Source organism: Luteimonas sp. TWI662, from assembly GCF_039673825.1.
Classification (GTDB): Bacteria; Pseudomonadota; Gammaproteobacteria; order Xanthomonadales; family Xanthomonadaceae; genus Luteimonas.
In genome coordinates this window covers 1-113,573 of the sequence record NZ_JBDJMI010000001.1, presented here as the reverse complement: position 1 = coordinate 113,573, position 113,573 = coordinate 1, and the positions used below count along the sequence as shown (strand labels likewise).

Annotated in this window: 98 protein-coding genes, 3 tRNA genes and 1 pseudogene; 51 read left to right on the top strand and 51 right to left on the bottom strand. The window is 70.2% G+C overall.

The window, feature by feature from the left end:
* Window positions 1–251: 251 nt before the first annotated feature.
* From ABE488_RS00510 to ABE488_RS00495, 4 genes are all read right to left on the bottom strand, one after another.
* Window positions 252–2,276 carry a M13 family metallopeptidase gene (locus ABE488_RS00510; protein ID WP_346446611.1) on the bottom strand — a complete coding sequence of 675 codons (2,025 nt, stop codon included), beginning with the start codon at window positions 2,274–2,276 and terminating at the stop codon, window positions 252–254.
* A gap of 186 nt (window positions 2,277–2,462) precedes the next feature.
* A complete protein-coding gene (locus tag ABE488_RS00505) occupies window positions 2,463–4,565 on the bottom strand; it encodes a M13-type metalloendopeptidase (RefSeq protein ID WP_346446979.1) in 2,103 nt (700 codons plus the stop codon).
* A gap of 160 nt (window positions 4,566–4,725) precedes the next feature.
* Window positions 4,726–6,573 (bottom strand): monovalent cation:proton antiporter-2 (CPA2) family protein, encoded by a 1,848-nt coding sequence (locus tag ABE488_RS00500; RefSeq protein WP_346446610.1) that lies wholly within the window; start codon window positions 6,571–6,573, stop codon window positions 4,726–4,728.
* A gap of 3 nt (window positions 6,574–6,576) precedes the next feature.
* Window positions 6,577–6,939 (bottom strand): hypothetical protein, encoded by a 363-nt coding sequence (locus ABE488_RS00495; protein WP_346443854.1) that lies wholly within the window; start codon window positions 6,937–6,939, stop codon window positions 6,577–6,579.
* Window positions 6,940–7,313: 374 nt separating this feature from the next.
* Here ABE488_RS00495 and ABE488_RS00490 point away from each other — a divergent pair, with 374 nt between their 5' ends.
* Entirely contained in the window at window positions 7,314–8,696 is a 1,383-nt protein-coding gene (locus ABE488_RS00490; protein WP_346446608.1) for a DEAD/DEAH box helicase, read from the top strand.
* Window positions 8,697–8,899: 203 nt separating this feature from the next.
* Here ABE488_RS00490 and phaZ read toward each other — a convergent pair whose 3' ends face one another.
* Together phaZ and ABE488_RS00480 are read right to left on the bottom strand one after the other, a co-directional pair.
* Window positions 8,900–10,249, bottom strand: a complete 1,350-nt coding sequence (gene phaZ, locus ABE488_RS00485) for a polyhydroxyalkanoate depolymerase (RefSeq protein ID WP_346446977.1) — start codon at window positions 10,247–10,249, stop codon at window positions 8,900–8,902.
* 81 nt (window positions 10,250–10,330) lie between these two features.
* On the bottom strand, window positions 10,331–10,933 hold the full coding sequence (locus ABE488_RS00480) for a class I SAM-dependent methyltransferase (protein WP_346446975.1): 603 nt from the start codon (window positions 10,931–10,933) through the stop codon (window positions 10,331–10,333).
* Between the two features lie 108 nt (window positions 10,934–11,041).
* On the opposite strand from ABE488_RS00480, the gene ABE488_RS00475 reads away from it, so the two are divergent.
* The gene (locus ABE488_RS00475) at window positions 11,042–11,491 is read left to right on the top strand and encodes a CopD family protein (RefSeq protein ID WP_346443858.1); all 450 of its coding nucleotides are present in this window, start codon (window positions 11,042–11,044) and stop codon (window positions 11,489–11,491) included.
* 57 nt (window positions 11,492–11,548) lie between these two features.
* On the opposite strand, the gene ABE488_RS00470 is transcribed toward ABE488_RS00475, so the two are convergent.
* From ABE488_RS00470 to ABE488_RS00460, 3 genes are all read right to left on the bottom strand, one after another.
* On the bottom strand, window positions 11,549–13,222 hold the full coding sequence (locus ABE488_RS00470) for a LysM peptidoglycan-binding domain-containing protein (RefSeq protein ID WP_346446606.1): 1,674 nt from the start codon (window positions 13,220–13,222) through the stop codon (window positions 11,549–11,551).
* Between the two features lie 133 nt (window positions 13,223–13,355).
* Window positions 13,356–14,141, bottom strand: coding sequence for a 3-hydroxybutyrate dehydrogenase (locus ABE488_RS00465; RefSeq protein ID WP_346443862.1), 786 nt, complete (start codon window positions 14,139–14,141; stop codon window positions 13,356–13,358).
* A 58-nt stretch (window positions 14,142–14,199) separates the two neighbouring features.
* On the bottom strand, window positions 14,200–15,888 hold the full coding sequence (locus ABE488_RS00460) for an alkaline phosphatase (RefSeq protein ID WP_346446604.1): 1,689 nt from the start codon (window positions 15,886–15,888) through the stop codon (window positions 14,200–14,202).
* A gap of 166 nt (window positions 15,889–16,054) precedes the next feature.
* On the opposite strand from ABE488_RS00460, the gene ABE488_RS00455 reads away from it, so the two are divergent.
* From ABE488_RS00455 to ABE488_RS00440, 4 genes are all read left to right on the top strand, one after another.
* On the top strand, window positions 16,055–16,336 hold the full coding sequence (locus ABE488_RS00455) for a PPC domain-containing protein (RefSeq protein WP_346446602.1): 282 nt from the start codon (window positions 16,055–16,057) through the stop codon (window positions 16,334–16,336).
* 133 nt (window positions 16,337–16,469) lie between these two features.
* Window positions 16,470–17,756 carry a dicarboxylate/amino acid:cation symporter gene (locus ABE488_RS00450; RefSeq protein ID WP_346446601.1) on the top strand — a complete coding sequence of 429 codons (1,287 nt, stop codon included), beginning with the start codon at window positions 16,470–16,472 and terminating at the stop codon, window positions 17,754–17,756.
* Window positions 17,757–18,155: 399 nt separating this feature from the next.
* A complete protein-coding gene (locus ABE488_RS00445; RefSeq protein ID WP_346446599.1) occupies window positions 18,156–19,574 on the top strand; it encodes a pitrilysin family protein in 1,419 nt (472 codons plus the stop codon).
* Window positions 19,575–19,584: 10 nt separating this feature from the next.
* Entirely contained in the window at window positions 19,585–21,057 is a 1,473-nt protein-coding gene (locus ABE488_RS00440; protein WP_346446597.1) for a pitrilysin family protein, read from the top strand.
* A 30-nt stretch (window positions 21,058–21,087) separates the two neighbouring features.
* Here ABE488_RS00440 and ABE488_RS00435 read toward each other — a convergent pair whose 3' ends face one another.
* From ABE488_RS00435 to trxA, 5 genes are all read right to left on the bottom strand, one after another.
* Complete coding sequence (locus ABE488_RS00435) at window positions 21,088–21,555, bottom strand: hypothetical protein (RefSeq protein ID WP_346446596.1); 468 nt, start codon at window positions 21,553–21,555, stop codon at window positions 21,088–21,090.
* A gap of 32 nt (window positions 21,556–21,587) precedes the next feature.
* Window positions 21,588–22,262 carry a DUF502 domain-containing protein gene (locus ABE488_RS00430; protein WP_346446595.1) on the bottom strand — a complete coding sequence of 225 codons (675 nt, stop codon included), beginning with the start codon at window positions 22,260–22,262 and terminating at the stop codon, window positions 21,588–21,590.
* A 45-nt stretch (window positions 22,263–22,307) separates the two neighbouring features.
* Window positions 22,308–24,377, bottom strand: coding sequence for a bifunctional serine/threonine-protein kinase/formylglycine-generating enzyme family protein (locus ABE488_RS00425; RefSeq protein ID WP_346446593.1), 2,070 nt, complete (start codon window positions 24,375–24,377; stop codon window positions 22,308–22,310).
* Window positions 24,378–24,441: 64 nt separating this feature from the next.
* On the bottom strand, window positions 24,442–24,912 hold the full coding sequence (locus tag ABE488_RS00420) for a DUF4442 domain-containing protein (protein ID WP_346443879.1): 471 nt from the start codon (window positions 24,910–24,912) through the stop codon (window positions 24,442–24,444).
* 106 nt (window positions 24,913–25,018) lie between these two features.
* Complete coding sequence (trxA, locus tag ABE488_RS00415; RefSeq protein ID WP_346446591.1) at window positions 25,019–25,903, bottom strand: thioredoxin; 885 nt, start codon at window positions 25,901–25,903, stop codon at window positions 25,019–25,021.
* Between the two features lie 185 nt (window positions 25,904–26,088).
* Here trxA and ABE488_RS00410 point away from each other — a divergent pair, with 185 nt between their 5' ends.
* Window positions 26,089–26,661 (top strand): DUF998 domain-containing protein, encoded by a 573-nt coding sequence (locus ABE488_RS00410; RefSeq protein ID WP_346446589.1) that lies wholly within the window; start codon window positions 26,089–26,091, stop codon window positions 26,659–26,661.
* Window position 26,662: 1 nt separating this feature from the next.
* Here the strand turns inward: ABE488_RS00410 and ABE488_RS00405 are convergent, their stop codons facing one another.
* Both ABE488_RS00405 and ABE488_RS00400 read right to left on the bottom strand, forming a co-directional pair.
* Window positions 26,663–27,997, bottom strand: a complete 1,335-nt coding sequence (locus tag ABE488_RS00405) for an amidohydrolase family protein (protein ID WP_346446588.1) — start codon at window positions 27,995–27,997, stop codon at window positions 26,663–26,665.
* A gap of 69 nt (window positions 27,998–28,066) precedes the next feature.
* Complete coding sequence (locus ABE488_RS00400; protein WP_346446586.1) at window positions 28,067–29,761, bottom strand: diguanylate cyclase; 1,695 nt, start codon at window positions 29,759–29,761, stop codon at window positions 28,067–28,069.
* 102 nt (window positions 29,762–29,863) lie between these two features.
* On the opposite strand from ABE488_RS00400, the gene leuS reads away from it, so the two are divergent.
* The 6 genes from leuS (at window position 29,864) to rlmH (ending at window position 35,923) form a co-directional block, all read left to right on the top strand.
* The gene (gene leuS, locus ABE488_RS00395) at window positions 29,864–32,617 is read left to right on the top strand and encodes a leucine--tRNA ligase (protein ID WP_346446584.1); all 2,754 of its coding nucleotides are present in this window, start codon (window positions 29,864–29,866) and stop codon (window positions 32,615–32,617) included.
* Window positions 32,618–32,682: 65 nt separating this feature from the next.
* Window positions 32,683–33,219 (top strand): LPS assembly lipoprotein LptE, encoded by a 537-nt coding sequence (gene lptE / locus ABE488_RS00390; RefSeq protein WP_346443890.1) that lies wholly within the window; start codon window positions 32,683–32,685, stop codon window positions 33,217–33,219.
* A gap of 34 nt (window positions 33,220–33,253) precedes the next feature.
* Window positions 33,254–34,300, top strand: a complete 1,047-nt coding sequence (gene holA, locus ABE488_RS00385) for a DNA polymerase III subunit delta (protein WP_346443891.1) — start codon at window positions 33,254–33,256, stop codon at window positions 34,298–34,300.
* An 8-nt stretch (window positions 34,301–34,308) separates the two neighbouring features.
* Window positions 34,309–34,965 (top strand): nicotinate-nucleotide adenylyltransferase, encoded by a 657-nt coding sequence (gene nadD, locus ABE488_RS00380; RefSeq protein ID WP_346446583.1) that lies wholly within the window; start codon window positions 34,309–34,311, stop codon window positions 34,963–34,965.
* A 30-nt stretch (window positions 34,966–34,995) separates the two neighbouring features.
* Complete coding sequence (gene rsfS / locus ABE488_RS00375) at window positions 34,996–35,406, top strand: ribosome silencing factor (protein WP_337244929.1); 411 nt, start codon at window positions 34,996–34,998, stop codon at window positions 35,404–35,406.
* A 46-nt stretch (window positions 35,407–35,452) separates the two neighbouring features.
* Window positions 35,453–35,923 (top strand): 23S rRNA (pseudouridine(1915)-N(3))-methyltransferase RlmH, encoded by a 471-nt coding sequence (rlmH, locus tag ABE488_RS00370; protein WP_346446582.1) that lies wholly within the window; start codon window positions 35,453–35,455, stop codon window positions 35,921–35,923.
* Between the two features lie 42 nt (window positions 35,924–35,965).
* Here the strand turns inward: rlmH and ABE488_RS00365 are convergent, their stop codons facing one another.
* The 8 genes from ABE488_RS00365 to ABE488_RS00330 form a co-directional block, all read right to left on the bottom strand.
* Window positions 35,966–37,255 carry a nucleotide sugar dehydrogenase gene (locus ABE488_RS00365; RefSeq protein WP_346446580.1) on the bottom strand — a complete coding sequence of 430 codons (1,290 nt, stop codon included), beginning with the start codon at window positions 37,253–37,255 and terminating at the stop codon, window positions 35,966–35,968.
* A gap of 62 nt (window positions 37,256–37,317) precedes the next feature.
* A complete protein-coding gene (locus ABE488_RS00360) occupies window positions 37,318–38,154 on the bottom strand; it encodes an alpha/beta hydrolase (RefSeq protein ID WP_346446579.1) in 837 nt (278 codons plus the stop codon).
* Window positions 38,151–38,960 carry a bifunctional hydroxymethylpyrimidine kinase/phosphomethylpyrimidine kinase gene (gene thiD, locus ABE488_RS00355; RefSeq protein WP_346446577.1) on the bottom strand — a complete coding sequence of 270 codons (810 nt, stop codon included), beginning with the start codon at window positions 38,958–38,960 and terminating at the stop codon, window positions 38,151–38,153. The genes ABE488_RS00360 and thiD overlap by 4 nt, the downstream gene beginning before the upstream one ends.
* Window positions 38,961–39,002: 42 nt before the next feature.
* The gene (locus tag ABE488_RS00350; RefSeq protein WP_346443900.1) at window positions 39,003–39,686 is read right to left on the bottom strand and encodes a YoaK family protein; all 684 of its coding nucleotides are present in this window, start codon (window positions 39,684–39,686) and stop codon (window positions 39,003–39,005) included.
* 36 nt (window positions 39,687–39,722) lie between these two features.
* Window positions 39,723–39,974 (bottom strand): helix-turn-helix transcriptional regulator, encoded by a 252-nt coding sequence (locus tag ABE488_RS00345; RefSeq protein WP_346443902.1) that lies wholly within the window; start codon window positions 39,972–39,974, stop codon window positions 39,723–39,725.
* A 215-nt stretch (window positions 39,975–40,189) separates the two neighbouring features.
* A complete protein-coding gene (locus ABE488_RS00340; protein WP_346444018.1) occupies window positions 40,190–41,590 on the bottom strand; it encodes a PhoH family protein in 1,401 nt (466 codons plus the stop codon).
* A 175-nt stretch (window positions 41,591–41,765) separates the two neighbouring features.
* Window positions 41,766–42,242, bottom strand: a complete 477-nt coding sequence (locus tag ABE488_RS00335; RefSeq protein WP_346446575.1) for a peroxiredoxin — start codon at window positions 42,240–42,242, stop codon at window positions 41,766–41,768.
* An 85-nt stretch (window positions 42,243–42,327) separates the two neighbouring features.
* Window positions 42,328–42,915 (bottom strand): glycine cleavage system protein R, encoded by a 588-nt coding sequence (locus tag ABE488_RS00330; protein ID WP_183426267.1) that lies wholly within the window; start codon window positions 42,913–42,915, stop codon window positions 42,328–42,330.
* A gap of 206 nt (window positions 42,916–43,121) precedes the next feature.
* Here ABE488_RS00330 and dapA point away from each other — a divergent pair, with 206 nt between their 5' ends.
* Both dapA and ABE488_RS00320 read left to right on the top strand, forming a co-directional pair.
* Window positions 43,122–44,024, top strand: a complete 903-nt coding sequence (gene dapA / locus ABE488_RS00325) for a 4-hydroxy-tetrahydrodipicolinate synthase (RefSeq protein WP_346446573.1) — start codon at window positions 43,122–43,124, stop codon at window positions 44,022–44,024.
* Window positions 44,025–44,045: 21 nt separating this feature from the next.
* Complete coding sequence (locus tag ABE488_RS00320; RefSeq protein WP_346446571.1) at window positions 44,046–44,555, top strand: hypothetical protein; 510 nt, start codon at window positions 44,046–44,048, stop codon at window positions 44,553–44,555.
* 90 nt (window positions 44,556–44,645) lie between these two features.
* On the opposite strand, the gene fdxA is transcribed toward ABE488_RS00320, so the two are convergent.
* Together fdxA and ABE488_RS00310 are read right to left on the bottom strand one after the other, a co-directional pair.
* Window positions 44,646–44,969 carry a ferredoxin FdxA gene (gene fdxA, locus ABE488_RS00315; protein ID WP_346443910.1) on the bottom strand — a complete coding sequence of 108 codons (324 nt, stop codon included), beginning with the start codon at window positions 44,967–44,969 and terminating at the stop codon, window positions 44,646–44,648.
* Between the two features lie 415 nt (window positions 44,970–45,384).
* Window positions 45,385–45,460: transfer RNA gene (locus ABE488_RS00310), tRNA-Glu, on the bottom strand.
* Between the two features lie 128 nt (window positions 45,461–45,588).
* Here ABE488_RS00310 and pcnB point away from each other — a divergent pair.
* The 6 genes from pcnB (at window position 45,589) to pgi (ending at window position 51,180) form a co-directional block, all read left to right on the top strand.
* The gene (gene pcnB, locus ABE488_RS00305; RefSeq protein ID WP_346446570.1) at window positions 45,589–46,914 is read left to right on the top strand and encodes a polynucleotide adenylyltransferase PcnB; all 1,326 of its coding nucleotides are present in this window, start codon (window positions 45,589–45,591) and stop codon (window positions 46,912–46,914) included.
* Window positions 46,911–47,429, top strand: a complete 519-nt coding sequence (gene folK, locus ABE488_RS00300; protein ID WP_346446568.1) for a 2-amino-4-hydroxy-6-hydroxymethyldihydropteridine diphosphokinase — start codon at window positions 46,911–46,913, stop codon at window positions 47,427–47,429. Before pcnB ends, folK begins: the two co-directional genes overlap by 4 nt.
* 4 nt (window positions 47,430–47,433) lie before the next feature.
* Complete coding sequence (gene panB, locus ABE488_RS00295; protein WP_346446566.1) at window positions 47,434–48,252, top strand: 3-methyl-2-oxobutanoate hydroxymethyltransferase; 819 nt, start codon at window positions 47,434–47,436, stop codon at window positions 48,250–48,252.
* A gap of 41 nt (window positions 48,253–48,293) precedes the next feature.
* Complete coding sequence (panC, locus tag ABE488_RS00290; RefSeq protein WP_346446565.1) at window positions 48,294–49,160, top strand: pantoate--beta-alanine ligase; 867 nt, start codon at window positions 48,294–48,296, stop codon at window positions 49,158–49,160.
* A gap of 110 nt (window positions 49,161–49,270) precedes the next feature.
* Window positions 49,271–49,651: an aspartate 1-decarboxylase gene (gene panD / locus ABE488_RS00285; protein WP_346443918.1), complete on the top strand. Its 381-nt coding sequence runs from the start codon at window positions 49,271–49,273 to the stop codon at window positions 49,649–49,651.
* Window positions 49,651–51,180 (top strand): glucose-6-phosphate isomerase, encoded by a 1,530-nt coding sequence (pgi, locus tag ABE488_RS00280; RefSeq protein ID WP_346446563.1) that lies wholly within the window; start codon window positions 49,651–49,653, stop codon window positions 51,178–51,180. Before panD ends, pgi begins: the two co-directional genes overlap by 1 nt.
* 328 nt (window positions 51,181–51,508) lie before the next feature.
* Here the strand turns inward: pgi and queG are convergent, their stop codons facing one another.
* Window positions 51,509–52,609, bottom strand: coding sequence for a tRNA epoxyqueuosine(34) reductase QueG (gene queG / locus ABE488_RS00275; protein ID WP_346446562.1), 1,101 nt, complete (start codon window positions 52,607–52,609; stop codon window positions 51,509–51,511).
* A gap of 59 nt (window positions 52,610–52,668) precedes the next feature.
* On the opposite strand from queG, the gene ABE488_RS00270 reads away from it, so the two are divergent.
* The 5 genes from ABE488_RS00270 (at window position 52,669) to ABE488_RS00250 (ending at window position 59,482) form a co-directional block, all read left to right on the top strand.
* Window positions 52,669–54,171, top strand: coding sequence for an NAD(P)H-hydrate dehydratase (locus tag ABE488_RS00270; protein ID WP_346446973.1), 1,503 nt, complete (start codon window positions 52,669–52,671; stop codon window positions 54,169–54,171).
* Window positions 54,168–54,653 (top strand): tRNA (adenosine(37)-N6)-threonylcarbamoyltransferase complex ATPase subunit type 1 TsaE, encoded by a 486-nt coding sequence (gene tsaE / locus ABE488_RS00265; RefSeq protein WP_346443925.1) that lies wholly within the window; start codon window positions 54,168–54,170, stop codon window positions 54,651–54,653. Before ABE488_RS00270 ends, tsaE begins: the two co-directional genes overlap by 4 nt.
* A 74-nt stretch (window positions 54,654–54,727) precedes the next feature.
* Window positions 54,728–56,215 carry an N-acetylmuramoyl-L-alanine amidase gene (locus ABE488_RS00260; RefSeq protein ID WP_346446560.1) on the top strand — a complete coding sequence of 496 codons (1,488 nt, stop codon included), beginning with the start codon at window positions 54,728–54,730 and terminating at the stop codon, window positions 56,213–56,215.
* Between the two features lie 88 nt (window positions 56,216–56,303).
* On the top strand, window positions 56,304–58,208 hold the full coding sequence (gene mutL / locus ABE488_RS00255) for a DNA mismatch repair endonuclease MutL (RefSeq protein ID WP_346446558.1): 1,905 nt from the start codon (window positions 56,304–56,306) through the stop codon (window positions 58,206–58,208).
* A 95-nt stretch (window positions 58,209–58,303) separates the two neighbouring features.
* Entirely contained in the window at window positions 58,304–59,482 is a 1,179-nt protein-coding gene (locus ABE488_RS00250) for a TraB/GumN family protein (RefSeq protein WP_346446556.1), read from the top strand.
* Window positions 59,483–59,523: 41 nt separating this feature from the next.
* Here ABE488_RS00250 and rnfB read toward each other — a convergent pair whose 3' ends face one another.
* Window positions 59,524–59,943, bottom strand: coding sequence for an Rnf electron transport complex subunit RnfB (gene rnfB / locus ABE488_RS00245; RefSeq protein ID WP_346443931.1), 420 nt, complete (start codon window positions 59,941–59,943; stop codon window positions 59,524–59,526).
* Between the two features lie 166 nt (window positions 59,944–60,109).
* On the opposite strand from rnfB, the gene ABE488_RS00240 reads away from it, so the two are divergent.
* Both ABE488_RS00240 and asnB read left to right on the top strand, forming a co-directional pair.
* Window positions 60,110–61,519 carry a cation:dicarboxylase symporter family transporter gene (locus ABE488_RS00240; RefSeq protein ID WP_346446555.1) on the top strand — a complete coding sequence of 470 codons (1,410 nt, stop codon included), beginning with the start codon at window positions 60,110–60,112 and terminating at the stop codon, window positions 61,517–61,519.
* Between the two features lie 259 nt (window positions 61,520–61,778).
* Window positions 61,779–63,485 (top strand): asparagine synthase B, encoded by a 1,707-nt coding sequence (asnB, locus tag ABE488_RS00235; protein WP_346446554.1) that lies wholly within the window; start codon window positions 61,779–61,781, stop codon window positions 63,483–63,485.
* A 104-nt stretch (window positions 63,486–63,589) separates the two neighbouring features.
* On the opposite strand, the gene ABE488_RS00230 is transcribed toward asnB, so the two are convergent.
* On the bottom strand, window positions 63,590–64,138 hold the full coding sequence (locus tag ABE488_RS00230) for a cytochrome b (protein WP_346443935.1): 549 nt from the start codon (window positions 64,136–64,138) through the stop codon (window positions 63,590–63,592).
* A gap of 190 nt (window positions 64,139–64,328) precedes the next feature.
* Between ABE488_RS00230 and fabV the strand changes: the two genes are divergently transcribed.
* Entirely contained in the window at window positions 64,329–65,540 is a 1,212-nt protein-coding gene (gene fabV / locus ABE488_RS00225; RefSeq protein ID WP_346446552.1) for an enoyl-ACP reductase FabV, read from the top strand.
* A gap of 60 nt (window positions 65,541–65,600) precedes the next feature.
* On the opposite strand, the gene ABE488_RS00220 is transcribed toward fabV, so the two are convergent.
* The 3 genes from ABE488_RS00220 to ABE488_RS00210 all read right to left on the bottom strand — a co-directional run bounded on the left by ABE488_RS00220 (window position 65,601) and on the right by ABE488_RS00210 (window position 67,051).
* Entirely contained in the window at window positions 65,601–65,816 is a 216-nt protein-coding gene (locus ABE488_RS00220; RefSeq protein ID WP_183426085.1) for a hypothetical protein, read from the bottom strand.
* 1 nt (window position 65,817) lies between these two features.
* The gene (locus tag ABE488_RS00215) at window positions 65,818–66,384 is read right to left on the bottom strand and encodes a TlpA disulfide reductase family protein (RefSeq protein WP_346446971.1); all 567 of its coding nucleotides are present in this window, start codon (window positions 66,382–66,384) and stop codon (window positions 65,818–65,820) included.
* 190 nt (window positions 66,385–66,574) lie between these two features.
* Entirely contained in the window at window positions 66,575–67,051 is a 477-nt protein-coding gene (locus ABE488_RS00210; protein ID WP_346446551.1) for a hypothetical protein, read from the bottom strand.
* A gap of 273 nt (window positions 67,052–67,324) precedes the next feature.
* On the opposite strand from ABE488_RS00210, the gene ABE488_RS00205 reads away from it, so the two are divergent.
* Window positions 67,325–69,889, top strand: a complete 2,565-nt coding sequence (locus ABE488_RS00205) for a methyl-accepting chemotaxis protein (RefSeq protein WP_346446549.1) — start codon at window positions 67,325–67,327, stop codon at window positions 69,887–69,889.
* Window positions 69,890–69,930: 41 nt separating this feature from the next.
* On the top strand, window positions 69,931–70,557 hold the full coding sequence (locus tag ABE488_RS00200) for an alpha-ketoglutarate-dependent dioxygenase AlkB (protein WP_346446547.1): 627 nt from the start codon (window positions 69,931–69,933) through the stop codon (window positions 70,555–70,557).
* Here the strand turns inward: ABE488_RS00200 and ABE488_RS00195 are convergent.
* Together ABE488_RS00195 and ABE488_RS00190 are read right to left on the bottom strand one after the other, a co-directional pair.
* Window positions 70,554–73,100, bottom strand: a complete 2,547-nt coding sequence (locus ABE488_RS00195) for a penicillin acylase family protein (RefSeq protein WP_346446546.1) — start codon at window positions 73,098–73,100, stop codon at window positions 70,554–70,556. The genes ABE488_RS00200 and ABE488_RS00195 overlap by 4 nt on opposite strands.
* Window positions 73,101–73,184: 84 nt before the next feature.
* Complete coding sequence (locus ABE488_RS00190; protein ID WP_346446544.1) at window positions 73,185–74,561, bottom strand: Hsp70 family protein; 1,377 nt, start codon at window positions 74,559–74,561, stop codon at window positions 73,185–73,187.
* 138 nt (window positions 74,562–74,699) lie between these two features.
* On the opposite strand from ABE488_RS00190, the gene bfr reads away from it, so the two are divergent.
* Window positions 74,700–75,197, top strand: a complete 498-nt coding sequence (bfr, locus tag ABE488_RS00185; protein WP_183426082.1) for a bacterioferritin — start codon at window positions 74,700–74,702, stop codon at window positions 75,195–75,197.
* A 30-nt stretch (window positions 75,198–75,227) separates the two neighbouring features.
* Here bfr and ABE488_RS00180 read toward each other — a convergent pair whose 3' ends face one another.
* Complete coding sequence (locus ABE488_RS00180) at window positions 75,228–75,878, bottom strand: thiopurine S-methyltransferase (RefSeq protein ID WP_346446542.1); 651 nt, start codon at window positions 75,876–75,878, stop codon at window positions 75,228–75,230.
* Between the two features lie 46 nt (window positions 75,879–75,924).
* The gene (gene parC, locus ABE488_RS00175; RefSeq protein ID WP_346446540.1) at window positions 75,925–78,168 is read right to left on the bottom strand and encodes a DNA topoisomerase IV subunit A; all 2,244 of its coding nucleotides are present in this window, start codon (window positions 78,166–78,168) and stop codon (window positions 75,925–75,927) included.
* Between the two features lie 130 nt (window positions 78,169–78,298).
* Here parC and ABE488_RS00170 point away from each other — a divergent pair, with 130 nt between their 5' ends.
* On the top strand, window positions 78,299–79,072 hold the full coding sequence (locus tag ABE488_RS00170) for a Crp/Fnr family transcriptional regulator (protein WP_346443985.1): 774 nt from the start codon (window positions 78,299–78,301) through the stop codon (window positions 79,070–79,072).
* Between the two features lie 115 nt (window positions 79,073–79,187).
* The gene (locus tag ABE488_RS00165; protein WP_346446538.1) at window positions 79,188–82,091 is read left to right on the top strand and encodes a chemotaxis protein CheB; all 2,904 of its coding nucleotides are present in this window, start codon (window positions 79,188–79,190) and stop codon (window positions 82,089–82,091) included.
* 35 nt (window positions 82,092–82,126) lie between these two features.
* Here the strand turns inward: ABE488_RS00165 and ABE488_RS00160 are convergent, their stop codons facing one another.
* Complete coding sequence (locus ABE488_RS00160; protein WP_346443989.1) at window positions 82,127–82,357, bottom strand: hypothetical protein; 231 nt, start codon at window positions 82,355–82,357, stop codon at window positions 82,127–82,129.
* A gap of 248 nt (window positions 82,358–82,605) precedes the next feature.
* Here ABE488_RS00160 and ABE488_RS00155 point away from each other — a divergent pair.
* From ABE488_RS00155 to ABE488_RS00120, 8 genes are all read left to right on the top strand, one after another.
* Window positions 82,606–82,692, top strand: a tRNA-Leu gene (locus ABE488_RS00155).
* Window positions 82,693–82,884: 192 nt separating this feature from the next.
* Window positions 82,885–84,177: an MFS transporter gene (locus ABE488_RS00150; RefSeq protein WP_346443990.1), complete on the top strand. Its 1,293-nt coding sequence runs from the start codon at window positions 82,885–82,887 to the stop codon at window positions 84,175–84,177.
* Window positions 84,178–84,251: 74 nt separating this feature from the next.
* Window positions 84,252–84,338, top strand: a tRNA-Leu gene (locus ABE488_RS00145).
* Window positions 84,339–84,744: 406 nt separating this feature from the next.
* The gene (gene rnr / locus ABE488_RS00140; protein ID WP_346446537.1) at window positions 84,745–87,234 is read left to right on the top strand and encodes a ribonuclease R; all 2,490 of its coding nucleotides are present in this window, start codon (window positions 84,745–84,747) and stop codon (window positions 87,232–87,234) included.
* Between the two features lie 77 nt (window positions 87,235–87,311).
* Window positions 87,312–88,076, top strand: a complete 765-nt coding sequence (rlmB, locus tag ABE488_RS00135; protein WP_337244900.1) for a 23S rRNA (guanosine(2251)-2'-O)-methyltransferase RlmB — start codon at window positions 87,312–87,314, stop codon at window positions 88,074–88,076.
* Window positions 88,077–88,142: 66 nt separating this feature from the next.
* Entirely contained in the window at window positions 88,143–88,409 is a 267-nt protein-coding gene (locus tag ABE488_RS00130; protein WP_346446535.1) for a hypothetical protein, read from the top strand.
* Window positions 88,410–88,590: 181 nt separating this feature from the next.
* Complete coding sequence (gene sugE, locus ABE488_RS00125) at window positions 88,591–88,905, top strand: quaternary ammonium compound efflux SMR transporter SugE (RefSeq protein ID WP_346443995.1); 315 nt, start codon at window positions 88,591–88,593, stop codon at window positions 88,903–88,905.
* A 299-nt stretch (window positions 88,906–89,204) separates the two neighbouring features.
* Window positions 89,205–90,329, top strand: coding sequence for a metallophosphoesterase (locus ABE488_RS00120; RefSeq protein ID WP_346446533.1), 1,125 nt, complete (start codon window positions 89,205–89,207; stop codon window positions 90,327–90,329).
* Here the strand turns inward: ABE488_RS00120 and rnt are convergent.
* The 7 genes from rnt to ABE488_RS00085 all read right to left on the bottom strand — a co-directional run bounded on the left by rnt (window position 90,304) and on the right by ABE488_RS00085 (window position 96,939).
* On the bottom strand, window positions 90,304–90,999 hold the full coding sequence (gene rnt, locus ABE488_RS00115) for a ribonuclease T (RefSeq protein WP_346446532.1): 696 nt from the start codon (window positions 90,997–90,999) through the stop codon (window positions 90,304–90,306). The genes ABE488_RS00120 and rnt overlap by 26 nt on opposite strands.
* 63 nt (window positions 91,000–91,062) lie before the next feature.
* Complete coding sequence (gene phoU, locus ABE488_RS00110; RefSeq protein WP_346446531.1) at window positions 91,063–91,767, bottom strand: phosphate signaling complex protein PhoU; 705 nt, start codon at window positions 91,765–91,767, stop codon at window positions 91,063–91,065.
* A gap of 159 nt (window positions 91,768–91,926) precedes the next feature.
* Window positions 91,927–92,754 carry a phosphate ABC transporter ATP-binding protein PstB gene (gene pstB, locus ABE488_RS00105; RefSeq protein WP_346446529.1) on the bottom strand — a complete coding sequence of 276 codons (828 nt, stop codon included), beginning with the start codon at window positions 92,752–92,754 and terminating at the stop codon, window positions 91,927–91,929.
* Window positions 92,755–92,806: 52 nt separating this feature from the next.
* The gene (gene pstA, locus ABE488_RS00100) at window positions 92,807–93,700 is read right to left on the bottom strand and encodes a phosphate ABC transporter permease PstA (protein WP_346446527.1); all 894 of its coding nucleotides are present in this window, start codon (window positions 93,698–93,700) and stop codon (window positions 92,807–92,809) included.
* Window positions 93,700–94,674, bottom strand: coding sequence for a phosphate ABC transporter permease subunit PstC (pstC, locus tag ABE488_RS00095; protein ID WP_346444004.1), 975 nt, complete (start codon window positions 94,672–94,674; stop codon window positions 93,700–93,702). Before pstC ends, pstA begins: the two co-directional genes overlap by 1 nt.
* Window positions 94,675–94,882: 208 nt before the next feature.
* The gene (pstS, locus tag ABE488_RS00090; RefSeq protein ID WP_346446526.1) at window positions 94,883–95,971 is read right to left on the bottom strand and encodes a phosphate ABC transporter substrate-binding protein PstS; all 1,089 of its coding nucleotides are present in this window, start codon (window positions 95,969–95,971) and stop codon (window positions 94,883–94,885) included.
* Between the two features lie 599 nt (window positions 95,972–96,570).
* The gene (locus tag ABE488_RS00085; protein ID WP_346444007.1) at window positions 96,571–96,939 is read right to left on the bottom strand and encodes a VOC family protein; all 369 of its coding nucleotides are present in this window, start codon (window positions 96,937–96,939) and stop codon (window positions 96,571–96,573) included.
* Window positions 96,940–97,034: 95 nt separating this feature from the next.
* On the opposite strand from ABE488_RS00085, the gene ABE488_RS00080 reads away from it, so the two are divergent.
* The gene (locus ABE488_RS00080) at window positions 97,035–97,436 is read left to right on the top strand and encodes a MarR family transcriptional regulator (protein WP_346446524.1); all 402 of its coding nucleotides are present in this window, start codon (window positions 97,035–97,037) and stop codon (window positions 97,434–97,436) included.
* Between the two features lie 243 nt (window positions 97,437–97,679).
* Here the strand turns inward: ABE488_RS00080 and pstS (ABE488_RS00075) are convergent, their stop codons facing one another.
* Window positions 97,680–98,714: a phosphate ABC transporter substrate-binding protein PstS gene (gene pstS / locus ABE488_RS00075; RefSeq protein ID WP_346446523.1), complete on the bottom strand. Its 1,035-nt coding sequence runs from the start codon at window positions 98,712–98,714 to the stop codon at window positions 97,680–97,682.
* A 295-nt stretch (window positions 98,715–99,009) separates the two neighbouring features.
* Between pstS (ABE488_RS00075) and ABE488_RS00070 the strand changes: the two genes are divergently transcribed.
* Together ABE488_RS00070 and ABE488_RS00065 are read left to right on the top strand one after the other, a co-directional pair.
* Window positions 99,010–100,311 carry a porin gene (locus ABE488_RS00070; protein WP_346446521.1) on the top strand — a complete coding sequence of 434 codons (1,302 nt, stop codon included), beginning with the start codon at window positions 99,010–99,012 and terminating at the stop codon, window positions 100,309–100,311.
* Window positions 100,312–100,590: 279 nt separating this feature from the next.
* The gene (locus tag ABE488_RS00065) at window positions 100,591–102,177 is read left to right on the top strand and encodes a M20/M25/M40 family metallo-hydrolase (RefSeq protein WP_346446970.1); all 1,587 of its coding nucleotides are present in this window, start codon (window positions 100,591–100,593) and stop codon (window positions 102,175–102,177) included.
* 144 nt (window positions 102,178–102,321) lie between these two features.
* On the opposite strand, the gene nth is transcribed toward ABE488_RS00065, so the two are convergent.
* From nth to ABE488_RS00050, 3 genes are read right to left on the bottom strand one after another with little or no spacing between them, the layout of a single operon-like run.
* Entirely contained in the window at window positions 102,322–103,014 is a 693-nt protein-coding gene (gene nth / locus ABE488_RS00060) for an endonuclease III (protein ID WP_346444013.1), read from the bottom strand.
* Entirely contained in the window at window positions 103,011–103,406 is a 396-nt protein-coding gene (locus ABE488_RS00055; protein WP_346446519.1) for a hypothetical protein, read from the bottom strand. Before ABE488_RS00055 ends, nth begins: the two co-directional genes overlap by 4 nt.
* Window positions 103,406–104,188 carry an enoyl-CoA hydratase-related protein gene (locus ABE488_RS00050; protein WP_346446518.1) on the bottom strand — a complete coding sequence of 261 codons (783 nt, stop codon included), beginning with the start codon at window positions 104,186–104,188 and terminating at the stop codon, window positions 103,406–103,408. The genes ABE488_RS00055 and ABE488_RS00050 overlap by 1 nt, the downstream gene beginning before the upstream one ends.
* A gap of 179 nt (window positions 104,189–104,367) precedes the next feature.
* Here ABE488_RS00050 and ABE488_RS00045 point away from each other — a divergent pair, with 179 nt between their 5' ends.
* The 3 genes and pseudogenes from ABE488_RS00045 (at window position 104,368) to ABE488_RS00035 (ending at window position 106,851) form a co-directional block, all read left to right on the top strand.
* Window positions 104,368–105,063 carry an FKBP-type peptidyl-prolyl cis-trans isomerase N-terminal domain-containing protein gene (locus ABE488_RS00045; protein WP_346442244.1) on the top strand — a complete coding sequence of 232 codons (696 nt, stop codon included), beginning with the start codon at window positions 104,368–104,370 and terminating at the stop codon, window positions 105,061–105,063.
* 119 nt (window positions 105,064–105,182) lie between these two features.
* Window positions 105,183–105,991, top strand: a pseudogene (locus ABE488_RS00040) (NUDIX domain-containing protein).
* Entirely contained in the window at window positions 105,988–106,851 is an 864-nt protein-coding gene (locus tag ABE488_RS00035; protein ID WP_346446517.1) for a sulfurtransferase, read from the top strand. The pseudogene ABE488_RS00040 and the gene ABE488_RS00035 overlap by 4 nt, the downstream one beginning before the upstream one ends.
* A gap of 25 nt (window positions 106,852–106,876) precedes the next feature.
* Here the strand turns inward: ABE488_RS00035 and ABE488_RS00030 are convergent, their stop codons facing one another.
* From ABE488_RS00030 to uvrA, 3 genes are all read right to left on the bottom strand, one after another.
* Window positions 106,877–107,635 carry an enoyl-CoA hydratase/isomerase family protein gene (locus ABE488_RS00030; protein ID WP_346446516.1) on the bottom strand — a complete coding sequence of 253 codons (759 nt, stop codon included), beginning with the start codon at window positions 107,633–107,635 and terminating at the stop codon, window positions 106,877–106,879.
* A 113-nt stretch (window positions 107,636–107,748) separates the two neighbouring features.
* Complete coding sequence (locus tag ABE488_RS00025; RefSeq protein WP_346446515.1) at window positions 107,749–108,153, bottom strand: thioesterase family protein; 405 nt, start codon at window positions 108,151–108,153, stop codon at window positions 107,749–107,751.
* Window positions 108,150–111,200, bottom strand: coding sequence for an excinuclease ABC subunit UvrA (gene uvrA / locus ABE488_RS00020; RefSeq protein ID WP_346446514.1), 3,051 nt, complete (start codon window positions 111,198–111,200; stop codon window positions 108,150–108,152). The genes ABE488_RS00025 and uvrA overlap by 4 nt, the downstream gene beginning before the upstream one ends.
* A gap of 313 nt (window positions 111,201–111,513) precedes the next feature.
* Here uvrA and rplU point away from each other — a divergent pair, with 313 nt between their 5' ends.
* From rplU to cgtA, 3 genes are all read left to right on the top strand, one after another.
* The gene (rplU, locus tag ABE488_RS00015) at window positions 111,514–111,834 is read left to right on the top strand and encodes a 50S ribosomal protein L21 (protein ID WP_337245031.1); all 321 of its coding nucleotides are present in this window, start codon (window positions 111,514–111,516) and stop codon (window positions 111,832–111,834) included.
* A 12-nt stretch (window positions 111,835–111,846) separates the two neighbouring features.
* Window positions 111,847–112,107, top strand: a complete 261-nt coding sequence (gene rpmA / locus ABE488_RS00010) for a 50S ribosomal protein L27 (RefSeq protein ID WP_047136307.1) — start codon at window positions 111,847–111,849, stop codon at window positions 112,105–112,107.
* A 214-nt stretch (window positions 112,108–112,321) separates the two neighbouring features.
* The gene (cgtA, locus tag ABE488_RS00005; RefSeq protein WP_346446512.1) at window positions 112,322–113,362 is read left to right on the top strand and encodes an Obg family GTPase CgtA; all 1,041 of its coding nucleotides are present in this window, start codon (window positions 112,322–112,324) and stop codon (window positions 113,360–113,362) included.
* Window positions 113,363–113,573: the final 211 nt, after the last annotated feature.

The window sequence follows — 113,573 nt, the reverse complement described above, 5'->3', positions numbered from 1 at the left end:
ATGCGTAGAAGCGGGTGCCTCGATCGACCGCACTGCTCGAAAACGAAGAAGGCCGCACAGTGTGCGGCCTTCTTTTTGGCGCTTCTCAACACCGGGTCCCAGAACCGCAGAACCGGGGTCAGAGTGCAATTTCGCGTCGCGAAACTGCACTCTGACCCCGGTTTTGGCCATGGCGCGCGCAACCCGGCTTCGGAGACGAGCGCGGCTCGCGTTTCCTGGTCGGGTGCGACGCCCCAATCCCCAAACGCGGCTTATCGCCAGATCCGGACCTGGTCCTCGGCCTTGCGATTGAGCGCGTCGCTGGCCTTGCACTGGAAGGTCTCGGCGAACGCCGGCAGGTTGGCGACCGGGCCGTTGGCGCGCCACTGGCCGGGGGCCTGCGGACTGGTCGCGGCGTTGCGCGTCGCGGTATCGACCGCCGACTGCTGCCGCCACAACTGCGCCCAGGCGTTGAAGAACGCCTCGCGCGACGGCTTGGCGAGCTCGGGCGTGGCCTGCTGCAGCGCATCCCAGGCCAGCTCCACGCCCGCCAGGTCGGCGGCATTCTCGTCGCGGGTCAATGCCCCGTTGACGTTGACCCCGGCCAGGCCGGGATAGGGATAGCCGTTGTACTGGGTGACCAGGCGGTCGGTCGCCTGCATCCACGCCGCATCGTCGGCCGGGGTCCACCAGGTGCGCAGGGCGTCGTTGCTGACGACCGACTTGCCCTTGATGTCGACCGCGCGGCTCATCTCATGGCCGACCAGCGCGCCGAAGGTGCCGTAGTGCGCCGCGCTGTCCTGGGCCATGTCCAGCACCGGCGCCTGCAGCACCGCGGCCGAGACGATGATCCGGTTCTGCGCCGGGTCGTAGGCCAGCGCCGGTGTCTGCGGCAACACGTCCCAGCGGCGGGCGGCATTGGTCTGGCCGATGCGGCGCATTTCCTGGCCGTGACGCCAGGTCGCGGCGATGAGCATGTTGCTGCCGAAGCTGCCGCGGCCCATCGGCTGGACGGTGTAGTCGATGTCCTGCACCGGTGCGCCGATTTCGATCCGCAGCTTCGCCAGCTTGGCGCGCGCTTCGGCCTTGGTCGGCTCGCTCATCCAGGTGCTGCGGTCGATGCCGCGTCCCAGCGCGTCGCGCACCTGGCCGGCGATCGTCTCGGCGCGCGCACGGGTGGCGTCGGGCAGGTGGCGGCCGATGTACTCGCGCGAGACCATCGGGCCGGCGGCGCGGTTGATCGCCGCCAGCACCTGTTGCCGGCGCTCGGGCTGGGCGGCTTCGCCGCGCAGGATGCGACCGTGGAAATCGAATTCGGCATCGCGGAAGCGCTTGGACAGGTACGGCGCCATCGCATTGCCGATATGGAAGCGCAGATAGGCCTTCCACTGTTCGGGCTTGAGCGTGTTGACCAGCGTATCGAGCTGTTGGAACAGCGCCGCATCGGCCAGCGAGACCTGGGTGGCGGTCACGTGCTGCGCCTGGAGGAAATCCTCCAGTTGCAGGCGACGGTACTGCTTGCCCAGGCCGGCGACGTCGACCAGCGCGTATTGCGTGCGCGGGTCGCGGATGTCGGCCAGCGGCTTGGAGGCGGCGGCGATGCGGCGCTCCAGGTCGAGCACCAGCGCGGTGTCGGCCTCGAGCCGGTCCTCGGTGGTGCCGGTCAGCGCCAGGATGTTGCGCACGTACTGCGTGTACTGCGCGAACACCGCCTGGGTCTGGGCATCGCCACGGCTGTAGTAGGCCGGGTCGGGCAGGCCCAGGCCGCCCTGAACGAAGTAGGCGATGTTGCGATTGAGGTCCGCCACATCGACCTCGGCACCGAAGTTGAAGACCACCGGGATGCCGACCGAATGCAGCGCGGCGATCGACGGCGCGATGTCACGGGTGCGGCGGATGCCGTCGATGCGCGCGATCAGTGGTGCGATCGGCTTGGCGCCGTCCGCCTCGACCGCGGCCTCGTCCAGGCCGCTGGCCCAGAAATCGCCCAGCAACTGCTGCACGTTGTTCTGCGGCGCCTGCATCGCGGCATCGAGCAGGTCGTACTGCTGCTGTTGCGCCAGCGCCTGCAGTTCGCCGAGCGCCGAGCGCGTGCCCTGGCCGGCGACCAGGACGTTGGCGGCCAGCCAGTCCTTGTTGACCGCGGCGTACAGGTCGCTGCAGGCGGTGACTGGCGGCGGGCCTTTGGGGGCGGCTGCGCGCCGGCGTTGGGCATCGGCGTCGGTGCTCAGGCCCACGAGCAGGGCGATCGACGCGGCGAGCAGGGCCGGGCGGGCGAGGGGGGAATGGATCGACATTGCGGCTTCCGTTCGGCGTGATGCGGGCAAGTCTAGCAAGCGCCGTAGAGGCCGACGTGCAGACGCGCGCGGCGTTCCCGGCGCCGGTCGGCGGGCGTCCGCCAACGCCGCGGCGGGCCGGAAAACGACGAGGCCCGGCGTCGCCGCCGGGCCTCGCTGGTCAGCCGGTCGGGGCTGGCCGAGGCCTTACCAGATCACCACCTGGCGCTCGCCGTCGCGCACCATCGGGTCGCCCGGCTTGCACTGGAACGCGGCCGCGAACGCCGGCAGGTTGGACGGCGCGCCGATCGCGCGGAACGACGAGAGCGCATGCTCGTCGGTCGCCAGCCGCTGGGTCAGCTGCTCGGGCGTGAAGTTGCGGCGCCACACCGTGGCCCAGCTCAGGAAGAAGCGCTGGTCGCGGGTCATGCCGTCGGTCATCGGGTCGGGCGTACCGGCGGTGGCCTTCTTCATTGCATCGTAGGCCGTCGCCAGGCCGCCCAGGTCGGCGATGTTCTCGCCCAGCGTGTGGTTGCCGTTGAGCGCACGGCCATCCGGCAGGCGGTAGTCGTTGAACTGCTGGACGAGCTTGCCGGTCCGCGCCTTGAAGCCGGCGAAGTCCTCCGGCGTCCACCAGTCCTCCATGTTGCCGGTGGGTCCGAAGCGCGCGCCCTGGTCGTCGTAGCCGTGCGTCATCTCGTGGCCGATCACCGCGCCGATGCCGCCGTAGTTCATCTCGTCGGTGGCTTCGGGATCGAAGAACGGCGGCTGCAGGATCGCGGCCGGGAACGTCAGCTGGTTGGCCAGCGGGTTGTAGGAGGCATTGACGGTCTGCGGGCGCATGCCCCACTCGGACTTGTCGACCGGCTTGCCGATCTTGCCCAGATCCCACTTGTAGTTGAACTCGGTCGCCGCCAGCACGTTGCCCAGATAGCTGTCGCGCGAGGTCGTCAAGCCGCTCCAGTCGCGCCACTTGTCCGGGTAGCCCACGCGCGGCTCGAACGTCTCCCACTTGGCCAGCGCCTTGCGCTTGGTCTCCGGGCTCATCCACTCCAGGTGCTCGATGCGCTGCTTGAGCGCATCGCTGAGGTTGGCGATCAGCGCCTCCATCTTGGCCTTGGACTCCGGCGGGAACGCGACCTGCACGTACAGCTGGCCCATCGCGTGGCCGATCTCGTTGTCGACCGTGCCCAGCACCCGCTTCCAGCGCGGCTCGATTTCCTTCTGGCCGCCCAGCGTGCGGTCGTAGAACGCGAAGTGCTGCTGCACGAAGGCATCCGACAGGTACGGCGAGGCCCCGTCGACGAGGTGGAAGCGCAGGTAGGCCTTCCACTGCTCGACCGGCACGTCGACCAGCATCTTGTCGACTTCCTGGTGGAACTCGGGCACCGACAGCGACAGCGTCTGCGGCACCGCAACGCCCTGCGACTCGAAGAACGTCGTCCACGGGAAGTTCGGCGTGAGCTTGTCGGCCTCGGCCACGGTGATCGGGTTGTAGTACAGCCCGACATCGCGCGAGAACGCCTCGCGGGACTTGGAGACCTTGGCGATGCGGGTCTCGAATGCCATCACCTCCTTGGCCTGCGCCTGGGCCTGCTCGGCCGGCACACCCGACAGTTCGAGCACCTTGGCGATATGGGCGACGTAGGCCTCGCGGATACCGGCCTTGTCGGCGGCGCTGTAGTAGGTGGTGTCGGGCAGGCCGAGGCCGCCCTGGCCGGTCGCCGCGATATTGACCGAGGAATCCTTGAAGTCCGGCATCGCGCCGATGCCCCACAGGAAGCCCTGGCCCTTGGCCGCGCTCGCACGCAGCCACTGCGCGATCGACGCGCTGTCGGTCAGGCCATCGATCGCGGCCAGTTCGCCCTGCAGCGGCGCCAGCCCCTGCGCTTCGATCGCGGCCTCGTCCATGCCGGTGGCCCAGAAATCGCCGACCAGCTTCTCGATGCCGGTCGCATCGGTGTGTTCGGCTGCCTGCTGGGCGAGCTGGTGCTGAACCGCGGTCGAGCGCTCGTCGAGCATTTCGAACGCGCCCCAGGAGCTGCGGTCGCCGGGGATCGGATTGGCCGCCAGCCACTTGCCGTTGACGTAGCCGCCGAAGTCGGCGCAGGCGTTCTTGGTCGTGTCCAGATCGTCGATCAGGAAGCGGTTGTAGGGCGGCAGCGCGGTCTCGTCGAGATGGAATGTCGGCGCCTGGGCCGTCTGCGGTGCGTCGGCGGCGGGGGCCGCGGCGTCCTGGCCGCCCGAGCAGGCGGACAGCGCGAGCACAACGGCGCCGGTCAGCAGCAGGCGCTTGGGAACGATGGCAATCAAGACAGTCTCCGGGAGAGCGGCGCCGGACGGCGCCCTGTGAGCGCGCACTCTACGCCTGCCCCCGGGCGCCTGGGGGTGTCGAAGGTCATGCGGCAATCGCCAGATTCCGCATGGTCAACGAGGTCGATCGTCGCCCGTGCTGAGTATCGGGCGGCTGTCAGTGCGGGTCGGCGGGCGGAGGCGCGGGATCATCGTTCAACGACCGCCCCTCGCGCCGCGGCCGGGTGAACGGCACGGGCTTGGGGCCTGGCGCGTCGGTGTTCTTGATCAGCAGCGGGATGCCAGCGCGGGTGTCGTTGTTCGCGGTTTCCAGGTCGAAGCGTTCGGCGTCGAGGCGGCGCACCTGGGCGGCGATCGCATCGGCTTCGTCGTCGTCGACCCCGAGTGCACGCAGCGCAGCGGCGCCGAACAGCACCGCCGATTCGAAGGTCTCGCGTACCTGCACGTCGACGCCGGCATTGACCAGCTTCAGCGCATGCTCGCGGTCGTAGGCGCGGACCAGCAGCCGGGCCTGGGGGAACTCGTGGGTGACCAGCTCGACGATGCGGTCGGCGGCATCGCGATCGTCGACGCAGACCGCGATCGCGCGGGCGCTGTGCGCACCCGAGGCATGCAGCACATCGAGCCGGGTGCCGTCGCCGTAGTAGACCTTGAAGCCGAAGTCGGCGGCGCTCTGGATCATCTCGATGTCGGTGTCGATGATCGTCACGTCGACGTCCCGGGCCAGCAGCGACTGACTCATGACCTGACCGAAGCGACCGAAGCCGATGATCAGCACGCTGCCGGTCTGGTCGGCGACGGCCTCCACGCCATCGAGCGAGGGCCGATCACGGCGGGCTGTCCAGCGTCCAGCGGCCAGGACCACCAGTGGGGTAAGCGCCATCGACAGCACGACGACGGCGGTCAGGGTGGCGTTGACCCGGGCCTGGATCAGGCCGCTCGCAGCCGCGGCGGCGAACAGCACGAACGCGAACTCGCCACCCTGGGCCATCAGCACCGCGCGTACGAGCGCTTCGCGATGGCCGCTGCGGGTGACACGCGCGACGACGTAGATGCACAGGGCCTTGGTCGCCATCAACGCCAGCACCGCCGAGACGATCAGCGGCCAGTCCTCGACCACCACCGCCACATCCAATGCCATGCCCACGCCAAGGAAGAACAGGCCCAGCAGCAGGCCGCGGAACGGCTCGATGTCGGCTTCGATCTGGTGCCGGAACGCGGATTCGGACAGCAGCACGCCGGCCAGGAATGCGCCCATCGCCATCGACAGCCCGCCCAGTTGCATCAGCAAGGCCGCACCGAGAACCACCAGCAGCGCGGCGGCGGTCATCACCTCGCGCGCGCGCGCGGCGGCGAGGATCCGGAACAGGGGATTGAGCAAGTAGATGCCGGCCACGACCAGTGCGGCCAGCGAGCCGATGCCGATCGCGATCGCCGTCCAGCGCGACGGCGCGTCGGCCGCGGCCTCCGGCGTCGGCGACAGGAACGCGATCGAGGCCAGCAACGGCACGATCAGCAGGTCTTCGAACAGCAGCACCGAGACGATCTTGCGGCCGTGCGGCAGCGCGATCTCGCCGCGCTCCGACAGCAGTTGCATGACCACTGCGGTCGAGGTCATCACGAAGCCGGCGGCGCCGACGAACGCGACCGGCCAGGGGAAGCCGAACGCATACGCCACCAGGGTCAGCGCGGTGGTCGCGAGCAGGATCTGCAAGGCGCCCAGCCCGAAGATCTGCCGGCGCAACGCCCACAGGTGCGAGGGCCGCATCTCCAGGCCGATCACGAACAGGAACATCACCACGCCCAGTTCGGCCACATGCAGGATCGCCTGTGGGTCGGAGAACCAGCCCAGGCCGAACGGGCCGATCGCCAGGCCCGCGGCGAGATAGCCGAGCACCGAGCCCAGACGGAACCGTCGAAACAGCGGTACGGCGACGACCGCTGCACCCAGCAACGCGACCAGTTGGACCAACTGACCGGTGGTGTCGTGGGCGTCGGCGGCCATCGGTCAGCGCCTCGGCGCCATCGCCGACAACAACAGGAAACCGCCGGCCAGCCCCAGTTGCTGCAGGAACTGCAGCATCTGACCGGTGCGGGCGGCAGCGCGCACCGCCCAGAACGGATGCGAGAGCAGGGCATCGATGAGCACCAGTACGACGGCCGCCAACGCGGTCCAGCGCAGCTGCCAGCCGGCGACGATCAGCACGCCCACCAGCAACTGGGCCAGGCTGAAGGCCAGCGTCGTGTCGGAGGTCGGCGCGCCGCGCAGCGCCGCCCACAGGCGCAGCGCGCCGGCGACGATGAAGACCGCGGCGAGCAGCCAGCGACCGAGCGTGACCGCGCCGCCGTGGGCGCCGGAACCAGAGGCCATCGAAAACTCCGTGAACGGGAACCCGACGCAGCGTGCCATATGCGCTGTGCAACGCACAGACCCGGTCCGCGACGATGGCGCCGCGGGCCGCAGTGCCCTAGAATGGGCGGGTCCTGCAGCGCGGTCGCCCACCCAAGGTCCCCGGACCCGGTCACGATCCTGGTATGCCGTCGGCGCTTCGCGCCGTTCCGGTCCTTATCCCGCACGTCTTTCGTCGCGCAGACACGGTGCCCGGGCGTTCCCGGTGCCGTCACATCGGATCTCGCAGCGCGGTTTACGGATAGCTCCGGGGTCCATCGCCATCGTCACGGCCATCGGCTGTCGCCCGCACGCGCGGGCCGCCGGGACGTGGACTGGCCCACAGGAGTCCTTGCATGACCACGTTCGAAACCCTCGGGCTGTCGCCCGCGCTGCTGCGCGCGCTGACCGAAACCGGCTACACCACCCCCACCCCGATCCAGGCCGAAGCCATCCCGCTGGTGCTGGGCGGACACGATGTGCTGGGCGGCGCCCAGACCGGCACCGGCAAGACTGCCGCGTTCGGCCTGCCGCTGCTGCAGCGCCTGGCCAAGGAGACCCCGCCCAAGGGGCCGCGCAAGCCGCGCGCGCTGATCCTGGTGCCGACCCGCGAGCTCGCGGTGCAGGTGTCCGACAACCTCAAGGCGTACGGCCGCCACCTGCGCATGAATGTCACGACGATCTTCGGCGGCGCAGGCATGCAGCCGCAGATCGATAACCTGCGCCGTGGCGTCGACATCCTCGTCGCCTGTCCGGGTCGCCTGCTCGACCATATGGATTCGGGCCATGCCAAGCTCGACGCGGTCGAGCTGCTGGTGCTCGACGAAGCCGACCGCATGCTCGACATGGGCTTTTTGCCGCAGATGAAGCGCATCCTCGGCCGTGTGCCCAAGGCGCGCCAGACGCTGCTGTTCTCGGCCACGTTCGAGCCGCGGATCAAGGCGCTGGCGCTGGAGTTCATGCGCGATCCCAAGCAGGTGCAGGTCGCGGCCAACAGCACGATCGCCGACACCATCGCCCACCGCGCCCACCCGGTCGACAACAGCCGCAAGCGCGATCTGCTGGTCGATCTGCTGTCCAAGCGCCACACCGACCAGGTGCTGGTGTTCGGCAAGACCAAGCACGGCTGCAACCGCCTGGCCGAGCAGTTGGCCGAGTCCGGTCTGCCGTCGGTGGCGATCCACGGCAACAAGAGCCAGGCGCAGCGGCAGAAGGCACTGGATGCGTTCAAGTCCGGCCGCGCCCGCATCCTGGTCGCGACCGACGTCGCCGCGCGCGGACTCGATATTCCGAACCTGCCGCTGGTGATCAACCACGATCTGCCGATGGTCGCCGAGGACTACGTGCACCGCATCGGCCGGACCGGCCGCAACGGCGCGTCGGGCGAGGCGCTGTCGCTGGTGTCGCCGGAGGAGGGCGGTCTGCTGCGCCAGATCCAGCGCATGCTCAAGGCCGAGATCGATATGAGCGCGGTCGAGGGCTACGAGCCGAGCCAGCCGGTCCGGCTGGATACGCCGATCCCGAAGAACGGCGGCGGTCAGCGTCGCCAGCCCGCCGGCGGTCGTCCGGGCGCGCGCATGGGCGAGCAGAAGCCCGGCGGCCAGCGTCCGCCGCGCAAGCCCGCGGCGCGCGGTCATGGCAAGCCGCAGGAGCGCGGCGCGCATGCGCACGCCGGTCCCAGGCCGCACCGCCAGGGCGCGGGCCGGTCGCAGGGCGCACGGCAAGACACCCGCGTCTGAGCCATCGGCGCGCGGCATCCCACCCCGCTTCCGCTTGCCGGAAGCGGGGTTTTTTGGGGGGTTTCTCGCCTGGTCGGAAGGACGCTTGCGTCTGCCCGCTCGCGCAGTGCGGTCGTCCTGAGCGCATCGCGCGGGCCGGGCATTGCGTCCCTGCTCCGCAAACACAAAACCGGGGTCAGAGTGCAATTTAGGGATGCGAACTTTCACTCTGAACCCGGTTTTCGCGGCGGGGGCCCGAAGCCGTTCTTGCGCGTGCCCTTGCGCGGGGGCGATGGTGTCTTGGGCGCCGTGCGCTGCGGCGTCGCGGCCGAGCCGCCGTGCGCGGCGATGAAGTCGCGGACCTGCGGGTAGACCTGGTTGCGCCAGCGGCGGCCGCTGAAGATGCCGTAGTGGCCCGCACCTTCGACGGTGAGGTGGGCGCGGTCGGTCTCGGCGATGCCGGTGCACAGCGTGTGCGCTGCGCGCGTCTGGCCTTCGCCGGAAATGTCGTCGAGTTCACCTTCGACCGTCAGTAGCGCGGTGTCGGTGATCCGCGACGGGTCGACCGGTTCGCCGGCCACCACCCAGCGCCCGCGCGGCAGCAGGTGCTGCTGGAACACCACGCGGATCGTGTCGAGGTAGTACTCGGCCGGCATGTCGAGCACGGCGTTGTACTCGTCGTAGAACCGGCGGTGCGCCTGTGCGTCCTCGAGGTCGCCCTTGATCAGGTTCTCGTAGAACGCGCGGTGCGATTCCAGATGCCGCTCGGGATTCATCGCCATGAAGCCCATGTGCTGCAGGAAGCCGGGATAGACCAGACGCCCGCGCCCCGGATAGTTCATCGGCACCGGGTGGATGACGTTGTGCTGGAACCACGACAGCGGCTTTTCGGTCGCCAGGTTGTTGACCGCGGTCGGCGACTGCCGGGTGTCGATCGGCCCGCCCATCATCACCAGCGAGCGCGGCGTCGGCTCGCCACGCGCAGCCATCAGCGACACCGCCGCGAGCACCGGCACGGTGGGCTGGCAGACGCTGATCACGTGCAGGTCCTCAGCGCCGATGTGGCGGATGAAGGTCTCGATGTAGGCGACATAGTCGTCGAGCGAGAACCCGCCGGACTCGGTGGGCACCATCCGCGCGTCCACCCAGTCGGTGATGTAGACCTTGTGGTCGCGCAGCAGCGTGCGCACGGTATCGCGCAACAGCGTGGCGTGGTGGCCCGACAGCGGCGCGACCACCAGCACCCGCGGCTGGGCGCGGATCACCTCCAGGTGCGCCGGGTCGTCGGTGTAGCGCTTGAAGCGCAGCAGCTTGCAGAACGGCAGTTCGAGCGCGTCGAGCTGCACGACCGGATAGGTGCGGTCGTTGTGCTCGACCGAATGGATGTCGAAGGCCGGTTTTTCGTAGTCCTTGCCGATCCGGTAGAGCAGCTCATTGGCCGCGGCCACCTGGTCGGCACCCGCCAACTGCGACAGCCAGGTGCCGCCGGGCGCATAGGCGCGCGCGGTGGCGTCGGCCAGCAGCGTCCATGGCTTCATCCACGCGCGGCCAAGTTCGTGCATTTGATAGAACAGCATGGCGGGTATCCGGGGCGGGTTGTGCGTTGCAACATATTCTAGGCCGCATGAACCGGTCCTGCGGCATTGCGACCGGATTCAGCCCGTCATCGGCGCCAATTCGAGCGCGGTGGCGGCGTCGGCCAAGGCCGGCGAGAGCCAGCAATGCGAGCCGAGCGGGCGAAATCCCACGCTGGTGAACCGCGTGCGGTAGAAGCGGGCAGGCCGCTGCCGAAAGCCGTCCTCGTCGCCTTCGGCGCCGTCCTCACGGGCGAACGTCTCCAGGAACGCGACACCGCCGCACAGCTCGGCCAGACCGGGCAGGCCGCGATCGAGTTCGCGCGTGTCCAGGTAATGCATCACGTCGCTGCACACCAGCAGATCGACCGGGGGGCAAGGCCGCAGCATCGCGAAATCGCCGAAGCGCGCGAGGTGCAGGTTGCGCCTGCGCCCATGACGAGCGACGGCGTAGCGGCTGGCATCGAAGCCCAGATACTGCGCCTTGGGGCGCAATTTCAGCAGCGGCGCGCGCCAGGCGCCTTCGCCGCAGCCGATGTCGAGCACGCTGCGCAATGGCCGTTCGAGATGGTATTCGGCGGTCGCGACCGCGAGCGCGACCTTGCGCGCCAGGCGCGCCGGTCCGCCGATGTCGCCGGCGCGATACCAGCGGTCGAAATAGGCACGGTCGTACTGCTTGGCCATCGAAAATGCCGGCACAAAAGGGGCGGCCATTCTAAGCGGCCGTGCCGCGCGCGAACGGACGCGGAGCGACATGCGATCCTATGCGCCAGTCAGAGGAGCCAGCGCGCGATGCAAGCCTATCTGTGGGTCAAGACGTTTCACCTGGTGTTCGTGATGGCCTGGGTCGCCGCTGCGTTCTATTTGCCGCGGATCCTGATCAACCTGGTCGAGGCGCAGGGCCGCGTCGACGTGCACGAGCGGCTGGTACTGATGGGGCGTCGGCTGTATCGCTTCGGCCACGTGATGGCAGGCCTGGCGGTCGCGCTGGGCCTGGTGCTGTGGCTGGGCTATCGGGTGCTGCCGGATTTCCCGACGATGGTCGGCGGCGCGGGCTGGATGCACGCCAAACTGCTGCTGGTGGCGCTGCTGTTCGCGCATTTCGTCGTCGGTGGCCGCTGGCTCAAGGGCGCCGGCCGCGGCCGCGCGCTGCCCTCGACGCGTGCGCTGCGCTGGTTCAACGAAGTGCCAGTGCTGTTGCTGGTGGGCGTGGTGTATCTGGTGATCGCCAAGCCGTTCTAAAGCCCGATCAAGCACACCGCCCCGGTCGGCGTGTGGCCGACCGGGGCGTGTCCTGTCTCACTTGTGCGCGGTGACGCCGGCGTCGATGCGTGCGTAGCTGCGGTCGCCGAAGCCGCCCGCCGTGCTGCCGTCGGAGATCGAGAACAGCCGCTCCGACAGGCCGTAGTCGCTGTTGCCCAGGTTGCGGCCCAGCGAGAGTGCGAAGTCCCAGGCCTCGGGCGTGGGGTAGCTGCCGTTGCGGTTCTGATAGCCCAGCAAGTGGCCCAGGCTCATATGCGCACCGTTGCCGACCGCGGTGGCGGTCTTGCCGGCCAGTGCGGCCATCTGCTGCTCGCTGAAGCTCAGGCTCACGGTCTGGCCTTCCTGCACCGGCGTGCCGTCGAGGCCGCCGCTCAACGCGGCGTTGAGCATCTGCACATTGCTCTGGTCGACCTTGACGTCGTAGCTGTAGACGCGCGCACTGGCGATCTCGTTGCCGTTCGCGTCCCAGCGCTGGGTCACGTTCATCGGCACATTGCCCGCGTACTGCAGGTCGACGTTGCGTTCGACGCTGCCGTCAGGACGCGTGGTCACGACCATGTTGCCGGTATTGCGGGCGCCGTCGAGCGACAGGTTCACCGGCCCGAGCTTGGCGCTGAGATTGGTCTGCGAGCTGTAGTCCAGGCGCTCGATGGTGGCGACGTCGGCAATGCCGGCGCCGTTGCTCTCGGGCATGCGGCCGGCGGCCAGAAAATCGTTGTAGGCGGCCTGGCCGGCCTCGGTGGACAGGTCGAACTCGGCGGTGCGCAGCGTCGCGCCCGACAGGCTGTCGTTGCGGCCCAGCATGACGTTGCCGATCCCGAACTCCACGCCGACGCCGTTGTAGGCCTTGACCGCCTCGGTCGGCCCCGCGGTCACGCGGACGGTGTCCTCGCCGGTGCGCGCGATCACCGTGCTGACGCCGGTCTCGTCGGTGACCTTGGTCTGCGTGGCGAGATTGCGGAAGGTCGCCTTGAATTCGTTGGTGGTGTAGTCCGAGCCGTTCATCGTGACGGTGGACCCCACCGGCATCGAGCGCGGCGAGAACGGGTTGACCGACGGCGGGTCGACACCGGCATCGGCCGGCATCGCGACCTGGTAGCTGGCGCGGATGCCGTCGGTCCGGCCGAGCTCGACGCCGGCCTGCGGCGTGTTCACGCCGCCCTTGAGGAACACCGAGACGTCGGTCGAGGCCTTATACGTGGTCACGCCATCGGCGGTGTTGACGCCGCCGGTCACCGACGCATTCGCACCGGCGCCGAAGCTCACGCCATAGCCGTTGGCCGATTTCACCGACTCGCTGAAGGACACGCCGCCCGACGCGGTGACCGAGCCGGCCTCCGGATTGACGCTCACGTTGCCGCTGGCCGACGTGGTGGACTGGTGCACGGTGCCGGCATCGCTGGTGTAGGTGGTGCGGGCGTCGGTGCGCGTGCCCTGATTGGCGCTGATGCCGCCGGTGTTGGAGATCGAGACCCCCTGGCTGTCGCTGTGCGATGTGCGCGTGGGGATCACCAGCTCGTCGCTGGGATAGATCATCTCCGGGTTCACGACCTGCGGGTTCGCCTTGAGCAGGTCCTGCGGCGAAACACCGTACTGGTTCGCGATCTGAACCAGGCTCTCGGCCGGTTGCACGGTGTGGCGCGCGGGCTCGGTGGACGGGGATGCGGGAAGCGACGACGGCGCGTGCGATGCGGCGGGCTGAATGCTCATGCGGAACCTGAAAGGGAGATCCCATTCAGGATAAGAGCCGGGCCTATCGTCGGGACCTGGGGTTGTCCCCAGGTCGGGGCGTAAAACACCCGTCGAGCCAGCCTCGATTCAGCGATGCGCAGTCGCCCTGCGGTTACTGCATCGACCACCCATGACTGACGTTCAAGCTTTGCCCGGTCAGCGCGTTGGTCTCGAATGCGGCCAGCATCAACGCGACGTTGGCGACATCGTCGAGCGTGGTGAATTCGCCGTCCACGGTGTCCTTGAGCATGACCTGGCTGACGACTTCGTCCTCGCTCAGCCCCAGCGCCTGTGCCTGTTCGGGAATCTGCTTGTCCACCAGTGGCGTCCGCACGAAGCCAGGGCAGACCACGTTCGCGCGCACGCCGTATTCGGCGCCTTCCTTGGCCACCGTGCGGGCCAGGCCGAGCAACCCGTGCTTGGCGGTGACGTAGGGGGCCTTGAGCTTGGAGGCGAGGTGGGAATGCACCGAGCCCATGTAGATGATCGCGCCGCCTGCGCGGCGCTTGGCCATGTCGCGCAGGCATTCGCGGGTGGTCAGGAACGCGCCGTCGAGATGGATTGCGAGCAGCCGTTTCCAGTCGGTGAAGTCGAAGTCGACGATCGGACTGACGATCTGGATGCCGGCGTTGGCGACCAGCACGTCGATCCTGCCGTAATGCGCGATCGCGCGGGCGATCCCGTCCACGACCTGCGCCTCGTCGGCGACATTCATCGCCAACGCCAGGGCATCGCCGCCGGCGCTGCGGATCTGGCCGGCGACCGTCTCGGCGGCCTCGGCCGCCAGGTCGGCGACGACCACCCGTCCGCCAGCCGCGGCATAGACCTCGGCGATGCGCCGGCCGATGCCGCTGGCTGCGCCGGTGACCACGCAGACCTTGCCGTCGAGACGATTCATGCGCGCGTTCGTCATGGGGAAGATGCCGCGCAGCTTAGCGCGGCCGCGGGCACGTGCGTCAGTGCGTGCGCGCCGGCGCCGGCCTCGGCAGCTCGACCGGCACGCCGTCGGCGTTGCAGTGGCCATCTGCACACAGCTTGGTACGCAAGGCTGGCGTGGCCTGCACGATGATGTGGTAGATCGCGTTCTGCTCCATCGTGCCGCGCACCGCGTCGCTGCCCGGACCGCGCGCCCAGATACCGACGTCGTCGCCGCCATGCGACTCGCTCTTCATCGGCACCAGCGCCTCCTGCATGTAGTCCGGGTGCTCGGTGTCGACCGCGCGCAGGTCCGGACGTCCGTGCGCCGGCTCGACGCTGCGGGGTGCGTGGGGGTGGGTCTTGGGGCCGGCCGGTTGCTGGTCGCTGGCGCCGGTGTAGCCCGGGCCGTTGGCATAGGACAGCGTGGTGTAGGGCAGGCCGGTGGCATCGAGCGCATAGGCGGTGGGGTCGCCCTCTTCGCCGGTACGGCCGCGGACCTTGCCCAGGATCGGATTGCCGCGCGCCGGATAGCCGACGAAGTTCAGCGTGTGCGAGTGGTCGGCGGTGACCAGGATCAGCGTGTCGTCGGCGGAGGTCAGATCGACGGCCGCCTGCACCGCGCGCGACATCGAGACGGTCTCGTCCAGGGCGCGGAACGCGTTGCCGGCGTGGTTGGCGTGATCGATGCGGCCGCCCTCGACCAGCAGCACGTAGCCCTTGCCGTCGCGCGAGAGGGCGTCGATCGCGAAGCGCGTCATCGTTTCCAGGTCGGGCTGGCCATCAGGACCGGTATCGCGGTCGTGCTCGTAGTCCATGTGGCTGAGGCCGAACAGCCCCAGCACCGACGACGATGCACGCGCCGCTTGCAACTGCCGCGTGGTCCAGACGAATGCGCCATCGGGCCGGGCCGCCTGCCACTCTTCGACGAGGTTGCGTCCGTCGCGGCGTTGGCCGCGGATGCCGGGCATCACCTCCGCATCGGGCAGGAACGGCCGGGCGCCACCGCCCAGGGCGACGCGCGGGCCGTAGCCATCGCGTACCGCGTCGACGAACTGGCTGGCGATGTCGCGGCAGCCGGCCGCGCGTGCGGCCTCGGGCATGTCGACATCGCTTTCCCAGTTGCGGTCCGGGACGTGGGCGTAGGTCGCGGCGGGGGTGGCGTGGGTCAGCCGCGCGGTCGTCACGATGCCGGTCGCAAGGCCGGCCTCGGCGGCCAGGCGCAGCCACGACTGCAGGTGCCGGCCCTGGCTGTCGGCGCAGTCGGTGCGGTCGCCGGCCGAGACGCCGATCGCGCCCATGTGCGACTTCACACCGGTGGCGACCGCGGTCATCGTGCCGGCCGAGTCGGGCGTCTGCGAATCGGTGTTGTAGGTCTTGCTCAACCCGGTGTGCGGGAAGTGCTCCCAGCTCAACTGGTGTTCCTCGCCAGTGCCGCCGTTGCGCTGGCCTTCGAGAATGCGGGCCGCGGCGACCGTGGTCAGGCTCATGCCGTCGCCGAGGAAGACGATGACGTTCTTCGCGTTCCCGGCCATCGCGCCATTGCCTGCGGCGCGCGCGGCGCCACTGCGGTACCACCATTGCGCGGTCTCGTCGGCGGGGCGGGCGGCGACGGGGACGTCGACGTGCAGTGCAGTGCCGGCCTGGGGCGGCGCGGGGGTGTCGATGGAGGCGCAGGCGGCGCAGAGCAGGGTCAGGGTGCAGGCGAGGCCCGCGGAGAGAACGCGCATGGAGAGTCGGCCCGGAAACGAAAAGATGCGCCTCCATTATGCCCGCCCCGCATGGCAGGCTCGTGTCGGTCGCGCGACGCGCTACCATCGGGGCGCCGGCGAGGCGACTCCCCCACGCCTGCCGATCCGGCCACCGAGACCTGCGCACTCGGCACCCAACTGTTCAATGGCGCCGACGTCACCGGCCTGGCCTCCAACGGCGAGGGCGCGCTTCCGCTTCGAGGCGCAGGCCGGTCGCACGTTGACGCTGATGACGCTGGCCGGCCCCGGCAACGTCACCCTGCTCGCGCGCTATGGCGCACCGCCAACGTCGACCGACGACGCGTTCCGCTCGGCGCGTGCGGGCAGCAATATCGAAACGATCCGCATCACCGCGCCCCAGGCGGGCACGTATGACCTGCAGTTGAGCGGCAGTTACACCGGGCTGACTGTCGTCGCCCGCCAGTAGTTGCATCCGCGCGCTCGGTGGCAGTAGAGACGGCCGGGCGTTGCACTGATGGGACGCTGGCGTCGCGGCAGGGGCATCGCCAACCCCCATGCGCTCACGTATCGTCGCAGTTCGACGTTTCGGGCAGGCCGCAATGAACGCAGTGGCGTGGTGGTTCAGGATTCCGTTCTGGCAGCGCGTGCTCGGTGCCTTCGTGCTCGGCGCGCTGGCGGGCTGGCTGCTCGGGCCGGCAGCCGGCACCTGGCTGCAGCCACTGGGCACGCTGTACGTCAACCTGATCCGGATGATCGCGGTGCCGCTGGTGTTCTTCGCGGTCATCAATGCGGTCGCCGCCTTGCACGGGCAGCAGTCGATCGCTGCGCTCGGCGGGCGCACGTTCGGCTGGTTCGCCGCGACCGCGGTGCTCGCGGTGGGCGTCGGCTTCGCTGTCGCCTACACCATCAATCCCGGGCTCGGCGTGGAGCCGGGCTCGCTGACCGTGGCCGCCGACTACACCCCGCGCGAGGTGCCGACCCCGGTCGAGGTGCTGCTGAGTGTGGTGCCGACCAACCCGTTCGCGGCGCTGTCGGAAGGACGGATCCTGCAGGTCATCTTCTTCGCCGGCCTGCTCGGCTTTGCACTGGTCAAGCTCGGCGAGCGCGTGGCGGCGCTGCGCACGCTGGTCGGCCAGGCGTCGGATGCGATGATCCAGGTCACGCGCTTCGTGCTCGAGATGACCCCGCTCGGCACCTTCGGCCTGATCGCCGCCCTCGTGGGCACCTACGGCTTCGAGAAGCTGCTGCCGTTGGGCAGCTTCGTGATCGCGCTGTATGTCGCGTGCGCCGCGCACATCGTCATCGTCTACAGCGGCCTGCTGCTGGTGCATGGACTCAATCCGCTGAAGTTCTTCCGCGGCGCCGCGCCCGGCATGCAGGTCGCGTTCGTCAGTTCGTCGAGCCTGGCGGCGATGCCGGTCGCGCTGCGTGCGGTCACCCACAACCTGGGCGTAAACCGCGACTACGCCGCGTTCGCGGTGCCGCTGGGTGCGACGATCAAGATGGACGGCTGCGGCGCGATCTATCCGACGCTGGCCTCGGTATTCATCGCGCAGTATTTCGGCATCGAGCTGAGTTTCGCGCAGTACGCGGCGATCCTGCTGGCCTCGGTGCTCGGCAGCTTCGGCACCGCCGGCGTGCCGGGCACGGCAGTGGTGATGGCGACGGTGGTGCTGTCGGCGGCCGGTCTGCCGCTCGAAGGCCTGGGCCTGTTGCTGGCGATCGACCGGATCCTGGACATGATGCGCACGATGACCAACGTCACCGGGCAGATGCTGGTGCCGGTGCTGGTCGCGCGCGAGACTGGCCTGCTCGATCGCGAGGTCTTCGAGGCGGCGAGCAGCAACGTCGGGCTCGACGATCCCGACGCCGACGCGCCGCGCTGACGCAGGCGGCGTCGCCGGGCGCCACCTCGCCCAGCGTTGCAGGGCGCGGTTGAGTGGCGCGTTGGGTCGCGGCTCGAACATCGGCAGGCCCTGGTCCTGCAGCGGCATCCGGCCTCAGTCCACACTGCGGTCTGGCCCGAACAATCGGCGTTGCGGGTGACTGCATCGGCGGCCAGCGGCAAAGCCGGCATGTCGGGACAGCACGTGAGCACGGTTGCGCGGGGCGAACGCCGCCCCGGTGTCCTGCAGCCGACGATCGGGCGCCATCGCGTGCCGACGGACGGCAAGTGTGAGCGGCGCGTGCAGGCCGTGGCATGACCTGCGGCACACCGCGACGCCGGCGATGCGGCCTATAGTCGGGATTCGCGCCCCCGGGAGCGGGGCGGCAAGGGGATCGACATGAGACGACTCGCAGGACTGGGCGGTGCATGCGTGCTGCTCGCGATGTTGGCCGCGCCGGCGGCCGCGCAGACCGCCGACTGGCAACTGCCGATCGAGACCCGGCGCCTGGACAACGGGCTGACCGTCGTGGTGTCGCAGGACCGCAGCTCGCCCACCGTCGGCGTCAGCGTGGTCTACCACGTGGGCATGCGGCTCGAGCCCGAGGACCGGACGGGCTTTGCGCATCTGTTCGAGCACTTGATGTTCCAGGGCACGCCGATCGCCCCCAAGGGCGTGTTCGACCGCGTGATCCAGGGCGGCGGTGGCCGGCTCAACGGCTCGACGCGGCCCGACTACACCAACTACATCGAGACCGCGCCGGTGTCGGCGCTCGCGCCGATTCTGTGGCTGGAAGCGGATCGGATGAAGACGCTCGACTTCTCCGCGCAGAACCTGAAGAACCAGCAGGACGTGGTCAAGGAAGAGATCCGCGTCAATGTGCAGAACCAGCCCTATGGGCTGTTCTTCGTGTTCGACATCAACCGTTTGGCGTTCGACAAGTGGGCCAACGCGCACGATGGTTACGGCAGCTTCAAGGATCTCGAGGGTGCGACGCTGGCCGATGTCGAGGCCTTCCATCGCGATTACTACGGGCCCAACAACGCGGTGGTGGGCATCGTCGGCGACATCGCACCGGACGAGGCGTTCGCGCTGGTCGAACAGTACTTCGGCGACATCCCCGCACGTGCGACGCCCGCGCGGCCGGACGTGTCCGAGCCACTGAACACCCGCGAAAGGCGTGAAGCGCAGAGCGATGCGCTGGCGCAGGTGCCCGCGCTGGCGGTGGGCTGGAAGATGCCGCCGCGCGGCCATGCCGACCAGGCGCCGATGGCGGTACTGGCGCAGGTGCTCGCCGGCGGCGACGCGTCGCGGCTGTACCAGGGGTTGGTCAAGGGGCGCGAACAACTGCTCAACATCGACGGCGGAGTGGGCTGGCCGCTGGGGCACGCCTGGGACTACGACGGCCCGACGTTGATGACACTGTTCGCGCTTTACAAGCCCGATGTCTCGCCCGACGCCGTGCTCGCCGCGATGGACGAGGAGATCGCGCGGATCGTGACCGAGGGCGTGCCGGCGCAGACGCTGGCCGCGGCCAAGACCAAGCTGCTGGCCGATTACGTCGACGGCCTGGAGCCCTTCATTTCGCGTGCCGACGAACTGGCCAAGGCGCAGTTGCTGTGGGGCGATGCGAAAACGCTCAACGCAGTGCCCGGCTGGGTGCGGTCGGTGACCGTGGCCGACGTGCAGCGCGTCGCCAGGACCTACCTGACCGACGACAACCGCACTGTCATCGACCGCGTGCCGGCCGCGATGGCGCCGGCGCGCGGGATCGCCCCGCCGGCCGCACCGGCCCCCGCCATCCCCGGGCAGGACTGAGGAGACCGCCATGGACATCCCGTATCGCCGTGCACGCGCAGTGCGTCCACTCGTTCTGGCGCTCGGCGCCTGCCTGATGGCGGCCGCCGCGCAGGCGCAGCCTCCCGCACCCGGTGCGCCACCGGCCGAGGCGCCGCCGACCGCGTTGCCCGCCGACCTGCCGGCCTACGGCGCCGACCGGCCGCTGCCCGAACTGGGGCTGGTCGAGCGCCGGCTCGACAATGGCCTGACGGTCTGGATCGTGCCGCGCGCGGGCGGCCTGCCGAAGGTCGACTACGTGCTGGCCGTGCGCGGCGGTCTGGCAAGCGACCCGACTGCGCTGCCGGGCATGTCGAACCTGCTCGCCGGCCTGCTGCAGGAAGGGACCGCGACGCGCACCTCGGTGCAGATCGCCGAGACGCTCGAACGTCTGGGGGCGTCGATCTCGGCCAGTGCGAGCAGCGACGGGCTCGTCATCGCCGCTTCCGGTCTGTCGTCGTCGGCGCAGCCACTGGCGGCACTGTTCGCCGACGTGGTGCGCCACCCTGCGTTCCCGGCCAGCGAAGTGCAACTGGCCAAGACCAACGCGCTGCAGAGCCTCAAGGCGATGCAGGCGCAGCCGGCCTACCAGGCCAACCGTGCGATGGGGCGCGTGCTGTTTGGTGACCACCCTTACGGCAACACGCTGCCGACCGAGGCCAGCATTGCCGCCACCGACGTCGCGGCCCTGCAGGCCGCGCATGCCGCGCGCTTCCGGCCCGAGCAGGCGTTGTTGGTGATCGCCGGCCCGCTGTCGGACGACGCGGCACTGGCGCTCGCGCGTGACGCGTTCGGCGACTGGGCGGGCCGCGGCGATGCCATCGCCGAGGTGCCCGCGCCCGCGGAGACCGGCCGGCCACAATTCGTCCTGGTGCCGCGCGCCGGCAGTGTGCAGTCGGCAGTGCGGATCGGCCGTCCGGCGTTCGCAGCCGACGACGCGCGGGCGATCCCCGCCGCGCTCGCCAACACCATCCTCGGTGGCGGTTTCGACAGCCGCCTGATGCGCAATCTGCGCGAGGACAAAGGCTATACCTACGGCGCCGGCAGCAGCTTCGGCCTGCGCGCACGGGGCGGGGCGTTCCAGGCCCAGGCCGACGTGCGCAACGAGGTCACCGGTGCGGCGATCGGCGAGTTCCTGGCCGAGTTCGAGCGGATGCGCGCCCGGCCCGTGCCGGAGGATGAGTTGCAGCGCGCCAAGCGCTTCACCGCCGGCACCTACCTGTTCCAGAACCAGTTGCAGGGGGCGGTGGCCTCGGCGCTGGCGTCCAACTGGCTACTGGGCCGGCCGGCCGATTACCTCAGCCGCTACGTCGAGCAGGCCAACGCGGTGACGGCGTCCGAGGTGCAGGCGGTCGCGCGCGCGTTCTTCGATCCCGCGCGCCAGAGCATCGTGGTCGTCGGCGACGCCGCGGTCGCCGGGCAACTGACGGCGTTCGGTGCGTTCAAGGCGGACGACGCGCCTTGAGGCGTGGGCGCCGGCATGTGCCGGCGTCGTTCAACGGCGCGGTGCGGCGCCGGCCAAGCGCCCGCCGCACCAGGCCAGGGGCAATGCGCCGATCGCGTCGAGCAGGGTCATCCACACCGGCTGCGGCAACAGCCAGGCGTTGAGCAGCACGGCGATCAGGATCAGCGCGCCGACCGTCAGTGCCATGCGCATCGGCCGTCGGCGCGCGATGCGGGCGGCGACCCAGCCGCCGCACAAGGCCCCGGCCAGCCAGCCGAGCGCGACCAGCAGCAACATGCCGGTCGGGGCGATCGCGAACAGATCGGTCGGTCCGGCATCGGTAGGCAGCGCACCGGCCGGCAGCGGGAACAGCCGCTTGCCGAGGAACTCGAAACCCAGCGCGACCGTCGTGGCGGCCAGCATGCCGAGCATCAGCGAGGACAGCGTGCGGATCGTCTGGCCACGCGGCGCTGCGCGGGCGGCGGCATCGTCGCGCACGCGCGCACCTGCGGGTTGCATGCGCTGGTGGGGGCGACGTGTCGGCACGGGACTCAGCGGGGGGGCGCCGCCGTGGGCGGCGGCTCGAAAGGAATGGTGTCGGGCGCGACCGCGCCACCGGAGATGATGAAGCTCATCGCCTGATCGACGGTCCAGTCGGTCGGCGTGACCTTGTCCAGCGGCACGATCTCCAGATAGCCCGAGGTCGGGTTGGGCGTGGTCGGCACGTAGACCGCCGCGAGCTCGCGGCCGGTGCCCTGTTCGCGGATCACCCGGGTCACGAAGCCGACCGATTTCATCTGGCTGTGCGGGAAATCGATCAGCACCACGCGCTGGGTGCCGTCAGGCTTGGTCTGCAGGATGTCGAGCAGCTTGCGTGCGCTCGAGTAGATGATGTTGGCCAACGGAATGCGGCGCACCAGTGCGTCGAGCCAGCCGAGCATGCGCTGCCCGATGACCCGGCGCGTCAGCCAGCCGACGGCGAGGATCAGCACGATCGTCGCGATCATCGCGACCGTCGCCTGCACCGAGGCGACGTTGATCCATCTCAGGGCCGGGAACGCGGCGGAGATGCCGTGCGCCAGGGGCACCACCCAGGGGGTGCTGATGTCCGACAACAGCACGAAGACGAACTTGACGACGATCCAGGTCAGCCAGATCGGCAGCAGCGTCAACAGGCCGGTGAGGAACAGGCGCTGCAGGCGCCCGCCCAGGGAGTGGGCACTCATGAAAGATCCGCAAAGCGAAAGGGGGGCGTCATCATGCCCGGGAAGTCATGGCAGATGCACCAGCCGGAAGCCGACGTCGTCGTAGCCGCGCCGCGGGTCGAGGGCGCGGCTGTCGAGCGCGTCGCGCCGGCTGCGCCCGGCGGCGATGCGATCCTTGCATGCGGCCGCGCAGTCGCTGCGCCACTCCGCCGGTCCCTCGGCGGACGCAGGCGCCGCGGCGCCTTGTGCGGTGGAGGCCACCACGATGCTGCGACCCTCGCGTTCGCTGCGCCAGCGTGCGTAGTCGAGTGCGTCGTGCCAGGACACGCACACCACCGGATCGTTCGGCCCCTGGTCGAAGCCCGGCGACTCCCAGTCGCGCGGCGCCAGCGCACGCAGCACCGAGCCGCGCGCGCGGCACGGCGCCGACTTGCGCCCGGTCGCGGCGACGAAGGCCGCGTAATCGCCGCGGCTGACCGGCGCGTTGGCGATCGCGAAGCTCGTGTCGCCACTGCGCACCACCCGAGCGCCTCCGGGGATCTTGGCCGCGAGCGCGTTGAGGTCGGGAATGGCCTGGGCCTCGCGGCGCAGGCGCGCCTTCGTCGCGGTGTCGAGCCCGATGGCGTCGGCGGCGGCCAGGCTGGCGATCGCGTCGTCGCGATCGACCGCGGTCACGGCGTCGGCGACGCGCGCCTCGATCGCATCGGCGACTTGCGCGCGCACCGGTTGCAGCGCCGCGACCTCCTCGGCACTGCCGGCATGTGCGCGTGCGGCCTGCAGCAGTTCGGTGGCCGCGTCGTCGTCGCCGCTGGCGATCAGCGTCCCGGCGCGGCTGCCGACCGCGGCGAAGACGCGCGCGGTCAGCGACGGCAGCCCCAAGTGCTGGGCATCGGCTGCGCGCGCGCGGCGCAGGCGCTCGAGCGCGTTGTCGTCGTGCGGCGCCGCCAGCCGTCCGGCCCGCAGTAGGCGCTCGGCGGCGGTGAGGTGGCGGTCGGCCTCCGACACCGGCGCGGCCTGCGAGGCTTCGATGCCGGCGGCGGCCGCCGTCGCGTCGGGATCGGCCTGCGGTGCGAGATCGGCATCGGCGTCGCCGTTGGCGGCTGCCTGGTCCGCGACCGGCGGCGCGCTCGCGCTCGATGCGGCCGGCGCCGCCTCGTCGGCAGTCGCGGCGGTGGCCGAGGGACGCTCCCAGGCGCGCCAGACGCCGACGCCGGCCAGCAGCACGACCGGCAGCGCCAGCCACGGCAACAGGCGGCGCCCGCCGCGGCCGATCCGGCGGATCTGCCCGGTGATCCGTGCCTCGCCATCGCGCTGGGGCACCTGCCCGAGCGCCCGCAACATCTGTCCGGCATCGGCGAACCGCCGCTTGGGCGACTTCGCCAGCGCCTGGTCCAGGAACCGCTGCCAGTGGCGCAGCTCGGGCGGCAGGCGCGGCACCGGGTTCTGCACGTGCGCCAGCGCCATCGACAGCGCGTCCTCGCCCTCGAACGGCAGTGCGCCGGTGAGCATTTCCCAGGCCAGCACGCCGACGCTGTAGAGGTCGGCGCGGAAGTCGACCTGCTGCCCGCGGGCCTGCTCGGGCGCCATGTATGCGGTGCTGCCCACCGCCAGCCCGACCATCGTCATCCGGGTGCCGTAGCCGCGGCGCAGTGCGATGCCGAAGTCCGCCAGCAGCGGCCGATCGGTTTCGTCGAACAGCACGTTCTCGGCCTTGACGTCGCGGTGGATCACCCCGCGCGCATGCGCATAGGCCAGCGCCGACAGCAGGGCGTGCAGGACCGTGCGGACCCGGGCCTGGTCGCCGCGCAAGTCGCGCTGGCCCAGGTGTCCATGCGGCAGGTGGGGCATCGCGTACCAGGGCAGCCCGTCGGCGGTGCGACCGACGTCGTGGATGCCGACGATGTTGGGATGCTCCAGGCGCGCGATCGTCCGCGTCTCGTTCTCGAACCGGCGTCGGCTGACCTCATCGGCCAGCGTCTCGGGACGCATGACCTTGATGGCGACATCGCGTCCCAGCGACAGTTGCGTGCCCAGGTACACCGTCGCCATGCCGCCGTGGCCGATGACGCGCAGCAGGCGATAGCCCGCGATCTGCGGCAGCGCAGGCGACTCGTATCCGCTTGTGGTCTGCGACATGCGTCTTCCCCGTGGCGCTACAGCATACCGAGCGGTCGATGGGTTGGGGCGTGGCGTGCGCGGATCAGGCAGGTGCGGGGGCGCTGCCGCGGTCGCGTTTGCGGCGCACATAGATCTGCTTGCGTACGCGGGCGACCGGTTCGCCCGCAGCGTCGACGACGTCGGTGGTGAACCAGCGCAGATGCTTGTCGCCGTGCGCGGTCGCCACGCGGATCGCCTCGACCGTCGCCGCATCCAGATCGAAGGTGGCGTGCACGGTGCCGCGCCCGGGACGGATGAATTCGATCTCGGCGGCCTTGTCCCAGACCACGTAGTCGTCGCCGAGCGCGTGCAGCGTCATCAGCATCCAGAACGGGTCGGTCATCGCGAACAGGCTGCCGCCGAAGTGGGTGCCGACGTAATTTCGGTTGTACCAGTGCCGGCGCAGCTCGACCCGGGCATGCGAAAGCCCGGGCGTCAGCGCGGTGACGCGGATCCCGGTGAACAGGAATGGCGGCCAGAGATTGAACAGCAGGCGGGCGAGGCGCGGCGACATGGACGAGGGACGTGGCCAGGACGTTCGGACACTACCATACGCACCTGTATGTTTGCGCGGCGCCCGCACCGGGGCGGACCGATGCGGGCGTCGCGGCGTCGCGCTGTCAGAACAGCAGCGAGGCCATCTTCCTGCGGTAACGGCCGACGAGTTCGGCGTCGTCGACGATGCGGAATGCGTCGATCAGCGCCTTGCGCGGCAGGCCGTCCTCGAAGCTGCGGTCGCGGCGCAGCATCTCGATGAACTGCTCCAGGCCGTCTTGCGCATCGCCAGCGACGATCTGGCGCACGCCCAGCAGATGGCGGGCGCGCAGGTCCGCAGGATCGCGTTCGATCGCCGCCTGCAAGGCATCGGCGGGCGGCGCGTCGACCAGCAGCGCGGCAAACTCCAGACGTGCCCGGGCCTTCACGGCGCGATCGTCGGTGGCGAGATTGGCCGGCAGCCCGTCGAGCAGGCCTTCGGCTTGCTGTGCGGCGCCGGTCTGCAGCAGCGCCAGCGCCAGGTCGAGCCGCAGCTCCGCCTTGTCGGGCTCGGCGGCCACTGCCTCGCGCAGGCGCGCGACTTCGGCTTGCGGATCGAGCAGGGCGGCCTCCTCGGGCGACGCGGCGTCGCCCTCGGCCGGCACGATGCCGTGCCGCTGGAGGAACTCGCGCAACTGGCCTTCGGGCAGCGCGCCCGGAAAGCCGTCCACTGGCTGCCCCCCGGCGATCAGGAAGACCGTGGGCACCGAGCGGATCTGGAATGCCGCGGCGATCTGCGATTCCTTGTCGACGTCGACCTTGGCCAGGATGAAGGCGCCGTTGTACTCGGCTGCCAGCTTTTCGAGCACCGGACCCAGGGTCTTGCACGGGCCGCACCATTCCGCCCAGAAGTCCACCAGGACCGGCACTTCGAGCGAGGCCTGCAGCACCGCCGACTCGAAGGTCTCGGTGGTGACATCGACGATATGAGGCGAGCGTTCGGGAGTGGGGGCTTGGCCGTTGAGGAGCATGCGGTTTTCCGGTTGCGATCGGGGAGCCGCCGGAGCGGCCCGACTAGAGGTGGCGACGGTTGCGCAGGATACAAGCGCGACCTCGAGTGCAGCCTGTCGTGACCCTGGTCGACAGCGGCGCGGTGGCGTGCCGGGGCCTATCATCCGGGCCGGACAAGGCCGGAGTGGGGCGGATGGTGAGATCGGTGCGATGGCGATCGCTGGGGGCGGTGCTCGTGGCGCATGCCGCGACCTGGCTGGCGATGCTCGGCTTCGCGCGCTTCGTGGGCCTGGCGCCCGGTTTGCCGCTGGCGTTGCCAGGCGCGCACGGGCTGCCGCATGCGGGTGTGTTCAATCTGCTCGCGTTCGTGCTGCCCGGCCTCGCCCTGGCCGCGGTGGCGTGGCGCGCGCGCGCGCGCTGGTGGCCGGACGCGGGCCTGGCCGTCGGCATCGCATTGCGTCTGTGGCTGCTCGCGGCGGTGCTGTTCGCGCTGCAGGGCGCGCTGCCGCTCGATGCCGGCGACCTCGACGGTGGCGGCAGCCGGGCGCATGCGAGCGCGTGGATGCTGTGGGCGCTGGCCTTCGGCGCCGGCGCGGGCCTGGCCGTCGTCGTCGTGCCGGGTGTGCGGCTGGTCTCGCTGCTGGCCACGCTCGCGGTCATGGTCGCGCTGGCGTTGCCGGCGGTCGCGGCCGCCGGTGCGGCCGACCGCGTGCTGCTGCTGGCCTGGTGCGGCTGGACGGCCTGGCTGGCGTGGCGGTTGCCGCGCCGGGCCGGCTGACTCAGTCGCGCGTTACCGATGCGTCCGGCGTGCGGTACACGCGGCCGGCCTTCATCACGAAGTCGACCGCCAGCACCGCATTGATGTCGGCGACCGGGTCGCCGGGCATCGCGATGATGTCGGCGCGCCGCCCGGCTTCGACGAGGCCCTGGTCGTCGACGCCCAGCACCGTGGCCGCATGCAGCGTCGCCGACTGCAGCGCGTACGCCGCCGGGATGCCGGCCTCGACCATATAGACGAACTCGCGCGCGTTGTCGCCGTGCGGGCCCACGCCCTGGTCGGTGCCGAACGCGATCGGAACCCCGGCGCGGTAGGCGCGCGCTGCGGTGTCCTGGATCTGCGCACCGATCGTCGCCGCCTTCGGGCGTACGACCTCGGGAAAGTAGCCCGGTTCGCGCGCTTTGTCGGCGACGAAGCGCCCGGCGTAGATGGTCGGCACGTACCAGGTGCCGCGCTGCTTCATCAGTCGCATGACCTCCTCGTCCATGTGGGTGCCGTGTTCGATGCTGGTCACGCCGGCCAGCACCGCGCGCTTCATGCCCTCGGTGCCGTGGGCATGCGCGGCGACGCGATAGCCGTAGTCCTTGGCGGTGTCGACCACCGCCTGCACTTCGTCGACGGTGAACTGCGGCGCATCGCCGGACCGGGCGTAGCTGAGCACGCCGCCGGTGGCGGTGATCTTGATCACGTCGCTGCCGTCCTTGTAGCGCTGGCGCACGGCCTGGCGGGCGTCGTCGATGGAGTTGATCACGCCTTCGGTCGGTCCCGGCGGGCCGAGCAGGTGCGAGAGCATCGAGTTGTAGCCGTTGCTGGGATCGGCATGGCCGCCGGTGGTGGCGATCGACTTGCCGGCCGCGAAGATCCGCGGGCCGCGTACCAGGCCCTGTTCGATCGCATCGCGCAGATGCGGCGCGACTTCGCCGCCGAGATCGCGCACCGTGGTGAAGCCGGCGAGCAGGGTCTTTTCCGCGTAGCCGACCGAGCGGTAGGCGAAATCGACCGGATCGAGGCGGAAGCCTTCCGAATAGCTCTGCGGGCCGGACTGCGAGCCCAGGTGCACGTGCAGGTCGGTCCAGCCGGGCATGCAGGTGCGTCCAGCGAGCGCGATCGTGCGTGCCGGCTCCGCCGAGGCCGCATGACCGGCGGTGACCGATTCGATCCGGCCGTCGGCGACCACGATCGTATGCGCGCCGAGCACGCGCCCGCTGCGCGCATCGAACAGGCGCTCGCACTGCAGCGCAGTCCGGTCCTGGGCCTGCGCGGCCGGTGCGAGCAGGGCGACGGCGAGCAGGGCGAGCACCGGGGACGGTGCGGTGAGGCGGAAGCGGCTGGACATGCGGCGGGCTCCGGACGGCCGGGACAGGAAGCCGGATTGAAGCACGATCGTGCGGCCTGTGCCGCAGCTTCAGTCGGTCTGCGAGGCGTGCAGCACGCGGTTGCGGCCTTCGGCCTTGGCGCGATACAGGGTCGCATCGGCGACCTGCAGCAGCAGTTCGGGCGTGGTGCCGTTGGCGGGGAAGGTCGCGATGCCGATCGACAGTGTCACCGGGCCGAGGGTCTGCCCCATGTGCTGCAGGCTGGAGATCTCGACCGCGCGGCGGATCTGCTCGGCGCGTACGCGCGCATTCGCCGCGTCGAGTTCGGGCAGCACCACCGTGAACTCTTCGCCGCCGTATCGGCAGGCGATGTCCTCGGTCCGCACGCCGGCCTGGATCAGCCGGCCGACCTGGCTGAGCACGGCGTCGCCCGCGGCATGGCCGTGGGTGTCGTTGAAGCGCTTGAAGTGGTCGACGTCGAGCATCATCAGCGACAGCGGCAGGTTGCGGCGCTCGCAGCGCTGGAGCTCGCGCGCCAGGCTCACTTCGAGATAGCGGCGATTGAACAGCGAAGTCAACGGATCGCGCAGCGACTGCGTGCGCAGGGTCTCGCGCAATTGCAGGTTGGCCAGCGCCAATGCCATCTGCTCCGACAGCGAGGCCAGGATCGCGGCGTCGTTGTCGCCGCTCGACGCATCGCTCGCCGCGCTGACGTGCAGCATGCCCAGCGACTGGCCCTGCGCGATCAGCGGCACGCACAAGGTCGACACGCCGTCCAGCGGCACGTCCCGATCGATGTGCGCGCAGCGCAGCCCGCCGCTGCGGCCGCGCAGGTAGTGCGGCTGGCCGCGGCGCAGGGCCCAGCACTCGTCCTGGGTGACGGTGTCCTCGTGGCTGATCGGATGCTCGCCGAAGGTGGCGGCGCTTTCGAGGAAGTTCTGCGACGGGCGCGCCAGGTAGCAACGCCCGCTGGCGCCGGGCACCAGCTCGACGACCGCGCGCGTGGTCAGCGCGACGATCTCCTCGCGGCTCTGGCAGCTCTGCAGCATGCCCGCGTACTCGCTCTGGGTGTGCCGCTGTTCCGACAGCGCGTGCAGGTCGCGCATTGCGTTGCGCGCGTCGCGCTCGAGCAGGCGGTTGCGCTGATTTTCGCGCCACAGGCTCCACTGCATGAAGACCAGCAGACCCAGCGCGACGACGAACGCCAGCACGATGAACACCACCAGCAAGGTCGCCCGCTGCTGGCTGGTGACCTGGCGTTCGGCCAGCAGCCGGCTTTCCTCATCCATGATCTGCTGGCGCAATGCCGACATCGCGGTGGCGCGGCGCACGTTGTCGCTGATCCGCCGTTGGCGTTCTTGGTCGGGCAGAGCGGCCATCTGCACCGGGTCGAGCAGGATTTCCATCGTGCTCAAGTGACGCTGCATGTCGGCGTCGAAGGTGCGCGCCAGCGCCTGCTGCGACGGATTGTCGGCTGTCAGCTCGATCAGCCGGCGACTGGATTGGCTGGCGCGCGCCACCGCGTCGCCGTACTCGGGACGGAAGCTCTCGCGGCCGGTCAGGCGATAGCCGCGCGCCTTGGACTCGGCTTCGTGCAGCGCCGCCTCCGAGGCGACCAGCAGGTTGATCACCAGGTAGCTGTGTTCGAGCGACCCGTTCGCGCGCTCCAGGCCGCGCACGCCGACGATCGCCGCGGTGGCGGCACCCACCAGCAGCACGAACGCCAGCAGGATCGCGGGCAGGCGCAGGGCACGGGATCGGGAGCGCGATGATGTCCTAGACATCAGGTCAGTCTAGCAGCGGCCCGGTGGCGCTGCGGCCTGCGTGGCGGACGCCGGGGCGCTGGGGTAGGCTTGCCGGCTGTCCTCCGCTCCGCAGAACCGTCCGTGTCCAGCGATCCCGCAGCTCCGTCGTCCAACGCCTATCAGCCTACCCGCGTCGAGGCCGACGCCCAGCGGTTCTGGACCGACACCCATGCCTTCGAAGTCGTCGAGCGCAGCGACCGGCCCAAGTACTACTGCCTGTCGATGCTGCCCTACCCCTCCGGTGCGCTGCACATGGGCCACGTGCGCAACTACACGCTCAGCGACGTCATCAGCCGCTACCAGCGCATGATCGGCAAGAACGTGCTGCAGCCGATGGGCTGGGACGCGTTCGGCCTGCCGGCCGAGAACGCGGCGATCAAGAACGCGACCGCGCCGGCCAAGTGGACCTACGCCAACATCGACCATATGCGCGGACAGCTGCAGGCGCTGGGCTATGCGATCGACTGGGGCCGCGAGTTCGCCACCTGCAGCCCGGACTACTACGTGCACGAGCAGCGCATGTTCGTGCGGCTGATGAAAAAGGGTCTGGCCTACCGCCGCAATGCGGTCGTCAACTGGGATCCGATCGACCAGACCGTGCTCGCCAACGAGCAGGTCATCGACGGCCGCGGCTGGCGCTCGGGCGCGGTGGTGGAGAAGCGCGAGATCCCGCAGTGGTTCCTGAAGATCACCGACTACGCGCAGGAACTGCTCGACGGCCTGGACACGCTCGAGGGCTGGCCGGATTCGGTCAAGACCATGCAGCGCAACTGGATCGGCCGCAGCGAGGGGTTGGAGATCACCTTCGCGGTCGACGGCGAAGCGACCCCGCTGACCGTCTACACCACGCGTCCCGACACGCTGATGGGCGTCACCTTCCTGAGCATCGCCGGCGAGCACCCGCTGGCGCTCAAGGCCGCGCAGGACAATCCTGAGCTGGCCGCGTTCCTGGCCGACCTGCGCCAGGGCGGCGTGTCGGAGGCCGAGCTCGAGGCCCAGGACAAGCGCGGCATGGCGACCGGCCTGTGGGCGATCCATCCGGTCACCGGCGAGGATGTGCCGATCTACGTCGCCAACTTCGTGTTGATGGGCTACGGCACCGGCGCGGTGATGGCGGTGCCTGCGCACGACCAGCGCGACTGGGAGTTCGCCAAGGCCTACGGCCTGCCGGTGCGGCCGGTGATCGTGCCGCTGGCAGTACGCGATGCGTTGCGCGAGGTGATCGGCGACGTTGCCCACGACGCCGACCCGTTCCAGGCCGCGTTGGCCGGCGGGTCGGTCGATGCCTACGACACCTCGGCGGCGGTCGCGGTGGTTCGCGACTATCTCGACGGCATCGAGCAGCGCGGCGCCTACACCGAGCGCGGCGTGCTGATCAATTCCGGTCAGTACGATGGCCTGGATTTCGAGGGCGCCTTCGATGCGCTGGCCGCGTACCTGGGCACGCAGGGGCAGGGCGCACGCAAGGTCAACTTCCGGCTGCGCGACTGGGGCGTGAGCCGCCAGCGCTACTGGGGCTGCCCGATTCCGGTGATCTACTGCCAGGCCTGCGGCGCGGTGCCGGTGCCGGAGGACCAGTTGCCGGTCCTGTTGCCCGAGGATGTCGAGGGCGCGTTCGCCAACCCGGGCGTCGTGCAGTCGCCGATCAAGTCCGATCCGCAGTGGCGCAAGACCACCTGTCCGGACTGCGGCGGCCCGGCCGAGCGCGAGACCGACACCTTCGACACCTTCATGGAGTCGAGCTGGTACACCGCGCGCTACACCTCGCCCGGCGCTGCGGACATGGTCGACGAGCGCGCCAATTACTGGATGCCGGTCGACCAGTACATCGGCGGCATCGAGCACGCGATCCTGCACTTGCTGTACTTCCGCTTCTACCATCGCCTGATGCGCGACGCGGGCCTGGTGCAGGGCGACGAGCCGGTCCGCAACCTGCTGACCCAGGGCATGGTGATCGCCGAGACGTTCTATCGGGAGCAGGCCAACGGCGGCAAGGACTGGATCCGCCCAGCCGACGTCGAGGTCTCGCGCGACGACAAGGGCCGTATCGTCGGTGCAGTGTCCAGGCTCGACGGCGCGCCGGTGCAGGTGGGCGGCGTGGAGAAGATGTCCAAGTCCAAGAACAACGGCGTCGATCCGCAGTCGATGATCGACAAGTACGGTGCCGACACCGTGCGCCTGTTCTCGATGTTCGCCGCCCCGCCCGAACAGTCGCTGGAATGGAACGAGGCCGGCGTCGAGGGCATGGCGCGCTTCCTGCGCAGGCTGTGGACGCAGGTCCAGCGGCACGTCGAGGCCGGCCCGGCCGGCGCCTTCGACGTCGCCGCCGCCACCCCGGCGCAGCGGACGCTGCGCCGGCAACTGCACGAGGCGATCCAGAAGGTGGGCGACGACTATGGCCGCCGCCACAGCTTCAACACCGCGATCGCGGCGGTGATGGAGCTGTTCAACCATGTGCAGAAGTTCGAGGCCGACGACGCCAACGCACGCGCGTTGCTGCAGGAGACCTTCTCGACGATCGTGTTGCTGCTCAATCCGATCACCCCGCACATCGCGCACGCGCTGTGGCAACTGCTGGGCCACCCCGAGACACTGCTCGAGGACCAGCCGTTCCCGCGCGTCGACCCGGCCGCGCTGGCCCGCGATGCGCTGACCCTGGCCGTCCAGGTCAACGGCAAGCTGCGTGGGACGATCGAGGTCGCCGCCGATGCCGCCAAGGACGCGGTCGAGGCGCAGGCCTTGGCCGAGCCCAACGTGGCGCGCTTCCTGGCACAGATGACCGTGCGCAAGGTGATCGTCGTGCCGGGCAAGATCGTCAACATCGTCGCCGCCTGAACCTGCCGGGGCGGCGCGTCCGCGCGCCGCTTGCCGGCCAAGACCGCCTCGTCCAGACTCCGCCCATGAGCATCCTTCGCCCGGTTTCCCTCCGTCTGGCCGCCGTCGCTGCGGTTCTTGCGCTGACCCTGTCGGCCTGCGGCTTCCATCTGCGCAACGCACTGACGCTGCCGGCGGAGCTGGGGCCTGTGGACATCGTCTCGTCCGATCCCTACAGCCGGCTCGCGCGTTCGGTCGAGCGCGCGTTGGCCGCGGCCGGCGCGCAGATCGCCGAGGAGGATGCGGTCGACGTCGCGGTGCTCGACATCCGCTCCGAGCGCTGGGCGTCGCTGCCGGCCAGCCTCGATGCCCAGGGCCGCGCGCAGGAGTACACGCTGCGCTACGCGGTGGTGTTCACGATGCGCGACGCCGACGGCCGGGACATCGTGCCCCAGCAGGCGATCGAGCTGGCGCGTGACTATCTTGCGTTGCCGACCGACTCGATCGGCGCCGATTCCGAGCGCGAGCTGCTGTCGCGCGAGCTCGAGCGCGAGATGACCGCCTCGATCATCCGCCGCATCGACGCCGTGTTCCGCAACCCGCAGGAACGCGTGCGCAATTGATGGCGGCGGCCCCGGCCAGCGGCGTGTCCCCGCCGTGGAACTGACCCCCGAACGCCTGCCCGCGCAACTGGCGCGCGAGCCATTGCGGCCGGCCTATCTGATCGCCGGCCCCGAGCCGCTGCGTGTGCTCGAGGCCGCCGACGCGGTCCGGGCCGCGGCACGGGCCCAGGGCGTGTCCGAGCGCGAAGTCTTCGAGCCCGAAGGCCGCGATGTGGACTGGAACGCGCTCGAAGCCACGTTCCGAGCGCCGAGCCTGTTCGCCAGCCGACGGCTGGTCGAGCTGCGCCTGCCCACGACCAAGCCCGGCAAGGAGGGCGCGCAGGTCATCGCCGGCTTCTGCGCCGATCCGCCGGCTGACGTCACCTTGCTGATCACCGGCGGCGAATGGAGCCGCCAGCACGGCGGCAAGTGGAGCGAGGCGGTGGCGGCGGTCGGGCATCTGGTCGTCGCCTGGCAGGTCAAGCCACACGAACTCGAAGGCTGGATGGAGGCGCGCCTGCGCAGTCGCGGCGTGCCCGCCGAGCGGGCCGCGGTGCAACTGCTGGCCGAGCGCGTCGACGGCAACCTGCTGGCTGCAGCGCAGGAGGTCGACAAGCTCGCGCTGCTGGCCGACGGCCAGCCGCTGGATGTGGCACGGATGCAGGCGCTGGTCGCCGATGCCGCGCGTTACGACGTGTTCCGGCTGCTCGATGCGACGATGAACGGCCAGCCGGCGCAGGCTGCGCGGATGCTGGCGGGCCTGCGCGCCGAGGGCGCGGCGATTCCTGCGCTGATGGGCATGATCGTCATGGAGCTCACGCGCGCGGCCAGCCTGGCACAGGTCCAGGTGCGCGGCGGCAACATGGCGGCCGAGTTCAAGGCCCAGCGCATCTGGGACGCGCGCCAGGCCGGCTACCGGCGTGCGCTGCAGCGGCACCCGGCTGCGCGTTGGGACCGCTTCGTCGCCGAGGCCGGCCGGATCGACCGGATCGCCAAGGGGCGCGGCCGGCCGGGGATCGACCCGGCCGACGCCTGGCTCGCGCTCGAGCGGCTGCTGATCGCGGTCGCCGACGCCCGGGCCGGCGCGCTGCTGGCGGCCTGACCCCGGCGATGCTCTACCTGGTCTACGGCGGCACCTTCGATCCGCTGCATTGCGGCCATCTGGCGATCGCGCGGGCCGCGCGCGACGCGCTGGGCTGCGCCGTCCGGCTGATGCCCGCTGCCGACCCGCCGCATCGCGCGCCGCCCGGTGCCGATGCCGCGCAGCGCGCGGCGATGATCGCGCTGGCGATCGACGGCGAGCCGGGCCTGCTGCTCGATCCGGAGGAACTGCAGCGTGGCGGCCGCAGCTACACCGTCGACACCTTGGCCGCGCTGCGTGCGCGCCTGGGCGATGCCCGGCCGCTGGCCTGGCTGGTCGGCGCCGACAGCCTGCTGGGCCTGCCTGGCTGGCATCGCTGGCAGGCGCTGTTCGCGTTGGCGCACCTGGTGGTCGCCGAGCGTCCAGGCAGCGGCCTGGACGGTGCGCTGGCGCCGGCGTTGGCGGCCTGCCTGGCCGATCGCTGGACCGATGACCCGGCGGCGCTGTCGGCGATCCCGGCCGGGCGGGTACTGCGCCTGCGCCAGCCGCTGCATCCGGTCTCGGCCACGCAGGTGCGCGCACGGGCGGCCGCCGGTGCACCGCTGGCGGGCCTGGTGCCTGACGCGGTGGCCGCATTCATCCAGGAGAAGGGGCTGTACCGGCCGCCGCCGGGCGCTCCGCTATAATCCACGCCGCACTTTCCGAGTCCCGATCCCTTGTCCGATACCGCCCACGTCATCAAGACCCGTCTGCCCGAGCCGCCGCCGGCGGCAGATGTTCTGCTCCGCACCGCGCTCGACGCGGTCGACCACCTCAAGGCCGTCGATGTCGTCGATATCGACGTGCGGGGCCGCAGCAGTGTCTGCGACTTCATGGTCGTCGCCTCCGGCACCTCCAGCCGCCACGTGAAGTCGATCGCCGATGAGGTCGTCAAGCGCGCCAAGCAGCTCGACTGCCAGCCGCTCGGCGTCGAGGGCGAGCGCGAGGCCGAGTGGGTGCTCGTCGACCTGGGCGATGTGGTCGTGCACGTCATGCTGCCGCGCGTGCGCGAGTTCTACGCGCTCGAGCGCCTGTGGACCGTCGGCGACCAGCCACCGGGCGCCGGCGAGCCGCGCAGCGACGGGTGAACCGGCGTTCGGCCCCGGACGATGGCCGTCTGCCGCGCATGACCGCATGAAGGCCCGACTGGTCGCGGTCGGCGAGCGTGCCCCCGGCTGGGTGGCCGATGGCTTCGGCGAGTACCGCAAGCGCCTGTCGCACTGGTTGCCGCTGGACCTGGTCGAGGTCGAGCCGGGCCTGCGCGGCAAGGGCCGCGACACGGCACGTGCGATGGCCGACGAGGGCGCGCGTGTGCTCGCCGCGCTGCCACGCAATGCGCTGGTGGTGGCGCTCGACGGCCGCGGCCGCATGCATTCGTCCGAGGACCTCGCCCAGCGGCTGGAACACTGGCGGGCGCAGGGGCGGGATCTGGCCTTCCTGATCGGCGGACCGGAAGGCCACGCCGATGCGGTGCTGGCGCGCGCCGACGAGCGCTGGTCGTTGGGGCCGCTGACCTTGCCGCACATGCTGGTGCGACTGGTGCTGGCCGAACAGCTCTACCGCGCTGCGGCGATGCTGGCCAACCATCCCTATCACCGCGCTTGACGGCGGCGCTCGCGCGGCGTCAAGCGCGCATAGGGGGCGGCGCTACAGCCGTGCGTCGACCTCGTCGGCCGGCAGGATCGCCTTGACGTCGAACAGCACCGCGCCGGGCTTGCCGTAGGCGCGGATGCCTGCACTGCCGAGTTCGCGGAACTGGCTGTGGGCGACCGCCAGCACGATGGCGTCGTAGGCGCCCGCCTCGGGCACAGCGACCGGGCGCAGGCCGTACTCGTGCTCGGCATAGGCCGGGGCCACCCAGGGGTCGTGCACGTCCACTTCGACGCCATAGCTGCGCAGTTCGGCGACGACGTCGACCACGCGCGTGTTGCGCAGGTCCGGGCAGTTTTCCTTGAAGGCCAGGCCCAGCACCAGCACGCGTGCGCCGGCGGTCTGGATACCGCGCTGCTGCATCAGCTTCACCAGCCGCTGGGCCACGTGCAGGCCCATGCTGTCGTTGATGCGGCGTCCGGCGAGGATGACCTCCGGGTGGTAGCCGATCTGCTGGGCCTTGTGGGTGAGGTAGTAGGGATCGACGCCGATGCAGTGGCCGCCGACCAGGCCGGGGCGGAACGGCAGGAAGTTCCATTTCGTGCCGGCTGCTTCGAGCACCTCGTAGGTATCGATGCCGAGCCGCTCGAAGATCAGTGCCAGTTCGTTGACCAGCGCGATGTTGACGTCGCGCTGGGTGTTCTCGATGACCTTCGCCGCCTCGGCCACGCGAATGCTCGAGACCCGGTGCGTACCGGCCTGGACGATGTCGCGATACAGCGCATCGACAAAATCGGCCGCCTCAGGCGACGAACCGGCGGTGACCTTCAGTGTGTTCTCCAGGCGGTGCAGCTTGTCGCCCGGGTTGATGCGCTCAGGGCTGTAGCCGACATGGAAGTCGTCGCGGTAGCGCAGGCCCGAGGCCTGTTCGAGGATCGGGACGCAGACCTCCTCAGTCGCGCCCGGATACACCGTGGATTCGTAGATCACCACATCGCCGGCCGCGAGCGTCGCGCCGACCGCGCGGCTCGCGCTTTCCAGCGCCGACAGATCCGGGCGGCGGTAGTCGTCGACCGGCGTCGGCACAGTGATCACGTGTACGTTGCAGCGCGCGAGCGCTGCCGGGTCGGCGCTGTAGTGCAGGTGGCTCGCCGCGCGCAGTTGGTCTTCGGACAACTCGCGGGTATGGTCCTGCCCGGCCTGCAACTGCTCGATGCGCGCCTGGTCGATGTCGAAGCCCAGCGTGGGATGGCGCCGCCCGAACGCGACCGCGAGCGGCAGGCCGACGTATCCCAGGCCGACGACGGAGATACGGATGTCGTCGCGTGCGGGTGGCGTTGCGCTCATGGACGAGGGGACGTTCGGGAAGAGGACAGCGCAGTTTAGCGCAGCGCCCCGGGGCGACCGGGTCAGCGCTGCGCGAGCCAGTCGGCGATCGTATCGGGCCGCTGCATCCAGGCGAAATGATCGGCGTCGATGCCCAGCGCCTGGGCATCGAAGGTCGCGATCGTCGGCGCCGGGGTGGCGAGCTTGCCGAGCAGGTAGCGCAACGAGGAGGCCGGGGCCATCCAGTCGTCGACCAGCACGGCGGCCGCGACCGGGACATCGACCCGATGCAGCGCGGTGTCCAAGTCCAGGTCCAGGCCGGCGGCGCAATAGCGGCCCGACAGCCCGCTGCGCGTCCAGTCGGCGATGACGCCGCGGGCCTCGTTGCCGCCGAAGCCGAGCCGGCGACCGGGCAGTGCGCCGTTGACCCGCGACAGCCAGGCCAGGAACCGGTAGAGCGCCGGCAGCGCGAGCGCGCGCGGGCCGGAGAACGCGCGCCAGTACGGCGCGCCGCTGGCGACCAGCCACAGCGCCTGCGCCGCGTCGGGTCGACAGGCCAGATGGCAGCAAGCGAGTTGGCCGCCGAGACTGTGCCCGCCGACGATGCGGCCAGCATTGGGGACGGCCGTGCGCATCGCCGCCTCGCTGCAGGCGATGTCGGCCAGCAGTTCGCGATAGCCCCAATCGACGTGTCGTCCTGCACGCAGCGCGCTTGCGCCGATGCCGCGCCATTCGTGCAGGAACACCGCGATGCCCCGCGCCGCCAGGCGTTCGGCGAACGGCAGGTAGTGGCGCGCCGCCACGCCCAGCGCGGGCAGCCAGAGCAGGCTGCGCTGTGGCACAGCCGGCACGCGCGCGATCAGTTCGTAGCGATGGCCGTCGCCTGCGACCAGGGTCAGGGGCGGCGACGGCGTGCTCATCGGGCGATCGGCCCCAGGTGGCCTAGCACGCTGACCGCGCTGCGCCCTGGCCGGTAGGCGTCGCGCATCGTCGCGTGCACGTAGTCGATGCCCTGGCGGCAGGCGTCCGCCGCCGACGCGCCCAGCGCCAATTGCGCGGCGATCGCCGACGACAGCGTGCAGCCGGTGCCGTGGCCGTCGATCGCCAGGCGCGGCGCGCCGTGTTCGAACTGCGTCTGCGCGTCGGCGTAGCGGTCCACCACGCGGTCGCCCTCGTCGAGGTGGCCGCCCTTGAGCAGCACGCCGCGCGCACCGAGCGCGCGCAGCTCGCCCAGTGCGGTGCGGGCGCGGGCGGCATCGGCGATCGGCGAACCGAGCAGCAGTTCCGCCTCGGGGATGTTGGGGGTGAGCACGGTCGCACGCGGCAGCAGCCGGGTGCGCAGGGCTTCGAGCGCATCGTCGTCGAGCAGCTTGGCGCCGGAGGTCGCGATCATCACCGGGTCGAGCACCACCGGGACGTGCGGATGTGCGGCGAGCGCGTCGGCCACCGCGACCACGATCGACGCGGTGGCGAGCATGCCGATCTTCACCGCGCGCACGTCGAAGTCGTCGAAGCAGGCGTCGATCTGCGCCTGCAGGAATGCGACCGGCGGCGCGTGCACCGCACTCACGCCGCGGGTGTGCTGCGCAGTGAGCGCGGCGATCGCCGACAGGCCGTGCACGCGGTGCGCGGCGAAGGTCTTCAGATCGGCCTGGATGCCTGCACCGCCGCCCGAGTCGGAGCCGGCGATGGTGAGCGCGGAAGGGGGGCGAGGGGTGTCGGACATGGCGCTATTCTGCCGCAACGCCCTGTGCGCACGGGCAGACGTTCACTCGACGCGGCGCGTAGCGCGCACCAGCGTCCAGTGCCGGTAGCCCACATAGCTCAGACCGGTCAGGCCGGTCAGCGCCGCCGGGATCAGCAGTGCGTGGTAGTGCAACGCCCGGAACAACCAGGTGCCGAGCACGCCGCCGCCGAGGAAGCCGGTGATGATCAGTCCGCTGAGCGTGAGCCGGCGCATCGGCAGTGGTTTGCCGCGGATCAGATGGCCCAGGCCGATGCCAAGGTCGGTGAACATGCCGCTGAGATGGGTCGTGCGCACGATCGCGCCGCTGTAGGTGGTCACCATCGCGTTCTGCAGGCCGCAGGCCATTGCCGCCAACAGCGCGCCGTGGAGGGGCTGGGACGAAAACAGCGGGACCGCGGCCAGCAGCAGCGCCGACTCAAGGGCGAGCGCGACGCCATAGCGTCGTCCCAGGCGCAGCGCACTGTCCTGGATGATCAGGCCGCTGAGCATCGCGCCGATGCTGAAGGCGATCAGCATCGCCCACAGATGGCGCACCGAGCGCCAGTCGCCGTCGGCGAGCGCGGCGCCGAGCAGGCTGGTGGTGCCGGTGAGATGGCTGACGGCCAGATGCTCGAAGCCCAGGTAGCCGGTCACATTGACCATGCCGGCGATGCACGCCAGCGTCACTGCGCCCACCCAGACCCAGCGTGGCAGCTGCATCCCCATCGCCTCAGCGCACCGCCTTCGATGGTCGGAACGGGCTCATGCCGGGTCCTTGAGCCGCACACCGCGGCCACGCCCATGGCTGGGGCGGTCGTTGCCGATCAACTCGACGCCTGCCGCTTCCAGCGCGTCGACGATCTTGGTCAGCGTCGCGATCGACCCGCGCACATCGCCGGCGCTGGCCTCCATGCGTTGGATCGTCGGCAACGAGACGCCCGACAGCGCCGCCAGCATTCGCTGGTCGAGACCGAGCAAGGCACGCGCGGCGCGCAGCTGGGTGGCGGAGATCACGGCGGCGGCCCTGGGCGCATGCCGGCATGTTGCATCGCAGCGAAAGCCGATGCAAGCCAGAGCGGTTCAAATCGATGGCTGATACATCAATCCAGCCGTCACAGCCCTGGTTGGAGGTGGCGGGTAGCGAGCCGCGGGATGCCGACACCCGCAGCGCGGGTGCCGGCGTCGTGTGGACCCCAATCGGTCGGGCACATCCCGGCTGATGGCTGGGGTCAGAGGACCTCGGACGCGAAATCGGCCAGGCGCGAACGCTCGCCGCGGCGCAGCGTGATGTGCGCGCTGTGCGCCCAGTGCTTGAAGCGGTCCACCGCGTAGGTCAGGCCCGAGGTCGTCTCGGTCAGGTAGGGCGTATCGATCTGCTCGACGTTGCCCAGGCACACGATCTTGGTCCCTGGGCCTGCGCGGGTGATCAAGGTCTTCATCTGCTTGGGCGTGAGGTTCTGCGCCTCGTCCAGGATCAGGTAGCGGCTGAGGAACGTGCGTCCGCGCATGAAGTTCAGCGAGCGGATCTTGATCCGCGACGCCAGCAGGTCGTTGGTCGCCGCGCGGCCCCAACTGCCGCCGTCCTGGTTGTGCGTGAGCACCTCGAGGTTGTCGGTCAGCGCGCCCATCCACGGCGTCATCTTCTCTTCCTCGGTGCCGGGCAGAAAGCCGATGTCCTCGCCGACGCTGACCGTCGCGCGGGTCATGATGATCTCGCGATAACGCTGCTGGTCCATCGTCTGCGCCAGACCCGCAGCCAGTGCCAGCAGGGTCTTGCCGGTGCCGGCGGTCCCCAGCAGCGTGACGAAGTCGACATCCGGGTCCATCAACGCGTTGAGCGCGAAGTTCTGCTCGCGGTTGCGCGCCAGGATGCCCCAGACCGCATGCTGGTTGTGGCGGAAGTCGTCGACGATCTGCAGCGTCGCGCGGCCGTCCTCGACCGCCACCACCCGGAACTCCGATTCTTCGTCCCCGGGCAGGTACAGGAACTGGTTGGGATACCAGCCGTCCTCCTCGTCGGCGGCGAGTTCGTAGAACGTGCGGCCCTTGTCGGTCCACGAGCGCAGATCCTTGCCGTGCCGGGTCCAGAAGTCCTCGGGCAATGCGGTCGCGCCGGTGTAGAGCAGGCTGAAATCGTCGAGCGCGCGATCGTTCTCGTAGTCCTCGTTGGCGATGCCGGCGATCGCGGCCTTGATCCGCAGGTTGATGTCCTTGGAGATGAACACCACCGTGCCGTCGGGCGCCTCGCGCTTGAGTGCGAGGATCGCGCCGAGGATGCGGTTGTCGGGGGCGACCGCGCCGAACGAGGTCTTGTCCTCCTGGGGCACCGTGGTCTGGAAGCGCAGGTGGCCGACGCTGGCCGCGCCGCGCAGTTGCAGGCCCTGGGGGCGGGCGAGCGGCAGGCCCGAGGCGATGCGCTCACTGCCCGAGGCTTCGATCAGCTCGTTGATGAACCGGCTGACCTGCCGGGCATTGCGGCTCGATTCGCTGGTGCCCTTCTTGGCGTTGTCGAGCTCTTCGATCACCTGCATCGGCAGGTAGACATCGTGCTCCTCGAACTTGAACAGCGCCGTGGGGTCGTGCATCAGCACGTTGGTGTCGAGGACGTAGACACGCTTGCCTTGGGTCATCATCGTGGTCGCGGCGCTCCGTGGCGGGGCGGGGAGGGAGACAGGGTCGAGGCCAGCATCCGCGCCGGCGGTCGAGAACGGGTGAGGCCGGGCAACCGGCCGATATCGATCGCGCACGGCGCCGCCGCCATGGCCCGGAATCCGGGACGGCGGCCGCCGGGGCGGGCAAGGGCGATCACCGGGATTGCGCGGCCTGCAGCGCGTCGAACACGGCCTGGGCATGGCCGGCGACGCGGACCTTGCGCCATTGCGCCTCGATGCAGCCCGACGGGTCGATCAGGAACGTGCTGCGCTCGATGCCCAGCACCTTGCGACCGTACATGGTCTTTTCGCGGATGACGTCGAATGCGCGGCACAGCGCCTCGTCGGCATCGCTGACCAGCGGGAAGGCGAAGCCCTGCTTGGCGCAGAAGTTGTCGTGCGCGCGCACCGAATCGCGCGACACACCGAGCACGTCCGCCCCCAGCGCATGCAGGCGCGGCAGCAGCGCATTGAAGTCCAGGCCCTCGGTCGTGCAGCCGGGCGTGGCGTCCTTGGGATAGAAGTACAGCACCAGCCAGCGGCCCGCGTAGGCGGCGAGCGTGGTGGTCGTACCGCCGGACAGGGCCAGCGGCAGCTGCAGTGTCGAGGCGGGGAGAGGTGTGGCGCTCATCGAACAGTCGGCCGTTCCATGCCAGTGGCGTTGCGCATCACGATGCGCGATGCCGATGCGGGAGGCAAGCGGTGCACCATCGGCATCAGAACTTCATCGGGTCCATGATGGCGTCGAGATTGAGGTGGTCGCAGAACTCGAGGAAATCGTCGCGCAACGCGGCGATGTGCATGTTCGACGGAATGCCGATGGTGACCTGGGCCGAGAACATGTCCGCGCCGGTCTGCATCGCGCGATAGCGCGAGGAGTGCAGGCTCTCGATCGTGATGCCCTGGCGGTCGAAGAAATCCGCCAGTTGATACAGGATGCCCGGCTTGTCGGCCGCGACGACTTCCACCACGTAAGGCAGCAGGTTCGACTGCACAGGCTTTGGGCCGGTGCGGTACCAGATCAGTTTCAGGCCTTCCTCGCGCTCCAGGCGGGTGAGCATCGCCTCGAGCTTGGCGACCGCGTCCCATGGGCCATTGGCCAGCGCGGTGACTGACACATCGCGGCCCACGGTGGACAGGCGGGTGTCGACGAGATTGCAGCCGCTGTCCGCGATCCGCCGCGACACCGACAACAGCGGCGAGGCCGGATGCGTGGTGTAGGCGTTGATGAGCAGGTAGTTCTCGTTCGGCGCAGGCCGTGAAGCGGTATCGGAATCGGTCAAGGCGGCGTCCGCGGCGGGAATCTGTTCGACGGCAAGCGCGTCGAGGGCGACTGGAGGGTGAACGGCGACCCGGCCGGGGCCGGTGCCGCGGTCAGCATACTTGCCCGCGCTTCGCGGCCGCAAGTAACATCGGCCGGCATTTTCCGCGTGTTTCCGCCGTTCGTGCGCCCAACGGGCGCGTTCCGGCGACCGCGGTCGCCCCGTCCCCAAGCCCTGGATGCCTCATCTTGCGACTCTCCGGCAGCATCACCGCCCTTGCCACCCCGTTCTCGCCCTCGGGCGCGCTCGACCGGTCGGCGTGGAAACGCCTGGTGGACGCACAGTTGGCAGCGGGCACCCAGGGGCTGGTGGTCGCCGGCTCGACCGGCGAGGCGGCCACGCTGGAGGACGAGGAATACGACTGGCTGATCGCCACCACGGTCGCGCAGGTCGCCGGCCGCGTGCCGGTACTGGCCGGGACCGGTCAGCCGGGCACGGCGAAGACGGTCGCGCTGACCCGTCGGGCGGCGGCGCTCGGCATCGATGCGGCGCTGGTCGTGGTGCCGGCGTACGTGCGCCCGACCCAGGCAGGCCTGGACGCCCATTTCCGCGCAGTCGCCGACGATGGCGGCGTGCCGGTGCTGCTCTACAACGTGCCGGGTCGGACTGGTACCGACCTGTTGCCCGAAACCGTGACCGGGCTGGCGACGCATCCGCGCATCGTCGGCATCAAGGAGGCGCACAACGGGCAGGCGCGCATGCGGGCGCTTCTGGCGCTGCAGGGCGAGGGGTTCTCGGTGCTCAGCGGCGACGATCCCACCGCTGCGCGCGCGATGCTGGCCGGTGCCGACGGCACGATCTCGGTGGTGTCCAATATCGTGCCCGCCGCGTTCCGTCGCCTGTGCGATCTGGCGCGGGCCGGGCGTGCGGACGAGGCCATGGCCTGGGATGCACAACTGCAGCCGATCCACGCGTTTTCGGGCATCGAGTCCAATCCGATCCCGGTCAAGGCGGTACTGGCGCGCCAGGGCTTCGGCCACGGGCTGCGCCTGCCGTTGACCCCCCTGGCCGAGGCGCATCGCGCGCAGGCCGACGACGCGACGCGACTGGCGGCGGACCTGGAAGGGTCCTGCCGCGCGCGCGCCGCCTGATTTCCCAGGAGAACTCCACCCATGCGTCGATCCCATTCCCCCATCCGTTACGTCGCCATCGCCGTCCTGGCCGTCGCGGTCGTGGGCGCCAGCGGCTGCCGCTGGTTCAAGAAGGACAACGCGCTGTATGCGCAGAGTCCCGAGAGCCGGCCGCTCGAAGTGCCGCCGGACCTCGACCAGCCGCGCACCGATGGCGCGATGGCGTTGCCGCCGGCCGGCGGCTCGGCGACCCAGTCGGCGACGGTTGCGGCCGCCTTGTCGAATGTCGCCTTCACCGTGGCCGGCGAGCGTGACGCGGTGTTCGCCCGCGTCGGTCAGGCGTTGGCGGGGGTCGAGGGTGTGACCGTCAACAGCCAGTCGCAGGCGCTGGGCACCTACGAGGTCGCCTATGCGGGCAGCCAGTTCCTGGTGCGCGTGGGTGCCGGGCAGGGCGGGGCGACAGTGTCGGCGGTCGATCCGCGCGGTGTCGCGGCGAGCGGCGCAGGCCCCGAGCGCGTGATTGCGGCGCTGCGCGCGGCGCTGGCCAACTGAGGCTGGGCGTCGGTCCCTTCGGGCCGGTCCGCAAACGCAGAACGGGCGCCTCGCGGCGCCCGTTCTCGTTGCGATGCCGGACCGGTCGGCTCAGCGTTCGAGCAGCGGCAGCTTGCCCGGCTTGCCTTCCCAGTCCTTGGCGTCGGGCAGCGGGTCCTTGCGCGTGGTGATCACCGGCCAGACCTGGGCCAGTTCGGCGTTCAGCGCGACGTAGTGTTCCTGGCCGGCGGGGACATCGTCCTCGGGGTAGATCGCGTTGATCGGGCACTCGGGCTCGCACAGGGTGCAGTCGATGCACTCGTCCGGGTCGATGACCAGGAAGTTCGGGCCCTCATGGAAGCAGTCCACCGGGCAGACTTCAACGCAATCGGTGTACTTGCACTTGATGCAGTTTTCGGTGACGACGAAAGGCATGGAGATCTTCGAACGCGCGGCAATGCGTCAAGTTTAAGGCAGGGCTCCGCGCTGCGGTGGAAAGGATTCGCATTTGCGCGTCCAGGACGTGATGTTGGACGAGCGAAGAAGCGCTTGACTGACACGACGGCGCGGCGTCTTCGGACGGGCAGCGGCCGACCCGCCGGAAGCCGCTCTTCCCTCGGTCAGGACATCCTGTCCTGACTCGGGCGCGCGCCATCGGCCGGCCGTCCGCTGATGCGGACGTTTGCAACCCGACTTCGGAGCGTCGAGGCATGGCCAAAACCGGGGTCAGATTGCAAATTCGCGAGGCGAAAATTCACACAGACCCCGGGTAGGGGCGGTGGCTGGCGTTCCCAGGGTGTCGGCGACGCGCCACGAGAAAGGCCCGCTTGCGCGGGCCTTTTCTTGAAGATGGCGCTCCCTACGGGATTCGAACCCGTGTTTTAGCCTTGAGAGGGCCACGTCCTAGGCCTCTAGACGAAGGGAGCTGGGTGTACCGCCGAAGCGGCGACCGGTTGGACGACCGGTCTGCAGAACATCGGAAAGACGTGTGCAGCTTGCTAGTATAGCAGGCTTGCGGGCCCCGCAACGGGTGCCCACGGAAAATTTTCATTTGATGCACGACGACAATTCGACTCCGGGCTCCGCGTTGCGGACCATCCCCCGCGACCAGCACATCATCTCGCGCCGGCAGATCAGCCAGAGCGCGCTGCGTGTGCTCTACCGGTTGCATGAGGCCGGGCATGCCGCCTATCTGGTCGGCGGTGCGGTGCGCGACATTCTTGTCGGCCTGGCGCCCAAGGATTTCGATGTCGCGACCGACGCGACACCCGAGCAGGTCAAGGCGCTGTTTCGCAACTGCCGGCTGATCGGGCGGCGGTTCCGGCTGGCGCACGTGGTGTTCGGTCGCGAGATCATCGAGGTCGCCACTTTCCGTGCCAACGTCGACGACGGCAGCGGCGACCGCGAGGTCCACGACGATGGCCGCCTGCTGCGCGACAACGTCTACGGCACGATCGAGGACGATGCGGTCCGGCGCGACTTCACCGCCAACGCGCTCTATTACGCGATCGCCGACTTCTCGGTGCGCGACTACGTCGGCGGCTTCGAGGATGTCGAGAACCGCGTGCTGCGGTTGATCGGCGATCCGGAGACGCGCTATCGCGAGGACCCGGTGCGGATGCTGCGCGCCGTGCGGCTGGCGGCCAAGCTGGGCTTTTCGATCGCGCCCGAAACCGCAGCGCCGATCCCGCAGCTTGCCGGGCTGTTGTCCGAAGCGGCGCCGGCGCGGCTGTTCGAGGAATGCCTGAAGCTGTTCCTGTCCGGGCACGCGGTGGCCAGTTTCGAAGGCCTGGAGCGGCACGGCCTGCTGGGCGCGTTGTTCCCCGAGACCGCCAAGGCGTTGGCGAGCAACCGCAGCGGCGCGTTGCGCACGATGGTGGTCGCGGGCCTGCGCTCGACCGACACCCGCGTTGCCGCCGGCGACCCGGTATCGCCGGCGTTCCTGTTCGCGACCCTGCTGTGGCCGGCGTACTGCCGCACGTTGATGAAGCTGCAGGCAGAGGGCGTGCAGCCGGTGGATGCCCAGCGCCGGGCGGCCGACCGGGTGACGCTGCACCAGTTGTCGACGGTCGCGTTGCCGCGTCGGTTCTCGCTGCCGATGCAGGAGATCTGGCTGCTGCAGGCGCGCTTCCCGCAGCGCCAACGCAAGCGGGTGACCCGGATGCTGTCGCACCCGCGCTTCCGCGCCGCGTTCGATTTCCTGGTGTTGCGCAGCGCGGCCTCCGATGCGCATGCCGCCGATGTCGCGTTCTGGCAGGAAGCCCAGCACGATCCCGACCACGCGATCGCGTTGTTCCCGGGCGACGAGGGAGAGGGCGGCGAGGGGCAGGCCCCACGCCGCAAGCGCCGCCGTCGGCGCGCGCCTGCCGCAGCCGGATGAGCACCGGGTCGGCGCAGGCGCCGCGCGTGCGCGCCTGCGTCGGGTTGGGCGCCAATCTCGGCGACGCGGTGGCCACGGTGCGCGACGCGGCGCGTGCGCTGGCGGCCTTGCCCGGCATTTCGGGGTGGGCGCTGTCGCGCTTCTATCGCACCCCCGCGTGGGGTGTGACCGACCAGCCGGACTTCATCAACGCCGCGGCGGTGTTCGAGACCGACCTGCCGGCGATGGCGCTGCTCCAGACGCTGTTGTCGATCGAAACGGCGCTGGGGCGACGCCGCGCGCCCGATGGCCGCGATCGCTGGGGGCCGCGTACGCTCGACCTGGATCTGCTGCTGTACGGCGATGCCAGGCTCGCATTGCCGGGACTGATCGTTCCGCATCCGCATCTGCATACGCGCGCGTTCGCGCTGGTGCCGCTGCTCGATGTCGCGCCGGATGCGCAGATTCCTGGTGTCGGCGCAGCCGCCGACATCCTCGCGGGCATGGATCGAAGCGGCATCGAAGCGATACCCTAGTGGGATGACCACTCCCCACATGTCCGCGCCGGTGACCGTGCCCGCGCTGTTCGAGGCCCGCGCCGCGGGTCGCCGGCTCTCGATGCTCACCGCCTACGATGCCGGATTTGCGCGCACCTTCGATGCGGCCGGGGTCGACCTGCTGCTGGTCGGCGATTCGCTGGGCATGGTGGTGCAGGGGCACGGCTCGACGTTGCCGGTCACCACCGACGACATGGTCTATCACACGGCCTGCGTGGCGCGGGCGACCCGGCGCGCGCTCATCGTCGCCGACCTGTCGTTCCAGGCCGATGCGACGCCCGAGCGTGCGCTCGACGCCTCCACCCGGTTGCTGCAGGCCGGTGCCGGCATGGTCAAGCTCGAAGGCGCGAGCGCGAGCAAGCGTGAGGTCGTGCGCTTCCTGGTCGAGCGCGAGATCCCGGTCTGCGCGCACCTGGGCCTGACCCCGCAGTCGGTGCTGCGCTTGGGCGGATTCAAGGTGCAGGGCCGCGGCGAGGCGGCCGCGCAGGCACTGCGCGAGGACGCGCTCTCGATTGCCGAGGCCGGTGCTTCGTTGATCGTGCTCGAGGGCGTGCCCGCTGCATTGGCCGCCGAGATCACCGCCGCCTCGCCAGTGCCGACGATCGGCATCGGCGCAGGTCCCGACTGCGACGGCCAGGTGCTGGTGCTGCACGACATGCTGGGCCTGGACAGCGGCCATCGCCGGCCGAAGTTCGTCCGCGACTTCCTGGCCGATGGCGGCTCGGTCGCCGGCGCAGCGCGCGCGTACGTCGCCGCTGTGCGCGACGGCAGCTTCCCCGGCCCCGAGCATTCCTACAACTGAGCGCAGCGCCGCCGGCCTTCGCCTTCCAATCCGCACGCCCCATGATCGAAACCGTCGACAGCCTGAGCGTCCTGCGCGCCCGTATCGCGGACTGGAAGCGCGCGGGCCTGCGCGTCGGCCTGGTGCCGACGATGGGCAACCTGCACGCGGGGCACTTTTCGCTGGTCGCGGCGTTGCGCGCGCAGGTCGACCGTGTCGTCGCCAGCGTGTTCGTTAATCCCACGCAGTTCGGACCCAACGAAGACTTCGCGCGCTATCCGCGGACACCCGAGCAGGACGCGCAAGGGCTGGCCGCTGCGGGCTGCGACCTGCTGTGGCAGCCGTCGGTGGAGACGATGTATCCGCTGGGGCTGGCGAACACGGTCACCGTGCGCGTGCCCAGGATCACCGAGGTGCTCGACGGCGCCCATCGGCCGGGCCACTTCGATGGCGTGGCGACGGTCGTCGCGCGCCTGTTCAACCAGGTGCAGCCCGATGTCGCCGCGTTCGGGCGCAAGGACTACCAGCAACTGGCGGTGATCGCGCACTTGGTCACCGAGCTCGCGTTCCCGGTGCAGTTGCTGCCGGTCGCGATCGCCCGCGATGCCGACGGGCTGGCACTGAGCTCGCGCAACCAGTATCTCGACGCCGACCAGCGCGCACGGGCGCCGCAGCTGTATCGCACGCTGCAGGAGATGCGCGATGACCTGCGTGCCGGCCGCGCGCCGGCCCAGGTCGAGGCCGACGCCGAAGCGCAGCTCAGCGCGCAGGGGTTCGCGGTCGACTACGCGGTCGTGCGCACGCCCGCGCTCGGGCCGCTGGCGGCGGGCGATGCCGAGGCGGTCGCATTGCTCGCGGCCCGGCTGGGTACCACCCGGTTGATCGACAACCTCGAATTCAGCTTGGCGCCGGTGTCTGCGGCCGGCTGAATCGCCGCCCGCGCGCCAGGGCGGCATGTTGCGATGCCGCACACGGCCCCTATACTTGCCGACTCCTGCGGAACGCCCGCGTTTGCCAAGGCCGCGATCCGGCCGCCGCCATGCAACTGACCCTGCTCAAAGCCAAGATCCACCGCGCGTCCGTGACCCACGCCGAGCTGCACTACGAAGGCTCGTGCGCGATCGACGGCCATCTGCTCGACCTGTCGGGCATCCGTGAATACGAACGCATCGAGATCTACAACATCAACAACGGCGAACGCTTCGCGACCTACGCGATCCGCGCCGAGGCCGGCAGCGGCATCATTTCGGTCAATGGCGCGGCCGCGCACAAGGCCGGGGTCGGCGATCTGGTGATCATTTGCGCCTACGGCGCGCTCGACGAGGCACAGGTGGCCAATTTCAAGCCGACCCTGGTCTACGTCGATCGGCAGAACCGGATGACCCACACCAACGATTCTATCCCGGCGCAGGCAGCCTGATGACGACGGCGGCGCGGCGGATCATCGAGGCGCTGGCGCCGCATGCGCGGCGCCTGGACGCGGCGCGTATCGCCGACCTCATCGCCGCCGACGCCGCGCGCCCGCGCGACTTCGCGCTGCGCGTGGGCGGGCTCTACGCCAGCTTCGCGCGCCAGCGTTTCGATCGCGAGGCCCGCGATGCGCTGCTCGCGCTTGGCGTGTCGGCCGAGCTGGCGGCCGCGATGCGCGCGCTGTTCGACGGTGCCATCGTCAATACGTCCGAGCAGCGCCCGGCGCTGCACGTCGCACTGCGCTCGGCGCTGTCGCAGGCGCCGGCGGCGCGCGATGCACGCGAGCAGGCGCTCGCGGCGCGCACGCGCATGCGCGCCCTGGTCGCGCAGCTCGAGGCGTCCGATGTCACCGACATCGTCAACGTCGGCATCGGCGGCTCCGATCTCGGCCCGCGGCTGGTGGTCGATGCGCTCAAGGACTTCGGCACCGGTCGTTTCCGTGTGCATTTCCTGACCAACGTCGACGGCAGCGACGCCCAGCATCGCCTGGCGAAGCTGGATCCGGCGAAGACCGCCGCGATCCTGGTCTCCAAGACCTTCGGCACCCAGGAGACCCTGCTCAACGGCGCGGTCGTGCGCGATTGGCTGGGCGGCAGCGAGCGGCTGTATGCGGTCAGCGCCAACGTGCCGCGGGCGCAGGCCTTCGGCGTCGCACCCGAGCGTGTGCTGCCGATGTGGGACTGGGTCGGCGGTCGCTACTCGCTGTGGTCGGCGGTCGGGTTTTCGATCGCGCTGGCGATCGGCGCCGATGGTTTCGACGCCTTGCTCGACGGCGCGGCCGAAATGGACGCCCACGCGCTGCAGACGCCGCTGGCCGGCAACCTGCCGCTGCTGCATGCACTGGCCGGTGTGTGGAACCGCAATGCGCTGGGCTTGGCGACGCACGCCGTGCTGCCCTACGACGAGCGGCTGGCGCTGCTGCCGGCCTACTTGCAGCAGTTGGTGATGGAGAGCCTGGGCAAGTCGGTCACGCCCGACGGCGCGCCGGTCGGGCTCGACACCGTGCCGGTGCTGTGGGGCGGGCCGGGCACCAACTCGCAGCACAGTTTCTTCCAGGCGCTGCACCAGGGGACGCAGACGGTGCCGGCCGATTTCATCGGCGTTGTCAATCCGGCCCATCCGCACACCGACAACCATGCCGCGCTGCTGTCGAACCTGCTCGCCCAGACGCAGGCGCTGGCCAACGGGTTCTCCGCCGACGATCCGCAGAAGTCGTATCCCGGCAACCGGCCGTCGACGCTGTTGCTGCTCGACCGGCTCGACCCGCGCAGTCTCGGCGCGCTGATCGCGCTCTACGAACACAGCGTCTACGCGCAGTCGGTGCTGTGGGGCATCAACGCCTTCGACCAGTGGGGCGTCGAACTGGGCAAGCGCATCGCCGGCGAGCTGCTGCCCGCGGTACAGGGCCAGGACGTCGAGATCGCCGACCCGGTCACCCGCGCCCTGCTCGACGAACTGCGCGCCCGCCGCAACGCCTGATCGGTGCCGACCGCCTCCCCCGCGCACGTGGGAGGTCGACGTACGTAGCGCGCCAGCTCAGCCATGGGCGTGTCGCACAAAGCGCTCCCATCCCAGCCTTCCCCCGCGCGCGGGGGAAGGGCACAAGCGTATCGATGCGTGTGGGAGTCGGCCGCGCGCCGCATGCTGAAGTCACCTCCCGCGCGCGCGGGGAAGGTCGGCGCGCACAGCGCGCCGGGTGGGGGCGGGCCCTTGCGGCCCTGTCATTGCGCCAACGCTGACCTGCCGCCAGGACACGCGTCGTTCGCCAGCCGCGATCGAGCGAACCCGCGCGCGACGTGTCGCTTCGTCAGTGCGCGTCGTGTCGCGCCAGCGCCCATTCGACATGCGTGTCGACCAGCGCGTCGCCCGACTGCCGGCGTGTCCGCAGTGCGGCGATGGTGTCGGGGGTGCTCGGCGCATTGCCCAAGGCGACGGCGATGTTGCGCAGCCAGCGGCGATGCCCACTGCGGCGCAGTGGCGAGCCCTCGGTGCGCTGCAGGAACTCGTCCTCGTCCCAGGCGAACAGATCGGCCAGGCTTGCGGTGTCCAGGCCGTTGCGCGCGCGGAAGTCGGGTTCGTCGTGGCGCTTGGCGAACTTGTTCCACGGGCAGACCAATTGGCAGTCGTCGCAGCCGAAGATGCGGTTGCCGATCGGCGCGCGCAGCGGTTCGGGAATCGCGCCGTCGTGTTCGATCGTCAGGTACGAGATGCAGCGGCGCGCATCGAGCCGGTACGGCGCGACGATCGCCTGCGTCGGGCAGACGTCGATGCAGCGCGTGCAGGTGCCGCAGTGCGCGCTCGCCGGTGGATCGATCGGCAGCGGCACGTCGACGTAGATCTCGCCGAGGAAGAACCACGAGCCACCGCGCTTGTCGATCAGGCAGGTGTGCTTGCCGATCCAGCCCAGGCCGGCGTTGCGTGCGAGCGCACGCTCGAGCACCGGCGCCGAATCGACGAACACCCGGTGGCCGAACGGGCCGATCTCCTCGGCGATGCGGTGCGCGAACTTCTGCAGCCGGTTGCGCATGAGCTTGTGGTAGTCGCGGCCGAGCGCGTAGCGCGCGACGTAGGCGCGGCGGCCATCGGCCAGCGTCTCCCAGGCGCTGTCGTCGTCGTTGCGGCCGTAGTCGAGCCCGACCGAGATCACCCGCACGGTGCCGGGCAGCAGGTCGGCCGGGCGCGCGCGCAGCGTGCCGTGGCGCGCCATCCAGTCCATCGTGCCGTACAGCCCCTGGGCGAGCCAATCGCGCAGGTGGGCTTCATCCTCGGCGAGTTCGATGCCGGCGATGCCGCAGCGCTGGAAGCCCAGCTCGGCCGCGATCGCGCGGATGCGCGCGGCCACCTGCTGCGGCTCGGGCGCGCGGCGTGCCGGTGGCGCGGCGTCGGGGGTGTCGGGGCAGGGACTCACGATGCCTGAAGTATAGAATCGGCGCGATGAGCCTTCCCTGTGCCTCGAACGCGGCGTCCATGCCGGGAACCCTGCTGTACGACGCGGCGGGGGTGCGCGCGCTCGAGACCGCGGCGATCGCCGCCGAGGGCGGCGATGCCGGCGTGCTGATGGCGCGCGCCGGGCTGGCCGCGTGGCGCCTGTTGCAGCGGCGCTGGCCGCAGGTGCGCACCCTGGTCGTGGTCTGCGGGCCTGGCAACAACGGCGGCGACGGCTACGTGCTCGCGCGGCACGCGCAGTCGGCCGGCTGCGAGGTGCAGGTGGTTCGGCTCGACACGCACGCGCCCCGGACCGCGCTTTCGCGTTCGGCGTGCGCGGCCTTCGTCGAGGCCGGTGGACGCATCGCGACGTTCGCTGGCGGCCCGCTGCCGTCGGCCGGGCTGGTCGTCGACGCCTTGTTCGGGATCGGTCTGTCGCGCGCACCCGATGCCGATGCCGCCGCCTTGATCGCCGCGATCGAGGCGACGCCCGCGCCGGTGCTGGCGCTCGACGTGCCCAGCGGCCTGGACGGCGACCGCGGCAGTGCGCCCGGTGTCGCGGTGCATGCGCAGGTCACGTTGCAATTCCTCGCCGCACGCGTCGGTCTGCAGACCGGCGACGGCCCCGACCATGCCGGCGAACTCGTACTCGATGCACTCGACGTCGATCCGGGCGTGATGGCAGCCGCCGGGCCCGGCGTCGCGCGCCGGATCGAGGCCGGCGACCTGGCGCACTGGCTGCGCCCGCGTCTGCGCAACAGCCACAAGGGGACCTCCGGCCGCGTGCTGTGCGTGGGCGGCGACCACGGCATGGGCGGCGCGGTGATGTTGGCCACCGAGGCCGCGCTGCGCGCCGGCGCCGGGCTGGTGTCGGTCGCGACCCAGGCGGCGCATGTCGCCCCGCTGCTGGTGCGCTGTCCGGAGGCGATGGTCCGCCGTATCGACAACGCGTCCACGCTCGCGCATCTGCTCCAGGCCGCCGATGTCGTCGCGCTCGGTCCGGGGCTGGGGCGCGGCGCCTGGGGGCACGGCGTGTACGACGAGGTGCTGGGCAGCGGCCGGTCGCTGGTGCTCGACGCCGACGCGCTGAGCCTGCTGGCCGCCATGCCGCGCGCGCTGCCGCCCGGCACCGTGCTGACCCCGCACCCGGGCGAGGCCGGGCGCCTGCTCGGCGCCACGACGGTCGACGTCCAGCGCGACCGACCCGCCGCGGTGCGCCGGCTCGCCGCCCAGACCGGCGCGGTCGTCGTGCTCAAGGGCGCGGGCACACTGATCTGTGCGCCGGACGGCATGCCGTGGCTGGTCGCCGCCGGCAACCCGGGCATGGCGACCGGCGGCATGGGCGATGCGCTGACCGGCGTGATCGCCGCGCTGCGCGGACAGGGGCTCGACCCCGAATCCGCCGCGGCCTGCGGTGCGCTGCTGCATGCCGCCGCCGGCGATGTCGCGGCGCGCAGTGGCGGCGAGCGCGGCCTGTTGCCGGTCGACCTGATCGCCGCGCTGCGTCCGCTGGCCAATCCGACGTTCCTGGAGACATGGCGATGAGCCTGTGGCAACTCGACGGCGAGGCCGCGACCCAGGCCTTCGCGCAGGCGCTCGCCGCCACGGCCCCCACGCCGGCGGTCGTGCATCTGCAAGGCGACCTGGGCGCCGGCAAGTCCACGCTGGCGCGCGCCTGGCTGCGCGCACTGGGCGTGACCGGTACCGTCCGCAGCCCCACCTACACGCTGGTCGAGCGCTACCCGGTGGCGGGCGGCGAGGCATTGCACCTGGATCTGTACCGCATCGGCGACATCGGCGAGCTGGAGTTTCTCGGCCTGGACGACGTCCCCGCGCGGCTGTGGTTGATCGAATGGCCCGAGCGGGGCGCCGACGCGTTGCCGCGGCCGGATCTGCGGATCTGTCTGGCCTTGTCGGGCCAGGGGCGCAGCGCATCGCTGGCGCCGCTGTCGGAGGCCGGTCGACAGTGGTGCGAAGCGCTCGGACGACCGGGCTGCTTGCCGGCCCTTTCTGAACCGAAACCGTAGGAAGGGTGCGCAGGCTCTGGATTTGCAAGGGAAAACGTCTTGCATTGTCCTGGCGGCGATGATTGACTAACCCCATGCGTATCCGGGGGATCAATCTGTCTCAGGCCTTGCTGGCGCTCGCGCTGCTCGCGGCGCTGTGCTGGAATCTGGCCTACGGCGCCGAGTTGCGTGGTGTTGACCTGCAGACCGGCGCGACCGGGACGCGGGCCGAACTGCGGCTGGACGGCAAGGCCGAATTCTCGGTGATCTCGCTGGCCAATCCCGACCGCCTCGTGGTCGACCTGCCCGGCACCAAGCTCCGCGGCGGCCTGGCGCTGCCGGCCTCGCGCGGCGTGGTGCGCAGTGTCCGGACCGGTCAGCCGGTGGCCGGCACGACCCGGATCGTGTTCGATCTCGCCAGCCCGGTCGTGGCGATGACGCCGCGCCTGGAAGAAGGCGGCGACGGGACTCGCTTGGTCGTCGAGTGGCCCGGCGATGGCGATGGCGATCCGATCGCGCGGGTCGCCGCCCAGGCCTCCGCACCACCGACGGCTACCGGCGCCGTGCCCGCCGCTGGCGCTCCAGCCACCCGCACCCCGCCGCCCGATCCTGCTCTCGCGTCCAACGATGCGACCTCGCGGCTGATCGCCGAGATGGCGCGCGCCCGTGCGCCGGCCACACCTGCGCCGCAGCCCGCGGCATCCGCCTCGACGCCTGCCCCGACGCCGACGCCGACACCCGCTGCTGCGCCAGTCGCGCAGGCGCCTGCCCCCACACCCGAGGCCACCGCGCCGGCGCCGCGCAATGCGGCCCCGCCCTTGCCGACCACGGTCGGGCCGGGCATGCGTCCGCTGGTGATCGCGATCGATCCCGGGCACGGCGGCCAGGATCCGGGGGCGATCGGGCCGGGTGGCACCTACGAAAAGCACGTGGTGCTGGCGATCTCGCGCGAACTGGCGCGCCAGATCAACGCCACGCCCGGCATGCGCGCGCATCTGATCCGCGACAACGACAGCTATGTCGAGCTGCCGCAGCGCGCGCGTCGGGCGCGTCAGGCCAGAGCCGACATGTTCGTGTCGATCCATGCCGACGCCGCGCTCAATCGCGCCGCCTACGGCTCCTCGGTCTACACCCTGTCACTGCGCGGGGCGTCCTCGCAGCAGGCACGCTGGCTGGCCGACCGCGAGAACAGCGCCGACCTCGTCGGCGGTGTGCGCCTGGAGAAGGACACGCTGTCCAACGTCCTGCTCGAAATGGCGCAGAGCGGGCACATGCGCGCCTCGCAGGAGGCCGCTACGCACGTGCTGACCGGGCTGCGCGATGTCGGCAAGACCCACAAGGCGAACGTGGAGTACGCGAACTTCTCGGTGCTGCGCAACGCCGACATGCCGGCGATGCTGGTCGAAACGGGCTTCATCTCCAATCCCGAAGAGGAGAAGCGGCTGCTCGACCCCGGCCACCAGCGGCGCGTCGCTGCCGCCGTGCTGCAGGGGATCAATGCCTTCTTCACCAGCCAGCCGCCCCCGGGCACGCTCTACGCCGCGCGCGCGGCCGCGGCCGCTGCCGGCGGCGGCAGCCCCTGAATCGGCCGGATCGACCGGCCGGCAGGCGCATCCGGCGCCCGCTATCATCCCCGTCCCCCTCGTCAAAGCGCCCTGGCGCCGCCGTGCCGTGTCCATTCGTCAACTGCCCGATATCCTGATCAACCAGATTGCCGCGGGCGAGGTCGTTGAACGGCCGGCCTCGGTGGTCAAGGAACTGGTCGAGAACGCGCTCGATGCCGGTGCGCGACGGGTCGACATCGAGCTCGAGGAAGGCGGGGTCCGCCTGATCCGCGTGCGCGACGATGGTGGCGGGATCGCACCCGAGGAGTTGCCACTGGCAGTGTCGCGGCATGCGACCAGCAAGATCGGCTCGCTCGACGATCTCGAATCGGTCGCCACTCTCGGCTTCCGCGGCGAAGCGCTGCCGTCGATCGCATCGGTCAGCCGGTTCTCGCTGGCCTCGCGCCGCGAGGACGATGCCCACGGCACCGTGCTGCAGGTCGACGGCGGGCGTGTGGGCGCGGCGGCCCCCAAGCCGCATCCGCGTGGGACCACCGTCGAGGTCCGCGACCTGTTCTACAACGTGCCGGCGCGGCGCAAGTTCATGCGCGCCGAGCGCACCGAGCTGGGCCACATCGAAGAATGGCTGCGTGCGCTGGCGTTGGTACGGCCGGATGTCGAACTGCGCGTGAGCCACAACGGCAAGCCCGCGCGCCGCTACAAGGGCGACGAGGACCTGTTCTCGGGCGCGCGCCTGGTCGAGACGCTGGGCCGCGAATTCGCCGATGCCGCGCTGCGGATCGATCATGCCGCGGCCGGCCTGCGGCTGTCGGGCTGGATCGCGCGGCCGGCGTACTCGCGCGCCAGTGCCGATCAGCAGTATCTGTACGTCAACGGCCGGTCGATCCGCGATCGCAGCGTCGCGCACGCGGTCAAGCAGGCCTTCGCCGACGTGATGTACCACGGGCGACAGCCGGCCTACGTGCTGTTCCTCGAACTCGATCCGACCCGGGTCGACGTCAATGTGCATCCGGCCAAGCACGAGGTGCGGTTCCGCGACGCCCGGCTGGTGCACGACTTCGTCTATCGCACGCTGCATGAGGCGCTGGCCGATACCCGGGCCGGGCAGGCGGGCGACGTGGCGGTCGAGGCGCCGACGCCCGGAGCGCCGTTCGCCGCCGGGCCGACCAACGGCGGCTCTGCAGCCGCCTGGTCGCGGCCAATGCCGCAGACACATCTGGCACTGCGCGTGGGCGAGGCGCGTGCGGCCTATGCCAGCCTCTACGGCGGCGGCATGGGCGGCGGCGACGCGGGGACCCACGCGGGGACGGACGCGACGTTCGCGCCGGCACCTGCGCGAGGCGATGCGTGGGCGGATGCGAGCGCCCAGGGCATGGCCGTCGATGGCGCAGCCGCCGACAACACCGCCGCCGACACCGCCGCCTTCGTACCGCCGCTCGGCTATGCGGTCGCGCAGTTGCATGGCATCTACATTCTCAGCCAGGCGGCCGACGGCATGATCGTCGTCGACATGCACGCCGCCCACGAGCGCATCGGCTACGAGCGGCTCAAGACCGCGCACGATGGCGACGGTGTGCGCATGCAGCCGCTGCTGGTGCCGCAGACCGTCGCCGTCTCCGAGCGCGAAGCCGACATCGCCGAACAGGAAGCGGGCACGCTCGCCGACCTGGGCTTCGAGGTCTCGCGCACCGGACCGCAATCGCTGCTGCTGCGCGGCGTGCCAGCGTTGCTGGTCGATGGCGACACCGAGGCGCTGCTGCGCGATGTGCTGGCCGACCTGCGCGAGCACGGCGAGAGTCGGCGGGTGCGCGCGGCACGCGACGAACTGCTTTCGACGATGGCCTGCCATGGTGCGGTGCGCGCGAACCGGCGACTGACGGTGCCCGAGATGAATGCGCTGCTGCGGCAGATGGAAGCGACCGAGCGCTCGGGGCAGTGCAACCATGGCCGCCCGACCTGGGCGCATTTCCCGCTCGCCGAGATCGACCGTTGGTTCCTGCGCGGGCGTTGAGCGCGCATCTGCTCGCAGGCCCTGGGCGCGTGCCCGCCGGCGCGCGCGCGACGGCATCGGGCTGCGTTCCGCCCCGTTTTCATTCTGGAGTCCGCATGCGTTTCCCCCCTGTCCTGCGTGCCGCCCGTGTCGCCGCACTTGCGTTCGCGTTCCTTGGCCTTGCCCCGACGGCATGGGCCCAGTCGCCTGCCGCGATGGGCGAGGACGCGCCGTCCTTGGTGCCGCCTATCGCCGACGTGCCGGCGCCGGCGCCGCCGGTCCCATTGCTGTGGAAGGTCTCGGGCGATCACGGGGCGCTGTATCTGCTGGGCTCGTTCCATTTCCTGCAGCCCGCGGACTATCCGCTGTCGGAGGACGTCGCCCGGACGCTGGATGCGGCCGGCGAAGTGGTCTTCGAACTGTCGCCCGAGGAGCTGGAGTCGCCGACGCTGGCGATGCAGATGATGCAGGCTGGTCTGCGCAGCGACGGCAGTCGCCTCGACGACGACTTGCCGCCAACGCTCGTCGCGGACCTGGCGGCCTGGGGCGAGGCGAACCTCGCCGCACAACCGACCGGCGGCATGAGCGCGCAGAGCCTGCAGTTGTTCAAGCCGTGGTTCGCTTCGTTGCTGGTGACCACGACCGAACTGGGCCGCTACGGCCTGCAGGCGCAACTGGGCATGGATGCGTATCTGGCGCGGCAGGCGCGCGAGGCGGGCAAGGCGACGGCGGGGCTGGAGACCGCGTCCGAGCAGATCGGTTTTCTCGATGGCCTGGGCCAGCTCGAGCAGGTGGAGATGCTGCGCGAGGCGCTGGACCAGGCGCAGGGCGGGCAGGCGTCGATCGAGACGCTGCATGGCGCTTGGCGCGCGGGCGATGCGGCGCAGCTGTGGAACGGCATGGCGCTGGACATGCGTGCGCGCTTTCCCGCGCTGTATCGGCGGATCAACACCGAGCGCAACGATGCCTGGTTGCCCAAGCTCGAGCAGATGTTGCAGCAGGACGGCGAGATCCTGGTCGTCGTCGGCACGCTGCACTTGCTGGGCGAGGACGGCGTGGTCGAGAAACTGGCTGCCAAGGGCTACGAGGTCGAGCGCATCTGCAGTGCGTGCGCGCCGCCGCCGGCGATCGAGATCGGCGACGGCTCCGCGCCGGTGCCCGAAGAGCGCATGCCTGCACCATCGCCGGTGACGGCGCCCAAGGACGAAGCGCCGCTGCCGTCAATCGATGCAGACGACGCGCCGCCGCCGCAGCCCGACCCGCCTGCGCGCGACCCGGCCACGCCGGGACGTTGAACCTGGCGGCCTGCGGCCGCCCCAACCATCGCGATCGGGCCTCAGGCCGCCTCGACCATGACGATGCAGTCGACCGGGCAGGCCGGCACGCACAGCTCGCACCCGGTGCACAGCGGTTCGATCACGGTATGCATCAGCTTGGAGGCGCCCACGATCGCGTCGACCGGGCAGGCCTGGATACATTTGGTGCAGCCGATGCAGTCCGCTTCGACGACCAGCGCGACCGGCGGGCGCGGATGGTGCGGGCCGCGGCTGCGGTCGAACGGCCGCACCGGCACGCCGAGCAGCGTCGCCAGCGCGCGCGCGCCGGCATCGCCGCCCGGCGGACACCGGTCGATGTCGGCTTCGCCACGCGCCATCGCCTCGGCATAGGGGCGGCAACCATCGAAACCGCACTGGCCGCACTGGGTCTGTGGCAGCAGGCGATCGAGGCGTTCGACGAGATCGGGAGCGGGGGACATGCGGCGGGGCGAAGACGGGCGGCGCACAGGGTAGCGCGCTGGGCCCGCATACGCTGCGATGTCCCTCGATGGCGGGCCCGCAACACGCCCGCACGCCGGTCCTGACTGCGCGGTCTAGTTCGAATGTATGACCGCGCCGGGCGACGCGGTCTGGCAGGCTCGACCCATGCCGACCGACCCCACACCGCCGATCGCGCCCGACGCGACCCTCCGCCCTTCCGTCCGCCCCCGCAAGCCGCTGTGGCACCACCTCTATTTCTGGGTGCTGCTGGGCATCGCGGCCGGCATCGTCATCGGCCTGGCCGCGCCGCAGGTCGGCGCGCAGATGAAATGGCTGGCCGACCTGTTCATCAAACTGGTCAAGGTCGTCATCGCGCCGACGATCTTCGCCACCGTCGCCGTCGGCATCGCGGGCCTGGGCAATCTCGCCAAGGCCGGCGGGCTGGCGCTCAAGACCGTGGTTTATTTCAACGTCACCACGGTATTCGCGCTGGGCATCGGCCTGGTCGTGGTCAACCTGCTCGGACCTGGCCGCAACCTTGGGCTGGACATCGAGACTTTCGACGCGTCGGCCGCGCAGGGCACGCTCGCCAGCGCCGGTGCAGCGGCCGGCGACGGCATCACCGGCTTTCTGCTGCATCTGGTGCCCAGTTCGTTCTTCGCGGCCTTCGTCGAGGGCCAGCTGATCCAGGTGCTGGTGATGGCGATCCTGGTCGCCTGTGCGATCACGATGCTGGGCGAGCGCGGCAAGCCGGCAGTCGCCGCGCTCGACACGATCGCCCAGGTCATGTTCGGCGTGATCAAGATCGTGATGTGGTTCGCGCCGCTGGGTGCGATGGGCGGCATGGCGTTCACGATCGGCGAGTACGGCGGCGCGATCCTCGGCTCGCTCGGCTACTTCATGCTCAGCTTCTGGCTGACCTGCCTGCTGTTCCTGCTCCTGGTGCTCGGGCCGATCTGCTGCTGGTCGGGCTTCAGCGTGTTCAAGTACATCCGCATGATCCGCGACGAATTGCTGATCGTGCTCGGCACCTCGTCGTCGGAAACCGTGCTGCCGCGCATGCTGGCCAAGCTCGAGGCGGCCGGCGTGCCCAAGTCGGTGGTCGGCCTGACGATTCCCACCGGATACTCCTTCAACCTCGACGGCACCGCGATCTACATGGCGATGGGCGCGATCTTCATCGCGCAGGCGTTCGGGATCGAGGTGCCGATCGGCACCCAGATCGCGCTGCTGGTGTTCATGCTGATTTCCTCCAACGGCGCGGCGGGCGTATCGGGCGCCGGGCTGGTGACGCTCGCCGCGTCGCTGGCCGCGTTCGAAAGCGTGATTCCGCTGGCGGGCATCGCGCTGATTGTCGGCATCGACCGTTTCATGTCCGAAGGCCGCGCGCTGACCAACCTGACCGGCAATGGCATCGGCACCCTGGTGATCGCGCGCTGGACCGGCCAGCTCGACCGCGAGCGGCTGGCGGCGGTGCTCGACAATCCGCAACTGGTCGATCCCGATCGGGTGCTGGCCGCGCAGGCCGCGCGCGATGCGCAGCCGGGCGACGCAGCGCCGGCCCGCCCGGCCTGACCCCGAGGCGGGCGGTTGCGTACGCAACCGTTGCGCAGTGCGCGCGCACCGGTTAGGGTCGATCCCATGTCGCGCTTGTCCGCCCGCAATACCAACCGCAACGCCCCGCGCACGAATAATCGTGCGCGGCCGAGGCGGGTGTGGGAGCGGGCGCGAGGATAAGGCAACACGCGCAAGCACCAGGACACACCACCCGCATCGGCCGCGATGCGGGTTTTTTTGTGGCCCGCGCGCGGCTCCACTTCAAAGGAGCCCCACCATGTGTTCGATCTTCGGCATCTTCGGCCTGCAGCCTGGCGACGACATCGCCTCCCTGCGCCGCCAGGCGCTCGCCTGTTCGCAACGTCAGCGCCACCGCGGCCCCGACTGGAGCGGCGTCCACGCCGACGACCGCGCGATCCTCGTGCACGAGCGCCTGGCGATCGTCGATCCGGCCGGCGGCGCCCAGCCGCTGCGCTCGGCCGACGGCGCGCTGGTGCTGGCGGTCAACGGCGAGATCTACAACCACCAGGCGCTGCGGGCGGACCTGCGTGTGCCCTATGCGTTCACGACCGCGTCCGACTGCGAGGTGATCAACGCGCTGTATCGCGAGCATGCAGACGACGCCACCGGGCCGGCGACATGGCTCGAGCAGCTCAACGGCATCTTCGCGTTCGCGCTGTGGGACCGCACGTCGGGCCGCGCGATCATCGCCCGCGACCCGATCGGCGTGGTGCCGCTGTACTGGGGGCACGACCGCGAGGGCCGGCTGCGCGTGGCCTCGGAGATGAAGGCGCTGGTCGACAGCTGCGCCGATGTCGCGCAGTTTCCGCCCGGCCATTGGTACGACAGCGCGACCGGCGCGCTGACGCGCTACTACGCGCGGCCCTGGCGCGACCACGATGCGGTGGCCGGGCATGCACCGTCGTTGCCGGCGCTGCGCGAGGCCTTCGAGGCCGCCGTGCACCGGCAGCTGATGACCGACGTGCCCTATGGCGTGCTGCTGTCGGGCGGTCTGGATTCATCGCTGGTCGCCGCGGTCGCGGCGCGCTATGCGCGCCATCGCATCGAGGACGGCGATCGCAGCGAGGCCTGGTGGCCGCGGCTGCATTCGTTCGCGATCGGCCTGGCCGGTTCGCCGGACCTCGCCGCCGCGGCGGTCGCGGCCGAGGCGCTGGGCACCGTACACCACGGGTTCGAATACACGTTCGAGGAAGGCCTCGACGCATTGCCGGACGTCATCCGGCACATCGAGACCTTCGACGTGACCACGATCCGCGCGTCCACCCCGATGTTCCTGCTCGCGCGCAGGATCAAGGCAATGGGCGTGAAAATGGTGCTGTCGGGCGAGGGCAGCGACGAGATCTTCGGCGGCTACCTGTACTTCCACAAGGCGCCCGACGCACGTCAGTTCCACGAAGAGCTGGTGCGCAAGCTCGACGCGCTGCACGGCTACGACTGCCTGCGTGCGAACAAGGCGATGATGGCCTGGGGGGTCGAGCCGCGCGTGCCGTTCCTCGACCGCGCGTTCCTGGACGTGGCGATGGACATCGACGCCGCGCACAAGATGATCGACCGCAGCAGCGACGGTTATCAGCGCATGGAGAAAGGCCTGTTGCGGGCTGCGTTCGACGGCGCATTGCCCGACGAGATCCTGTGGCGGCAGAAGGAGCAGTTCAGCGACGGCGTGGGGTATGGCTGGATCGACGGCCTCAAGGCGCACGCCGAGGCCCAGGTCAGCGATCGCGAACTGGCGGCCGCGGCGAGCCGCTTCCCGCACGCACCGCCGCAGACCAAGGAGGCGTATCTGTATCGCAGCCTGTTCGAACAGGCGTTCCCGACGCCGGCCGCGGCGGCGACCGTGCCCGGTGGCAAGTCGATCGCGTGTTCGTCGCCGGCCGCGATCGCCTGGGACGCCGCATTCGCGAACGCCGCCGATCCATCGGGACGCGCAGTCGCTGGTGTGCACCACGCAGCGGCGGCCTGACGCCGCGTCATCTCTCGCAGCAATGGGAACCACCTCCCCCGCCTGGCGGGGGAGGTCGGTCCGCATCGCGGACCGGGTGGGGGCGGGGGGCAGCGCCGTCCGCGCTACAGCCGGCCGGCCATCCGCGCGAGCGTGGTGTCGCGCCAGAACAGGTGGTGCACCGCGACCATCAGCACGTGGCCGACGACCAGGGCCAGCAGCGTCCAGGCGAGCACGCCGTGCGACAGGTTCGCCGGCGCCATCAACGTCGCCTGCTCGACGCCGGTGGCGGGGAACAACGGGATGCCCCACGGCGCGAAGCCCTTGCCCGAGCCGTACTCGCGCAGCAGCGCGACCGTCGGCACCCAGGCCATCAGCGCATACAGCGCCGCATGGCCTGCCAACGCGGCGCGGCCGACCCAAGTCGGCGGGTGTGGCGGCCGGCGGCGCCATTGCGACAGTCCCCAGACGCCACGCGCGAGGATCAGCAGCATCAGCAGCGTGCCGACCGGTTTGTGGGTGCCGACCATGAAAGCCGTCAACGCGTGGCGGCCGAGCGCCAGTTTCACGCCCATGCCGGCGAACTGCCACGCGAACAGGGCAGCCATGCTCCAGTGCAGCAGACGGGTGATCAGGCCATATCGGGTCGGGGAATCGAGCCAGCGCGAAGACATCGGCAGTGGGGTCCGCAGCAGGGCGCAGGCGCGCCCGGGGCGCCCAGTTCAGCTGGCGACCGGCGTGCTGTCAATCGCATTGCCACGATGCAGGCGCGCGCGCCGCCGCAGACCATTGCCCCCCGTACGGGACCGGGGCCGCGGCACGCCTTAAACTGGCGTCCGATTTCCACGACAACCGGGCAGCACAGTGATCATCCATCCCAAGGTCCGCGGCTTCATCTGCACCACCACGCACCCCACCGGATGCGCCCACAACGTGCGCGACCAGATCGAGGCCACGCGCGCGCGGGGCGTGCGCAACGACGGCCCGAAGAAGGTGCTGGTGATCGGTGCGTCGAGCGGCTACGGGCTGGCGGCGCGCATCAGTGCGGCCTTCGGCTTCGGCGCCGACACGCTCGGCGTGTTCTTCGAGAAGCCGGGCACCGAGAAAAAGCCCGGCACCGCCGGTTGGTACAACGCCGCGGCGTTCGACAAGGCCGCCAAGCAAGCCGGTCTCTACAGCCGTTCGATCAATGGCGACGCATTCTCCGACGCCGCGCGCGAACAGGCGATCGCGTTGATCCGCGACGAAATGGGCGGGCAGGTGGACCTGGTGATCTATTCGCTCGCCTCGCCGGTGCGCAAGCTGCCCGACACCGGCGAGCTCAAGCGCTCGGCGCTCAAGCCGATCGGCGAGGCCTACACCTCGACCGCGATCGACACCAACAAGGACCAGGTGGTCCAGGCGACCGTCGAGCCGGCGACCGAGCAGGAGATCGAGGACACCGTGACCGTCATGGGCGGTCAGGACTGGCAGCTGTGGATCGATGCGCTGCGCGACGCCGGGGTGCTCGCCGACGGCGCGAAGACCGTCGCCTTCAGCTACATCGGCACCGAGATCACCTGGCCGATCTACTGGCACGGTGCGCTGGGTCGGGCCAAGGCCGACCTCGACGCGACCGCGCGCCGGCTCGATGCGCAGCTCAAGTCGACCGGCGGCAGCGCCAACGTCGCCGTGCTCAAGTCGGTGGTCACCCAGGCCAGCGCCGCGATCCCGGTGTTGCCGCTGTACATCGCGATCGTCTTCAAGGTCATGAAGGCACTTGGCCTGCACGAGGGCACCCTCGACCAACTCGACCGGCTGTTCCGGGAGCGCATGTACCGCGCCGACGGCGCGACGGCCGAGCTCGACGAGGCGCATCGCCTGCGTCTGGACGACTGGGAGTTGCGCGATGACGTGCAGGCGCAGTGCAAGGCGCTGTGGCCCCAGGTCACGACCGAGAACCTGACCGCGCTGACCGATTACGCCGGCTACAAGCACGAGTTCCTGAAGCTGTTCGGCTTCGAGCGCGACGATGTCGATTACGACGCGGACGTCGATCCGGTGGTCGATTTCGACGTGATCGAACTGCGCGACTGAGTCCGCGCGACCGCGGCGCGTGCCCGGGCCGGCACTGGCCGGCACCGGGCATGTCCGCACTCAGCCGCAGCAGTAGCACTGCAGCGGCTGGCCGGGCCCGCCGGGCCCCAGCTGTCCGCCGAACGGCGCACATTCCTGCGCGCAGGCCCACGCGCTGCACGAGGCCTCGCGGTCCTCGCCGTCGTCGGCCATTGCCTGCATCGCACCGAAGCCCATGCAGCCCACGAACAGGGCAGCAGCCGCGGCGTTGCGCATCGTCTTCCAATACCGTGTCATGTCATCGCTCCTCGACAGTGGCCAGGGCTGGCGACGCATCCCTGCGTTGCAGCGCGGCCAGAAGGTCCTGCATCCGCTCCTTGGTATCGAAGGTGCCCACGCGCGCGTAACGCACCCTGCCGTCGCGATCGAGCGCGAGCAGCGCGGGCACGTTGCGCGCGCGGAACAGCATCACGTGGCGCCGGTCGGTCAGCGTGGTCACCGCAAACGGCAGGCGATGGGTGTCCGCATAGGCGCGCGCCTGCGCCGGCGTGCAGTGGCACACGCCCAGTACCTCGACGTTTGGCCCGTGCGCCTCGGCGATGCGCCGCGCGGCCTCGGCCACGCGCGGCAGCGAGCGCCGCGAGTAGGGGCAGGTCGGGGTGAAGAAGTACAGCACCTGGAACGCGCCGGACGGCGCGCCGAGCACGTGCGCGGCACCGTCGAGCGTGGTCGCCGGGACCTGCGGCACGTACATGCCCAGGTACGGCTCGATGGTGCGGGTGACGAACCAGCGCCGTTCCTCGCGCAGTTCTCGGTTCTGCCAGGCAAGCACTGCCACCAGCGCGCAGGCGCCCAGCAGGCCCAACCAGATCCATGGCATGCGACGCGGCATGCGAGCGTCTCCTGCGTCCGACATCCCTCGGACCCTGCGCACGCATGGGCCCGGGGTCAATCGCCGGGCGGCCGATTCGCCGTCGAAGCGGTGGAATTGCCCAGGCAGTCACAGTTCCAATGCAATGGCGTTGGCGACCGGGCCCGGCGGGTGCGGCAGTGCATCACGGACCTGGCGGCGCATCCAGTGGCGGCGTGCCGTCCGGTCGTCCGCGGCAGCCGGGCGTGTCGCCCTCGTGCGTATCGCAGGGCCGGTCGAGGGTGACCTGCTGCGACGCGTCGATCGCACGAAGCAGCCTGCGGCAGGCCCACAGGTTCTTCAGCGGCAGGACGAGCCCCGACTCGAACGGGCGCAGCACGAGGGTGATCAAGAGCACGGGCCCCCGGCCGAGCGTGCGGGCCTGAGGATCGATGGCCCGGCACAGCCGGTGCACGCGCACGGTGCGCCGCAGGACTGGCGGCACGGTGAGCAGGGTCAGCAGCACCGCGATCCGGAGGCCGTCGTCGTTCCAGTGGGTGGCGGCGAACGCGCACATGCCCGCGAACCAGGCGACGTGCAGGGCATAGGCACGCAACAACGCGCGGCGCGCCGAGCGCAGTGACTGCGCCGTGTCCTCAGTGGCCGTGATCGTCCTTGTCATCGCATGCCGCGGGCCAGCGTCGCCGTATCGGGGGGACGGTCCCGTCCCCATCCGATCCTACGCGACCCTTGGCGGCAGAGGACGCACACGGCCGCGCAAGCGATGCGCTTGCAGTGCGGGCATCACGGCATGCGTTCCGGTCATCGCGCTGTAGCGCCGCGGCGGTAGAACACACGGGTCCGCCAGGACCGTGCGGCCATCGTCCGCGTCGTGGCGCTCAAGTTCCTGGCGACCAAGCCGATATCGATGCGTCACTCTGCCTGGAAGACGCGCATGTCGGTCGCCACGTTTCCGTCCCCGTCGCCGCAAAGCTCGCAGGCCTTCGCGGCCGTCCGCCAACGCCTGTCTCGGATCGTCGCGCCGGGCTGGCTGCAGCCGCTCACGCGCGCCACGCTGGCGACGAAGATCAAGGCCAGCCTGCTGGTCTGCGGCTTCGGCCTGCTGGTTGTGGCGTTCGCCTACTGGCGCGCGGGCCTGGGCGTGGAGCGTGCCGGCGCGATGTTCGCACACCACCAAGCGCAGGCGGTGCTGGCCGGCACGCTGGCCGGCCAGGTCTCGGAGGCGCGGCGGCTGCAGACTGCCTACGCGCACAGCCTGGACGCGGCCGACCGGACGCGATTGCAGGCGGCCCAGGCGCAGCTGTCGGCAACGCTGGCCGCGCTGCGGCCGTCGGAGACCCGCGCGCAGGCGTCCCCGGCGCTGGACGCGGTGGCGACGCGGGTCGCGGATTTTGGCACCGGCATTGCCTCGCTCAATGCGCGCGTGGACGAGATGGGCGCGGGCGCGCACGGGTTGCGCGGGCGGTTGGCGTCGGCCGCCGCTGCGGTCACCGCCGACGTCGATGCCCTGGGCGACCCGGTCGTGTCGGGGCATCTGCAGCGCATGCGGCTGCACGAGCTGCGTTTCCTGCTGACCGGCGAGCCCGCGCAGGCCGATCGGGCCAGCGAGGGCAAGCTGGACTTCGACCTGGCGCTCGCGGCCACGCGCGCCGGCGATGCGACGCAGGCGGCGGTGCGGGCGCGGATGGACGACTACCAGGCCGCGCTGCTGGCCTACGTCGCGGCGCGCGTGGGCCTGGACATCGAGGCGCAGTCGCTCGAGGACGTCGCGGCCGGGATTGCGCCGGCACTCGATGCGCTGCATGCCGAACGCTCGGCGGCGCTGGCGGGCGCGCGTGCGCGCCAGCAGGCGCAGGGCCGCGGAATGGACGCGTTCTTCGCGGCGACGCTGCTGCTGGTCGCGATCGCGTTGATCGCCACGCTGCTGGCGGTCCTGCGCGCGGTCCGGCGTCCGATCGAGGACACGCTGCGCTTCGCGCAGGCCATCGCCGACGATCGGCTCGACGCCACGCTCGCGGTGCGCAATCCTCACGACGAGCTCGGCCGCCTGGCCGGGATGCTGGTGCACATGCAGCAACGCCTGCGCACGCGCATCGAGGGCGAGCGCGCGATCGCGCGCGAGAACGCGCGAATCCGCCAGGCGCTCGACAGCGCCCAGTCGGGCCTGATGCTGCTCGACCACGACGGCCACGTCGCCTACGCCAACCGCGCGCTGCGCGGTGTGCTCGGCGCAGGCGCCGCCGGGCTCGATGGGGGCGACGCGGCCGCGCTGCATCCCGACTTTGCCCAGGTCCAACGCCGGCTGCGTGCCGGCGAGCGCGCATTCGAACACGAGGCCGACCACGCGGGCATCCGCTACTCGTGGGCGGTCGCCGCGGTCGCGGTCGATGGCCAGCGCATCGGCGCGACCGTCGAGTGGCGCAGCCGCGCCTTGGAAACGATGGTCGAGCAGGAGATCGCGGCACTTGTGGAGGCGGCGGCGCATGGCGAGTTGCACGGGCGGATTGCGCTGCACGGCAAGGACGGCTTCGTGCGCACGCTCTCGACCGGCATCAACCGGCTGCTCGATACCTTCCAGCACAACCTGTCGGCGCTGCAGGGGGTGTTGGCCGCGCTGTCGCAGGGCGACCTGTCGGCGCGCATGGACGGGGATTTCCACGGCGTGTTCGCTCGCATGCGCGATGACGCCAATGCCACGGTCGCCCAGCTCACCGGCATCGTCGCACGCATTCAGGACGCCTCGGTCGCGATCGGGCGTGCGGCCGACGAGATCGCGGCCGGCAACGCCGATCTTTCGCGCAGCACCGCCCAGCAGGCGGTCGAGCTGGAGGCGACCGCCGCATCGATGGCCGCGTTCGCCGATGCGGTGCGCCAGAACGCAGAACACACGCGGCAGGCCGACGCGCTGGTCGTCGATGCGGCCGCGGTGGCATCGCGCGGCGGCGAGGCGGTCGGCCGGGTGGTGGCGACGATGGCCGACATCGAGCGCGCCTCGCGCCGGATCGCCGACATCCTGTCGGTCATCGACGCGATCGCATTCCAGACCAACATTCTTGCGCTCAACGCCGCGGTCGAGGCGGCGCGGGCGGGCGAGCAGGGCCGGGGCTTCGCCGTCGTCGCCACCGAGGTGCGGATGCTGGCCAAGCGCAGCGCCGAGGCCGCGCGCGAGATCAAGGGGCTGATCGATGACGCTGGCGCGAAGGTCGCCGACGGCGCCGCGCTGGCGGGCCGCGCGGGCGGGACGATGAGCGAGATCGTCGCCTCGGTCCAGGGCGTGACCGCGATCATGACCGGGATTCGCGCCGCCTCGCAGGCCCAGGCCGACGGCATCGACCAGATCGATCGAACCGTCGCCGGCATGGAGACCGCCACCCGGCGCAACGCGGGGCGGGTCGAGGACGCCACCGCGGCGGCCTCGCGCATGCATGCGCAGGCGGCCCGGTTGACCGCCAGCGTCGCGGCCTTCCGCATCGACGCGGCCTCTGTGCCGGCGGCCTGAGGCCGGTTGCCCGGCGCATCGGACGGCCCCATCTCGGGGCCATGGACCTGTTTCCCCCCGCCGGCCCGCAGCGCCTCGTCGACGACGCCGAGGGCGGCATCCGCTACTGGGCCGATGCGGTCGATCCGACGACGGCCGCCGCGTGGTTCGAGGCGCTGCGCGACGGGGCGCACTGGGAGACCCAGCATCGGTCGATGTACGACCGCGTGGTCGCGGTCCCGCGGTTGTTGGCGTCCTACCGGCTCGATGCGCTGCCGCCGGCGTTGCCGTTGCCCGAGATGTGCCGTCTTGTGCAGCGGTTGGTGCCTGCGCCGTACACCGCAGTCGGGCTCAATCTCTACCGCGACGGCCGCGACAGCGTGGCCATGCATCACGACAAGCTGCACACGCTGGTCCCCGGTCAGCCGATCGCGTTGCTGTCGCTGGGCGGTGCGCGGCGGATGTCGATCCGCGCGAAGAATGGGCGCGGCAAGGCGATCGCGATCGAACTCGCGCCCGGCAGCGTGCTGGCGATGAGCCATGCCTCACAGTTGACCCACGAGCACGGGATCGCGAAGACGGCGCGCCCGGTCGGCCCGCGGATCAGTGCGGTGTTGCGCGCGCGCCCGGCCGCGAAGATGGCCGCCGGGCGCTATGGCACCCATTGGCAGGGCGCGCTGGGCCGCTAGTCGCTGCGTGCCGCGCGGTGTGCGGGTTGCAGCTGCAGCATGTGCGTGGCCGGGCCCGGCAGCAACGGCGTGGGCCGACCTTGAGCCCAGTCGTCGTGGCCGGCGCCCCAGAACGGCGAGAGCGGGTGACCGCTCTGGCCGCCGGGCATGTGCGCGATGCCATCGAGCTCGTGTCCGGGGGCGACCACCATGCGCTGTGAGGCGCCGAACGCAGGCATCTGGACGCGCGGCATGGTGCCGTCGCCGGGCAGTGGCTGCGCCGGCATGCACAGCGCGCGCCTGCCCACCAGCGGGATGGCGGCTGCGAGCGGGTGACAGATCGCGGTGGTGTTGTATTCGCCCCAGGTCCGTTGCGCCAAGGGCCCCTCAGCCTGCAGCGTGTCGCGGACCTCGCGCGCGGCGTCTTCCAGCAACGCGGTCCAGCCGTCGACGATCGGCGCGCAGCGCCCATGCTGGGTCTGCGGCGTGCAGGCGAACCGGCGCGGCAGCAGGTGGTCGGGGCGCTGGCTCACCAGCGGCCAGACCACGCCTTCGAAATTCGGCGGGTCCGGCCAGGCGAGCGCGTCGCCGGCCGTTGCACGCGCGGGGGCGAGCAGGCCATCGGCGATGCGCGCATGCACCGCGAGCCGCCATGCGCGGACGATGCGATAGCCGACCGAATCGACCGCCGCATGGCCGCGCCAGTCTGCGGCGGCGTCGGCGAGTGCGTGCAGTGCAGTGGCGTCGGCGCCGGCCGCGTCGGCCGCCTGGACGAGCAGGGCATGCCAATGCGACAGCAGCAGCGCGCGGTCGTCGAGCTGGATCGCGAGCAGGTCGCGTTCGGCCAAGCGCGCGCGGGCGTTGAGCCCTTGGCGGATCTGCCAGGCGCGGATGCCCAGCGCGGCACCGCCGTCGCCGACCCGGGCGAAGTCGGCACCGTCGACGACACGGCTGTTCGCGGTCCACAGCCGGGTCGCGTCAGGGGAGCGGACGCGCGGCGACGCATCGGTGGCGATCGGCCACGGTGCACAGATGTTGCCAGCGTCGCCTGCGGTACCGTCGAGATCCTGGGAACGGGAGACCGTCGCGCCATCGCAGCCGGGCGCACGCACCGGGACCGGTCCGAGCAGGCGCCAGGCGACCGCGCCGTGCAGATCGCCGATCACCAGGTTCTGGGTCGGGGTCGCGGTGCGGTCGGCGATCGCGAGTGCGTCATCGAGATCGCGCGCATGGGCGAAGTCCGCGAGTCCGAAGTTCAGGGCCCCGGGCAGGTGCGCGGTCCAGCGCAGCGCCAGCGCGCTGCCGTCGGCCTCGCGGTGGACCACCGGGCCCCAGTCGCTGTCCTCGACCATCAGTACATCGGAGGCGTGCCCGGCGATGGCGATGGTCTCGGCATGGCGCCGCAGCGGCGTGCAGCCGGGGCCCTGCGGGGCGTCGGTCGCGCAGGGCACGATGCGCTGCCAGTCCAGCGTATCGATGTAGCTGTTGGTGAAGCCCCAGGCGATGTGGCCATTGCTGCCGACGATGACCGCGGGCAGGCCCGGCAGCGTGAAACCGGTGATGTCGACTCGGCCGCCGGGTGCGCGGGCGTCGGGGTAGCGCAGCCGGGCGCGGAACCACAGGTTGGGCGCGCGCAGGCCCAGGTGCATGTCGTCGGCGACCAGTGCGCGCCCGTCCGCGGTCAATGCACCGCCGACTGCGAAGTTGTTGCTTCCCACGGCGAGATCGGCCGCCGCAGGTGGCCTGCCACCGTCCCTCTCCCACACGGCGGTGGGCCTGGGGGCAGCCCACGCCATTGCCGCTGGCGGCCCGTCCTCGTTGCCCGCATACCCCGCGTCCAACCGGCGCAGGTCCACCGCGTCGGCATCCGGCAATGCCGCATCGCCGCGCGCTGCGCCCGCCAGCGGCGCGTCCCAGCGGCTGCCGTCGTAGGCCACGAGCGCGAATAGCGCGGGCGGCAGGTGCGGCTGCAGGCGGTGCATGGCCAGTTCGCGGACGTTGCCGGCGTCCTGCAGGTCGAAGTACATCGAGAAGCCGACCAGGGCCGAGTCGGCCGGCGTCCAGGGCGCCGGTTGCTGGCGCAGCAGCAGATATGGCCAGGGCCGGGCCCGCAATGCGGCCAGCCCGGCGTTCGCCCCTTCGGTGTAGGCGCGCAGTTGCGGCATGCGCTCGCCGGCGACCTCCGCCAGCGAGGCATCGACGCGGGCGCGCATGCGGTGCAGGCGATGGCGGCGATCGGTGTCGAGCGCCCGCTCGCCGAACAGCGCCGACAGCTCGCCCGCGGGCAGGCGCCGCATCAGATCCATCTCGAAATAACGCTCCTGGGCGTGCACCCAGCCCAGCGCGCGCAGCGCGTCGGTCTCGCTGTCCGCAGTGATCGTCACCGTCCCCAACGCATCGCGCTGGATGGTCGCCGAGGCCTCGAGCCCGGGCAGCGTTCGCGTGCCCGCCAGCTCGGGCAGGCTGCCGCGCAGTTGCCACCACAGCATCGCCGCGATCGCCAGTGCGACGACTGCCAGTGCGAGCAGCGCCCGCACGCTCCAAGCGCGCCACCGGTTGCGCATTGCCGAGCTCCCCCCGTCGCGGCCGCCTGCCGCCGCCCGATTGTTTCAGGTTCCGCGCGTGAGGGGGCGGGCGCGCCGCGGCGCTCAGCCCGCGGCGCTGGGCGCGCGATAGGCGTGTTCGGCCAGCCCCGAGACCACGCCCAGCGACGGATCGCCGCGGACGACCCGGGCCTGCGGGAACCGTGCCCGCGCAGCGGCCTGCACATAGGGGGCGCCGGACATGCCGCCGGTCAGGAACAGGCTGTCGGGCGGCTGCGGCAGGTCGGCACGGACTTGGTCGAGCAGTCCCCCGATCTGGTCGAGAAAGCGGGCGGCGGCGGCCTCGAGATCGGCGCGGCCGGCGTCCACCGACAGGCCCGGCTCGATGAAGTCGAGCGGCTGCACGGCCGTGGCGTCATCGCTGAGCCGGACCTTCATGGTCTCGATCCCGCGGTAGAGCCGGGTGGTACCGCCCTCGTCCTGCAGCGCCTGCAGACGCGCGCCGTACGGCGCCACGACGTCGCGGTAGTCGTGGCGATGGAATTCGCGCTGGCGCGGCAGGTCCTGCACGGTGGCGGCCTCGACGAAATGGTGCACCGGCGTGCGCGTGACGCCTTTGCCGAACAGCGGCATCGCGCGGGCCAGGCTCAGCGCGATATCGACATCGGTGCCGCCATGGGCGATGCCCCAGGCCCGATGCACCTGCGGCGGAGCATCGCCGCCGATGCTCGCCAGCGCGATGTCGGTGGTGCCGCCGCCGATATCGACGACCAGGGTGGTCTGGCGCTGCGGGCTGATCGCGTGGTGATGCAGCGCGGCCGCGGCCGGTTCTTCGAGGAAGTGCACGGTGTCGAAACCGGCGATGCCCGCCGCCTCGCGCAGGATCGCCAGCGCCTGTTCCCCGCCGGCCTCGCCCATCGAACTGCGGAAGCGCACCGGACGGCCCAGCGTCGCCTCGCGCACCACGGTGCCCAGCTGACGGCTCGCAGTGAGCCGGATGTGCTCGAGGATGTGCGCGGCGATGCCGGCGATGGTGGTGCGGGCGCGCGGATGCAGATTGAAACCGAGCATCGACTTGGGTGACTGCACCAGGTTGCCGGTGCCGTCCTCGAGGTAGCGTTCGATCGCCTCCTCGCCGAACACCGCGTCCTGCAGGTCGGCGACCGAGGTCTGCGCCTCGCGCATCTGCTGTTCCATCCACTGCCGGCGCACGATGCGCACCGCGTCGCCGCGCAACTGCGATTCGCCGCGCGCCGCGGTGCCGGCGCGGGTCTGCGCGGCCTTGAGGTCGCGCATGATCTCGGCGACCTGCGCCTCCATCGCGTCGGTCAGCGCGAAGTCGGCCGCGTCGGGCACGGCGCGCGGGAAGTACACCGCGGTGCGGAACTGCGCCTGCCCGCCGAAGCGGATGTGTTCGAGGCGGTCGCCGATGCGTGCGGCGGCGGCCGAATAGCTGGTGCCGAAATCGATGCCGATCTTCATCTTCGCGTCCGCGGGAGCCGAAGGGGCGGGGAGTCTACGTGGCTGTCCCTGAGAATGCGAAATGCATGCATTTGCATCCGATCATCGTCGCGGACGACTGGGCATACTGCGCCCATTCCCGGACCTGCGAGCCCCCCGATGAAAGGCCATCCCGAAGTCGTCGACTACCTGAAGTTCCTGTTGCGCGGCGAGCTTGCCGCACGCGACCAGTACTTCATCCATTCGCGCCGCTACGAAGACCTGGGCCTGCACCAGCTCTATGCGCGGATCAACCATGAAATGGAAGAGGAGACCCAGCACGCCGATGCGCTGCTGCGTCGCATCCTGTTCCTGGAGGGCGATCCGGACATGCGCCCGGAGGCGTTCGAGCCTGGTCGCACGGTCGAGGAGATGCTGCGCAAGGACCTCGCGCTCGAGTACGCCGTGCGCGACCACCTCGCCCAGGGCATCGCGCTGTGCGAGCGCCATGGCGACTTCGTCAGCCGCCAGGTACTGGTGACCCAGCTCTCCGACACCGAGGAAGACCACACGTACTGGCTGGAGAAGCAACTGCGCCTGATCGAGATGATCGGCCTGCAGAACTACCAGCAAAGCCGCATGGGCGAGGCGGAAGGCACCCACGCCGGCGTGGGCTGAAGCCCTGCGGGGCGCGCGCCGTGCCGGGCGTCAGTCGCGGCGCGCGACCTGCCAGACCTCGGTCGACAGCGTGCTGGTGCCGAAATCCGGTTCGCTGGCGAGGATGTCGCGATGCTCGACCAGGTCCACGCGCCAATCGGCATCGAGCAGCGCATGCACCGCATCGGCGTCGACCGAGAAGGGGGGGCCGGCTTTCTCATGCTGCGGGTACGTCAGCGTGACCAGCAGCCCGCGGCACCCGGCCGGCAACCGGTGCCACGCGGTCGCGGCATAGGTCGCACGCAGCTCCGGCGGCAGCGCGATCAGCGCCGCCCGGTCGTACACCGCCGCGCAATCGGCCAGGATGGCCGCATCGAGTGCGAATGCATCGCCGACGATCAACTCGAACGGGCCGGCGACATAGTGCCGGCCGGCTGCGGTGTCGTGGACCTGCGGGGTTCGCCCGCACGCGTCGAAGAACGCACGCACGGCCAGTTCCGAGAGCTCGACCCCGAGCACGCGATGGCCCTGCTCGGCCAGCCACACCATGTCCAGCGACTTGCCGCACAACGGCACGAACACGCGGGCGCCGGCCGGCAGTTGCAGGGCCGGCCAGTGCGCGACCAGCAGCGGCAAGGGGGCGTCGCGGTGGAAGCCGATGCGCCGCGTGCGCCAGCGCTCGTGCCAGAACTCCGGATGCATGCCGATCTCCGAGAAAAATCGACGGCAGGGGCGACGGCGCAGGCCGTCACTCCACCGACAGGCCCTCGACCTTCTGCCAACCGCGCGGCAGCAGGCCGCCGCGGCTGGCACGCGCGCCGATGTAGGCGTCGAGGTCCTTGAAGGCCAGGGTCATCGTGCGCGCGCCCGACTGCACCAGCAATGCGCCGCCCGGCGACACCACGGCCAGCGCCACGACCTGCTCGGTGCCGCGCTTGGCCTTGGGGATCTCGATGATCTTGTTGCCTTTGCCCTTGTCGAGTTCCGGCAACTCGGCGACCGGGAACGCCAGCAGGTGGCCGGCGCTGGTGACCACCACCAGCCGATCGGCCTGGGCATCGCGGACCGCCGCCGGCTGCAGCACGGCGGCGCCGGGCGAGAGCGAGAGCATCGCCTTGCCGGCCTTGTTGCGGCCGGTGAGGTTCTCGAACCGGGTCACGAAGCCGTAGCCGTGCGAAGACGCGACGACGAAGCGGCTGTCGTTGTCGCCGGAGGCGAGGGTCTGGAACGCCGCGCCTGCGGCCGGCGAGAAGCGGCCGGTCAGCGGCTCGCCATTACCGCGCGCCGACGGCAGCGAATGGGCGATCGTCGAATAGCTGCGACCGTTCGAGTCGAGGAAGGCGACCTGCTGCGTGCTGCGTCCGCGTGCGAACGCCAGCAGGCGGTCGCCATCGCGGTACGACAGCCCCGCCGGGTCGACATCGTGCCCCTTGGCGGCGCGCACCCAGCCCTTCTCGCTGACCACGATCGTCACCGGCTCGCTGGGCACCAGGTCGGTCTCGGCCAGCGCCTGCGCACTGCCGCGCACGACCAGCGGCGAGCGGCGGGCGTCGCCGAACTTCTTGGCGTCGGCCAGCAACTCGTCCTTGATCAGTTTGCGCAGCTTGGCCTTGCTGGCGAGCGTGGCGATCAGGCGATCGCGCTCGGCCTCGAGCTCGGCCTGCTCGCCGCGGATCTTCATCTCTTCCAGCCGCGCCAACTGGCGCAGGCGGGTCTCGAGGATGTAATCGACCTGCTCGTCACTCAGGTCGAAGCGCGCCTGCAGCACTGCACGCGGTTCGTCCTCGGTGCGGATGATGCGGATCACCTCGTCGAGATTCAGGAACGCGATCAACAGACCGTCGAGCAGGTGCAGGCGGCGCTCGACCTTTTCCAGCCGATGGGTCAGCCGGCGGGTGACGGTGTCGGTGCGGAACTGCAGCCATTCGCTCAGCAGCGCCTTGAGGTGCTTGACCTGCGGCTTGCCGTCCAGACCGATGACGTTGAGGTTGACCCGGTAGCTCTTCTCCAGGTCCGTGGTCGCGAACAGATGCCCCATCAACTGCTCGGCGTCGACCCGGTTCGAACGCGGCACCAGAACCACGCGTACCGGGTTGGCGTGGTCGGACTCGTCGCGGATGTCCTCCAGCCACGGCAGCTTCTTGGCGCGCATCTGGGCTGCGATCTGCTCGATCACCTTCGACGGCGAGACCTGGTAGGGCAGGGCGGTGATGACGATGTTCGCGTGTTCCTTGTCGAACGTCGCGCGGGCACGCACGCTGCCGTGGCCGGTCTCGTACATCTGCAGCAGGTCGGACGCCGGGGTGATGATCTCGGCGCTGGTCGGGTAGTCGGGCCCGCGCACGTGCTCGCACAGGTCGCGCACGCTGGCGTCGGGATCGTCGATCAGGCGCACGCAGGCGCTGACGATCTCGCCCAGGTTGTGCGGCGGCACGTCGGTGGCCATGCCGACCGCGATGCCGGTGGTGCCGTTGAGCAGCAGGTGCGGCAGCCGCGCCGGCAGCCACGAGGGCTCCTCGAGCGTGCCGTCGAAGTTGTCGGTCCAGTCGACCGTGCCGTGGCCGAGCTCGGAGAGCAGCATCTCGGCGATCGGGGTGAGCTTGGACTCGGTGTAGCGCATCGCCGCGAACGACTTGGGGTCGTCGCTGGAGCCGAAGTTGCCTTGGCCGTCGATCAAGGGGTAGCGGTAGGAGAACGGCTGGGCCATCAGCACCAGCGCCTCGTAGCAGGCGCTGTCGCCGTGCGGGTGGTACTTGCCGATCACGTCGCCGACGGTGCGTGCGGATTTCTTGGGTTTGGCGGCCGCGCCCAGGCCCAGCTCGCTCATCGCGTAGACGATGCGGCGCTGGACCGGCTTGAGGCCGTCGCCGATGAACGGCAGCGCACGGTCGAGCACCACGTACATCGAGTAGTCGAGGTAGGCGCGCTCGGCGAACTCGCGCAGCGGCAGCTGCTCGAAGCCATGGAAGGCGGGGCGGACGGACTCGGTCATCGGGACTGCGGCTGCGGGGGAGCCGGCGATTCTAGCGGGTGCCGGTCGCAGGGGACGAGCCGCCGGCCGAGGCCGGGCCGATGGGGCGCGGGTGCGGGAATCGCGCTCGGTCGCGCTATCATGCTGTCCCATGGATACCAAGCTGCGCGCGCGCGGAGTCTCCGACCCCGCCTCCTCTGGCGCCCGCCATCCGCTGTCGGGCGCGCCCCGGCGTGCTTCCCACTCGGGCTGCGAGGCCTGCCTGAGCCGGCATCTGGCGGTCTGCGCCGCACTGCCCGCCTCCGAGACCCATGCCCTGGAGGCTGCCGTCGGCGAGGTCGTGCTGCCGGCCGGCGCCACGCTGGTCCACGAGGGCGGTCCGCGCCGGGACGTCTACACCGTGACCCGCGGCATGCTGCGCCGGGTGCGGCTGCTGCCCGACGGCCGCCGCTTGGTCGCCGGCTTTCTGATGGAAGGCGATTTCATCGGCTTCAGCAGCGCGGCGCACTACAAGCACACGATCGAGGCGATCAACGAGTGCGTGCTGTGCGTATTCCCGATGCAGAACATGCGCCGGCTGTGCGAGCGCTATCCCGAGCTCGAGGCCGGCATGCTCGCGCAGGCCTGCACCGAGCTCGACGCCACCCGGGCCAGCCTGATGCTGCTGGGCCGGCTCGGCCCGAGCGAACGGCTGGCGGGCTTCCTGGTCGACATGGCCGAGCGCCAGCAGCGCCGCGGTGGCCGCGTCGATCGCGTCGATCTGCCGATGACCCGTGCCGATATCGCCGACCATCTCGGGCTGACGATCGAGACCGTCAGCCGCAGCTTCACCAAGCTGCGCCAGGCCGGTGCGCTCGCCTTCGACGACCCTCGCCGCATCGACCTCGTCGACCTGGCGACGCTGCGCACCACCGCAGGGCTGTAACGGTCCGCAGCTGCCCGACCGGGCGCCGATGGCGATGGCCGCGTCACGGCCGTGTGTTGGATCGACCAGGCGGGCGGCGCATGATGCCGGTCATGACGACCCGGCGTGATCCACGATGACCGACCGCGACGCCGGGGTGCCGTATGGTCAGGACGGGGCGTTGCGCCGCCCGCTGACGTTTCCGGTGGTGGGCATCGGCGCCTCGGCCGGCGGCCTGGCCGCGTTGCGTCGCCTGTTCGAACAGGCCCCGGCGACCGGCGGCCTGGCCTATGTGGTCATCCTGGATCTGTCGCCGCGGCACCAGCGCCAGGCCAGCCAGGAGCTGCCGCATTGCACGCCGATGCCGGTGATCGAGGTCAACGCGCCGACCCCGATCGAGCCCAACTACGTCTATGTGATCGCGCCGACGACGTCGTTGACGATGGACGACGGTTACCTTGGGGTGCGCGCCGTCGATCGGCCGGCGGGGCAGCACATCGCGATCGACGCGTTCTTTCGCACGCTCGCCGATGCGCACATGGACCGGGCGATCGGCATCGTGCTGTCGGGCACCGGCAGCGACGGCAGCGTCGGCCTGGCGCGCCTCAAGGCGCAGGGCGGGGTGGCGATCGCGCAACTGCCCGAGGACGCCGAGTACGAGGACATGCCGCGCAGCGCGATCGCCAGCGGTTGCGTGGATTTCGTGCTGCCGGCGGTCGAGATCCCGGGCAAGCTCGTGGCGCTGTGGCGCGATGCCAGGCAGATCCAACTGCCGCGCCCCGAGCCGCGGGCCGAGCACATTCCAGCGACCGCGCCGTCGACTGGTGAGGCGCGCGAGCGGGCGATCCGCGACATCCTGGAGATCCTCGCCCAAGTGCACCAGCGTGTGCTCGCGGCCCATGCGCCGCCGCCCGTGGACGATCGGCGCACCGGTGACGGCGAGGCGCTGCTGCAGCTGGAACAGGAACTCCAGCGCACCCGAGACCGGCTGCAGGTCGCGATCGCGCAGTCCGAGGCCTCCAACGAAGAATTGCAATCGATCAAGGGCGCCCTGCGCTCGGCGACCGGGGAACTGGAGGCCAGCAAGGAGGAGCTGCGGTCGGTCAACGAGGAACTGATCCGCGTCAACCACGAACTGAAGTCGAAGGTCGAGGAAACGGCGAAGATCAATGACGAGCTGCAGACCTTCTTCAGCGCCACCGACATCGCCACCGTGTTCGTCGATGCCGGGCTGCGGATCAAGCGCTACACGCCCAAGGCCGAACTGATCTTCAACATCATTCCCGGCGATGTCGGCCGCTGCCTGCTCGACATCACCCACCGGCTGGAGTATCCCGAACTGGGCGAGGATGCCGGCAACGCGTTCGAGACCCGGCAACCGATCGAACGCGAGATCCGCAGCACCGACGGCAAGGGGTACGTCGCGCGCGTGGTGCCCTACCGCACCGCCGAGAACCGGATCGATGGCGCGGTGCTGACCTTCGTCGACACCACCAGCCTGCGCCCTGCCGGCGAACGGCGCGGCCAGGCCGACGCGAGTGTGCTGGCCCCGACCGATGTTGCGGTGCTGGTGGCCGACGGCCAGCGGCAGGTGATCTCTGCCAGTGGCGGCGTCGTCGACCTGCTGGGCTATGGCGAGCACGACCTGTTGGGCATGCGGGTAGATGCGCTCTACGGCGAGGAGGAGCGCGACAGCGGACAGCCCGAGCACGACTTCGCCCAGGCCGGGGCCGGGATCGCGGTCGAGGGCTTGCGCTGGTACAGCAACCGCCGCGGCGACCGGACCCAGTGTCGGGTCGCGCTGTCGGCAATCCGCGCGCAGGACGAGGTCGTCGCCTACGTGTTGCTGCTCGGTGCCAGCCGCAAGGGCGGCGCGCGCTCGTGGGCGGGACGCTACGAAGCCGATGCGTCGGTCACCTTGCGCGACGAGTTCCTCGCGGTGATGTCGCACGAGTTGAAGAACCCGCTGAACCTGATCAGCGTCAACACCGAGCTGATGGCCCGGTTGCCCGGCGTGCGCGAGTCCTCGAGCGCGATCGCCTCGATCGAGACCGTGCGGCGTGCGATCCGCAGCCAGACCAAGATCATCGACGACCTGCTCGACATGTCGCGCATCCGTACCGGCAAGCTCGCGCTCAAGCCCGAGCCGGTCGATGTGGGCATGGTCGTCACCGAACTGGTGGAGGTCGCGCGGCTCGATTCGGCATCGGTGGGCATCGAGTTCCGGATGCAGATCCCCGACGCACCGGTCATGGTGCGTGGCGATGCGTCGCGGATCGAGCAGATCGTCTGGAACCTGCTCAGCAACGCGATCAAGTTCACGCCGCAGGGTGGGCGGATCTTGCTGATGGTCGGGGTCGAGGCGCGCTATGTGCGCCTGCGTGTCCAGGACACCGGGCAGGGCATCGATGCGCAGTCATTGCCGCGGATCTTCGACCTGTTCGGACAGGGCACCGGCCATGCGATCGGCCGGGGCGGCGGCCTGGGCATCGGGCTGTCGCTGGTGCGCCAGCTCGTGGACCTGCACGGCGGCCGGATCGAAGCGCATTCCGACGGCCCCGGGCGGGGGGCCACGTTCACGCTGTGGCTGCCGCGCTTCACCTACCCATTGTTCGGGCCGGGCGAATCGGATGGCCGACACGAGGCGATGCGCTGGGACGGGCTGCGGATCCTGGTTGTCGACGACGATGTCGGCACCGCCGACGGGCTGGCGCAGTTGCTGGAGCTGCAGGGTGCCTCGGTCGTGGTCTGCCACGATGCGGCCCATGCGCTCGATCGGCTCGATGCGCAGGTCTTCGACCTGGTGCTGTCGGACATCGGCATGGACGGCATGGACGGCTACGCCTTCGCCCGCCAGGCGCGTGCGCTGGCCGGGGCCGATCGACTCGCGCTGGTGGCGCTCAGCGGCTATGCCCGGCCCAGCGACATCCAGGAGGCGAGTGCCTCGGGGTTCGACGCCCACCTGAGCAAGCCGTTGTCGATGGATGCCCTGGCGGCGGCGATGCGCGATGTCCTGGCCAAGCGGCAACCGCAGGCCTGAGTCCACGCAGCGATTGCAGCCAGGGCGTGCGGCGGCTACGTCGGCTCGTCCGTCTCGCCTTCGATCGGCGCGCGCACCAGCGCGAGCAGGTGCGCGCAGCCGTGTTGCGCGCGCGCCAGACTGCGGACGACGGCCGGGCGATCGTCGTGCTGGAGCAACAGCTCGATCATCTCCAGCGCGATGCCGACGCCATTGGCCGCATTGCGCAGGTCGTGCAGCCAGGCGGCCTGCCTGGCTCGAGCATCCATCGGCTGCAGCGGCGCCATCGGGCAGGTCCTGTGGGCGGGAGGAAGGCGCCTGGCCGGCGCAGGGCGACGGCAGCGACGGCAGATCCACAGTCGTGGTGTAGCTGCGGCGATGTCGCCGGTGCGTGCAGTGCGTGCCGCGAACGCGGCGACGGCCGGAAGCCGTTGCCCCCCCGGCCTTCTGCACGTGGCTTGCGCCGGGCCTGCGGGATCGCCCTTGAATGCGTTGACAAGCCGTGCGCGGATCGACAACATACGCGCCCTGACCTGCCCAGGTGGCGGAATTGGTAGACGCACTAGCTTCAGGTGCTAGCGGGGGCAACTCCGTGGAGGTTCGAGTCCTCTCCTGGGCACCAGGTCATCGCAGCCTTACCGACTGCGACAACGAACCCGCCGAGTGCGGGTTTTTTTGTCCCTGCCGTTCCTGACGCGCGCTTTCGACTGCGGCCGGGAAGGGCGTCGCGACACGCGCCGGGCGTGTCCGATGGCGATCGTCCTGCCGACCGGTCCGCACGGTCCCGGCGCCAGCGGACAGGAGCGCGCGCGTCGTGTCCCGAGCACTGCTGAAGCTGGTCCTGGGTCCGCTGCTGGGCTTGTTCATCGTCTGCCTGGGCAATGGCTTCGTGTCGTCGTTGACCGCGTTGCGGCTGGACGCGGCCGGCGTGTCGGACACGATGATCGGCATTGTGTCGTCGTCCTACTTCGTCGGCCTGGCGCTGGGCGCGATGTTCAGCGACCGGCTGATCGCACGGATCGGGCACATCCGGGCCTACAGCAGCTTCGCCTCGCTGACTGCGGTGACGTTCCTGCTGCAGGGGCTGGTGTTCGATCCCTGGGCCTGGTTCGTGTTCCGGCTGATCAACGGCTGGGCGATCGTCGGCATCTTCCTGGTGGTCGAGAGCTGGCTGCTGCTCGCGGGCGATTCGCGCATGCGCGGGCGCCTGCTCGCGGTCTACATGATCGCGCTGTACGGCTCGGGCATGCTCGGCCAGCTCCAGTTGGGCGTCATCGACGGCTGGGGCGCGATGGCGCCGTTCATGGTCGCAGGCATGCTCGGCTCGCTGTCGGTGTTGCCGGTGGTGATCCTGCCGCGGGTCTCGCCCGAAGCCGGGGCGATCGAACCGCTGACGCCGCGCGACCTGCTGCGGGTGACGCCATCGGGCGTGCTCGGCTGTTTCGGTTCGGGCGTGGCGATCGCGGCGATCTACACCCTGCTGCCGATCTATCTGCAGCGCGTGGGCATGGACGTGGCCGAGGTCGGTCAATTGATGGCCTGCACGATTCTCGGTGCGATGGTGCTGCAGTACCCGGTCGGTCGCTGGTCGGACCGGCAGAACCGGCAGGTGGTGTTGCTGGTACTGAGCCTGGCGTGCGCGGCGCTGGCGCTGGCGATCCTGTGGCTGCCCGACGAGCGCTGGTTGCTGGCGGCCTTGCTGTTCCTGCTCGGCGGCGGCGTGTTCGCGATCTATCCGGTCGCCGTCAGCCACTCGGCCGACCGCGCCGCGTCCGATGAGTTGGTGCGGCTGATCCAGGGCCTGCTGCTGGTCAACTCCGTCGGCGCCGCGCTCAGCCCGTTGATGATCGCGCGGGTCATGAACCAGGTCGGCACGCAGGGGCTGTTCTGGTCGTTTCTGGTGCTCAACCTGCTGTTGGCCTGCGTGTTCCTGTGGCGACGCAGCACCTCGCCGGCACCGTTGCCGGCTGCGCCGTTCGAGCCGGTGGTGCAGGTCTCGCCGATCGGTGCGGAGTTCCGGGTCAGCGAGGCGATGGTGCAGGCCTCGCTCGATCGCGAGCAGCAGGAGGCGGACGCGGGGCAGGCCGATGACGCACCGCGCGCCTGAGGCCGCCTCGGCCAACGGTCCAATGCCGCGCGTTGACAGCCGCGCACGCGCACCGCAAAATGCGCGTCTGACCTGCCCAGGTGGCGGAATTGGTAGACGCACTAGCTTCAGGTGCTAGCGGGGGCAACTCCGTGGAGGTTCGAGTCCTCTCCTGGGCACCAGGTCACGCAGCCTTACCGACTGCGACAACGAACCCGCCAAGCGCGGGTTTTTTTGTGGGCCATTTTCCAAATGCGCAATGCCAAGTCGCCTTGACTTGACTCGGGCGCCAGCCCTCGCAAAACCGGGGTCCAAAACCGGGGTCAGAGTGCAATTCGCGAGGCGTAATTGGACTCTGACCCCGGTTTTGCGAGCGGCGCGCTCGACGCGGCCATCGGCCGTCAGTCCGCTGTGCGGATCTTCGCAACCCGACTTCGGGCGGGCACAGTGGCCCGCTGGAAGAAGGGGCACGCTTTAGGGTTCGGTACGTCGTACTGGCCCTGAATTGCGATAGCAGGGGGGCGACCTGCAGGGTGCGCCAACCGCTCTCGACGCGGGCCTCGCGGCGTGGGGTGTACCATGGCCGCAATGGCAAAACCTCCCAGCAAGCGCGGCAGTCGCCGCGATTCCGAACGTCCCGCCCCGGCCGCCAAACGCGGCGAGGCCGGCGGATCCTCCCACAGCGGCAAGCCGGCAGCCTCGTTGCCGCCCTGGATGCCCGACCCCGGTCTGCAGCGTGCGCTGCGCTCGGGCGCGCGCTCGGGGTCGCGCCCGTCTGACAGACCCGTCGCATCCGCCCCGCCTGCGCCACGCCCGCCGGCGTCGCGCGGCGGCCGGATCGACGATCCGCACGCCAACCGCGAAGCGGCCCGCTACGCCAATCCGATCGCCAGCCGCGAGGCAATCCTGCAACTGCTCGCCGACGCCCCCGGGCCGCAGACCGCGACCGAACTGGCGCAGGCGCTCGAGTTGACGGATCCCGAGCGCTTCGATGCGCTCGGCAAGCGGCTCGCCGCGATGCTGCGCGAGGGCCAGTTGCTGCAGAACCGCCGCGGCGGGCTGGTGCCGGCCAAACGGCTGGACCTGATCCCCGGCACCGTCATCGCCAACCCGGAAGGCTTCGGCTTCCTGCGCCCGGACAGCGGCAGCGGCGACGACCTGTTCCTGCCGCCGGCCGAGATGCGCAAGGTCATGCACGGCGATCGCGCGATGGCCAGCCTGACCAACGTCGATGCACGTGGCCGCCGCGCCGGCGTCATCGTCGAAGTGCTCGAACGCCGCACGACCCGGCTGATCGGCCGGTTTTCGGTGGAGTCGGGCATCAGTTTCGTGGTGCCCGACGACCGCCGGATCCAGCGCAACGTGCAGATCCCGCAGGACGCGCGGCTCGACGCGCAGGACGGCCAGTTGGTGGTCTGCGAGATCGTCGCCCCGGGCGACGCGCGGCGGCCGCCGATCGGCAAGGTGCTCGCGGTGCTGGGCGATGCGTTGACCCCGTCGCTGGTGGTCGAGGCCGCGATCCACGGCCACCATCTGCCCCACGAGTTCCCGCAGCCGGTGCTCGACGAGGCCGCGGCGGTGCCCCTCAACGTCGAGGAGCGCATGCTCGGCGACCGCGTCGATCTGCGCGCATTGCCGCTGGTGACGATCGACGGCGAAGACGCCAAGGACTTCGACGACGCGGTGTATTGCGCGCCCAACCGCGACGGTTTCCGTCTGGTGGTGGCGATCGCCGATGTTTCGAACTACGTCAGGCCGGGCACGCCGCTCGACGATGAAGCACAGCTGCGCGCGACCAGCGTGTATTTCCCGGGTTTTGTCGTGCCGATGCTGCCCGAGACCCTGTCCAACGGCATTTGTTCGCTGATGCCGCGGGTCGACCGGATGTGCTTCGTCTGCGACATGCAGGTCGGCCGCGACGGCGAGGTGACCGGCGCGAAGTTCTACGAGGCGGTGATGAACTCGCACGCCCGGCTGACCTACACCCAGGTCTGGAAGGCGGTGGGCGAGCAGGACGAGGACGCGCGTGCGTCGATCGGCGCACTGCTGCTGCCGCAGGTCGAGTACCTGCACCAGCTGTTCCGCGTGCTGGCCAAGGCGCGGGCCAAGCGTGGCGCGATCGAGTTCGAAAGCTCGGAGGTGCGCTTCGTGCTCGACAACCGCGGCGAGGTCACCCAGGCCGGCATGCTGGTGCGCAACGACGCGCACAAGCTGATCGAGGAATGCATGATCGCCGCGAACGTGGAGGCTGCGCGCTTCCTGCTCGAGGCGGGCATTCCCGCGCCCTACCGCGTGCACGACAAGCCGCCGGAGTCCAAGTACACCGACCTGCTGGAGTTTCTGAAGGAATTCGCGCTGCGCATGCCGCCGTGGGCGAAGGTGCAGCCCAAGGACTTCACCAATCTGCTCAAGAAGATCCGCGACCGCAGCGACGCGACGCTGCTCGAGTCGGTGCTGCTGCGCAGTCAGAGCCAGGCGGTCTATTCGACCGAGAACCTGGGCCACTTCGGCCTGGCGCTCGCAGCCTATGCCCACTTCACCTCGCCGATTCGCCGCTACCCCGACCTGCTGGTCCATCGCGCGATCAAGCATGTGCTCTCGGGCAAGCCGTTGGCGAAGTTCGACTACACGCCGCGGATGATGGAAAGCCTGGCGCTGCAGTGCTCCGAGCGCGAGCGCCGGGCCGACGAAGCCGAGCGCGAGGTCGATGAGCGCTACCGCGCAGCGTGGATGGAGAAGCATGTCGGTGGCCAGTTCGACGGCGTCATCAGCGGCGTGACCAGCTTCGGGCTGTTCGTCGAGCTCGACCAGTCGAAGGTCAACGGCCTGGTGCATGTGACCCAGTTGCCGAACGACTTCTACCGCTTCGATCCGGTGCGCCGGATGCTGACCGGCGAGCGCGCCGGCCGCGAGTTCCGGCTCGGCGACCGTGTGCGCATCCTCGTGCTCAAGGCCAGCCTGGAAGACCGCAAGATCGACTTCCGCCTGGTCGAGGAGGGCGCGCCGCAGCCCGGCGAGCCGAAACCGCCGCCGCCGCGCGGCAAGCCGGCGAAGCGCGAGAAGGCGCCCTACCAGTAGAATGGACGCCCCTTCGGGGCCGGGGCCCGGGTCCCGGCCCCGAAACGTGTGAGACCCCCAACGCCGAAGCCCGACGCATGAGCAGCAAACAGAACCAGTGGATCGTCGGCATCAATGCCGTCGCCGCGGCCGTCGAACACGACGCCGAGAACGTACGCGAAGTGCTGCTCGAGGCCGGGGCGAAGAACCCGCGGATCGTGGAGATCGAGACCGCCGCGCGTCGCCGCGACATCGACGTGCGTCGGGTCGCGCAGCAGGCGCTGGACGGCGTCGCCGGCGGCCTGCGCCACCAGGGCGCGGTCGCCCGCTACGCGGCGGCCCGGACCTGGGACGAGAACGAACTCGAGGGCCTGGTGGAAGCCGCCGAAGGCCGCGCGCTGCTGCTGGTGCTCGACGGCGTGCAGGACCCGCACAACCTGGGCGCCTGCCTGCGCAGCGCGGCGGCGGCCGGGGTCACAGCGGTGCTGATCCCCAAGGACAAGGCGGTGCAGGTCAACGCCACGGTGCGCAAGACGTCTGCTGGCGCCGCCGACCATGTTCCGGTCGTGCGCGTGACCAATCTGTCGCGCAGCCTGCGCGACCTGCAGAAGCTCGGCGTGTGGATCTACGGCCTGGCCGGCGAGGCGAGCGCCTCGTTGTACGGCCTGGACCTGCGCGGCAACGTCGCGCTGGTGCTCGGCGGCGAGGCCGACGGCCTGCGCCGGCTCACCCGCGAGCATTGCGACCAGTTGGTCACCATCCCGATGCCCGGCGCCGACGCCGCCGGCGGCGTGGAGAGCCTCAACGTCTCGGTCGCCTCGGGCGTGGTGCTGTTCGAAGCCGTGCGCCAGCGCCTGGGCTGAGCGCTGCTTGCCCGCCGGAACGTGCGGGCGGATGATGCGATCGGTTTTCGCGTAGAGGAGAACGGCATGGACCTGCTCTGGCATCAATGGTGCGGCATCGTCGGCGCGTCGCTGATCGTGCTGGCGTACTTCCTGCTGCAGGTAACGCGGTTGTCGGGCGCCGGCCTGCCGTATCTGTTGCTGAATCTGTTCGGCGCCATCGGCGTGGTGCTTTCGCTCTATGGCGGCTTCGATGTGACCGTGCTGGTGATGCAGCTGGCCTGGATCGCGATCAGCCTGTTCGGCATCGTCCGCACGCTGAGCGCCCACAGTCGGGTGACCGGTCCGCGCTGACGGCAACGCGTCCGATCACGGCGCGTCCGCCGCCGGCGCATCCTGGTTCGACCGCAGTGGGTCAGGCCGCGGTCATCCCTTGCGGCAGCGCCTGCGCCAGAATGCCGCGCAGGAAGCGGGGACGACCCCGCCGCTCCATCCATATCCGGGGACGGCCCCATCGCCACGATGGAGGTATGTCATGTCCTGGATCATTCTCGTGCTGGCCGGTCTGTTCGAGATCGCCTGGGCGATCGGCCTGAAGTACACGCACGGGTTCACCCGGCTCTGGCCCAGTGTGGGCACGCTGGCGGCGATGGCGATCAGCGTCGGCCTGCTGGGGATCGCGATGCGCACGTTGCCGGTCGGCACCGCGTACGCGGTCTGGGTCGGCATCGGCGCGGTCGGCACCGTGATCCTGGGCATCGTGCTGATGGGCGATGCGGCCAGTCCCGGACGCCTGATCAGCCTGGCGCTGATCGTCGCCGGCATCATCGGCCTCAAACTCGCCGGCTGACCTGCGCAACTGATCTCGAAAGAAAGGTCTTCTCCCACACGCGGAGATGGCCATCGAAAAACCGGGGTCAGAGTCCAAATTTCGCAAGGCGAAAATTGCACTCTGACCCCGGTTGTCCTCTGGTTTGGCGAAGCACCAGGAAAGCGCCGAGGGCTGCGGTTCGGCGCCCGGTGACTGCTGCGAGACAGGTGAATCGCCGCCATCGCGATGCTGGCACCGATACCTCGCATCGAAGACCATAGCCGGCCCCACGTCGGCACGTCGCGCACGCGCCGGCCAGTTGCTGCCTGGAATCCGTCGTGCTCAGTGTCGTCGCCCTTGTCCTCGCCTCCTATCTCGCGCTGCGTCTGGTGCTGCCATTGCGCTGCGCGTGGCCCTTGCGTGTCGCATTGGCGGCGCTGATCTACGGGCTGGCACTGCATCACCGCATCGTTGCGCGCTTTGCCGGCAGCATGGCCTCGCCCGAGCTGCCGACGCTGGTCATCGCCGCGCTCGGCACCGGGTTCGTCGCGCTGCTGCTCACGGCGCTGCTGGTGCTGGACATCGCCACGCTCGCGGCCTGGGCGTTGCGCCGGCAGGGGGCACTATCGGCGTTGCGCAAGCACTGGCTGCGGCCAGGCGCGGCCGCGCTGGCGCTGCTGCTGTCGCTGTACGGCACCTGGCAGGCGATGGCGGTGCCGCAGGTCCGCCAGGTCGAGATCGCGATCGCCGACCTGCCGCCGGCGTTCGAGGGCTATCGGCTGCTGCAGCTGACCGACATCCACGCCAGCCGACTGCTGACCGGCGACTGGGTCGCCGAGGTCGTCGCGCGTGCGAATGCGCAGCATCCGGACCTGATCGTCATCACCGGCGATCTGGTCGATGGCAGCGTGCGGACGCGCGCCAATGACGTGCGTCCGTTCGCCGAACTGCGCGCGCCCGACGGCGTCATCGCGATCACCGGCAATCACGAGTACTACGGCCAGTACCGCGAATGGATGGACGCGTTCGCGGCCTTGGGTATGACGGTGCTCGAGAACGCGCACCTGCGGATCGCGCGTGGCGATGCGGCGCTGACCGTCGCCGGCGTCACCGATCCGATCGCCGCGCGCTACGGCCTGCCGCAGCCCGATGCCGCGGCTGCGCTGACCGGCGTCGATCGGAAGGCGCCGGTGATCCTGCTCGACCACCGTCCGGGCGAAGCCCGCGCGCATGCCGCGCGCGGGGTGGCGCTGCAGTTGTCCGGCCACACCCACGGTGGCCACATCATCGGCATGGACCGTCTGGTCGCGCGCGCGAACGGTGGCTTCGTGTCCGGCCTTTATCCGGTCGACGGCATGCAACTGTACGTCGGCAACGGCGCCGGGTTGTGGCCGGGCTTTGCGACCCGGATCGGCGTGCCGTCGGAGATCGCGCTGATCACGCTGCGTCGGGCGGTGGACTGAGGTCGGCGGCTTCATCCGGCGGCGGCGGGGCGCCCATCGCCGGCCAGGCGTTGGCGATCCGGCAGAACAGCTGCGCGGTCAGCGTCGTGTCGTACAGCGCCGAGTGCGCCTGTGTCTGGTCCCACGGCAGGCCGGCGGCCTGCACCGCGCGGGCCAGTACGGTCTGGCCGTAGGCCACGCCGGCCAGCGTGACGGTGTCGAATACGCTGAAGGGGTGGAACGGATTGCGCTTGTGGCCGCTGCGCTCGACCGCGGCGTTGACGAACCCCAGGTCGAAATGCGCGTTGTGGCCGACCAGGATCGCGCGCTGGCACTGGTGCCTTCGCACGGCCGCGCGCACATGCGCGAACACGTGCTCGAGCGCATCGCGCTCTGGCTTGGCGAAGCGGAACGGATGGTGGATGTCGATGCCGGTCACTTCGAGCGACTTGGGATCGATCGTCGTGCCCGGCGCGGGCTCGACGTGCGCATGCGCCGATGCGTCGGCGACCAGACGGCCGTCGCCATCGAGGTCGAGCGGGATCGCGGCGATCTCCAGCAGCGCGTGCCGGCGCGCATCGAAGCCTCCGGTCTCCACGTCGACCACGACGGGCAGGAAGCCACGGAAGCGGCGGGCCATCGGCACAAGGGCGGTGGGGGCGGCAGCGGCCGGCGCGTCGATCTCAGGCATGCGCGCAAGCCTAGCAGAGCGTCGCGCTGGATCGGCAGCAGGAACCGGCACGCGGCCCGTCGTTCAGACGACCGTATTGGTGCCGTCGCGCTTCTCGCGCGGCGGCAGGTCGTCGTCGCCGTGTTCGAGGAACCAGATGTTCTCGGCGATGTTGGTCGCGTGGTCGCCGATGCGCTCGATGTTCTTGGCCATGAACAGCAGATGGGTGCTCGGTGTGATCGCGCGGGGATCTTCCATCATGTAGGTCAGCAGTTCGCGGAACAGGCTGGTGTAGACCGTATCGATCTCCACGTCCTGGGCGCGTACGCGCTGGGCCGCGTCGGCATCGGTGTTGCGGAACGCCGCCAGCACTTCGCGCACCTGGCGCACGGCCAGTTCGCCCAGCACTGCCAGGCCGCGGGTATGCGGCAGCGGCGGCGAGAGGTTGAGCGCGGTCGAGCGCTTGGCCACGTTCGCCGCGTAGTCGCCGATGCGCTCGATGTCGGCGGCGATGCGCAGCGCGGCGAGGATTTCGCGCAGGTCGCGGGCCATCGGCCCGCGCAGTGCGAGTTTCATCACGTCCTGGCTGATCTCGCGTTCGAGGATATCGATCGCATCGTCGTTGGCGACGATCCGGTCAGCGGCCCGGTCGTCGCGGCGCTCGATGACGTCCAGCGCCGATTCAAGCTGCGCGGCCGCCATCTCGCCCATGCGCAGGATCTCGCCGGTCAGACGGCTGCGTTCTTCGTCGTAGCTCTTGACGATGTGGTCGTGCGGTTGGGTGGGCATGGTGGTTACCTGGATAGGGAAGGCGCGGACGCGTTCGTCTTTGGATTGGCGTCGCCCTCCATGGCGGGATGTCGCCGGCGTCGGATCGACCGGCCCGGCCTCCATGGCCGGGCGTTCGGGGCGCGATCGAGGCCGGATGGCCTCGACCGAGTGCGCCCCTCACCCAAACCGGCCGGTGATGTAGTCCTCGGTCTGCCGCTTGGCGGGGTTGGAGAAGATCGTCTCGGTGGTGTCGTGCTCGATGAGGTCGCCCAGGTACATGAAGGCGGTGTAGTCGGACACGCGTGCGGCCTGCTGCATGTTGTGGGTGACGATGACGATCGTGTAGTCGACCTTCAGTTCCTCGACTAGTTGCTCGATGCGACTGGTGGAAATCGGGTCGAGCGCCGAGGTCGGCTCGTCGAGCAGCAGCACGTCGGGGCGCAGCGCGACCGCGCGTGCGATACACAGGCGCTGCTGCTGGCCGCCCGACAGGCCCAGCGCATTCTGGCCGAGCTTGTCCTTGACCTCGGTCCACAGCGCGGCCTGGGTCAGCGCCTGCTCGACGCGCTCGGCGAGCTGGCCCTTGGAGAGCTTCTCGTGGTGGCGGATCGCATAGGCGACGTTCTCGAAGATCGTCATCGGAAACGGCACCGGCTTCTGAAACACCATGCCGACCTTCGAGCGCAGCCGGTTCATCGGGTAGCGCGGCGAGAGGATGTTCTCGCCATCGAGCAGCACGTCACCGCTGGCCACCAGCCTGGGGTACAGCGCATAGATGCGGTTGAAGATGCGCAGCAGCGTGGACTTGCCGCAGCCAGAAGGCCCGATCAGCGCGGTCACGCGTTTTTCGGGAATCTCCAGGTCGATGCTCTTGAGCGCGTGGAAGTCGCCGTAGTGGAAGTCCAGGCCGCGCGCGGCGATCTTGACCGGTCGCGGGGCCAGCACTTCGCGGGCGTGGGTCGCCAGCTGGATGCGTTGCGACGGCGCGGTATGCAGGTCGTTCATGGCCGGATCCGGTCGAAAGGAAGGAATGGGATAGGGAAGGCGGGGCGCGGCGTCAGTCATGTGTCACCCGGTTGCGCAGCAGGATCGCGCGGGCGCCCAGGCTCACCAGCAGCACGAAACAGGTCAGCACCAGCGCGCCGGCCCAGGCCAGTTGCTGCCAGGATTCGTAGGGGCTGCCGGCGTACTGGTACATGACCACCGGCACGCTCGCCATTGGGCGCAGCACGTCGCTGTTCCAGTACTGGTTGCCGAACGCGGTGAACAGCAATGGCGCGGTCTCGCCGCTGATGCGCGCCAGCGCCAGCAGCACGCCGGTGACGATGCCGGCCGACGCGCTGCGGTAGAGCACCTGCACCACGACCTTCCAATGCGGCACGCCCAGCGACAGCGCGGCCTCGCGCATCTGCGTAGGCACCAGTTGCAGCATCTCGTCGGTGGTGCGCACCACGACCGGCAGCACGATGAAGGCCAGCGCGATCGCGCCGGCCAGCGCCGAGAACCGGCCGCCGGTCTGCATCACGAACAGCGTGTAGACGAACAGGCCGAGTACGATTGACGGTGCCGAGAGCAGGATGTCATTGATGAAGCGCACGACCACCCCGGCCTTGCGGGCCCGGCCGTACTCCGACAACCAGGTGCCGGCAGCCACGCCCAGCGGCGTGCCGATCGCGATCGCCAGCGCGCACATCACCGCGCTGCCGAAGAACGCATTGAGCAGGCCGCCCTCCTGCATCGGCGGCGGCGTCATCTGCGTGAACAACTGCAGGTTGATGCCACCGGCGGCTTTGCTGACCAGCGTCCACAGGATCCAGCCCAGGAAGAACAGTCCGAACGCGGCGGTCAGGCAGCCCATGAGGATGGCGATGCCGTTGCGCACGCGGCGGCGCGCATACAGGCGGTCGGCGACCTGGCGTTCGCGTTCGGTGACGGTGGCGACGGCGGTCATCACTTGCCCTCCCGGCGGGCGAGTTGCATCAGCATCAGGCGCGCGATCGCGAGCACCACGAAGGTGACGATGAACAATACGAAGCCCAGCAGCAGCAGCGCCGAGCGGTAGGTCTCGGTGGCTTCGCCGAAGTCGTTGGCGATCAGCGCGGCGATCGTCGTGCCCGGTTCCAGCAGCGAGGGCGTCAGCCGCACCGAGTTGCCGATCACGAAGGCCACCGCCATCGTCTCGCCGAGCGCGCGGCCCAGCCCGAGGAAGATGCCGCCGATGACTGCCGAGCGGGTGTAGGGCAGTACGATGTCCCAGCTGACCTCCCACTTGGTTGCGCCCAACGCGTAGGCCGATTCCTTGAGCCGGGTCGGCACGGTCAGGAACACCTCGCGCATCACCGCCGAGATGAAGGGGATCACCATGATCGCGAGCACGAAGCCGGCAGTCAGCGTGCCGATGCCCAGCGGCGGGCCCTGGAACAGCAGGCCGATGCCGGGAAGCGTGCCCAGGTGGTCGTTGAGCCAGGGCGTCACCCAGGTGGTCATCACCGGCACCAAGACGAACAGGCCCCACATGCCGTAGATGATCGACGGGATGCCGGCGAGCAGTTCGATCGCCGTGCCGACCGGGCCGCGCAGCCAGCGCGGTGCGACCTCGGTCAGGAAGAACGCGATGCCGAAGCTGACCGGCACGGCGATGATCATCGCGATCAGCGCGGTGACGATGGTGCCGGCGATCGGGGCCAGCGCGCCGTAGCGGTTCTCGACCGGATTCCAGTCGGCGCTGGTGAAGAACGACAGGCCCTGCGAGGCGAGCGCATCGCGGCCGCCCCAGAGCATCGACAGCGCGGCGCCGGCGAGCGCGAGCATCACCAGCACCACGGTCGTGGTCAGGACGAAGCGGAACAGGCGATCGGCGCGTGCGTCGCGCAGGTCGCGGTCGCTCGGGGCATCAAACGCGGCGGAAACGGTGGCGGCGGTCATTGGATGTCCAGACAGGAGAGTGGGCCGCAGGTGGCGGGTGCCGTCATTCCCGCGCAGGCGGGACGTGCTCTTCGACAGTCGAACGGCGGGTCACCCCGGGTGGACGCGACCATCGCGATCGGTCCGGGCGGTCTCGCCACCCGCGCAACCCGCATCGCCGCGGGGACGCGGCGTGTCCGCGCCCGCTCGCACGGGCGCGGACACACCGTCACTTGAACTCGGCCGCCCAATAGGCCTCGATCTGCTGCACCAGTTCGGGCGGCAGCGGCACGTAGTGCAGCTCGCTGGCCTGGGCCTGGCCCGACTCGAACGCCCACTTGAAGAAGTCGCGGGTCGCCTGGCTGCGGGCCGCGTCCTTGGGCTGCTTGTGCATCAACATGAAGTTGGTCGCAGTGATCGGCCAGGCATCGGCGCCGGGGGCGTTGGTGATCACCAGGTTGAAGTCCTGCGCGCTGGCCCAGTCGGCGGTCGCGGCCGCTGCGGCGAAGCTCGCTTCGCTCGGCTGCACCCAATTGCCGGCCGCGTTCTGCAGCGAGGCGTACGGCATGCCGTTCTGCAGGGCGTAGGCGAGTTCGACATAGCCGATCGAGCCCTTGATCTGCTGCACGTACGAGGCCACGCCCTCGTTGCCCTTGCCGCCCACGCCGGTCGGCCACTGCACCGAAGTGCCTTCGCCGACCCTGGACTTCCAGTCGGCGCTGACCTTGGACAGGTAGTTGGAGAAGTTGAACGTGGTGCCCGAGCCGTCGGAGCGGTGGACGATGCTGATCTTGCCCGCCGGCAGCGTCACGCCGGGGTTGAGCGCGGCGATCGCCGGATCGTTCCAGGTCGCGACCTTGCCCAGGAAGATGTCGGCGAGCACGGCGCCGGTGAGCTTGAGCTGGCCGGGAGCCAGGCCCTCGACGTTGAGCACGGGCACCACGCCGCCGATCGCCGACGGGAACTGGCCCAGGCCCGCGGCCTGCAGTTCGGCGCTGTCGAGCGGCTTGTCGGACGAACCGAAGTCGACGGTGCCGGCCTTGATCTGGGCGATGCCGCCGCCCGAGCCGATCGACTGGTAGTTGACCTTGTTGCCGGTGGCGGCGTTGTAGTCGGCCGACCACTTGGACACCAGCGGGTAGATGAACGAGGCCCCGGCGCCGGAGATCTCGGCGGCGACGCGATCGCGCGCGCCCTGTTGCGCGGCGGGTGCACCGTCGGCGGTCTGGCCGGCCGGCGCGTCGTTGCCGCCGCAGGCGGCGAGAAAGAGCAGGGAGGACAGCGCGAGTGCGCTGATGCGGACCGGATGACGGGACATGCGAAAAGCTCCATGTGAGGAAGCGACGCAGCGCGCCGCCGGGGTGCGCTCATGAAATGATGTTTTTGTTACAGGCGTATGACGGCGTGGCTGGCGCGCGCTGACCCTCTGACGGGCGGGAGTCGGACCCATGGGCGCGCAGTGCCGCGGTTCCCCGCCACCTGCGACTGTCGACGCCATCCCCCGCCTGGCGGGCAGGGTGGAGAGAGGCGTCGAGCCGGCCCGAGAAAGGCCCTTCTCCCAGAGGCGGGACTGGGAGTTTCACTTCGGATGGGCCGCCGCCTGCCAGCCGAAAACCGCCTTCTCCCCTCGGTCAAAGCCGCTTCGCTGTCCGCTCACGCGAAGCGCAGATCGCGCTTGCATGGAGGTGCGTCGCGCCAGCCATGCCCCCTCTGTGCGACTCGGGCGCGCGCCCGGGGGGCGAAGCCGGCTCGCCCCTGGCGCGCTTGCCCCGGCCACGCGCCGTCAGTCCGCCGCCATAGACGTCTGTAACAGGACTTCGGTGGATGCACAGTCGCTTGCTGAAACAAGCCGCGCGCTTTCGGTCTCAGTGCGTCGTGCTGGTCGCTCCCGTTTCGCGCCGGCCGGCGCGGGCGGGCTCATCGGCGGTCGTGGAGGGTGACGTGGTAGCCGTCGGGATCGGCAAAGGTGAAGGTGCGGCCGAAGGGGCCGTCGATCGGCGCGGAGACGATCGTGTGGTTGTCGGCGACGAGTGCGTCGTGGATCGCCTGCACCTCGGTCGCGTGAAACCACAGCGCGATGCCGACACCCGGCTGCGGCGCAGCCTCCAGATCCGTGCCGGGTACGAGATTGCGGAGGGCGAAGGCGATCGGCTTCGTGTCGAAGACGACGGCGTGGGGCGGCCCGGCGGGGGAGCGGACGAGGCCGAGGTAGCGCTCGTAGAACGCCTGGGAGGCGTCGAGGTCGCGCGTCTGCAGGGAGAGGAAATCGAGGCCGGTGGCGGGCATGATCGTGCTCCTTCATTCGTGTCAGTTAGTTGACACGAGGCACTCTATGTTAGAATCCTGACATGAGTCAAGGTGGAGTCGATCTCGAGACGTCGGTGGGCTACCTGCTCAAGGAGGCCTCGAGCGTACTTCGTGCCGCGATGATCGAGGCGCTGCGGCCCCTCGGCATGACGGTCACGCATTACGCGTGCCTTGAGCTGCTCGCGCAGCGCCCGGGGTTGTCGAACTCCGATCTCTCGCGCGGCGCTTTCGTCACGCGGCAGTCGATGAATGTGCTGCTGCAGGCGCTCGAGCGCGAAGGGCAGGTGACCCGCCCGGCGGAGGCGCCTGTGGGCAAAGCCCTGCCCACGCGTCTCACCCCGCTCGGGCGGCGCAAGCTCGCGCAGGCCACTGCCGCGGTGCGCGACGTCGAGGTGCGGATGCTGGGCGGCTTGAGCGACGGCGAGCGCGCCGAAGCCTTCCGGCTGCTGCGCAGCATGGTCGACGCGCTGCGCTGAGCGTGTCGCTGCCGTCTTTGCGCCCGGCCTGGGTGCAGAACTCAGGAGGGATGCGGCTTGTCGGGGCGCTCGGGGCTTCGCCGGGCCGGACTGCGGAGCGCGCCGACTGAGCCGGACGGTTAGCGCCCGGCGCGACGGGCCCGAAGGCCCGTCGAGAAAGCAAAAGGACGCAGCGCGGGGCCGCGGACCGGCTGGGAGAGGACAACCGGCCCGCGGTGTTGCGAGTGCGAGGCGTCGAAGGAATCAGTAGCGCGCGTTCTGGGTCCAGTAGCGCTCGATCTGCTGCACCAGCGAGGCCGGCAGCGGCACGTAGCCCAGCTCGCGGGCCTGCGGTCCGCCGTTGGCGTAGACCCAGCGGAAGAAGTCCTGCGCATTCTTGGCGCCGGTGCGGTTGCGCGGCGCGCGGTGCATCAGGATGAAGTTGGTTGCCGTGATCGGCCAGGCGTTCTCCCCCGGGGCGTTGGTCATGACCAGGTGGAAGTCGCGCGTCGAGGCCCAATCGGCGCTGGCGGCCGCGGCCGAGAAGGTCTCCTCGCTCGGATTGACGAAGTGGCCCGCGGCATTCTTCAGGCGCGAATAGGCCAGGCGGTTCTGCACCGCATACGACAGTTCGACGTAGCCGATGCCGCCCTTGATCTGCTTGACGTACGCGGCGACGCCTTCGTTGCCCTTGCCGCCGATGCCGACCGGCCACTTGACCGTCGTCCCTTCGCCCACGCCGTTCTTCCACTCCACGCTGACCTTGGACAGGTAGTTGACGAAGTTGAAGGTGGTACCCGAACCGTCAGAGCGGTGGACGACGGTGATGCGTGCATCAGGCAGGGCCAGGCCGCCGTTGAGCGCGACGATCGCCGGGTCGTTCCAACGGGTGATCTTGCCCAGGAAGATGTTGGCCAGCGTGTCGCCATCGAGCTTCATCGCACCGGCGGCGATGCCGTCCACGTTGATGATCGGCACCACGCCGCCGATCACCGAGGGGAACTGGACCAGGCCGGACTTCGCCAGATCCTCGGGCGGGAGCGGTGCGTCCGAGGAGCCGAAGTCGACCGTGCCGGCCTTGATCTGGGCGATGCCGCCGCCCGAACCGATCGACTGGTAGTTGACCTGCTTGCCGGACGCGGCGCGGTAATCGGCCGACCACTTGGTCATCGCCGGATAGACGAACGAGGCGCCGGCGCCGGTGACATCGTTGGCCAGTGCGGGCGCGGCGAATGCGGTCGCCAGCAGGGTGGTCGACAGTGCAAGGGTCGCGACCCGGTTCTTGAGCAGTGCGTACATGAGGTTCCCTGGAGTGATGGACGGCCCACAGCGCCGTGCGGCGTATTTCACGCATGCGAGATGACGGGCCGGCTTCAATCCCGTGACCATGCGATGACGGTGCGCGAGGCGCGGGCCCAGCGCGCCGCCGGGCGCGCTGTCATCGCACTGTCATCGGGTTGCCATCGGCCTGTCAGCGAGCCAGCGCAGTCTGCGCAGCGTCGATAACGGGCGCTTAACGCTGGGCCGGCTCACGCGGGACGTGACGCAAGGTGTGGCGCTTCGACACCTCTCACTCTCTCCACGGGACACCACCATGCGTCATTCCATCCTGGCCGCATCCATCGCCCTCGCTGTCGCGTCCGTTTCCTCCGCCGCTGCCGCCCAGTCTCCGCGCGATGCCGAGGTCGCCGCGCTGCGCGCGCAACTGGCCGAGCTGCAGGCCAAGGTCGACGCACTGGAAGTGCGCACCGATGCGCAGTCGGACATCAACATCGGCACCCAGGAGAGCCTGGACAAGATGGCGACCACCCTGCCGGTCGTCGACACCAAGGGCGGGCTGAAGGTCACCTCGGCCGACAAGCAGTTCGAGTTCTCCGCTGGCGGCCGCCTGCACTTCGATGCCTACGCTTTCGACCGCGACCAGGCCTCGACCACAGGCACCACCGAGTTCCGCCGCGCACGCATCACGTTGCAGGGCAAGGCCTATGGCTGGGATTACAAGTTCGAGCAGGACTTTGCGGCCGGCAGCGGCCTGGATGGCTTCCGCGACGTCTACATCGCCAAGTCGGCGCTGGGCGGCAAGTTCACCATCGGCCACTTCAAGCCGTACCGCTCGATGGAAGAACTCACCAGCTCCAACGAAATCCTGATGATGGAGCGGCCGTTCGCTTCGGCCACCGGGTTGTTCAGCGGCCGCCAGTTCCAGCAGGGCGTGGGCTACCTGCGCGCCGACGGCAACTACACCGCCGGGCTGTCGGTGTTCAACCTGCGCAGTGCGTCGGGCAGCCGCAACGAGGGCGTCGGCGCGGCCGGGCGCGTGACCTTCGCGCCGATCAACACCCAGGACAGCACGCTGCACTTCGGCGGCTGGGTCAGCCAGGAGAACCTCAACCAGGGCTCGGCGGACTTCTCGGCGTCGGCCCACTACGCCGGCCGTCGCGGCCCGTCGCAGACCATCGCCACGACCACCGGCGCCAGCCGCAACCAAGTCACTGCGGTCGGTATCGAAGCCGCGGGCTCGTTCGGGCCGCTGTTCTTCCAGGGCGAGTACGCCAACGCCACGTTCGGCCAGCCGAACGGCCCCGACCAGGACGTCGCGACCTGGTACGTGCAGGGCAGCTGGCTGCTCAACGGCGGCCACAAGGCCTACAAGCCGGGCAACGGCATCTTCGCCTCGCCCAAGGTCGCCGACCGCGGCCTGTGGGAGCTGACCGCGCGCTACGACACGATCGAGAACAAGGACGTGCGCAACATGGACGTCAGCAGCTGGATCGTCGGCATGAACTACTACGTCAATCCGAACCTGCGCTTCATGTTCAACTACACCAAGGGCGACAACACGCTCACTGGCGATGAGACCGGGCAGTACGCGCTGCGCACGCAGTTTGCGTTCTGACCCACGCGGTCCGCGCCACGCACTGGGCCCGCGGTCGATGCCGCGGGCCTTGTGCGTTTTCGGGGCCGCGACCGTCCCACATGCGCATGCGCCATGCCGATAGGTGGAATCGGACATGCGCGGGAGGCGTCGTCGTGCCCGGCTGCGGTTAGCATGGCGGTCCGGCGCCGCGGGAGACGGCGCCGTCGCCGGCCCGTCCTTGTGCGGGCTTTCGTTCCGCAGTCCCCGGGGAGTCTCGTGAGCACGCAATCCCACGTTTTCCGCCTGTTGCAGGCGGCACTGGCCGCCGTTGTCCTGTCGCCGGCGCTGGCATTCGCCCAGGCCGTCGAGCCGGTCGATCTCGATGTCGTGGCCCGGATCCGCCACGAAGCCTTCCATCGTTCGCAGGCCGCCGCCAATCTCAAGGAACTCACCGAAACCGTGGGGCCGCGCCTGACCAACTCGCCGGCCTACGTGCGGTCGAGCGCCTGGGCACGCGGCAAGCTGGCGGGCTGGGGCCTGTCGAACGTGCACGACGAGGTCTACGACCCGGCCTTCGGCCGCGGCTGGGAGTTCCTCGCATCGCGGGTGGAACTGCTCGCACCGCGCGCACTGCCGATCCACGCGCTGCCCAAGGCCTGGACCCCCGGCACCGATGGCCCGGTCGAGGGCGAGGTGGTCCTGGCGACGTTCAAGACGCTTGAGGACATCGACAAGCAGCGCGGCAAGCTCGCCGGCAAGATCGTGCTGCTGGATGAGGCGCGCGCCTACAAGCCGGCCGACAAGCCCGACTTCCGCCGCTATACCGAGGAGGACCTCGGCGAGCTGCAGACCTTCCCGGTGCCGCAGGACCCGGCCGGCGATGCGCAGGACAAGCGCCTGGACGAGTACCGCAAGCGCCAGGCGCTCAACCGTGCCCTCAACGCGTTCTTTGCCGAGGAAGGCGTGCTGGCGACGCTGTCGATCAGTTCCTGGGACAACGGCATCGTCCGGGTGATGGGCGGGGGCGCGCGCAAGGCCGGCGAGCCGGTCGGGGTGCCGGATCTGGTGGTCGCCGCCGAGCACTACAACCAGCTCGTGCGCGCGGTCGAGCGCGGCCAGGCGCCGCGGTTGCGGGTCGACGTGGATGCGCGCTTCACCAGCGATGACGATCTGCCGGCCAGCAACACCTTTGCCGACCTGCCCGGCAGTTCGAAGGCCGACGAACTGGTGATCATCGGTGCGCACCTCGATTCCTGGCATACCGGGACCGGCGCGGCCGACAACGGCGCCGGCGTGGTCGTGATGATGGAAGCGATGCGTATCCTCAAGGCGATCGACGTGCGCCCGAAGCGCACCATCCGGATCGCGCTGTGGGGCGGCGAGGAGCAGGGCCTGCACGGGTCGGCCGGTTACGTCTCCAGGCACCTGGCGGCCTATCCCGAACCGACCGATCCCGAGCAGCGGGCCCTGCCGCAGTCGTTCCAGCGCGGCACCGGTCCGCTGCAGCGCCAGCGTGGCTACGACCGGTTCTCCACGTACTTCAACTTCGACAACGGCACCGGTCGCATCCGCGGCATCTATGCGCAGGAGAATCACGCCGCGGTGCCGATCTTCCAGGCGTGGCTGGCGCCGTTCGCCGACCTGGGCGCGCGCATCGTCACCACGCGCAACACCGGCAGCACCGACCATATCTCGTTCGATCGCGTCGGCCTGCCAGGCTTCCAGTTCGTGCAGGACCCCGCCGACTACTTCAGCCATGTCCACCACACGCACCTGGACACCTACGACCACGTGGTGCCCGAGGACCTGAAGCAGGCGGCGGCGATCATCGCCTCGTTCGCCTATCACGCCGCGATGCGCGAGCAGCGGTTGCCGCGCAAGCCGTTCGTCGAACGCGACGAGTGATGCGGTCGGGCACGGCGGTGCAGCCGCCGCCGTGCCGGCGCGCTCGCTCGAGCGGGCACAGGGCCTTGGTTCCGCTTGAGCGCTATCGCTCCGGGATACGCACGACAGAGGCCCGGCAAGGCCCCGCGGCACGATGGATGGGCGTCAGTCCACCGTCCCGGGGGTCTTGTCCTTGAACCGGCACAGGTCGCGGATCACGCACTTCGGGCAGTCGGGCCTGCGCGCCTTGCAGGTGTAGCGGCCATGCAGGATCAGCCAGTGGTGCGCGCCGAGCAGGAATTCCTCGGGCACCACCCGCAGCAGCCGGTCCTCGACCGCGCGCACGTCCTTGCCCGGCGCAAGACCGGTGCGGTTGGACACGCGGAAGATATGCGTGTCGACCGCGATCGCCGGCTCGCCGAACACGGTGTTGAGCACGACATTGGCGGTCTTGCGGCCGACGCCGGGCAAGGCCTCGAGCGCAGCGCGATCGTGCGGGACCTCGCCGCCGTGCTGCTCGACGAGGATGCGGCAGGTGGCGATGACGTTCTTGGCCTTGGCGTTGAACAGGCCGATCGTCGCGATGTGGCGCTTGAGGCCGTCCTCGCCCAGGTCGAGGATCGCCTGCGGCGTGTTGGCGACCGGATACAGCCGCCGGGTGGCCTTGTTGACGCCGACATCGGTGGCCTGCGCCGACAGGATCACCGCGATCAGCAACTCGAACGGCGTGGTGTATTCGAGCTCGGTCGTGGGCTCGGGATCGAGCGCGCGCAGCCGCGAAAACAGGTCGTGGATCTCGGCCCGGGTCAACGTCGGGCCGCGGCGCCTGGGCGGGGTGGGCTGGGCGCCGTCGCTCATGCGCCGCCTGCGCGCGCCTTGGCGCGGGCCAGGATGGCCGCGGCGCTGGCGGGCAGTGCCGGCCGCGGCGGCAGGGCGGCATCCGCTGCGGAGGCGGGCGCTGCGACAGGCGCCGGCGCACGTGCGGCCTCGCGTGCGGCCTCGCGTGCGGCCGCGCGTTGTGCGAGCCGGGCGTCGCGGCGGCGGTACCGTGCGCGCGCGTCCCAGGCTGCCTGCAGCCGTGCGCGCGCGTCGAGCAGCCGCGTGCGCGCGTCGTCGTCGAGCGACGCGGTCGCCGCGTCCGGCCAGGCGGCCATCAGGCCGGCCTCGATCGCACCGTCGAGATCGTCGCGGCGCAGCAGAGCGACCAGGTGGTGCATCGAGGCTGGGCTGGCGATGGGCTGGCCGGGCATCAACGGTTTCCGAACGTGGGCTTGCGTCGCTCGAGGAATGCGCGCGTCCCCTCGCGCATGTCCTGCGTCGAGAACGCCAGGCCAAACTGCGCGGCCTCGTAGGCCAGGCCCTCATCGAGCGCGGTCTCGCCGCCGATGTGGACGCAGTCGAGGATGCCGCGCAGCGCCAGCGGCGCGGCCTGCGCCAGTTGCGTGGCCAGCGCCATCGTCTCGGCCTCCAGCGCATCGGCCGGCACCACGCGGTTGACGATGCCCAGCGCCTGCGCGCGCGTCGCGTCGATCGGTGTGCCGGTCAGGCACAGTTCGAGGGTCGCCGCGCGGCCGGCCAGGCGCAGCAGGCGCTGGCTGCCGCCGAAGCCCGGAATCAGGCCGAGATTGATTTCCGGCTGGCCGAGTTTGGCGGTATCGGCAGCGATACGCAGGTGGCAGGCCATCGCCAGTTCCAGCCCACCGCCGAGCGCGAAGCCGTTGACCATCGCGATCACCGGCTTGGGCATGGTCTCGATGCGGCGCATCGTGCGCTGGCCGCGCAACGCGAAATCGCGCCCCTCGACCGGGCGCAGGTCGGCCATCTCGGCGATGTCCGCGCCCGCGACGAAGGCTTTGGGGCCGGCGCCGGTCAGCACGACCACACGCACGTCGGGCGCCTGGGCCGCGGCCTCGAAGGCCTCGAACAGCGCATCGAGCGTCGCCGAGTTCAGCGCATTCAGTTTTTCCGGGCGGTGGACGGCGACCACGCGGATGCCGTCGCGATCGTCTATCAGCAGCGGGGAGTCGGCCATACGGGCTCCTGGCGCGGGACGCGGCGCCTGGAACTCGCCGGACCGCGCGCGGTCGGATAGGGAGGTCGTCAGTGGCGGTTAAGCCCTGCGACCGCTATCCTAACGCGTCAAGAGGGGCGGTTCGACCGCCCTTTCTCGTACAGGCGATATCGAAATCTGACCTAGCGGAGAACCAGGGAATGAAGTTGCGTTTTATTGCGGCCGCCGTGGCGGCCATCACGTTCAGCGGTTCCGCGTTCGCACAGCAGCAGGCCGCAGCTCCCGCGGCATCGGCGACCGACAGGACCACGCTGAGCTATGCGCTGGGGTTCGATCTGGGCAATCGCCTGGCCGAGACCGGTGAGTCGGTCGACGTCAACACGATCATCAAGGGCCTGCAGGACGGTCACGGCAAGCGCGAGCCGACCTACACCCCCGAGCAGATGGGCGCGGCCTACAACGGCTTCCAGCAGCGCATGCAGCAGAAGATCGTCGCCGAGCGTCGCGCGGCGCTGACCGAGAACGAGGGCAAGGCCTCGGCGTTCCTGGCCGAGTACAAGGCGCGCGAAGGCGTGGTGTCGCTGCCCAGCGGCGTGATGTACCGCGTCGTCGAAGCCGGTTCGGGTGCCAAGCCCACCGCGTCGAGCCAGGTCGAGATCGCCTATCAGGCGCTGATCGTGCCGGTCGGTATCGGCGTCAGCGCCGAGGACAAGACCGCGCCCTTCCGCGTGTCGGAGGCCCAGATCACCGGTCTGCGCGAAGTGCTGCCGCTGATGCCGCTCAACGCGGTCTACGAGATCGTGCTGCCGCCGGGCAAGTTCGTCACCGGGCAGAACGCGCAGGAGATCGCCAAGCAGCCGGTCGGCGTGATGGTGAAGCTGCTCAGCGTTCGCTGATCACGGTTTTGCAAGTGTGTCCGACGACGCCGACGTGCCCCGCACGTCGGCGTCGTCGTGTCCGGGCCACGCGCTGCCTGGCGCACGCCGCACGTGCGCCGCGCCGCTAGAATGGCGGGATGGATGCTTCCTTCCGCGCCGTGCCCACGCCGTGCACCGGCGTGTGCACGCTCGACGACCAGGGCCGCTGCGACGGCTGCCTGCGCAGCACCGAGGAGATCGGGCGCTGGCTGCAGATGAGCGATGCCCAGCGCCGACATCTGATGGAGGTGGTCTTGCCCGCCCGCCAGGCCGCACGCGCATGACCCCGCCCGTCCTCGCGGCACGCCTGCGCCGGGTATTGCACCCGCTCGACGGGGCGCCGACCGCACGCGGCTGGAATGTCGACGAACTCGACGGCCTGCTCGCGCCGGACGCGACCTTGCGCGAGGCCGCGGTGCTGGTCGGTCTGGTGGAGCGCGAGCGCGGCCTGCAGGCGCTGCTGACGCGGCGGACCGACACGCTGCGCCATCACGCCGGCCAGGTCAGCTTTCCCGGTGGCCGGCTCGAGCCCGAGGATCACGGCCCGCTGCAAGCCGCACTGCGCGAGGCGAACGAGGAAATCGGACTGGTGCCCGCTCAGGCCGCACCGCTGGGCTTTCTCGATCCGCTGGCGACCGTGACCGGCTACCGTGTGGTGCCGGTGGTGGCGATGCTCGATCCCGGTTTTGCGCCCGTGCCCGATCCGGGCGAGGTCGCCGAGGTGTTCGAGGTGCCGCTGGATTTCCTGATGTCGCCGGCGACGCTGCGCCAGGTCGACATCGCGTTCGCCGGACGCACGCGCCACGTGCTCGAGTACGAAACCGTGCCCGACGCGCCGACCCATCGCATCTGGGGCGTGACCGCGTCGATCCTGCTGAATTTGCGGCGTCATCTGGAGCGCGCATGAGCGCGGACTGGCGCACGCTGGTCTCCGCCGAGGCGCTGGCCGCCGCGCTCGGTCGCGACCGTCTGTGCGTGGTCGACTGTCGGTTCTCGCTCGCGGCCTCGGCCGGCGCCCTGGATGCCGGGGAACGCGCCTGGCGCGCGGCGCATGTGCCCGGTGCGGTGTACGCGCATCTCGATCGCGACCTGTCGGGGCCGCACGGTCCCGGCCGAGGCCGACATCCCTGGCCGACGGCGGCTGCGTTCGCGCAGACCCTGGGGCGCTGGGGCATTGATGCGGCCACCCAGGTGGTGGCCTATGACGACGGCGACGGCGCATTCGCCGCGCGGTTGTGGTGGCTGCTGCGCAGCTTCGGCCATTCCCGGGTCGCGGTGCTGGACGGCGGTTGGGCGCGTTGGACCGCGCTGGGGTTGCCCGTCGAGGCGCAGGCGCCGGTGCGCGTGTCGCGCGAGGTTGCCGGCACCTTCGATGCCGGCGCGCTGCTGCACGCAGCCGACGACGTCCAGCGCCATGTCGCCGCGGGCGGCTTGCTCGTCGACGCCCGTGCCGCGCCCCGGTTCCGCGGTGAGGTCGAACCGATCGATCCGCGTGCCGGTCACGTGCCTGGCGCGATCAATCGGCCGTATGCCGACAATCTGGCCGACGGCCGGTTCAAGCCCGCCGATGCGCTGGCGCGCGAGTTCGGCGCGCTGCTCGACGGCCATCCGCCCTCGGCGCTGGTCGCGATGTGCGGCTCGGGCGTGACCGCTTGCCATCACCTGTTGGCAATGGCGCATGCCGGGCTCGATGGCGCGCGGCTGTACAGCGGTTCGTGGAGCGGCTGGATCGACGATCCCGCGCGTGCGGTGGCGACCGGGCCGTAAATCGTGCAGTGTGTTGGGCGACGCGTCAGCGCCCCAGCCGCGCCACCAGGGCGCGCAGGCCGGCCTGGGTGTCGGGCGCCTGCCAGGCCGCGAGTTGGCGGTCGAGATCGAGCCGGTCGGGCTGCAACGCCTCGACGAGATCGGCGCGTGCGATCCGGCGCGTCTCGCGCATCGGTGCCTGCGGCAATGCCAGCAGCGACCGCAGCCAGCCACAGGCGGCCGCTACCGTCTCTTCGGGCTCGGCCAGGGCGTCGACCAGTCCGAGCCGCAGTGCTTCCTCCGGATCGACTTGCAGGCCGCCCACCAGCAGGCGCTCGGCCTGGCGCTGGCCCACGGTGCGCCGCATCAGCTGCTGGATCCCGATCGGCGCGACCAGCCCGACCTGGGTCTCGTTGAGGCCGATCCCGAACGCGCCGCGCGTCATCACCCGGTAGTCGCAGGCCAGCGCCAGCACGCAGCCGCCGGCCGGCGCGTGGCCGGTGATCGCGGCCGCGACCGGTACGGGCGAGACCGCGACCGCGCGCACGGCATCGAAGAAGCCGTCCCAGGCCGCGCGCAGCGCGGACGCATCGAGCGTCAGCAGATACGGCACGTCGAGCCCGGCGGAGAAGAACCGCGGCTGACCCGACAGCACCAAGCCGGCGACGCTGTCGTCGTCGGCTGCTGCCTCCACGGCCTCGCGCAGCGCCCGGCACAACGTGGGGTCGAGCGCATTGACCGGCGCGCGTGCGAGCCGCAGCTCGCGGATCGGGCCATGGGTGAGGATCTCGATCGGGGACGGCATCGTGGACCTTCCGGCAGAACAGGAGCGGCGATGGTAGACGATGCCGTCGGCGCGGCCGATCGCTCGAGCAAGCGCATGCGGCACGTTACGCCGCTTGTGTCTCCGGCGTGGTGTCAGGCCAGCGCCTTGGCCCGCACCGACTCGGGCAGCGCCGTCGGCCGCCCGGTCGCGCGGTCGATCCAGACCACGACGACGTGGCCGTCGGCATGCAGGGTGGCGCCGTCCTCGGACACGATGCGGTGGCCGACGGTGACGCTGGTCGTGCCCACGCGCTGCGCCGACAACTCGACGACGATGCGCGAAGGGTAGGGGATCGGCAGCCGGTAGTTCATCTGCACCGCCGCCAGCAGCGGCGCAGTGGCCTCGGTGACCCATGCTTCGCCGATCGAGTCGAACCAGCGGATGCGCGCTTCCTCCAGATAGGTCATGAAGGTTGCGTTGTTGACGTGGTCGAACGCGTCGAGGTCGCGCCAGCGCAACTCGATCGGCACACGGATCAGCACCTTCGCATCGTTCATGCCTTGGCTCCCTTCGCCTTGCTCGTCTTGCCGGCCCGCTTGGCCGCGGGCTTCGACTTGGGCTTGGTGTCGGTCTTGCGCAGTTCCGCGCGAGCGGCGGCCTCGGCCTCGGCGGCCTTGGTCGAGGCGCCCTTGCGCGGCAGCGGCTTGGGCAGGTGCGCGGTCGACTTGCGGGCCAGCTTGCGCGCCGCCCGCGGCTCGGCAGCCTCGGCCGGCACGGTCTGCAGCAGGCGCGCGAGGAACTGGCCGGTGTGCGACTGGGGCATCGCGGCGACCTGCTCGGGCGTGCCTTCGGCGATGATCTGCCCGCCGCGGTGGCCGCCCTCCGGGCCCAGGTCGATGACCCAGTCGGCGGTCTTGATGACGTCGAGGTTGTGCTCGATCACCACGACCGTGTTGCCGTCGTCACGCAGCTTGTGCAGCACGCTGAGCAGGTGCTCGATGTCGTGGAAGTGCAGGCCGGTCGTGGGCTCGTCGAGGATGTAGAGCGTGCGCCCGGTGTCGCGGCGCGAGAGCTCCTTCGACAGCTTGACGCGCTGCGCCTCGCCGCCCGACAGCGTGGTCGCGCTCTGCCCGAGCTTGACGTAGCTCAGGCCGACATCGACCAGCGTTTCGAGCTTGCGCGCGATCGGCGGCAGGTGCTCGAACAGCGTCAGCGCGTCCTCGACCGTCATCTCCAGCACGTCGTGGATGCTGTGGCCCTTGTAGAGGATCTCCAGCGTCTCGCGGTTGTAGCGCTTGCCCTGGCACACGTCGCAAGGCACGTAGACGTCGGGCAGGAAGTGCATCTCGACCTTCAGCAGGCCGTCGCCCTGGCAGGCCTCGCAGCGACCGCCGCGCACGTTGAAGCTGAAGCGGCCTGGCGAATAACCGCGCGCACGCGCCTCGGGCACCTGCGCAAACAACTCGCGCAGCGGCGTGAACAGGCCGGTGTAGGTCGCCGGGTTGGACCGCGGCGTGCGTCCGATCGGCGACTGGTCGATGTCGACGACCTTGTCGAACAGATCCAGGCCCTCGATCTCGCGGTAGGGCGCGGCCTTGTGCGAGGCGCCGTTGATCTCGTTGGCGGCCAGCGAGTGCAGGGTGTCGTTGATCAACGTCGACTTGCCCGAGCCCGAGACGCCGGTGATCGCGGTGAACAGCCCCGAGTGGATCGTCAGGTCGACGTTCTTGAGGTTGTTGCCCGACGCGCCCAGCAGCCGCAGCCGCATCTTTGGATTGGGCGTGTGGCGCTTGGCCGGGATCTCGATTCGCCGCTTGCCCGACAGGTACTGGCCGGTCAGCGAGCGCGGGGCCTTGAGCACGTCGTCGTAGCTGCCCTGGGCGACAACCTCGCCGCCGTGCACGCCGGCGCCCGGGCCGATGTCGACGATGTGGTCGGCCAGGCGGATCGCGTCCTCGTCGTGCTCGACGACGATCACCGTGTTGCCCAGGTCGCGCAGGCGGGTCAGCGTGCCGAGCAGGCGCTCGTTGTCGCGCTGGTGCAGGCCGATCGACGGCTCGTCGAGCACGTACATCACGCCGACCAGGCCGGCGCCGATCTGCGAGGCCAGCCGGATGCGCTGCGCCTCGCCGCCCGACAGCGTGTCGGCCTTGCGCTCGAGGGTCAGATAGTCCAGGCCGACGTCGACCAGGAAGCTCAGCCGCTCGCCGATCTCCTTGACGATCTTGGCGGCGATCTCGCCGCGCCAGCCCGGCAGCTCCAGGCCTTCGAAGAACGCCAGTGCCTCGTCGATCGGCAGCACCACCAGCGACTGCAGCGGCCGGTCGGCGACGAACACGTTGCGCGCCGAGCGGTTGAGCCGCGCGCCGCCGCAGTCCGGGCACGGGCGTTCGCTGATGAACTTGGCGAGCTCCTCGCGCACCGCGGCCGACTCGGTCTCGCGATAGCGCCGCTCCAGGTTCGGCACGATCCCCTCGAACCGGTGCTTGCGCTGGGTGCGCGCGCCCGAGTCGGTGATGTAGGTGAAGGTGATCGTCTCCTCGCCACTGCCCAGCAGCACCGCATCGCGCGAGGCCTGCGGCAGGTCCTGCCACGGCGCGTCGACGTCGAACTTGTAGTGACGGGCCAGCGACTGGATCAGCTGGAAGTAGTAGGCGTTGCGGCGGTCCCAACCGCGCACCGCACCGGCCGCCAGCGACAGCTCGGGGTGCACGACGACGCGGTCGGGATCGAAGAATTCGCTCATGCCCAGGCCGTCGCAGGTCTGGCAGGCGCCCATCGGTGCGTTGAACGAGAACAGTCGCGGCTCGAGCTCGGGCAGCGCGTAGTCGCAGACCGGGCAGCTGTACTTGGACGAGAACAGCTGCGGCGGAATCGACGCATCGTCGATCGCCTGCACCGAAGCCATGCCCTCGCCGAGCTTGAGCGCGGTCTCGAAGGACTCGGCCAGCCGCTGCTTCATGTCCTCGCGCACCTTGAAGCGGTCGATGACCGCTTCGATGGTGTGCTTCTGGCGCAGCGCCAGCGTCGGCAGCGCGTCGATCTCGTACAGTTCGCCGTCCACGCGCACGCGCACATAGCCCTGGGCGCGCAGTTGCTCGAAGACCTGCGCATGCTCGCCCTTGCGGTCGCGCACGACCGGCGCCAGCAGCATCCAGCGCTGTTCGGGATCGAGTGCGAGCACCTGGTCGACCATCTGGCTGACGGTCTGCGCCTCGAGCGGGTAGCCGTGGTCGGGGCAGCGCGGGCTGCCGACGCGTGCATAGAGCAGGCGCAGGTAGTCGTAGATCTCGGTGATCGTGCCGACGGTCGAGCGCGGGTTGTGCGAGGTCGACTTCTGCTCGATCGAGATCGCCGGGCTCAGGCCCTCGATGTGGTCGAGATCGGGCTTCTCCATCACGCTGAGGAACTGCCGCGCATAGGATGACAGCGACTCGACGTAGCGGCGCTGGCCTTCGGCGTAGATCGTGTCGAAGGCCAGCGACGACTTGCCCGAGCCCGACAGGCCGGTGATGACGATCAGCTGGTCGCGCGGCAGGTCGAGATCGATGTTCTTGAGATTGTGGGTACGGGCACCGCGAATGCGGATGGTGTCCATCGCCATCGACGTCAGGTCCGGTTGGAGGGCGGGGGAGGCACGCGCGCGCCCTTGAGAGGCGCGGGAACGGGCAATCGGTCAGACTACCGAGCCGGTCATTTGGGGGCAAATCGGCCGAACGCCAGTGTGACGGGGGCCGGTCGCAGGCCGTGAGACGAGGCGGTTCAGGTGCCCGGGCTGGCGCCTGCCCCGCAGAGCGGCGCGCACGTCCGTCCGATCTGGGGCGGTTTGACCGCAAGCCGCTGATCGCATTACAATTCCGCTCCTGTCCGCCCTCGATGGCGGCAGCGACCACAATAACTACAGAGGAAGTCTGGTCATGAGTTATGCAGTCCTGGTGACGGGCGGCAAGCAGTACCGCGTGATGGCGGGCGAGACGCTGCGCGTCGAGAAGCTCGACGGCGACGTCGGCAGCGAGATCAAGTTCGACAACGTCCTGCTGCTCGGCGACGCCGACGGCGTGAAGCTCGGCGATGCGCTCGCCGGCGCCAGCGTCAGCGCGACGATCAAGTCGCACGGCCGCGCCGAGAAGATCCGCATCATCAAGTTCCGCCGCCGCAAGCACCACATGAAGCGGCAGGGGCACCGTCAGCACTACACCGAAATCGAGATCACCGGCATCGCCGGTGGCAGCAAGTAAGGAGCAGCAGGCATGGCACACAAGAAGGGCGTAGGTTCCTCGCGCAACGGCCGCGACTCCAACCCGAAGTACCTCGGCGTCAAGATCTACGGTGGTCAGGCCATCGAGGCCGGCAACATCATCGTGCGTCAGCGCGGCACCCAGTTCCATCCGGGTAGCGGCGTCGGCCTGGGTCGCGACCACACGCTGTACGCGCTGGTCGACGGCAAGGTCGAGTTCACGACCAAGGGTCCGAAGAACCGCCGCACCGTCAACGTCGTCGCCGCGCAGTAATCCCCGCGCGACGTCGTCCGGCACGAAGCCCCGCTCCGGCGGGGTTTCGTCTTTCTGGCGGCGCAGCCCACCAGGAAAGACGGGATTCGGGAATGGGAATTCGGGCGCCGCACGCGCGCACCGCATGTCCAGAGCCGGTCCACCAGAGCGAGGCAGGTAGACTGCTGCCGCCCCGCTTGTCCCAATCCCCCATTTTTTTCGAATCCCCAATCCCATGAAGTTAGTCGACGAAGTCGAAATCACCGTCACTGCCGGCAACGGCGGCAATGGCTGCGTCGGGTTCCGGCGTGAGAAGTTCATTCCGCTCGGTGGGCCGGACGGCGGCGACGGCGGCGACGGCGGCAGTGTCTGGTTGATCGCCGACGAGAACCTCAACACGCTGGTCGATTTCCGTCACCAGACGATGTACCGCGCGCAGCGCGGCGAGAACGGCATGGGCCGGCAGATGTACGGCAAGGGCGGCGACGATCTGGTGATCGTGGTGCCGGTCGGCACCGTCGTGCACAACGTCACCACCGACGAGGTCATTGGCGATCTGACCGCGCACGGTCAGCGGCTGCTGGTGGCGCGCGGCGGCAAGGGCGGCCTGGGCAACATGCACTTCAAGAGCTCGACCAATCGCTCGCCGCGCCAGTCGACGCCGGGCGAGGGCGGCGAGGAGCGCACGCTGCGGCTCGAGCTCAAGCTGCTGGCCGACGTCGGTCTGTTGGGGTTCCCGAACGCCGGCAAGAGCACGCTGATCCGGGCGGTCTCGGCGGCGACGCCGAAGGTCGCCGACTATCCGTTCACCACGCTGTATCCGAACCTGGGTGTGGTCAGCGTCGAGCCGGCGCGCAGCTTCGTGATCGCCGATATCCCCGGTCTGATCGAGGGGGCGGCCGATGGCGCGGGGCTGGGGGCGCTGTTCCTGCGCCACATCCAGCGCACCCGGTTGTTGCTGCATCTGGTGGAGATCGCGCCGCTCGACGGCAGCGATGCGGTCGACCAGGTGCGCGCGATCGAGCGCGAGCTCGGCAAGTTCGATGCGGCGCTGCTCGACAAGCCGCGCTGGCTGCTGATCAACAAGGCCGACACGCTGCTGCCCGAAGAGGCGCAGGCCGAGGCAGCGCGGATCGTCGATGCGTTGGCGTGGGCGGGTCCCTGGTTTCTGATCTCGGGGCTGGCCCACGAGGGCACGCGCGAAGTGATGCTCAAGGTCCAGGCTGCGCTCGACGAGCTCGATCGGCAGGCCCGCGAGGCGGCCGACGCAGTCTAGGCCGCTGCCCGCAGTTGCCCCTTTGAAGCCCGGCCTCTGGCCGGGCTTTTCTTCGTGCGCGCTTGTGCGCGCAATCGTTCGATCACGGTGAGGGCGGGCTTCGGTGGCGGCGTTGCGCCTGCCGGGGTTGCTCCTCGGCTCGGTCACGCATCAATCGGGAAAACCGGGGTCAGAGTGCAATTTAGCCGTTCGTACATGCACTCTGAACCCG

Bases quoted from the DNA above. Each gene is read 5' to 3' on its own strand.
- ABE488_RS00510 (WP_346446611.1), bottom strand. From the start codon at position 2,276: ATGTCGATCCATTCCCCCCTCGCCCGCCCGGCCCTGCTCGCCGCGTCG.
- ABE488_RS00500 (WP_346446610.1), bottom strand. From the start codon at position 6,573: ATGGCCGCCGACGCCCACGACACCACCGGTCAGTTGGTCCAACTGGTC.
- ABE488_RS00495 (WP_346443854.1), bottom strand. From the start codon at position 6,939: ATGGCCTCTGGTTCCGGCGCCCACGGCGGCGCGGTCACGCTCGGTCGC.
- ABE488_RS00490 (WP_346446608.1), top strand. From the start codon at position 7,314: ATGACCACGTTCGAAACCCTCGGGCTGTCGCCCGCGCTGCTGCGCGCG.
- ABE488_RS00480 (WP_346446975.1), bottom strand. From the start codon at position 10,933: ATGGCCAAGCAGTACGACCGTGCCTATTTCGACCGCTGGTATCGCGCC.
- ABE488_RS00475 (WP_346443858.1), top strand. From the start codon at position 11,042: ATGCAAGCCTATCTGTGGGTCAAGACGTTTCACCTGGTGTTCGTGATG.
- ABE488_RS00470 (WP_346446606.1), bottom strand. From the start codon at position 13,222: ATGAGCATTCAGCCCGCCGCATCGCACGCGCCGTCGTCGCTTCCCGCA.
- ABE488_RS00465 (WP_346443862.1), bottom strand. From the start codon at position 14,141: ATGAATCGTCTCGACGGCAAGGTCTGCGTGGTCACCGGCGCAGCCAGC.
- ABE488_RS00460 (WP_346446604.1), bottom strand. From the start codon at position 15,888: ATGCGCGTTCTCTCCGCGGGCCTCGCCTGCACCCTGACCCTGCTCTGC.
- ABE488_RS00455 (WP_346446602.1), top strand. From the start codon at position 16,055: ATGGCGCCGACGTCACCGGCCTGGCCTCCAACGGCGAGGGCGCGCTTC.
- ABE488_RS00450 (WP_346446601.1), top strand. From the start codon at position 16,470: ATGAACGCAGTGGCGTGGTGGTTCAGGATTCCGTTCTGGCAGCGCGTG.
- ABE488_RS00445 (WP_346446599.1), top strand. From the start codon at position 18,156: ATGAGACGACTCGCAGGACTGGGCGGTGCATGCGTGCTGCTCGCGATG.
- ABE488_RS00440 (WP_346446597.1), top strand. From the start codon at position 19,585: ATGGACATCCCGTATCGCCGTGCACGCGCAGTGCGTCCACTCGTTCTG.
- ABE488_RS00435 (WP_346446596.1), bottom strand. From the start codon at position 21,555: ATGCAACCCGCAGGTGCGCGCGTGCGCGACGATGCCGCCGCCCGCGCA.
- ABE488_RS00430 (WP_346446595.1), bottom strand. From the start codon at position 22,262: ATGAGTGCCCACTCCCTGGGCGGGCGCCTGCAGCGCCTGTTCCTCACC.
- ABE488_RS00425 (WP_346446593.1), bottom strand. From the start codon at position 24,377: ATGTCGCAGACCACAAGCGGATACGAGTCGCCTGCGCTGCCGCAGATC.
- ABE488_RS00420 (WP_346443879.1), bottom strand. From the start codon at position 24,912: ATGTCGCCGCGCCTCGCCCGCCTGCTGTTCAATCTCTGGCCGCCATTC.
- trxA (WP_346446591.1), bottom strand. From the start codon at position 25,903: ATGCTCCTCAACGGCCAAGCCCCCACTCCCGAACGCTCGCCTCATATC.
- ABE488_RS00405 (WP_346446588.1), bottom strand. From the start codon at position 27,997: ATGTCCAGCCGCTTCCGCCTCACCGCACCGTCCCCGGTGCTCGCCCTG.
- ABE488_RS00400 (WP_346446586.1), bottom strand. From the start codon at position 29,761: ATGTCTAGGACATCATCGCGCTCCCGATCCCGTGCCCTGCGCCTGCCC.
- lptE (WP_346443890.1), top strand. From the start codon at position 32,683: ATGAGCATCCTTCGCCCGGTTTCCCTCCGTCTGGCCGCCGTCGCTGCG.
- nadD (WP_346446583.1), top strand. From the start codon at position 34,309: ATGCTCTACCTGGTCTACGGCGGCACCTTCGATCCGCTGCATTGCGGC.
- rlmH (WP_346446582.1), top strand. From the start codon at position 35,453: ATGAAGGCCCGACTGGTCGCGGTCGGCGAGCGTGCCCCCGGCTGGGTG.
- ABE488_RS00365 (WP_346446580.1), bottom strand. From the start codon at position 37,255: ATGAGCGCAACGCCACCCGCACGCGACGACATCCGTATCTCCGTCGTC.
- ABE488_RS00360 (WP_346446579.1), bottom strand. From the start codon at position 38,154: ATGAGCACGCCGTCGCCGCCCCTGACCCTGGTCGCAGGCGACGGCCAT.
- thiD (WP_346446577.1), bottom strand. From the start codon at position 38,960: ATGTCCGACACCCCTCGCCCCCCTTCCGCGCTCACCATCGCCGGCTCC.
- ABE488_RS00350 (WP_346443900.1), bottom strand. From the start codon at position 39,686: ATGGGGATGCAGCTGCCACGCTGGGTCTGGGTGGGCGCAGTGACGCTG.
- ABE488_RS00340 (WP_346444018.1), bottom strand. From the start codon at position 41,590: ATGACCCAAGGCAAGCGTGTCTACGTCCTCGACACCAACGTGCTGATG.
- ABE488_RS00335 (WP_346446575.1), bottom strand. From the start codon at position 42,242: ATGAGCGCCACACCTCTCCCCGCCTCGACACTGCAGCTGCCGCTGGCC.
- ABE488_RS00320 (WP_346446571.1), top strand. From the start codon at position 44,046: ATGCGTCGATCCCATTCCCCCATCCGTTACGTCGCCATCGCCGTCCTG.
- fdxA (WP_346443910.1), bottom strand. From the start codon at position 44,969: ATGCCTTTCGTCGTCACCGAAAACTGCATCAAGTGCAAGTACACCGAT.
- pcnB (WP_346446570.1), top strand. From the start codon at position 45,589: ATGCACGACGACAATTCGACTCCGGGCTCCGCGTTGCGGACCATCCCC.
- folK (WP_346446568.1), top strand. From the start codon at position 46,911: ATGAGCACCGGGTCGGCGCAGGCGCCGCGCGTGCGCGCCTGCGTCGGG.
- panB (WP_346446566.1), top strand. From the start codon at position 47,434: ATGACCACTCCCCACATGTCCGCGCCGGTGACCGTGCCCGCGCTGTTC.
- panC (WP_346446565.1), top strand. From the start codon at position 48,294: ATGATCGAAACCGTCGACAGCCTGAGCGTCCTGCGCGCCCGTATCGCG.
- panD (WP_346443918.1), top strand. From the start codon at position 49,271: ATGCAACTGACCCTGCTCAAAGCCAAGATCCACCGCGCGTCCGTGACC.
- pgi (WP_346446563.1), top strand. From the start codon at position 49,651: ATGACGACGGCGGCGCGGCGGATCATCGAGGCGCTGGCGCCGCATGCG.
- ABE488_RS00270 (WP_346446973.1), top strand. From the start codon at position 52,669: ATGCCGGGAACCCTGCTGTACGACGCGGCGGGGGTGCGCGCGCTCGAG.
- tsaE (WP_346443925.1), top strand. From the start codon at position 54,168: ATGAGCCTGTGGCAACTCGACGGCGAGGCCGCGACCCAGGCCTTCGCG.
- ABE488_RS00260 (WP_346446560.1), top strand. From the start codon at position 54,728: ATGCGTATCCGGGGGATCAATCTGTCTCAGGCCTTGCTGGCGCTCGCG.
- ABE488_RS00250 (WP_346446556.1), top strand. From the start codon at position 58,304: ATGCGTTTCCCCCCTGTCCTGCGTGCCGCCCGTGTCGCCGCACTTGCG.
- rnfB (WP_346443931.1), bottom strand. From the start codon at position 59,943: ATGTCCCCCGCTCCCGATCTCGTCGAACGCCTCGATCGCCTGCTGCCA.
- ABE488_RS00240 (WP_346446555.1), top strand. From the start codon at position 60,110: ATGCCGACCGACCCCACACCGCCGATCGCGCCCGACGCGACCCTCCGC.
- asnB (WP_346446554.1), top strand. From the start codon at position 61,779: ATGTGTTCGATCTTCGGCATCTTCGGCCTGCAGCCTGGCGACGACATC.
- ABE488_RS00230 (WP_346443935.1), bottom strand. From the start codon at position 64,138: ATGTCTTCGCGCTGGCTCGATTCCCCGACCCGATATGGCCTGATCACC.
- ABE488_RS00220 (WP_183426085.1), bottom strand. From the start codon at position 65,816: ATGACACGGTATTGGAAGACGATGCGCAACGCCGCGGCTGCTGCCCTG.
- ABE488_RS00210 (WP_346446551.1), bottom strand. From the start codon at position 67,051: ATGACAAGGACGATCACGGCCACTGAGGACACGGCGCAGTCACTGCGC.
- ABE488_RS00205 (WP_346446549.1), top strand. From the start codon at position 67,325: ATGTCGGTCGCCACGTTTCCGTCCCCGTCGCCGCAAAGCTCGCAGGCC.
- ABE488_RS00200 (WP_346446547.1), top strand. From the start codon at position 69,931: ATGGACCTGTTTCCCCCCGCCGGCCCGCAGCGCCTCGTCGACGACGCC.
- ABE488_RS00195 (WP_346446546.1), bottom strand. From the start codon at position 73,100: ATGCGCAACCGGTGGCGCGCTTGGAGCGTGCGGGCGCTGCTCGCACTG.
- ABE488_RS00190 (WP_346446544.1), bottom strand. From the start codon at position 74,561: ATGAAGATCGGCATCGATTTCGGCACCAGCTATTCGGCCGCCGCCGCA.
- bfr (WP_183426082.1), top strand. From the start codon at position 74,700: ATGAAAGGCCATCCCGAAGTCGTCGACTACCTGAAGTTCCTGTTGCGC.
- ABE488_RS00180 (WP_346446542.1), bottom strand. From the start codon at position 75,878: ATGCATCCGGAGTTCTGGCACGAGCGCTGGCGCACGCGGCGCATCGGC.
- parC (WP_346446540.1), bottom strand. From the start codon at position 78,168: ATGACCGAGTCCGTCCGCCCCGCCTTCCATGGCTTCGAGCAGCTGCCG.
- ABE488_RS00170 (WP_346443985.1), top strand. From the start codon at position 78,299: ATGGATACCAAGCTGCGCGCGCGCGGAGTCTCCGACCCCGCCTCCTCT.
- ABE488_RS00165 (WP_346446538.1), top strand. From the start codon at position 79,188: ATGACCGACCGCGACGCCGGGGTGCCGTATGGTCAGGACGGGGCGTTG.
- ABE488_RS00160 (WP_346443989.1), bottom strand. From the start codon at position 82,357: ATGGCGCCGCTGCAGCCGATGGATGCTCGAGCCAGGCAGGCCGCCTGG.
- rnr (WP_346446537.1), top strand. From the start codon at position 84,745: ATGGCAAAACCTCCCAGCAAGCGCGGCAGTCGCCGCGATTCCGAACGT.
- rlmB (WP_337244900.1), top strand. From the start codon at position 87,312: ATGAGCAGCAAACAGAACCAGTGGATCGTCGGCATCAATGCCGTCGCC.
- ABE488_RS00130 (WP_346446535.1), top strand. From the start codon at position 88,143: ATGGACCTGCTCTGGCATCAATGGTGCGGCATCGTCGGCGCGTCGCTG.
- sugE (WP_346443995.1), top strand. From the start codon at position 88,591: ATGTCCTGGATCATTCTCGTGCTGGCCGGTCTGTTCGAGATCGCCTGG.
- rnt (WP_346446532.1), bottom strand. From the start codon at position 90,999: ATGCCTGAGATCGACGCGCCGGCCGCTGCCGCCCCCACCGCCCTTGTG.
- phoU (WP_346446531.1), bottom strand. From the start codon at position 91,767: ATGCCCACCCAACCGCACGACCACATCGTCAAGAGCTACGACGAAGAA.
- pstB (WP_346446529.1), bottom strand. From the start codon at position 92,754: ATGAACGACCTGCATACCGCGCCGTCGCAACGCATCCAGCTGGCGACC.
- pstA (WP_346446527.1), bottom strand. From the start codon at position 93,700: ATGACCGCCGTCGCCACCGTCACCGAACGCGAACGCCAGGTCGCCGAC.
- pstC (WP_346444004.1), bottom strand. From the start codon at position 94,674: ATGACCGCCGCCACCGTTTCCGCCGCGTTTGATGCCCCGAGCGACCGC.
- pstS (WP_346446526.1), bottom strand. From the start codon at position 95,971: ATGTCCCGTCATCCGGTCCGCATCAGCGCACTCGCGCTGTCCTCCCTG.
- ABE488_RS00085 (WP_346444007.1), bottom strand. From the start codon at position 96,939: ATGCCCGCCACCGGCCTCGATTTCCTCTCCCTGCAGACGCGCGACCTC.
- pstS (WP_346446523.1), bottom strand. From the start codon at position 98,714: ATGTACGCACTGCTCAAGAACCGGGTCGCGACCCTTGCACTGTCGACC.
- ABE488_RS00070 (WP_346446521.1), top strand. From the start codon at position 99,010: ATGCGTCATTCCATCCTGGCCGCATCCATCGCCCTCGCTGTCGCGTCC.
- nth (WP_346444013.1), bottom strand. From the start codon at position 103,014: ATGAGCGACGGCGCCCAGCCCACCCCGCCCAGGCGCCGCGGCCCGACG.
- ABE488_RS00055 (WP_346446519.1), bottom strand. From the start codon at position 103,406: ATGCCCGGCCAGCCCATCGCCAGCCCAGCCTCGATGCACCACCTGGTC.
- ABE488_RS00050 (WP_346446518.1), bottom strand. From the start codon at position 104,188: ATGGCCGACTCCCCGCTGCTGATAGACGATCGCGACGGCATCCGCGTG.
- ABE488_RS00045 (WP_346442244.1), top strand. From the start codon at position 104,368: ATGAAGTTGCGTTTTATTGCGGCCGCCGTGGCGGCCATCACGTTCAGC.
- ABE488_RS00035 (WP_346446517.1), top strand. From the start codon at position 105,988: ATGAGCGCGGACTGGCGCACGCTGGTCTCCGCCGAGGCGCTGGCCGCC.
- ABE488_RS00030 (WP_346446516.1), bottom strand. From the start codon at position 107,635: ATGCCGTCCCCGATCGAGATCCTCACCCATGGCCCGATCCGCGAGCTG.
- ABE488_RS00025 (WP_346446515.1), bottom strand. From the start codon at position 108,153: ATGAACGATGCGAAGGTGCTGATCCGTGTGCCGATCGAGTTGCGCTGG.
- uvrA (WP_346446514.1), bottom strand. From the start codon at position 111,200: ATGGCGATGGACACCATCCGCATTCGCGGTGCCCGTACCCACAATCTC.
- rplU (WP_337245031.1), top strand. From the start codon at position 111,514: ATGAGTTATGCAGTCCTGGTGACGGGCGGCAAGCAGTACCGCGTGATG.
- rpmA (WP_047136307.1), top strand. From the start codon at position 111,847: ATGGCACACAAGAAGGGCGTAGGTTCCTCGCGCAACGGCCGCGACTCC.
- cgtA (WP_346446512.1), top strand. From the start codon at position 112,322: ATGAAGTTAGTCGACGAAGTCGAAATCACCGTCACTGCCGGCAACGGC.